Annotated in this window: 105 protein-coding genes, 2 tRNA genes and 3 pseudogenes (1 of these 110 running past the window's edge); 75 read left to right on the top strand and 35 right to left on the bottom strand. The window is 60.3% G+C overall.

All coding sequences use genetic code 11. The features are described from left to right. From JW897_RS08530 to JW897_RS08490, 9 genes are all read left to right on the top strand, one after another. Nucleotides 1–319, top strand: the final stretch of a protein-coding gene (locus JW897_RS08530; protein WP_048413725.1) for an ABC transporter ATP-binding protein. It extends 788 nt beyond the left edge of the window; 319 of the gene's 1107 nt are visible here — the last part of the coding sequence; the start codon falls outside the window, past its left edge; the stop codon is at nt 317–319. Nucleotides 320–529: 210 nt separating this feature from the next. Then, entirely contained in the window at nt 530–1573 is a 1044-nt protein-coding gene (locus JW897_RS08525) for an ABC transporter substrate-binding protein (RefSeq protein ID WP_205465825.1), read from the top strand. Between the two features lie 65 nt (nt 1574–1638). Next, entirely contained in the window at nt 1639–2673 is a 1035-nt protein-coding gene (locus JW897_RS08520) for an ABC transporter substrate-binding protein (protein WP_205465824.1), read from the top strand. Nucleotides 2674–2730: 57 nt separating this feature from the next. Beyond that, nucleotides 2731–3990, top strand: a complete 1260-nt coding sequence (locus JW897_RS08515; protein ID WP_048413728.1) for an ABC transporter permease — start codon at nt 2731–2733, stop codon at nt 3988–3990. 52 nt (nt 3991–4042) lie between these two features. After that, nucleotides 4043–4870: an ABC transporter permease gene (locus tag JW897_RS08510; RefSeq protein WP_048413729.1), complete on the top strand. Its 828-nt coding sequence runs from the start codon at nt 4043–4045 to the stop codon at nt 4868–4870. Nucleotides 4871–4968: 98 nt separating this feature from the next. Further along, nucleotides 4969–5466, top strand: coding sequence for a thiol peroxidase (gene tpx / locus JW897_RS08505; protein WP_043594076.1), 498 nt, complete (start codon nt 4969–4971; stop codon nt 5464–5466). A gap of 324 nt (nt 5467–5790) precedes the next feature. Beyond that, entirely contained in the window at nt 5791–6519 is a 729-nt protein-coding gene (locus JW897_RS08500) for a substrate-binding periplasmic protein (protein WP_205465823.1), read from the top strand. Between the two features lie 450 nt (nt 6520–6969). Beyond that, entirely contained in the window at nt 6970–7260 is a 291-nt protein-coding gene (locus JW897_RS08495; protein WP_205465822.1) for a DUF1484 family protein, read from the top strand. 23 nt (nt 7261–7283) lie between these two features. Continuing rightward, a complete protein-coding gene (locus tag JW897_RS08490; RefSeq protein ID WP_205465821.1) occupies nt 7284–7673 on the top strand; it encodes a hypothetical protein in 390 nt (129 codons plus the stop codon). Nucleotides 7674–8329: 656 nt separating this feature from the next. Here JW897_RS08490 and cynS read toward each other — a convergent pair. Together cynS and JW897_RS08480 are read right to left on the bottom strand one after the other, a co-directional pair. Further along, complete coding sequence (gene cynS, locus JW897_RS08485) at nt 8330–8800, bottom strand: cyanase (RefSeq protein WP_205465820.1); 471 nt, start codon at nt 8798–8800, stop codon at nt 8330–8332. A 42-nt stretch (nt 8801–8842) separates the two neighbouring features. After that, the gene (locus tag JW897_RS08480) at nt 8843–9478 is read right to left on the bottom strand and encodes a carbonic anhydrase (protein WP_205465819.1); all 636 of its coding nucleotides are present in this window, start codon (nt 9476–9478) and stop codon (nt 8843–8845) included. A 109-nt stretch (nt 9479–9587) separates the two neighbouring features. Here JW897_RS08480 and cynR point away from each other — a divergent pair, with 109 nt between their 5' ends. Continuing rightward, the gene (gene cynR / locus JW897_RS08475) at nt 9588–10502 is read left to right on the top strand and encodes a transcriptional regulator CynR (RefSeq protein ID WP_205465818.1); all 915 of its coding nucleotides are present in this window, start codon (nt 9588–9590) and stop codon (nt 10500–10502) included. A gap of 64 nt (nt 10503–10566) precedes the next feature. Here the strand turns inward: cynR and JW897_RS08470 are convergent, their stop codons facing one another. Both JW897_RS08470 and JW897_RS08465 read right to left on the bottom strand, forming a co-directional pair. Beyond that, a complete protein-coding gene (locus JW897_RS08470; protein WP_205465817.1) occupies nt 10567–12204 on the bottom strand; it encodes an APC family permease in 1638 nt (545 codons plus the stop codon). 483 nt (nt 12205–12687) lie between these two features. Then, a complete protein-coding gene (locus tag JW897_RS08465) occupies nt 12688–14334 on the bottom strand; it encodes a methyl-accepting chemotaxis protein (RefSeq protein WP_205465816.1) in 1647 nt (548 codons plus the stop codon). A 179-nt stretch (nt 14335–14513) separates the two neighbouring features. Here JW897_RS08465 and JW897_RS08460 point away from each other — a divergent pair, with 179 nt between their 5' ends. Next, entirely contained in the window at nt 14514–16844 is a 2331-nt protein-coding gene (locus JW897_RS08460) for a type I restriction-modification system subunit M (protein WP_205465815.1), read from the top strand. 26 nt (nt 16845–16870) lie between these two features. On the opposite strand, the gene JW897_RS08455 is transcribed toward JW897_RS08460, so the two are convergent. Further along, nucleotides 16871–18226, bottom strand: coding sequence for an aldehyde dehydrogenase family protein (locus tag JW897_RS08455; RefSeq protein WP_048413735.1), 1356 nt, complete (start codon nt 18224–18226; stop codon nt 16871–16873). A 217-nt stretch (nt 18227–18443) separates the two neighbouring features. Between JW897_RS08455 and JW897_RS08450 the strand changes: the two are divergent. The 4 genes and pseudogenes from JW897_RS08450 to JW897_RS08440 form a co-directional block, all read left to right on the top strand. Beyond that, nucleotides 18444–19175: pseudogene (locus JW897_RS08450) on the top strand (methionine ABC transporter ATP-binding protein); the annotation flags it as partial. Further along, nucleotides 19152–19454, top strand: a complete 303-nt coding sequence (locus JW897_RS24715) for an NIL domain-containing protein (protein WP_338030562.1) — start codon at nt 19152–19154, stop codon at nt 19452–19454. The pseudogene JW897_RS08450 and the gene JW897_RS24715, both read left to right, overlap by 24 nt. Next, the gene (locus JW897_RS08445; protein WP_048413737.1) at nt 19454–20131 is read left to right on the top strand and encodes a methionine ABC transporter permease; all 678 of its coding nucleotides are present in this window, start codon (nt 19454–19456) and stop codon (nt 20129–20131) included. Before JW897_RS24715 ends, JW897_RS08445 begins: the two co-directional genes overlap by 1 nt. A gap of 79 nt (nt 20132–20210) precedes the next feature. Beyond that, nucleotides 20211–21005 carry a MetQ/NlpA family ABC transporter substrate-binding protein gene (locus JW897_RS08440; RefSeq protein WP_048413738.1) on the top strand — a complete coding sequence of 265 codons (795 nt, stop codon included), beginning with the start codon at nt 20211–20213 and terminating at the stop codon, nt 21003–21005. A gap of 90 nt (nt 21006–21095) precedes the next feature. Here the strand turns inward: JW897_RS08440 and JW897_RS08435 are convergent, their stop codons facing one another. Beyond that, entirely contained in the window at nt 21096–22277 is a 1182-nt protein-coding gene (locus JW897_RS08435) for an NAD(P)H-dependent flavin oxidoreductase (RefSeq protein WP_205465814.1), read from the bottom strand. Between the two features lie 413 nt (nt 22278–22690). On the opposite strand from JW897_RS08435, the gene JW897_RS08430 reads away from it, so the two are divergent. Then, on the top strand, nt 22691–23362 hold the full coding sequence (locus tag JW897_RS08430) for an acyl-homoserine-lactone synthase (protein ID WP_205465813.1): 672 nt from the start codon (nt 22691–22693) through the stop codon (nt 23360–23362). A gap of 10 nt (nt 23363–23372) precedes the next feature. Here JW897_RS08430 and JW897_RS08425 read toward each other — a convergent pair whose 3' ends face one another. The 3 genes and pseudogenes from JW897_RS08425 to JW897_RS08410 all read right to left on the bottom strand — a co-directional run bounded on the left by JW897_RS08425 (nt 23373) and on the right by JW897_RS08410 (nt 27026). After that, entirely contained in the window at nt 23373–24173 is an 801-nt protein-coding gene (locus JW897_RS08425; protein ID WP_205465812.1) for a helix-turn-helix transcriptional regulator, read from the bottom strand. Nucleotides 24174–24451: 278 nt separating this feature from the next. Beyond that, complete coding sequence (locus tag JW897_RS08420) at nt 24452–25159, bottom strand: anaerobic ribonucleoside-triphosphate reductase activating protein (RefSeq protein WP_205465811.1); 708 nt, start codon at nt 25157–25159, stop codon at nt 24452–24454. Further along, a pseudogene (locus JW897_RS08410) lies at nt 25140–27026 on the bottom strand (ribonucleoside triphosphate reductase). The gene JW897_RS08420 and the pseudogene JW897_RS08410 overlap by 20 nt, the downstream one beginning before the upstream one ends. 644 nt (nt 27027–27670) lie before the next feature. On the opposite strand from JW897_RS08410, the gene JW897_RS08405 reads away from it, so the two are divergent. Both JW897_RS08405 and JW897_RS08400 read left to right on the top strand, forming a co-directional pair. Then, the gene (locus tag JW897_RS08405; protein WP_048413744.1) at nt 27671–28636 is read left to right on the top strand and encodes a LysR family transcriptional regulator; all 966 of its coding nucleotides are present in this window, start codon (nt 27671–27673) and stop codon (nt 28634–28636) included. Nucleotides 28637–28810: 174 nt separating this feature from the next. Next, on the top strand, nt 28811–30103 hold the full coding sequence (locus JW897_RS08400) for an NAD(P)/FAD-dependent oxidoreductase (protein ID WP_205465809.1): 1293 nt from the start codon (nt 28811–28813) through the stop codon (nt 30101–30103). A gap of 1 nt (nt 30104) precedes the next feature. Here the strand turns inward: JW897_RS08400 and JW897_RS08395 are convergent, their stop codons facing one another. From JW897_RS08395 to JW897_RS08350, 10 genes are all read right to left on the bottom strand, one after another. Continuing rightward, nucleotides 30105–30878, bottom strand: coding sequence for a GGDEF domain-containing protein (locus JW897_RS08395; RefSeq protein WP_205465808.1), 774 nt, complete (start codon nt 30876–30878; stop codon nt 30105–30107). A gap of 207 nt (nt 30879–31085) precedes the next feature. After that, entirely contained in the window at nt 31086–31520 is a 435-nt protein-coding gene (gene ubiT / locus JW897_RS08390) for a ubiquinone anaerobic biosynthesis accessory factor UbiT (RefSeq protein WP_205465807.1), read from the bottom strand. Beyond that, the gene (locus JW897_RS08385; RefSeq protein ID WP_205465806.1) at nt 31507–32436 is read right to left on the bottom strand and encodes a U32 family peptidase; all 930 of its coding nucleotides are present in this window, start codon (nt 32434–32436) and stop codon (nt 31507–31509) included. The genes ubiT and JW897_RS08385 overlap by 14 nt, the downstream gene beginning before the upstream one ends. A gap of 25 nt (nt 32437–32461) precedes the next feature. After that, on the bottom strand, nt 32462–33478 hold the full coding sequence (ubiU, locus tag JW897_RS08380) for a ubiquinone anaerobic biosynthesis protein UbiU (RefSeq protein ID WP_205465805.1): 1017 nt from the start codon (nt 33476–33478) through the stop codon (nt 32462–32464). Nucleotides 33479–33563: 85 nt separating this feature from the next. Then, nucleotides 33564–33950 (bottom strand): SirB2 family protein, encoded by a 387-nt coding sequence (locus JW897_RS08375; RefSeq protein ID WP_048413749.1) that lies wholly within the window; start codon nt 33948–33950, stop codon nt 33564–33566. Nucleotides 33951–34166: 216 nt separating this feature from the next. Next, nucleotides 34167–36179 (bottom strand): hypothetical protein, encoded by a 2013-nt coding sequence (locus JW897_RS08370; protein WP_205465804.1) that lies wholly within the window; start codon nt 36177–36179, stop codon nt 34167–34169. Beyond that, complete coding sequence (locus JW897_RS08365; protein WP_048413751.1) at nt 36176–36871, bottom strand: prepilin-type N-terminal cleavage/methylation domain-containing protein; 696 nt, start codon at nt 36869–36871, stop codon at nt 36176–36178. Before JW897_RS08365 ends, JW897_RS08370 begins: the two co-directional genes overlap by 4 nt. Continuing rightward, on the bottom strand, nt 36864–37253 hold the full coding sequence (locus JW897_RS08360; RefSeq protein ID WP_205465803.1) for a type IV pilus modification PilV family protein: 390 nt from the start codon (nt 37251–37253) through the stop codon (nt 36864–36866). The genes JW897_RS08365 and JW897_RS08360 overlap by 8 nt, the downstream gene beginning before the upstream one ends. Then, nucleotides 37243–37758, bottom strand: coding sequence for a prepilin-type N-terminal cleavage/methylation domain-containing protein (locus tag JW897_RS08355; protein WP_197083009.1), 516 nt, complete (start codon nt 37756–37758; stop codon nt 37243–37245). The genes JW897_RS08360 and JW897_RS08355 overlap by 11 nt, the downstream gene beginning before the upstream one ends. Further along, nucleotides 37740–38171 (bottom strand): type IV pilin protein, encoded by a 432-nt coding sequence (locus JW897_RS08350; protein WP_048413754.1) that lies wholly within the window; start codon nt 38169–38171, stop codon nt 37740–37742. Before JW897_RS08350 ends, JW897_RS08355 begins: the two co-directional genes overlap by 19 nt. A gap of 212 nt (nt 38172–38383) precedes the next feature. Here JW897_RS08350 and recC point away from each other — a divergent pair, with 212 nt between their 5' ends. Next, nucleotides 38384–41593, top strand: coding sequence for an exodeoxyribonuclease V subunit gamma (gene recC, locus JW897_RS08345; protein WP_205465802.1), 3210 nt, complete (start codon nt 38384–38386; stop codon nt 41591–41593). Between the two features lie 18 nt (nt 41594–41611). On the opposite strand, the gene JW897_RS08340 is transcribed toward recC, so the two are convergent. Next, entirely contained in the window at nt 41612–42445 is an 834-nt protein-coding gene (locus JW897_RS08340) for a substrate-binding periplasmic protein (protein ID WP_205465801.1), read from the bottom strand. Nucleotides 42446–42994: 549 nt separating this feature from the next. Then, nucleotides 42995–44308: a hypothetical protein gene (locus JW897_RS08335; RefSeq protein WP_205465800.1), complete on the bottom strand. Its 1314-nt coding sequence runs from the start codon at nt 44306–44308 to the stop codon at nt 42995–42997. Between the two features lie 876 nt (nt 44309–45184). Between JW897_RS08335 and JW897_RS08330 the strand changes: the two genes are divergently transcribed. The 5 genes from JW897_RS08330 to JW897_RS08310 all read left to right on the top strand — a co-directional run bounded on the left by JW897_RS08330 (nt 45185) and on the right by JW897_RS08310 (nt 50778). After that, nucleotides 45185–46528, top strand: a complete 1344-nt coding sequence (locus JW897_RS08330) for a tyrosine-type recombinase/integrase (RefSeq protein ID WP_062789210.1) — start codon at nt 45185–45187, stop codon at nt 46526–46528. A 174-nt stretch (nt 46529–46702) separates the two neighbouring features. Next, complete coding sequence (locus JW897_RS08325; RefSeq protein WP_205465799.1) at nt 46703–47461, top strand: hypothetical protein; 759 nt, start codon at nt 46703–46705, stop codon at nt 47459–47461. Next, nucleotides 47454–49193, top strand: coding sequence for a DUF3987 domain-containing protein (locus JW897_RS08320; RefSeq protein ID WP_082696064.1), 1740 nt, complete (start codon nt 47454–47456; stop codon nt 49191–49193). The genes JW897_RS08325 and JW897_RS08320 overlap by 8 nt, the downstream gene beginning before the upstream one ends. Before the next feature lie 502 nt (nt 49194–49695). Further along, complete coding sequence (locus JW897_RS08315; RefSeq protein WP_062789230.1) at nt 49696–50352, top strand: inovirus Gp2 family protein; 657 nt, start codon at nt 49696–49698, stop codon at nt 50350–50352. Between the two features lie 117 nt (nt 50353–50469). Then, entirely contained in the window at nt 50470–50778 is a 309-nt protein-coding gene (locus JW897_RS08310) for an H-NS histone family protein (protein WP_205465798.1), read from the top strand. Between the two features lie 493 nt (nt 50779–51271). Here the strand turns inward: JW897_RS08310 and JW897_RS08300 are convergent. Both JW897_RS08300 and JW897_RS08295 read right to left on the bottom strand, forming a co-directional pair. Then, nucleotides 51272–52371: pseudogene (locus JW897_RS08300) on the bottom strand (IS3 family transposase). 167 nt (nt 52372–52538) lie between these two features. Then, nucleotides 52539–52733, bottom strand: a complete 195-nt coding sequence (locus JW897_RS08295; protein WP_240352132.1) for a hypothetical protein — start codon at nt 52731–52733, stop codon at nt 52539–52541. A gap of 57 nt (nt 52734–52790) precedes the next feature. On the opposite strand from JW897_RS08295, the gene JW897_RS08290 reads away from it, so the two are divergent. The 14 genes from JW897_RS08290 (at nt 52791) to JW897_RS08225 (ending at nt 64302) form a co-directional block, all read left to right on the top strand. After that, a complete protein-coding gene (locus JW897_RS08290) occupies nt 52791–53252 on the top strand; it encodes a sensor histidine kinase (RefSeq protein ID WP_205465797.1) in 462 nt (153 codons plus the stop codon). 572 nt (nt 53253–53824) lie between these two features. Further along, the gene (locus JW897_RS08285; protein WP_205465796.1) at nt 53825–54427 is read left to right on the top strand and encodes a C40 family peptidase; all 603 of its coding nucleotides are present in this window, start codon (nt 53825–53827) and stop codon (nt 54425–54427) included. Between the two features lie 37 nt (nt 54428–54464). Then, nucleotides 54465–54902: a hypothetical protein gene (locus JW897_RS08280; protein ID WP_205465795.1), complete on the top strand. Its 438-nt coding sequence runs from the start codon at nt 54465–54467 to the stop codon at nt 54900–54902. A gap of 70 nt (nt 54903–54972) precedes the next feature. Further along, nucleotides 54973–55410, top strand: a complete 438-nt coding sequence (locus JW897_RS08275) for a DUF411 domain-containing protein (RefSeq protein ID WP_205465794.1) — start codon at nt 54973–54975, stop codon at nt 55408–55410. Between the two features lie 65 nt (nt 55411–55475). Continuing rightward, nucleotides 55476–55949, top strand: a complete 474-nt coding sequence (locus tag JW897_RS08270; RefSeq protein WP_205465793.1) for a cupredoxin domain-containing protein — start codon at nt 55476–55478, stop codon at nt 55947–55949. A gap of 41 nt (nt 55950–55990) precedes the next feature. Further along, the gene (locus JW897_RS08265; RefSeq protein WP_205465792.1) at nt 55991–56386 is read left to right on the top strand and encodes a hypothetical protein; all 396 of its coding nucleotides are present in this window, start codon (nt 55991–55993) and stop codon (nt 56384–56386) included. Nucleotides 56387–56479: 93 nt separating this feature from the next. Beyond that, a complete protein-coding gene (locus JW897_RS08260; protein ID WP_205465791.1) occupies nt 56480–56944 on the top strand; it encodes a hypothetical protein in 465 nt (154 codons plus the stop codon). A gap of 15 nt (nt 56945–56959) precedes the next feature. Further along, nucleotides 56960–58444, top strand: coding sequence for a multicopper oxidase family protein (locus JW897_RS08255; protein WP_205465790.1), 1485 nt, complete (start codon nt 56960–56962; stop codon nt 58442–58444). A 65-nt stretch (nt 58445–58509) separates the two neighbouring features. After that, nucleotides 58510–58749, top strand: coding sequence for a DUF2933 domain-containing protein (locus JW897_RS08250; protein ID WP_205465789.1), 240 nt, complete (start codon nt 58510–58512; stop codon nt 58747–58749). Then, on the top strand, nt 58746–59381 hold the full coding sequence (locus JW897_RS08245; protein ID WP_205465788.1) for a methyltransferase family protein: 636 nt from the start codon (nt 58746–58748) through the stop codon (nt 59379–59381). Before JW897_RS08250 ends, JW897_RS08245 begins: the two co-directional genes overlap by 4 nt. A 33-nt stretch (nt 59382–59414) precedes the next feature. After that, nucleotides 59415–61733, top strand: coding sequence for a copper-transporting P-type ATPase (locus JW897_RS08240; RefSeq protein ID WP_275899854.1), 2319 nt, complete (start codon nt 59415–59417; stop codon nt 61731–61733). Nucleotides 61734–61744: 11 nt separating this feature from the next. Continuing rightward, nucleotides 61745–62047 (top strand): hypothetical protein, encoded by a 303-nt coding sequence (locus JW897_RS08235; protein ID WP_153013311.1) that lies wholly within the window; start codon nt 61745–61747, stop codon nt 62045–62047. Between the two features lie 36 nt (nt 62048–62083). Then, nucleotides 62084–62944 (top strand): flagellar motor stator protein MotA, encoded by an 861-nt coding sequence (gene motA, locus JW897_RS08230; RefSeq protein WP_205465787.1) that lies wholly within the window; start codon nt 62084–62086, stop codon nt 62942–62944. Between the two features lie 89 nt (nt 62945–63033). Beyond that, the gene (locus JW897_RS08225; protein ID WP_205465786.1) at nt 63034–64302 is read left to right on the top strand and encodes an HD-GYP domain-containing protein; all 1269 of its coding nucleotides are present in this window, start codon (nt 63034–63036) and stop codon (nt 64300–64302) included. Nucleotides 64303–64432: 130 nt separating this feature from the next. Here the strand turns inward: JW897_RS08225 and JW897_RS08220 are convergent, their stop codons facing one another. Beyond that, nucleotides 64433–65467, bottom strand: a complete 1035-nt coding sequence (locus JW897_RS08220) for a YncE family protein (protein ID WP_205465981.1) — start codon at nt 65465–65467, stop codon at nt 64433–64435. Nucleotides 65468–66930: 1463 nt separating this feature from the next. Here JW897_RS08220 and JW897_RS08215 point away from each other — a divergent pair. The 4 genes from JW897_RS08215 to JW897_RS08200 all read left to right on the top strand — a co-directional run bounded on the left by JW897_RS08215 (nt 66931) and on the right by JW897_RS08200 (nt 70394). Next, nucleotides 66931–67887: a DUF932 domain-containing protein gene (locus JW897_RS08215; protein ID WP_205465785.1), complete on the top strand. Its 957-nt coding sequence runs from the start codon at nt 66931–66933 to the stop codon at nt 67885–67887. A 4-nt stretch (nt 67888–67891) separates the two neighbouring features. Continuing rightward, entirely contained in the window at nt 67892–68353 is a 462-nt protein-coding gene (locus tag JW897_RS08210) for a hypothetical protein (protein ID WP_205465784.1), read from the top strand. Between the two features lie 164 nt (nt 68354–68517). Then, on the top strand, nt 68518–69501 hold the full coding sequence (locus JW897_RS08205; protein ID WP_205465783.1) for a YqaJ viral recombinase family nuclease: 984 nt from the start codon (nt 68518–68520) through the stop codon (nt 69499–69501). Continuing rightward, on the top strand, nt 69498–70394 hold the full coding sequence (locus JW897_RS08200; RefSeq protein WP_205465782.1) for a recombination directionality factor: 897 nt from the start codon (nt 69498–69500) through the stop codon (nt 70392–70394). The genes JW897_RS08205 and JW897_RS08200 overlap by 4 nt, the downstream gene beginning before the upstream one ends. Here the strand turns inward: JW897_RS08200 and JW897_RS08195 are convergent. Beyond that, on the bottom strand, nt 70381–70731 hold the full coding sequence (locus tag JW897_RS08195; protein WP_205465781.1) for a helix-turn-helix domain-containing protein: 351 nt from the start codon (nt 70729–70731) through the stop codon (nt 70381–70383). The genes JW897_RS08200 and JW897_RS08195 overlap by 14 nt on opposite strands. Nucleotides 70732–70866: 135 nt before the next feature. Between JW897_RS08195 and JW897_RS08190 the strand changes: the two genes are divergently transcribed. The 3 genes from JW897_RS08190 to JW897_RS08180 all read left to right on the top strand — a co-directional run bounded on the left by JW897_RS08190 (nt 70867) and on the right by JW897_RS08180 (nt 73059). Beyond that, nucleotides 70867–71370 carry a hypothetical protein gene (locus tag JW897_RS08190; RefSeq protein WP_205465780.1) on the top strand — a complete coding sequence of 168 codons (504 nt, stop codon included), beginning with the start codon at nt 70867–70869 and terminating at the stop codon, nt 71368–71370. A 285-nt stretch (nt 71371–71655) separates the two neighbouring features. Continuing rightward, on the top strand, nt 71656–72090 hold the full coding sequence (locus JW897_RS08185; protein WP_205465779.1) for a hypothetical protein: 435 nt from the start codon (nt 71656–71658) through the stop codon (nt 72088–72090). Nucleotides 72091–72177: 87 nt separating this feature from the next. Then, nucleotides 72178–73059 carry a GTPase family protein gene (locus tag JW897_RS08180; RefSeq protein WP_205465778.1) on the top strand — a complete coding sequence of 294 codons (882 nt, stop codon included), beginning with the start codon at nt 72178–72180 and terminating at the stop codon, nt 73057–73059. Nucleotides 73060–73188: 129 nt separating this feature from the next. Here the strand turns inward: JW897_RS08180 and JW897_RS08175 are convergent, their stop codons facing one another. From JW897_RS08175 to JW897_RS08155, 5 genes are all read right to left on the bottom strand, one after another. Further along, complete coding sequence (locus JW897_RS08175) at nt 73189–75411, bottom strand: S8 family peptidase (RefSeq protein WP_062791367.1); 2223 nt, start codon at nt 75409–75411, stop codon at nt 73189–73191. Then, on the bottom strand, nt 75408–76565 hold the full coding sequence (locus tag JW897_RS08170) for an AAA family ATPase (protein ID WP_062791365.1): 1158 nt from the start codon (nt 76563–76565) through the stop codon (nt 75408–75410). Before JW897_RS08170 ends, JW897_RS08175 begins: the two co-directional genes overlap by 4 nt. A 509-nt stretch (nt 76566–77074) precedes the next feature. Then, nucleotides 77075–77151: transfer RNA gene (locus tag JW897_RS08165), tRNA-Met, on the bottom strand. Between the two features lie 35 nt (nt 77152–77186). Next, a tRNA-Met gene (locus JW897_RS08160) sits at nt 77187–77263 on the bottom strand. 85 nt (nt 77264–77348) lie between these two features. Further along, nucleotides 77349–78500, bottom strand: a complete 1152-nt coding sequence (locus JW897_RS08155) for a class I SAM-dependent methyltransferase (protein ID WP_205465777.1) — start codon at nt 78498–78500, stop codon at nt 77349–77351. A gap of 61 nt (nt 78501–78561) precedes the next feature. Here JW897_RS08155 and JW897_RS08150 point away from each other — a divergent pair, with 61 nt between their 5' ends. From JW897_RS08150 to JW897_RS08070, 17 genes are all read left to right on the top strand, one after another. Next, nucleotides 78562–79110 (top strand): hypothetical protein, encoded by a 549-nt coding sequence (locus tag JW897_RS08150; protein ID WP_205465776.1) that lies wholly within the window; start codon nt 78562–78564, stop codon nt 79108–79110. A 78-nt stretch (nt 79111–79188) separates the two neighbouring features. Then, the gene (locus JW897_RS08145; protein ID WP_205465775.1) at nt 79189–79950 is read left to right on the top strand and encodes a pteridine reductase; all 762 of its coding nucleotides are present in this window, start codon (nt 79189–79191) and stop codon (nt 79948–79950) included. Nucleotides 79951–80040: 90 nt separating this feature from the next. Next, nucleotides 80041–81018 (top strand): tRNA 2-thiocytidine(32) synthetase TtcA, encoded by a 978-nt coding sequence (gene ttcA / locus JW897_RS08140; protein ID WP_205465774.1) that lies wholly within the window; start codon nt 80041–80043, stop codon nt 81016–81018. Then, nucleotides 81008–81808 carry a polyamine aminopropyltransferase gene (locus JW897_RS08135; RefSeq protein ID WP_082158855.1) on the top strand — a complete coding sequence of 267 codons (801 nt, stop codon included), beginning with the start codon at nt 81008–81010 and terminating at the stop codon, nt 81806–81808. Before ttcA ends, JW897_RS08135 begins: the two co-directional genes overlap by 11 nt. Before the next feature lie 313 nt (nt 81809–82121). Further along, a complete protein-coding gene (locus JW897_RS08130; protein WP_048413796.1) occupies nt 82122–83426 on the top strand; it encodes a nucleotide sugar dehydrogenase in 1305 nt (434 codons plus the stop codon). Between the two features lie 143 nt (nt 83427–83569). Next, on the top strand, nt 83570–84634 hold the full coding sequence (locus tag JW897_RS08125; protein ID WP_205465773.1) for a Gfo/Idh/MocA family protein: 1065 nt from the start codon (nt 83570–83572) through the stop codon (nt 84632–84634). Nucleotides 84635–84668: 34 nt separating this feature from the next. Next, on the top strand, nt 84669–85244 hold the full coding sequence (locus JW897_RS08120) for an acyltransferase (RefSeq protein ID WP_205465772.1): 576 nt from the start codon (nt 84669–84671) through the stop codon (nt 85242–85244). A gap of 113 nt (nt 85245–85357) precedes the next feature. Then, nucleotides 85358–86455 (top strand): DegT/DnrJ/EryC1/StrS family aminotransferase, encoded by a 1098-nt coding sequence (locus JW897_RS08115; protein WP_205465771.1) that lies wholly within the window; start codon nt 85358–85360, stop codon nt 86453–86455. 4 nt (nt 86456–86459) lie between these two features. Then, nucleotides 86460–87728, top strand: coding sequence for a lipopolysaccharide biosynthesis protein (locus tag JW897_RS08110; RefSeq protein WP_048413763.1), 1269 nt, complete (start codon nt 86460–86462; stop codon nt 87726–87728). After that, entirely contained in the window at nt 87725–88306 is a 582-nt protein-coding gene (locus JW897_RS08105; RefSeq protein WP_048413764.1) for an acyltransferase, read from the top strand. The genes JW897_RS08110 and JW897_RS08105 overlap by 4 nt, the downstream gene beginning before the upstream one ends. Beyond that, complete coding sequence (locus JW897_RS08100; RefSeq protein ID WP_205465770.1) at nt 88299–89393, top strand: glycosyltransferase family 4 protein; 1095 nt, start codon at nt 88299–88301, stop codon at nt 89391–89393. The genes JW897_RS08105 and JW897_RS08100 overlap by 8 nt, the downstream gene beginning before the upstream one ends. A 60-nt stretch (nt 89394–89453) precedes the next feature. After that, complete coding sequence (locus JW897_RS08095) at nt 89454–90548, top strand: glycosyltransferase family 4 protein (protein ID WP_205465769.1); 1095 nt, start codon at nt 89454–89456, stop codon at nt 90546–90548. Nucleotides 90549–90624: 76 nt separating this feature from the next. Continuing rightward, the gene (locus JW897_RS08090; protein WP_205465768.1) at nt 90625–91854 is read left to right on the top strand and encodes a glycosyltransferase family 4 protein; all 1230 of its coding nucleotides are present in this window, start codon (nt 90625–90627) and stop codon (nt 91852–91854) included. Between the two features lie 89 nt (nt 91855–91943). After that, on the top strand, nt 91944–92504 hold the full coding sequence (locus tag JW897_RS08085) for a hypothetical protein (RefSeq protein ID WP_205465767.1): 561 nt from the start codon (nt 91944–91946) through the stop codon (nt 92502–92504). A gap of 55 nt (nt 92505–92559) precedes the next feature. Next, complete coding sequence (locus tag JW897_RS08080; RefSeq protein ID WP_205465766.1) at nt 92560–93723, top strand: DegT/DnrJ/EryC1/StrS family aminotransferase; 1164 nt, start codon at nt 92560–92562, stop codon at nt 93721–93723. Beyond that, nucleotides 93720–94388 (top strand): sugar transferase, encoded by a 669-nt coding sequence (locus tag JW897_RS08075; RefSeq protein ID WP_275899853.1) that lies wholly within the window; start codon nt 93720–93722, stop codon nt 94386–94388. Before JW897_RS08080 ends, JW897_RS08075 begins: the two co-directional genes overlap by 4 nt. Nucleotides 94389–94491: 103 nt before the next feature. Continuing rightward, a complete protein-coding gene (locus JW897_RS08070) occupies nt 94492–96381 on the top strand; it encodes a polysaccharide biosynthesis protein (protein WP_205465765.1) in 1890 nt (629 codons plus the stop codon). 10 nt (nt 96382–96391) lie between these two features. Here JW897_RS08070 and JW897_RS08065 read toward each other — a convergent pair whose 3' ends face one another. Together JW897_RS08065 and JW897_RS08060 are read right to left on the bottom strand one after the other, a co-directional pair. Continuing rightward, nucleotides 96392–96955 carry a hypothetical protein gene (locus JW897_RS08065; protein WP_205465764.1) on the bottom strand — a complete coding sequence of 188 codons (564 nt, stop codon included), beginning with the start codon at nt 96953–96955 and terminating at the stop codon, nt 96392–96394. Nucleotides 96956–96994: 39 nt separating this feature from the next. Beyond that, nucleotides 96995–98146 (bottom strand): GGDEF domain-containing protein, encoded by a 1152-nt coding sequence (locus JW897_RS08060; RefSeq protein WP_048413770.1) that lies wholly within the window; start codon nt 98144–98146, stop codon nt 96995–96997. Between the two features lie 190 nt (nt 98147–98336). Between JW897_RS08060 and JW897_RS08055 the strand changes: the two genes are divergently transcribed. The 5 genes from JW897_RS08055 (at nt 98337) to JW897_RS08035 (ending at nt 102312) form a co-directional block, all read left to right on the top strand. Beyond that, a complete protein-coding gene (locus tag JW897_RS08055; RefSeq protein WP_205465763.1) occupies nt 98337–99245 on the top strand; it encodes a LysR family transcriptional regulator in 909 nt (302 codons plus the stop codon). Nucleotides 99246–99403: 158 nt separating this feature from the next. After that, on the top strand, nt 99404–100807 hold the full coding sequence (aspA, locus tag JW897_RS08050; RefSeq protein ID WP_048413772.1) for an aspartate ammonia-lyase: 1404 nt from the start codon (nt 99404–99406) through the stop codon (nt 100805–100807). A gap of 152 nt (nt 100808–100959) precedes the next feature. Then, the gene (locus JW897_RS08045; protein ID WP_205465762.1) at nt 100960–101316 is read left to right on the top strand and encodes a hypothetical protein; all 357 of its coding nucleotides are present in this window, start codon (nt 100960–100962) and stop codon (nt 101314–101316) included. 79 nt (nt 101317–101395) lie between these two features. Continuing rightward, nucleotides 101396–101635, top strand: a complete 240-nt coding sequence (locus JW897_RS08040) for a DUF2164 domain-containing protein (protein WP_048413774.1) — start codon at nt 101396–101398, stop codon at nt 101633–101635. A gap of 77 nt (nt 101636–101712) precedes the next feature. Beyond that, complete coding sequence (locus JW897_RS08035; RefSeq protein WP_019103655.1) at nt 101713–102312, top strand: YdcF family protein; 600 nt, start codon at nt 101713–101715, stop codon at nt 102310–102312. A 77-nt stretch (nt 102313–102389) separates the two neighbouring features. Here the strand turns inward: JW897_RS08035 and JW897_RS08030 are convergent, their stop codons facing one another. Further along, entirely contained in the window at nt 102390–102746 is a 357-nt protein-coding gene (locus JW897_RS08030; protein WP_205465761.1) for a 50S ribosome-binding protein YggL, read from the bottom strand. A 327-nt stretch (nt 102747–103073) separates the two neighbouring features. Between JW897_RS08030 and JW897_RS08025 the strand changes: the two genes are divergently transcribed. Further along, complete coding sequence (locus JW897_RS08025) at nt 103074–104684, top strand: M30 family metallopeptidase (RefSeq protein WP_205465760.1); 1611 nt, start codon at nt 103074–103076, stop codon at nt 104682–104684. Then, a complete protein-coding gene (locus JW897_RS08020) occupies nt 104684–104995 on the top strand; it encodes a hypothetical protein (RefSeq protein WP_205465759.1) in 312 nt (103 codons plus the stop codon). Before JW897_RS08025 ends, JW897_RS08020 begins: the two co-directional genes overlap by 1 nt. 52 nt (nt 104996–105047) lie before the next feature. Here JW897_RS08020 and ubiD read toward each other — a convergent pair whose 3' ends face one another. Beyond that, nucleotides 105048–106523, bottom strand: a complete 1476-nt coding sequence (ubiD, locus tag JW897_RS08015; protein WP_205465758.1) for a 4-hydroxy-3-polyprenylbenzoate decarboxylase — start codon at nt 106521–106523, stop codon at nt 105048–105050. Between the two features lie 150 nt (nt 106524–106673). Between ubiD and JW897_RS08010 the strand changes: the two genes are divergently transcribed. From JW897_RS08010 to JW897_RS07985, 6 genes are all read left to right on the top strand, one after another. Then, nucleotides 106674–107291 carry an OmpW/AlkL family protein gene (locus tag JW897_RS08010; protein WP_205465757.1) on the top strand — a complete coding sequence of 206 codons (618 nt, stop codon included), beginning with the start codon at nt 106674–106676 and terminating at the stop codon, nt 107289–107291. 102 nt (nt 107292–107393) lie between these two features. Beyond that, nucleotides 107394–108449, top strand: coding sequence for a PLP-dependent cysteine synthase family protein (locus JW897_RS08005; RefSeq protein ID WP_205465756.1), 1056 nt, complete (start codon nt 107394–107396; stop codon nt 108447–108449). A gap of 274 nt (nt 108450–108723) precedes the next feature. Continuing rightward, nucleotides 108724–109809 carry an ABC transporter ATP-binding protein gene (locus tag JW897_RS08000; RefSeq protein ID WP_205465755.1) on the top strand — a complete coding sequence of 362 codons (1086 nt, stop codon included), beginning with the start codon at nt 108724–108726 and terminating at the stop codon, nt 109807–109809. Between the two features lie 6 nt (nt 109810–109815). Beyond that, nucleotides 109816–110709, top strand: coding sequence for an ABC transporter permease (locus tag JW897_RS07995; protein ID WP_205465754.1), 894 nt, complete (start codon nt 109816–109818; stop codon nt 110707–110709). Beyond that, complete coding sequence (locus tag JW897_RS07990; RefSeq protein ID WP_048413783.1) at nt 110702–111496, top strand: ABC transporter permease; 795 nt, start codon at nt 110702–110704, stop codon at nt 111494–111496. Before JW897_RS07995 ends, JW897_RS07990 begins: the two co-directional genes overlap by 8 nt. A 242-nt stretch (nt 111497–111738) precedes the next feature. After that, a complete protein-coding gene (locus JW897_RS07985; protein WP_205465753.1) occupies nt 111739–112803 on the top strand; it encodes an ABC transporter substrate-binding protein in 1065 nt (354 codons plus the stop codon). Between the two features lie 51 nt (nt 112804–112854). On the opposite strand, the gene JW897_RS07980 is transcribed toward JW897_RS07985, so the two are convergent. Continuing rightward, nucleotides 112855–113490 (bottom strand): pyrimidine 5'-nucleotidase, encoded by a 636-nt coding sequence (locus tag JW897_RS07980; RefSeq protein ID WP_205465752.1) that lies wholly within the window; start codon nt 113488–113490, stop codon nt 112855–112857. Between the last annotated feature and the right edge of the window lie 170 nt (nt 113491–113660).

Below are 113660 nucleotides of genomic sequence, written 5' to 3'. Positions count from 1 at the left end.
ACGCGGCGAGCGGGTGGCGGCGCTGGCGGTGAAGGTGGGCGAGACCGGCAGCCAGGTGTCCTTGTCGGTGCGGCCGGAGCGCGTGCACCTGAACGCGCGCAGCGAGGCCTGCGCCAACCGCTTCTCCGGCCGGGTGGCGGAATTCATCTACCTGGGCGATCACGTGCGGGTACGGCTGGAGGCCTGCGGCCGCGCCGATTTCTACGTCAAGCAGCCCATCGCCGATCTCGACCCGCAACTGGCGGTGGGCGATGTGGTGCCGCTGGGCTGGCAGGTGGAGCACGCGCGGGCGCTGGACGCGCTGACGCTGCAGGAATAAGCCGGCCTTCCTCGTTGGTTCTTAGAACGTGTTTACGATCTCGCGAGCTAAGGCGAGACAAGGCGAAAACCGCTGATAAAGCGGAGTGTACACACGGTACATGAGCATTTCGAAGCGGTTTTCAACGCCGTATCGCAGACGCGCAGCAGATCGTAATCAGGTTCTTATCGCGGCGGCTCCTCCGTTCCGCCGCCCTCGCGCAGGAGAGTGATGATGACACGCTGTAGTTACGCCTTGCCGGCCGCGGCCGTATTGATCGCCGGCCTGGCCGGCGCCGCTCAGGCCCGGGATTTGACCGTGATTTCCTTTGGCGGCGCCAGCAAGGTGGCGCAGGCCAAGGCTTATTACCAGCCGTTTCAGCAAGCCACCGGCATCAAGGTGCTAGCCGGCGAGTACAACGGCGAAATGGCCAAGCTCAAGGCGATGGTGGACACCAAGAGCGTGTCCTGGGACGTGCTGGAAGTGGAGTCGCCGGAACTGGCGCGCGGCTGCGACGAAGGGTTGTTCGAACGGCTGGATTACGCGCGCATCGGCAATAAGGCGGATTTTCTGCCGGGCGCGGTCCAGGCCTGCGGCATCGGCACCCTGGTCTGGTCCACCGCCTTGGCCTACAACGCCGACAAGCTCAAGACCGCGCCGGCCGGCTGGAAGGATTTCTGGGACGTGAAGAAATTCCCCGGTAAACGCGGCATGCGCAAAGGCGCCAAATACACGCTGGAAATCGCCTTGCTGGCCGACGGCGTTCCCGCCAAGGACGTGTATCGCGTGCTGGCCACGCCGGCCGGCGTCGAGCGCGCCTTCAGGAAGCTGGCCCAGCTCAAACCCCATATCCAGTGGTGGGAGGCCGGCGCGCAGCCGCCGCAATACCTGGCCTCCGGCGATGTGGTGATGAGCTCGGTCTACAGCGGCCGCATCGCCGCGGCGCGGAAAGAGGGCAAGAACCTGAAGATCGTCTGGGACGGCAGTCTGTACGACTTCGACTCCTGGGCCATTCCCAAAGGCTCGCCCAACAAGGACGCGGCTTACCGCTTCATCGCCTTCGCCAGCAAGCCGGAAAACCAGAAGGTCTATTCCCAGAACATGAGTTACGGCCCCAGCAACAAGAAAACGCTGTCGCTGCTGAACCAGGCGGAGCTGCAGGAGCTGCCCACCGCGCCGCAGAACATGAGGAACGCGATGAAGGTGGATCTGGAATTCTGGGCCGATCATGGCGAAAGCCTGGAGCAGCGCTTCACGGCCTGGGGGCTGCGCTGAGAGAGTGTTTGGCAAGCCACGCCGGCCAAGCCGGCGTCACGATGCAGTCAACAAGGAGAATGGGGATGGTGAAGAAACAAGGATGCATGCTGCTGGGCGCGGCGCTGGCTTTGGCCGGTGCGGCTTCGGCCAAGGATTTGACGGTAATTTCCTACGGCGGCGCCAATAAGGACGCCCAGGCCAAGGCCTATTACGCGCCATTCCAGAAGAGCGCCGGGCTCAAGCTGGTCAGCGGCGAGTACAACGGCGAAATGGCCAAACTCAAGGCGATGGTGGACACCAAGAGCGTGTCCTGGGACGTGCTGGAAGTGGAATCGCCGGAACTGGTGCGTGGCTGCGACGAGGGCCTGCTGGAACGGCTGGACTACGCGCGCATCGGCAACAAGGCGGACTTCGTGCCCGGCGCGGCCCAGCCCTGCGGCATCGGCATCTTCGTCTGGTCCACCGCGCTGGCCTACAACGCCGACAAGCTGAAGACCGCGCCGGCGGGCTGGAAGGATTTCTGGGACGTGAAGAAATTCCCCGGCAAGCGCGGCTTGCGCAAGGGCGCCAAGGGCACGCTGGAGATCGCGCTGCTGGCCGACGGCGTGGCGGCCAAGGAGGTCTATCCGGCGCTGGGCACCGCGGCCGGCGTGGACCGCGCCTTCAAGAAGCTGGATCAGATCAAGCCCTATCTGCAGTGGTGGGAGGCCGGCGCCCAGCCGCCGCAATACCTGGCTTCCGGCGATGTGGTGATGAGCTCCGCCTTCAACGGCCGCATCGCGGTGGCGCGCAAGGAGGGCAAGAATCTGAAAGTGGTGTGGAACGGCAATCTCTACGACTTCGACTACTGGTCGATTCCCAAGGGCACGCCCAAGCGCGAGCAGGCCTACCAGTTCATCGCCTTCGCCAGCAAGCCGGAAAACCAGAAGGTCTATTCGCAGAACATCGCCTACGGTCCCAGCAATAAGCGGGCGATTCCGTTGCTGGACAAGAGCGAGCTGCCGGATCTGCCCACCGCGCCGCAGAACATCAAGGACGCGCTGAAGATCAATCTGGAATTCTGGGCCGACCACGCCGAGAGCTTGGAACAGCGTTTCAACGCCTGGGCGGCTAAGTAAGCGCTCGTCCTTCATTTAGCGGAGGCCGCCTTTCGGCGGCCATAACGGAGTAAGGTCATGACGGCTTCCACGGTATCCCATTCCCGCGCGTCCGCGCCGGACGAGCGGCCCCTGAAGGCGCGGCTGGCCCGGGCGGAGCGGCTGGGCAAGCTCAAGTCGCTGGCGCTGGTGGCGCCGCTGCTGTTGTTCCTGTTGCTGACCTTCATCGTGCCCATCGGCGCGCTGCTGCTGCGCAGCGTCGACAATCCCGAGGTGGCGGGCAACTTGCCGCGGACGGTGCGGGCGCTGGCGGTCTGGGACGGCAAATCGCTGCCGCCGGAAGCGGCCTACCGCGCGCTCGTCGACGACGTGAGCCTGGCCGGCGAGCGGCAGACGCTGGGCGATCTGGGCAAGCGGCTGAACATGGAAGTGCCCGGCTACCGCAGCCTGCTGGGCAAGACCGCGCGCGCCTTGCCGCTGGAGCCGGCGCCGGCCTCGTTCAAGCAGGCGCTGACCGAGCTGGACGAGCGCTGGGGCGATCCAGCCTACTGGCTGGCGATACGCCGCAACCAGTCCGCCTACACCCCTTACTATCTGCTGGCGTCGCTGGATCACCGCATCGACGACCTGGGCGAGCTCAGCCGCGCGATGCCGGATCAGGGCATTTACCTGAGCGTGTTCGCCCGCACCTTCTGGATGAGCCTGGTGGTGACCGCGCTGTGCCTGCTGCTGGCCTACCCGCTGGCTTATCTGCTGGCCAGCCTGCCCACGCGCCGCAGCAATCTGCTGATGATCATGGTGCTGCTGCCGTTCTGGACCTCGGTGCTGGTGCGGGTGGCCGCCTGGATCGTGCTGCTGCAGTCAGGCGGCCTGATCAACGCCGCCTTGATGAGCCTGGGCCTGATCGAGCAGCCGCTGCAGCTGGTGTTCAACCGCGTCGGCGTCTACATCGCCATGGTGCACATCCTGCTGCCCTTCATGATTCTGCCCATCTACAGCGTGATGAAGGGCATCTCGCCCAGCTATTTGCGCGCGGCGATCTCGCTGGGCTGCCACCCCTTCGCCAGCTTCTGGCGGGTGTACGCGCCGCAGACCGTGGCCGGCGTCGGCGCCGGCTGCCTGCTGGTGTTCATCCTGTCCATCGGCTACTACATCACCCCGGCCTTGCTGGGCAGCCCCAATGACCAGATGGTCAGCTATTTCGTCGCCTTCTACACCAACACCACCATCAACTGGGGCATGGCCACCGCGCTGGGCGGCTTGCTGCTGGCGGCCACCTTGCTGCTGTACGCGGTTTACCACCGCCTGGTGGGCAGCGAGCGGCTGCGGCTGGGCTGAAGCGCCGCCTGGATAGCCGCTTGGACCAAACCGATACTGGAGAGCCAAACCGATGCCAAGCCATCACACCTTGCCGGAAGAACGTTTGTGGTTTTACCTGCACCGCCTGCTGAGCGGCCTGACGCTGCTGTTTCTGGTGCTGCCGGTACTGGTGATCATCCCGCTGTCCTTCAACGGCAGCGCCTTCCTGGTCTATCCGCTCAACGGCTTCTCCCTGCGCTGGTATCAGGAATTCTTCTCCTCGGCGGAGTGGATGCGCGCCTTGCAGAACAGCCTGATCGTCGCGCCGCTGGCCACCGTGCTGGCGATGACGCTGGGCACGCTGGCCGCCATCGGCCTGACCCGCGCCGAGTTTCCCGGCAAGGGCCTGCTGATGGCGGTGCTGATCTCGCCGATGGTGGTGCCGGTGGTGATCGTCGGCGTGGCCGGCTATCTGTTCTTCGCGCCCTTGGGCATGGACAACAGCTATCTGACGCTGGTGTTGCTGCACGCGGCCTTGGGCGTGCCCTTCGTGGTGATCACCGTCAGCGCCACGCTGCAGGGCTTCAACCGCAATCTGGTGCGCGCCGCCGCCAGCCTGGGCGCGTCGCCGCTGCGGGTTTTCTTCAAGGTGACGCTGCCGCTGATCGCGCCGGGGGTGATCTCCGGCGCGCTGTTCGCCTTCGGCACCTCCTTCGACGAGGTGGTGGTGACGCTGTTCGTCGCCGGGCCGGGCCAGACGACGCTGCCGCGGGCGATGTTCAGCGGCATCCGCGAAAACCTCAGCCCCGCCATCGCCGCGGCGGCCACGCTGTTGATTGGTTTCTCGGTGCTGATGCTGCTGACGCTGGAGTGGTTGCGCGGCCGTTCCGAGCGCTTGCGCAGCCGGCCGGCCGGCTGAGATGGGCTTGGCCCTACTTTGGGAGGGGTTGAAATTCGGCCAGTGTGCCGCACACTAGCGGAGTCACTCACCCCTGAACCCAAATAAGGAATTCCCACATGGCTACCGTTACTCTGCGCGGCAATCCGGTTGAAGTGGCCGGCGCGCTGCCGGCCAAGGGCCAGCAAGCCCCGGCGCTGACCCTGACCTCCGCCGACCTGGCCGAAGTCAAACTGGACAACTACGCCGGCAAGAACAAGGTGCTGAACATTTTCCCGAGCGTGGACACCCCCACCTGCGCGATGTCGGTGCGCAAGTTCAACGAACGCGCCGCCAAGCTGGCCGACACCGTGGTGCTGTGCGTGTCCGCCGACCTGCCGTTCGCGCAGAAGCGCTTCTGCGGCGCCGAGGGCATCGACAATGTGGTGACCCTGTCCACCTTCCGCAATCCGCAGTTCGCCGCCGACTACGGCGTCAAGCTGGCCTCCGGCCCGCTGGCCGGCCTGACCGCCCGCGCGGTGGTGGTGCTGGACAAGGACAACAAGGTGCTGCACAGCGAGCTGGTGGCCGAGATCGGCGAAGAGCCGAACTACGACGCCGCGCTGGCCGCGCTGTAAGCTGCGCCACCGCAAACCAAACCCGCCGGTATGGCGGGTTTTTTTGCGCCCGGCGCGGACGCCGAAGCCGGCCGGCGGGCGCGGGCTTGCCCCGCAAGGCAAGCCCTTCCAGGGCATGCGCAACTCAGCGGTTCGACGCGCCGCCGCCAGGGAAAAATAATCCTATAGTGGAGCCATCACCGCGGCTTTAAATTTATCTTTTCAAAAGATTCGACCTTGAGCCATACGACGCGGGCGCGGCTTAACGGCCCAAGCCGTTACGCCGCCGCATGCTCAAACCAGATCGCGCCCATGCTCGCGCGACGGAACCCGGCTGGAGGACATATGGCTAAGCGGCTACTCTTTTCCCTCTTATTGCTGGGGTGCGCGCCGGGCTGCTTGGCGGAGCAGGCCCTGTCCTTGCAGTATCGGGACAAACCGCCCTACAGCTATAGCCAGAATGGAAAACCGGCAGGTTTTTTATTGGAGCGGACCATTGAAATCTTGCACCGCGCGGCGGTGTCGGCGGAGTTTGAGGAAGTGCCCGCCAAACGCATTCTCAACAATATCCAAGCCAATAAGAAACTGATTTGTTCCCCCGGCTGGTATAAAACGCCGGAGCGCGAGGCCTTTGCGCTGTTTTCCTCGGCCATTCACCAAGACAAGCCGCACCTGGTATTGGCCAATATCAAATCCGCAAAAAACATCCAAAAATTCAGCACGCTAAAAGCGCTGTTCGCCAGTCCTGAATTCAAGCTGGGCAAAGTGGCCGGCGTTTCCTATGGCCCTGAATTGGATGCGATGATTGAGCACGCCGCCGCCGCGGTGATGGATTCGACGGTGACGCCGGGCGAACTGGCGCAAATGATTGTTTCTCAGCGCGCCGACTATATGCTGATCGATGTCGAGGACTACAAATACTTGCTGCAGAAAAAAGAAATCGATGCGAAAAAACTGACGATCTTGTCTTTCAAAGACATTCCCGAAGGGCTCAAGCGCTACATCATGTGCAGCAAGCAGGCCAGCCCCGAACTGATGCAGCGCATTAATCAATCCATACTTCCTCTTCCCTGATTGGCCTGACGCCCGCGCGCGGCTATCCCGCGAATTACACGCCATGCTTATCTTCCCGCGGCTTGCGGCTCTCCCAATGCCTTGACGCCCTCCACCAGCCTGTTTAGGCTTGGTTCCGCGCCGTGCTCAATCACACAGCGCAGGGCTTGCAAACCCAAACTAGCTTCTCCCGCAGACACAACGGTCCGCTTTGGCACCGTTACGTCTGTTGCCACGCCGTACCCATTCGGGGCGGGTCGTGGCAGGGAGCCCCTTGAGGGCTGCCGGTTCTTTGGAAGAAGCTAGCCGGTTTTGCAACCTTGTCATGTGCCTGCCCCAGCCTCGCCTGGGCAGGTTTCCACAGATGACATGGAGACCGTGATGACCTTCTCTACCTTTCCCCCCGCTATGCCGCCTCCCGCTTGCCCCCATTGCGCAGGCCAAGCCGCCACACCCGCCGCTGCACCGTTGATGGAGCAGTTACACCGCTGTTCAAAGCGCTTGCCCGCCGTCACCGGCGATCTGGTGCAGCTGGGCGAACTGGGCCAGCAACTGAACCATTGCTATGTCGAACTGGACAGCGCGCTACTGCGCGGCCTGATGGACATGCGCACCGCCCACACCGGCTTATTGGCCTTGATCACCTTGCTGGAACGCCGCGACGAGCCGCTGCTGTTTACCAGCGAGGACGCGCTGGCCTTGCTGGAGCCGATACAGCAGCGCTTGAAACAGGGGCTGGAACACTTTAACGGCGTGCTGTGATGGCTATCAGGGAGAGCATTGCCATGATGAAGCTGCTGATCCAGCACCGCGACGTCCTCCAACGCGCCGCCAGTTTGATCTCCGCCTACGAAGAGTGCATCGGGGCCATTGCGCTGGCGGACGACCACCCGGACCATCCGGCCGACACTGCCGCCATCCATCTGGAGATCCGGCAGGCGCAGACGAGTTTTTACCTGTGGGACAAATGGCGTGGCGAGCACGAGCCCGCCCGCGTCGCCTTGTTGCGGATGTGGGCGTCCGGGAAATGGACCAACCGCGACACCTGTGCGCGGGAATGCTATCGCCTGGCGGGCTTCAGCAATATAGTCACCGCCCGTCAGGCGCTGGTGGGCGCGCCGGCGCCGGAGCCTTTGGCCGTCCGAAGCCAGCCCGCGCTGTGGGTGAAGCTGTAGGCGAACCCCGCCAACGCGCGGCTGTTCGGCAGGTTTTGGGCGTCGAGGTCGTTTCCCGCGTGGGTATCGCTGCGCTCCACCCACCCTACGGTTGGCAGCGCGTGGGTAGGGTGGGTGGAGCCGTAGGCGATACCCACCAACGCGCGGCAGTCCGGCGGTCCTATGGCGTCGAACCGTTCCGCGTGGGTATCGCTGCGCTCCTCCCACCCTACGGTTGGCGGCGTTTGGGTAGGGTGGGTGAAGCCGTAGGCGATACCCACCAACGCACGGCTGCCCGGTAGGTTGATGGCGTCGTGTCCGTTTCCGCGTGGGCATCGCTTCGCTCCTCCCACCCTACGGTTGGCGGCGCGTGGGTAGGGTGGGTGGAGCCGTAGGCGATACCCACCAACAGGCGGCTATCCGGTAGGTTGATGGCGTCGTATTCGTTTCCGCGTGGGTATCGCTGCGCTCCTCCCACCCTACGGTTGGCGACGTTTGGGTAGGGTGGGTGGAGCCGTAAGGCGATACCCACCAACACGCGGCTGTCCGGCGGCCTGTGGCGTCGCACCCGTTTCCGCGTGGGCATCGCTGCGCGCCCCCACCCTACGGTTGGGGCCGCGTTGGGTTGGGGGAAGCCATCAGAACGTGTTCACGCCCTTGCGGGCGTGAACGGGTGCTTAATAGGGCTTATTGGGCAAGAACTTGCCGTCCAGGGTGATCACCGCGCGTTCGCCGCCGTCCGGGTCTTCCACTTTGCGGATGTCCAGCTTGAAGTTGATGGCGCTGATGATGCCGTCGCCAAATTTCTCGTGCACCAGCGCCTTCAGCGTGGTGCCGTAGATCTGGATCATTTCATAGAAGCGGTAGATGGTGGGGTCGGTGGGAATGCCGCCGGGTATGCTGCCGCGCAGCGGAATGGCTTGCAGTTGCAAGGCGTCGGCCGCGCTCAGGCCCAGCCGTTCGCAGACCAGCTCCGCGGCCGGCTTGGGCAGCGCGTGCTGGCCCAGCACGGCGGCGGTGACATAGGCCAGGCTGAGGCCGGTGTCGGCGGCCACTTGCTCCCAGCTCAGGTCTTTCAAGGCCTTGGCGGCGAGGGCGCGGGCAGTCAGTTCGACGCGGAGGTCCTGGCTGATGTTGGATTGTTGCATGGGATGGTCCTTTCTCTAGGGTTGGTGTCGGATGCGCCGGTTTCAGGCGGCGCGGGTCAGCGGAAAATCCGTCAGGGAAACGAAGCGCTGGCTGGAGTGGTCCAGGGCCAGGATGTCGCCGGTTTCGATGTCGTAGACCCAGCCGTGCAGGCGCAGCCGGCCTTGGCGCATCGCCAGCGCCACCGAGGGATGGGTCTTGAGGTTGGCCAGCTGGGCGACGACGTTTTCCCTGACCATGTCGTCCAGCCGCTGGCGGGCGCTGTCGTGGCTGCGCGCCGCGTTGACCACTTTGGCGGAGTCGGCGTGGCGCAGCCAGCCGGCCACCGCTGGCAGATGGTCCAGGCAGTGGCCGTTGGCGATCGCCGTCATCGCGCCGCAGTCGGAGTGGCCGCAGACCACGATGTCGGCGACGCCCAGCGCGGCCACCGCGTACTCCACCGAGGCGGTGACGCCGCCCGGCTCCGGCCCGTAGCAGGGCACGATGTTGCCGGCGTTGCGGATCACGAACAGCTCGCCGGGTTCTTGCTGAGTCAGCAGTTCCGGCACCACGCGGCTGTCCGAGCAGGTGATGAACAGCGCGCCGGGCGCCTGCTTGTCGGCCAGCTCGCGGAACAGCGCCGAACGCTGGGGAAAGGCTTCCTGTTGGAATTTCAGAAAACCGTCGATGAGGGTTTGCATGGCTTGCTCCTTGGCGGGGAAGGGATGCGCCAAGGATGAGGCTTTTTTTCTATAGGGTCCAAGACCGATATAAAATGATTTCCATAATTATTTCCTATAGTTTGGGCGCATGATTCTCCGACACATCCGTTATCTGCAGGCCGTGGCCGAGCACGGCAACTTCACCCGGGCGGCCGAGGCGCTGCATGTCTCGCAGCCCACGCTGTCGCAGCAGATCAAGCAACTGGAAGAGGCGGTGGGCGCGCAGCTGCTGGACCGCGGCGGGCGCACGGTGCGGCCCACCGACGCCGGCGTCGCCTATCTGGAATACGCGCGCCGCGCGCTGCGCGAACTGGAGGCGGCGCAGCGGGCCACCCGCGATGTCGGCGATCTGTCGCGCGGCAGCCTGCGGCTGGCGATGACGCCGACTTTCGCCAGCTATCTGCTGGGGCCGCTGGCGGCGCGGCTGCGCCGTCTCTACCCCGGCATCGAGCTCTGCGTGCGCGAGGCGACGCTGGACGCGATCGAGCTGGCCTTGCTGGAGGACGAGATCGACGCGGGGATCGCCTTCGATCAGGCGCGCTCGGCGGAGATCGACGCGCGGCCGCTGTTCAGCGAAACCCTGGCCGTGGTGGTGGGCGACGGCCACCCTTGGCGGCGGCAGACGGAGGCGGTCGGCGCGGAAGCGCTGGCGCGGACGCCCTGGGCGCTGTTGAGCGCGGACTTCGCCACCCGCGGCCACATCGATCGTTATTTCCGGGAGCTGGGCCTGAAACCGCGGATCGCGGCGCAGGCCAACAGCATCGGCGCGGTGATGGAAATCGTCCGTCACAGCGATTGCGCCACCATTCTGCCGCGGGCGATCACGCGCCAGCACCCGGAGCTGGGCGCGGTGGGCTTGAGAACGCCGTTGCCGGCGCGCAGCGCGGCGGTGCTGACGCGCAAGGCCGCCTATCGCAGCGCCGCTTTGCGCGCGGCATTGCCGGTGTTGGAGGCTTTGGGAGAGGAGTTGGGCGCCGAGGGCGTGGAGCGGGGGGAAGGCTGAGAGAGGCGCGGGCGGCGCGGGGCCGCCCGCGACGGAGGCCGGCTGAGCGGCCTCCGGGAGGGGCTTAGGCTTGCTGGCCGGCCAGCTTGCCGCGCGGCGCGTTCTCGGCGGCCGCCATGTCGGCGACGGCGCGGGCGTCGTGCTCGGCGTCCAGATAACGGGTGCGCCAGCCGCTGTTGACGCCCCAGTAGTAGAAGCCCAGCGACACCACCGCCACCACCGCCATGTCGGGGCCGTAAGGCAAGAGGCCGATGCCGCCGAAGTCGCGGCTGCCGATATAGGACAGCAGCGCCATCGTCGGCAGGTAGAGCACCATCCACAGCGCGCCCTTCAGTTCGCGGCCGAATTCCGGCCAGCCGGCGCGGGCCTGATACCAGAAGTAGACCGGCAGCGCGGCCACGATCAGGAAGATGATCTCGCCGGTCAGCGGCCAGCGCGCCCAGTACAGCACCAGGGACGCGCAGACGAAGGCGAAGGGCGCGATCACGCCGAGGCCGGCCAGGCGCAACGGGCGCGGCAGGTCGTCGGCGCAGCGGCGCAGCGCGGCCACGCTGATCGGGCCGGTCAGGTAGGAAATCACGGTGGCCACCGAGATCACCGCCGCCAGCGTGCCCCAGCCGCGGAAGAAGAACAGGAACACGAAGGAGATCGCCAGGTTGAACCACATCGCCGGACGCGGAATCTGGTACAGCGGGTGGATGCGGCCGAAGATCTCCGGCATGGTGCCGTTGCGCTGCATGCCGTAAATCATCCGCGAGGTGGTGGCCATATAGGTGGCGCCGGTGCCGCTGGGGCTGACGAAGGCGTCGAAGTACAGCAGCAGCATCAGCCAGTTCAGACCCAGCGCCATCGCCAGTTGGGCGAAGGGCGAGCTGAAGTTCAGGCCTTGCCAGCCGTGGGCCAGGTCAGACGGCGACAGCGCGCCGATGAAGGCCACTTGCAGCGCCACGTAGATCACCGCCGCCAGCAGGATGGAGCCGACCACGCCGAAGGGCACGCTCTTGCCCGGATTGCGGGCTTCGCCGGCCAGGTTGATCGGGCTCTGGAAGCCGTTGAAGCTGAACACGATGCCGCTGGTGGCCACCGCCGTCATCACGCTGGCCCAGCCAAACGGCGCGAAGCCGCCGGGGGTGTCGCCGCCGAGGTTGCCGGGGTGGAAGCCGCTGTAGATCAGCGCGCCCACGGTCAGCGCCGGCACGATCACCTTGAAGATGGTGATGGCGCTATTGGCCTTGGCGAACAGGCGCACGCCCCAGTAATTGAGCATGAAGTAGACGATGACCAGCAGCGCGGACAGCATCAGGCCGGGCGGGGTCAGTTCGCCGTTGGAAAACAGTTGCTGGGCCCAGGGGTAGGGCCAGGAGCTCATGTATTGCACCGAGGCTTCGGCCTCGATCGGAATCACCGAGACGATGGCGATCCAGTTGGCCCAGCCGGCGATGAAGCCGAGCAGGGAGCCGTGGGAGTAGCGGGCGTAGCGCACCATGCCGCCGCTTTCCGGGAACATGGCGCCCAGTTCCGCGTAGCTGAGGGCGATGGAAAGAATGATCACCATGCCGACTATCCAGGCGACGATGGCGGCCGGGCCGGCGATCTGGGCGGCGTGGGCGGCGCCGAACAGCCAGCCGGAACCGATGATGGAGCCCAGGCCGGTCAGCATCAGGGCGACGGGGCCGATATGGCGGGAGTGTTGCTGCGTCAAAGGTATCTCCTGTCTAAAGAACCTGTTTGCGATCTCGCGAGCAAGAGCGAGGCAAGACGAAAACAGCTTCTAAAAACCCGACGGTCCGGTGGAGTCAGCTCCGGACGCGGCGGGCAAGCGATGGGGACAAGTTCCGGCCACGACGCGCCCGCCCGGCCGTCCGCGGCGGAAGGCATGGCATGGTGAATGGCGGCGTGCTGGAGGCGTCGGCGCGGAGAGCGTCGGCGAGCTTGTCCCGGGTGCCGGGTGGACCCGGTCTGATGTGCTCTTTTATAAGAGGGGGCTAATCTACCTTTGCTTTTCATTACGGTATGTAACGAAATGTACTCGCTAGCTTATTTCAAACATGACAAAAGATTGAAAATGGCGAGCTAAAGGGCGATCTATTGCGCGTTTAGGCGAATGGCAAGCGTTTGGATGGAATAAATGCTCTATGTGAAGCCAGGCGGCAATTTACTGCCTAATTGCCGCCGGCGCGGCGCCTCAGGCCGGCTGCTGTCGCAAGGTCCAGCCCGGCGCGCCGTCGGCGGCGGCGTGGGCGGCGTCCGGCGCGTCGATGCGGAACCAGCTCAGGGTCTGGTTCAAATCCTGGGCCGCGTCGGCCAGGTGTTGCATCACCGGCGCGGCTTGCTGCATTTGCTGATCGATGGCGGCGGCCAGATGGGCCACTTCGTGGCCGTGCTGGCGGATGTCGCCGCCGGCGCGCGCCTGGGCGGCGCTGTGCTCGCGGATGTCGGCCATCAGCCGGTTCAGGCGTTCCAGCCCGGCGTCCACTTGCAGCAGCGCCTGGTCCAGCGCCTGTTGCGAATCCAGCTTGTCGGCGCAGGCGTCGCCGGCCTGCTCCAGCGCGGCGTGCAGCGAGCCGGTGGCTCCCTCCACCCGGCCCAGCGCGTCGAAGATGCTGCCGGTGGCGGCGCGGGTGCGCTCCGACAATTTGCGCACCTCGTCGGCCACCACGGCGAAGCCGCGGCCGCTTTCGCCGGCGCGCGCGGCTTCGATCGCGGCGTTGAGCGCCAGCAGATTGGTTTGTTCGGCCACGTCGCGGATCAGGCCGCTGACGCCGGCGATGTCGTCCAGGCTGTGCTGGAGCTGGCGCATTTCCGTCTGCGCGCAGTCCATATTGTCGGCCAGCGTCCGCATCGCCTCGGCGTTGCGCCGGCCCAGTTCGCGCGCGCGTCCGGTGTCGTCCGCCGCTTGCCGGGTGTGGGCGTCCGCCTGCAGCAGATGGCCGGCCACGGTCTGGGCGCTGTCGGCCACCGCGTGGGCGGCCTCGTTGCTCAGCTTGGCCTTGGCGCTTTGCTGGCGGCTGGCGTCGGCCACCTGCAAGGTCAGCAATTGCAGGCGCTGGCAGTCGCCGCCGCTGCGGCGGGCGTCGGCCTCCACTCGGCGCAGCAAGTCGCTCAGCTTGTTCAGGAACTGATTCAGGCGGGCGGCGGTGGCGGCCAGCTCGTCGCGGCCCTGGGCCGGCAGCCGCATCGCCAGATTGCCTTCCCCCAGCGCGTCGGCGGACGCCGCCATCGCCTGCAGTTGCCGCTTCAGCCGCCGCGCCAGCGCCAGCTGCATCGCCGCCACCACCAGGCTGGCCAGCGCCAGCGGCCCCAGGGTCAGCCAGGCCAGGCCTTGCAGCGTGTCCTGCAATTGCGCGGTTTCCTCGGCCAGCCGCCGCTGTTCCTGCGTCTGCTGGCGGTCCAAGAGCGCCGCCAGCGGCTGCAGGCTTTGCTGCCAGGCTTGTTCCGGAATGGACAGCGCGTCCTGCGGCGCGGTCTCGGCGATGGCCAGCGCGCTGCTCAGATTGCGCTCGTAATCCTGCCACAGCCGGCCCACCGCCTGACGGAAGGCGGCGGCTTCATTGGCGGGCAGGCCGGAGGCGATGTCGCCGGTCAGCCGCGCCACGGCCAGGCTGGTTTCCCGCAGCCGCGCCGGGCTGTCCGGCAGCAGCGGGTCCAGCCGCGACAGCTGCAGCACGCCGGCCTTGAGCTGGTACAGGCTGGCGCTCAATTGCTGACGCGCGCTGTGGCGGTCCACCGCGCGGGTCAGGCCGTTCAGTTGCTGCCCGGTGAGGAGGAGAGCCAGCGCCAGGCTGGCGAGAGTGAAGAAGATGGTCAGCCACAGGCGTTTGGCCAAAGTCATGATGATGTCGTGCGTTGCGATGCGGGAGAGCCGCAGTCTAGGCGCGCCGGATGACGGCAGGATGACATGAAGATGAATTGTCCCGGTGCGAAGCGTTTCGCCGCGACCATTCTTTGCCGACGCTGAGCGGCGATGCGGCTAAAATAGCCGGGTTTGTCATTTAACTTGGTTGTTGGCTTATGACTTTGCTATCCCCGGACCAGTTGGAACACGCGCTGTGGGCGTCCACGGAGCTGCTGCGCGAGCAAGTGGACCTGTACGACTACAAGAACCACGTGTTCGGCCTGTTTGTGCTCAAGCGCCTCCACGATGTGTTCGCGGAGCGGGTGCAGGCGCGGGTGGCGGCCGAGGGCATGAGCCGCAAGCGCGCCGACGGCGTGGTGCAGGAGCAATACGGCGTCTATCCGCAGCACGCGCGCTGGCCCGGGCTGCAGGAGCGCAAGAAAGGCATAGGCGAGGCGCTGGACAAGGCGGTGGCCGCCATCGAGGAACATCATCCGACGCTGGCCGGCGTGCTCAGCGTGGCGCAGTACCAGGGCCACAAGCGCTTGAACGACGAGGTGCTGCATCCCTTGATGAACCATATCGGCGCGCTGAAGCTGGGCGACGCCGATCTGGAGGACCCGTCCCGGCTGGGCGAGGTCTGCGAAGGGCTGGTGCGCCGCTACGCGGCGGAGTCCGGCAAGCGCGGCGGCGCTTTTTCCACGCCGGGGCCGGTCAGCCAGTTGCTGCTGCGGCTGGCGGAGCCGCAGCCGGGCCAGAGCCTGTACGACCCCAGTTGCGGCGCGGCCGGCACCTTGCTGGACGCCTGGCGCATGCTGGGCGCGCGGCCGGGCGGGCGCCTGCCGGACGGCCGCGTCGCGCTGGAGTTGTTCGGCCAGGAAAAACTGCCGGCCACCTGGGCGATGGCCAAGCTGTGCGCGTATTTCCACGGCGTGGACATGAGCCTGGAACTGGGCGACACCCTGGTGGAGCCCAGGCATCTGACCGCGGAGGGCTGGCTGCCGCGTTTCGACCGCATCGTGGCGCAGCTGCCGTTCACGGTGAAGAACTGGTGGACGCCGCTTGAGGCCGAGGCGGCGGAACCGCCGCCGACCGACGGCAAGAAGCGCCGGCGCAAGCGCCCTCCCGCCGAGCCCAATTACAAGAAGCTGGTCGATGAGCACAAGCGCTTCGGCTACGGCGTTCCGCCGCGCAGCTTCGGCGATTACGCCTTCGTCCAGCACGTGCTGGCCACCTTGAAGGAGGACGGCCGCGCCGCGCTGGTGATGCCGCACGACGTGCTGTTCCGCGACGGCGACGAGGGCCGCATCCGCAACGGCCTGCTGTTCGGCAGCCAGGGTCAGTCCGGCGACCGCATCGAGGCGGTGATCGCCTTGCCGCCGGCTCTGTTCTACGGCTCCGGCATGCCCACCTGCGTGGTGGTGTTGAACAAGAACAAGCCGGCGGGCCTGCGCAACAAGGTGATCATCGTCGACGCCAGCAAGGAGTTCGGCCGCGGCCGGGTGCAGAACACGCTGCGGCAGGAGGACATCGAACACATCCTGCGCGCTTATCGCGCCGCGGTGGAGCAGGAGGCGGAGGAGCCGGACTATCTGCGCCTGGTGGGGCTGCGCGAGATCAAGCAAGGCCACCGCGGCAATCTGAACGTGCAGCGCTACTTCGCCCAGGACGAGGCGGCCGAGGTGGTGGACGCCGAGGCGCTGGCCACCGAGCTGGCCGCCTTGCAGGAGCAGGAACAGGCGCTGGACGCGCGGCTGGCGGCCTTCTTCTCCGAAGAAGGGGGTTGGCAGGCGGAGGCGGGCGAGCTGGAGGGCTGCCTGGCCTTGACGGACGAAAAATTGGACTTGCTGTCCAGCCAGTACGCGGCCAAGCGCAAGCTGCGCCCCAGCGGCATCCAGACCTTGCTCAACCGCGGCTACGGCACGCGGCGCATGGGCAAATGGAGCCCGCATCAATCGTTCAAGCCCAGCCCGCTGGGGGTGATCCCCGGCAACTGGGAGGTGTGCAAGCTGGGCGAACTGGCGGCGCCGCTGGCGGCCACCGCCGAGGGCGAGTTGCTGGAGGCCACCGAGGACGGCGGTTGGCGCCGGGCCGGCGCGGGCGTGGGCACGACGCTGCCGCCCAACGCTTTCGCCTTCGATCCGGCGCGCCTGTATCAGGGCGCGCTGGCGCGCCACGCCGGCGACGCTCCGGCGCTGGCGACGGCGGAGCAGCGGGCTTTCGCGCTGGACGAGGCGCGGATCACGCCGGCTTTCCTGGAGTGCTACCGCCAGTCCGAAGGGTGGCGCTTCTGCCTGGAGCGGCTGGGCGCGGCGGTGGAGGGCGTCGAGTTCGGCTTCGAGGCGCTGGCGGAAATGCCGTTGCCGGTGCCGCCTCTCAGCGAGCAGCGCAAGCTGGTGGAGGAACTGGCGCGCCAGGACGAGGCCTTGCTCGTCCTGCAACAGCGCCTGCTGCAATGGCAGGCGCGGCGTGACGCGCTGTTGGAGGCCTTCCCGGCGGAAGACTGAGGGCCGGACGCCGTCGCGACGGCGGCTTATTTCTGCCAGTAGGTCTTGACGTTGACGAACTCGTACAGGCCGAACTCGGACAGCTCGCGGCCGTAGCCTGAGGATTTGACGCCGCCGAAAGGCAGGCGCAGGTCCGAACTGGTGTGGCGGTTGATGAACACGCTGCCGGCTTCGATCTGGCGCGCCAGCGACCAGGCGCGTTCCTTGTCCGCGCTGTAAATGCTGGCGCCCAGGCCGAACGGGGTGTCGTTGGCCAGCCGCAGCGCGTCGGCCTCGTCGCTCGCGCGCAGGATGCTGGCCACCGGGCCGAACACTTCTTCGTGATAGACGCGGCAGTCCGGATTGACGCGGTCCAGCACCGTGGCCGGATAGAAGAAGCCGGGCGTGGCCGGCATCTGTCCGCCCAGCCGCAGCTCGGCGCCGTGGGCGACCGCGTCCAGCACCTGGGCGTGCAGGGCTTCGCGCAGATCGGCGCGGGTCAGCGGGGACAAGGTGGTGGCCGGGTGGCGCGGGTCGCCGGCGCGCAGTTTGGCGGCTTCGGCGCAGAAGGCCTCGATGAAGGCTTCGGCGATCTCCGGCACCACGATCATGCGCTTGGCGGCGTTGCAGCTCTGGCCCGCGTCGCGGAAGCGGGAGTTGGCCGCGTCCTGGGCCGCGGCGGCGACATCGGCGTCGGCCAGCACGATGAAGGGATTGCTGCCGCCCAGCTCCAGCACGGTTTTCTTCAGATGGCGGCCGGCCAGCGCCGCGATGGCGCGCCCGGTCTGGGTGGAGCCGGTGAAGGCCACCGCGTCGCACTGGCGGACGGCTTCTTCCACTTGATCATGATCTATCCAGGCCACGTCCAGCACCGCCAGGCCGGCGGCGCGCGCCAGCTCCAGCAGGCGCAGGGTGGATTGCGGCACCGACGGCGCCGGCTTCACCAGGCAGGCGTTGCCGGCCATCAGCGCCGGCACCGCGAAGCGCAGCACCTGCCAGATCGGATAATTCCACGGCATCACCGCCAGCACCGTGCCCAGCGGTTCGAAAGCCACGCCGCTTCGGCTGGCCTGGGTGGGGATTTCCAGCGAGGCCAGCAACTCCGGCGCCAGCTGGGCGTAGTAGCGGATCAGTTGGGCGGACTTGTCGATTTCGGCCAGGCATTCCGCGGTGCGCTTGCCCACCTCCAGCGTGACCAGGCCGGCCAGTTCTTCGCGATGGGTTTGCAACTGGTCGGCCAGGCGCAGCAATTGGCCGGCGCGTTCTGCCACGCTCAGTTCGCGCCAGTGGCGCTGCGCTTCCCGCAGTTGGGCGAGGGCGGCGGACAGTTGGGCTTCCGGCCAGGCGGCGCGGGTGTAGACGACTTCTCCTGTGGCGGGGTTGCAGCTGGTAAAGGCGGTCATGACATGCGGTATCGATTTCAAGCAAAGACACAATGTAGCAAAAATCCCCGGGGGCGGGGGTGAGCGACGTCAATTCCGCGGCGCTTTGCCATTTATATTTCTAATTTGAATAAATGATTAAATTTATAGTTCTTTAGGTTTTATGTGACTTGCTTATAGACTGGTTCGCAATCGCCAGGCAGTGGCGTTGACGGATGGCGGGATTCAGAGGCAAGGCATGATTGAAATAGAGAACTTATACAAGCATTACCGGGTGGACGGCCGCGACGTGCCGGCGCTGGACAATGTCAGCCTGCGAGTGGCCAAGGGCGAGGTGTTCGGCATCATCGGCCGCTCCGGCGCCGGCAAGAGCACGCTGGTGCGTTGCCTGAATCTGCTGGAGCGCCCGGACCGCGGCGCGGTGAGACTGGGCGACACCGATCTGACCGCTTTGGACGGCCGGCAATTGCAGCTGCGCCGCCAGCGCATCGGCATGGTGTTTCAGCACTTCAATCTGCTGAAGTCGCGCACCGTGGCCGCCAATGTGCGTTTTCCGCTGGAACTGGCCGGCGGCGTGTCCGCGGCCGATATGGACGCCCGCGTCGAGGAGCTGCTGGCCCTGGTGGGCCTGTCCGGCCACCGCGACAAATATCCGGCGCAGTTGTCCGGCGGCCAGAAGCAGCGCGTCGGCATCGCCCGCGCGCTGGCCAATCATCCGGAACTGTTGCTGTGCGACGAGGCGACCTCGGCGCTGGACCCGGAAACCACGGACGCCATCCTGGCCTTGCTGGCCGACATCAACCGCCAGCTGGGCCTGACCATTGTGCTGATCACCCACGAGATGCGCGTGATCCGCCAGCTATGCGATCAGGTGGCGGTGCTGGACCACGGCCGCGTGGTGGAGCAGGGGCCGGTGCTGGACGTGTTCCTGCATCCGCAGCACGAGGTGACCCGCGGCCTGCTGGCGGAAACCGGGCTGTATCAGGAAGAGGCGCGCCAGACCTGGCAGCAGCGCGTGGGCGCGCCGTTGATCAAGCTGACCTTCGTCGGCGATCCCACCTTGCAGCCGGTGCTGGACGTGGTGGGCAAGGAGGCGGGCGCCCGCTTCAATCTGGTCAGCGGCACGCTGTCCGAGATCAAGGGCACGCCGTTCGGCCAATTGGTGGCCGGCGTGATCGAGTCGGAGGCCCCGCTGGAGAGCCTGCCGGAATTATTCGCCCGTCAGGGCGTGCGTTGCGAGGTGCTGTGATGGAAGGTTTCGACTGGGCCCAATTACTGAGCATGGACTGGCTGGAAATCGGCCAGGCCACGCTGGACACCTTGACCATGCTGGGCGCTTCGCTGCTGTTCACCGTGCTGTTCGGCCTGCCGCTGGGCGTGGTGCTGTACGTCAGCTCGCCGGGCCAGTTGCTGGCGCGGCCGCGGCTGTACGCGACGCTGTCCTTCCTGGTCAATGTGTTCCGTTCCTTGCCCTTCGTGATTTTGCTGATCGTGATGATTCCGCTGACGCTGAAGCTGGTGGGCACTTCGATAGGCGTGGCCGGCGCGATTCCGCCGCTGGTGGCCGGCGCCTCGCCCTTTTTCGCCCGCTTGGTGGAAAACGTGCTGCGCGAGGTGGACCGCGGGGTGATAGAAGCCAGCCAGTCCATGGGCGCCAGCCTGAGCCAGATCGTGCGCCACGTGCTGCTGCCGGAAGCCTTGCCCGGACTGGTGGGCGCGGCGACGGTGACTACGGTGGCGCTGGTGTCCTACACCGCGATGTCCGGCGTCATCGGCGGCGGCGGCCTGGGGGATCTGGCGGTGCGTTACGGCTATCAGCGCTTCCAGACCGAGGTGATGGTGGTGACCGTGGTGTTGCTGCTGTTGCTGGTGCAATTGATCCAGAGTTTCGGCGACCGGCTGGTGCTGCGCTGTCAGCGCGGCTGAGCGCAGCGCGCATCGGCCGCCATCGGAAACTCGAACAGATTTGAATCCAAAACCTGTGTTGAATAGAGGAAAACGTATCATGAAAAAGAATATCGCTCGCTTCGCCTTTACCGCCGTGACCGCGCTGTGGGGCGCGCAGGCGCTGGCCGCCGATCCGGTGACCGTCACCGTGGCCGCGTCCCCGGTGCCGCACGCCGAGATCCTGGAAGCCTTGAAGCCGACCCTGGCCAAGCAAGGGGTCAAGCTGGAGGTGAAGGTGTTCAACGACTACGTGCAGCCCAATCTGCAAGTGTCGGAGAAGCGCCTGGACGCCAACTTCTTCCAGCACATCCCCTATCTGGACAAGTTCAACAAGGACCGCGGCACCAAGCTGGTGGTGGCCAGCAAGCCGGTGCACATCGAGCCGTTCGGCGCTTACTCCAGCAAGTTCAAGAAAGTGGCCGACCTGCCCAAGGGCGCGACCGTGGCCATTCCCAACGACCCGACCAACGCCGGCCGCGCCTTGCTGCTGCTGGATCAGGGCGGCGTGATCAAGCTGAAGGACCGCCACAATCTGTATCCGACGGTGAAGGACATCGCGGCCAACGCCAAGCAGGTGAAGATCAAGGAACTGGAAGCCGCCACCCTGCCGCGCGTGCTGCCGCAGGTGGACCTGGCGCTGATCAACGCCAACTACGCGCTGGAAGCCAAGCTCAATCCCAAGCGCGACGCGCTGTTCATCGAAACCACCTCGCCGTACGCCAACCTGCTGGTGGCGCGCGCCGACAACAAGGACAGCGCCGGCGTGAAGAAGCTGGCCGCCGCGCTGGCCAGCCCGGAAGCGCGCAAGTTCATCGAGAGCAAGTATCAGGGCGCGGTGATCCCGGCGTTCTGAGTCTCTTGTTGAGCCGCCCGGCATCTCTGGGTTTGAACGACAAAGCCCCGCTTCGCGGGGCTTTGTCTTGTCGGCGTCTTCAGCGCCGGCTCATGTCGCGGCGAGATCGGCCGGCCTCTCTCCGGTCAGGAAGTAGCGGATGGTTTCGCTGACGCTGCGCATCGCGTCGCCGAAGGGCAGCGGATCGGCGCCGCGGAAGAACAGGCCCTTGCCCACTTCGCCGCGGAAGGCTGCCGCCAGTTTGAGGTCGATGCAGAACTGGCCCATCTTGGCCACGCCGTCGCGCAAGCCGCAGGCGCTCAGGCAATTGAGGCTTTGGGTGCAGCGCGCCGGATCGGGCTTGGCATTGGCCTGCAGGATGGCTTCGCGCTTCAGATAGCTTTTCAGGAAGGGCGTCAGCACCCCGCGCGCCGGCAGGCCGGCCACGCTCATGAATTCGGCGATGTCTTCCGGCTTGGCCTCGGCCAGCGTGCGCTTGAAGTTGTCGTGGGCGTCGCCTTCGCGGGTGACGGCGAAGGCGGTGCCTATCTGCACCGCCGACGCGCCGAAGTCCTGGATGCAGGCCTTCATCTTCTCAAAGCTGTTGACGCCGCCGGCGACGATCAGCGGGATGCGCTCGCCCTCCAGCTGCAGGCTTTTGAACAGCTGGCGGCTGTCTTCCAGCACTTTTTGGAAGCTGAAGCGTTCGGCGTCCAGCTCGGCGAGGCTGGTCGCGCCCAAATGGCCGCCGGCGTGCTTGGGATGCTCGATGACGATGGCGTCCGGCAAGCGGCCTTTCTTCATCCAGCGCTTGAGCACGATGCCGATGCCGCGCGCCTCGGACAGGATGGGAATCAAGGCCACCTTGGGAAAGTCCGCGGTCATGTCCGGCAGGTCCAGCGGCAGGCCGGCGCCCATCACGACCGCTTCGGCGCCGGATTCGCAAGCCTGGCGCACATAGTCCGGGTAGGAGGCCACGGCCTTCATCACATTGACCGCCACCATGCCGCGGCCCTGGGCGTAGGTCAGCGCGCCCTTCACTTCGCGATCCAGCGCGATCAGGTTGAGGCGGTCCAGCTCGGCCTGGCCGCGCGCGTATCGCGACTGCTCGACCAGGTCGGCGTGCAAGTGGCGCAGATCGACGCTGGCCACGGTGCCCAGCGCGCCTTCGCGCGCGACGTGGCCGGCCAGGCTTTTGGCGGAGACGCCTATGCCCATGCCGCCCTGCACGATGGGCAGCAGGGCGCGTTGTCCTATTTGCAGGGGAGCGTAGAGCGGAATGTTTGTGGTCATTTAGCAACGATGCCGGTACGGATGAATAACTAGGCGATCTTAGGCGCGGCGGGATTGAGAGTCTTTGCTCTAGAGCAAAAAACTAAGGATGGCTCGCTTTTTAACGCGGGAAAAAGATCGATGCTTCAATGACTTGGGTATTTTTATGTCTTGCATAAGATAGTGCAAGCTTTTGATTTTAGTAAGGATATTTCTAAGGAGGTGGTTTTTGGTTTTCTGATTATGTTTATGTCATTTCATTTTGGTGAAAAATGGATTGCGTAGGCTTTTTTTTCATCAATCGCGAAAAAGGCCACGTCGCAAACTGCTAGCACATCTTTCAACTCCATTTCCTGGCCATTTGGTCAGATTTCGCTGTGGAAACCAGCACTTACATTGCCCCTGCGGTTAGAAAAATGGATTAGGAGATAGTTATGGCGCGTTTTTTTCCTATCGAGCTGGGCAATACGCTGATCAGTAGAGTGAACGGAATGGATAGGGAGACGGATTTGTTGAAATTCCGTCATCATGTTTTTCGCGAACAGCTGCATTGGGTGGCTCCAAGTCCAGATGGCTTGGACCGTGACGAATACGATGATTTTTCCGACAACCTTGCCGTCCAAGACAAATATGGCGTACTGGGGTCTGTGCGTCTGACCCATGGCACGCACCCTTTTATGATAGAGAGAGAATTTTCCCGATTATTGGCCTCGGGCGAGAAAATCATGAAGGGGGAGAGGACGGCGGAGATCACCCGCTTTGCGGTAGAAAAGCACATTTCTCCGCAGCAAATGAGGACGGTTGGACGTTTGCTCTATCTGAGCCTGTTGGAATGGTCGTTGCCGCGCGGCATCGAGCGCATGTATTTCGTGGTTGAACCGGTTTTTTACCGGCACATTGTTCGGATGGGGTTTCCGGTAGTGCCAGTGGGCGTGCCCATGCACTTGGACGGCGGCGTGCTATCCATGGCCGGCTATGTGGACTGGCCGCAGGCGGAACCCGAGTTTATTCTGGGGTTGCGGAAGGGCATTGAGGCGCCAAAGGAACGGGCTCGCGCTTGGCGGGAGTTTGAAGCGCAGCATGCCTCAATGCCGCATCTGATTTGACACGTTTGAGCTATGGGCCGCTGACGACAAGACCGGGAGGCGGCAACAGATGCATGCCGAGCACGATGGCATGGGTACGATTGTTGGCGTTCAGCTTGCGGATGACGTTGGCGACGTGGAATTTCACCGTGCGCTCGCTGATGTCCAGAATGGTGGCGATCTCCCAGTTGGTCTTGCCGCGGCTCATCCAGTGGAAAATATCGTATTCACGCTGGGACAAGGGCATGGAGCTGGGAGTTGCCGGCGGCAAATTCGCTACGCGCACCGCGGCCTGATGCAAGTGTGGAGTCAGGCAATCCAGCATGGCCACCAGATTGCTGTCGTTGATGGTTTCGCTGCCGCTCAGGGAGAAAATGCAACCCAGGTTGTTGCGTTGCGACACCGCGCTAAAGCTCAAACCGTCGCCTAAACCGACGGACGAGGCTTCCGCAATGAATTTCTTCTCATCCTTGCCCTTTGCTCGGCTGAACCTGTCATTCCACGAGACCGGGCCCTGGCCCAGGTGAATGCGCAGAATGGGATCGCATTGGGAGTAGTTTTCCTTCATGTACTGCTCGGTCCACTCAACCGGATCACTGACATTCACCACGCGTTCCAAGCGTTGGATCTGCTGTTGTTGGTTGACTCGACCCAAAGCCAGGACAATGTGCTCTGAAGGCGCCTGGCTGATGATGACGTCAAGGAAAGCCCTGAGCTCGGCTTCGGTTTCGATTTGTCCTGCAAGGTGAATCCATTCCAGCAACGTCCATTGCTGACTCGCGGACAAGCCGCTGGGCAGCGGCCGTGCTATCGCGGAATTTGAGATGACCATGAGCAAATCTTTCTTGATCTTGTGGTTTTACGCTGCTGGATAGTAGCCCACATGCAAAAGGCATGGGAAGCGCTAACTCCTTGTTCTGGTGCCAAGAACAGCGACTGTTGCATTCGTCGCCGACATTATAACAAATTGCCTGTCCAAAAATCCGTAAGTAGAAATAATTATATTGATCAATGACTTAATTGGTGCTATTTGACGGGGGGCAAACTAGGGGGGAAGTCGGGGCGTCATAAGGGAGACGCTTGGACAAGCCGGGAAAACTGGACCTTCTGTCAGTGTTCCCGATAACTGAAGCGCTGGAACAAAGGCGCGATCTCTTCTATCAGCTTCGGCGCCGGCCAGCCGGCGGGAGCCGGGAGCAAGGCGGCGGACGGCGGCGGGCGCAGCCGCTGCCAGTGGTAGTCGGCGACGCCCAGCGCGGCCAGCCGCCGCGCCAGCGCGGCCAGCTGCGCTTCGCTGTGCCAATGCGGATGTATGCTGCTGCGACATTCAAAATTGCTGTTGTTTTGCAACAGACAGTGCAGCGCCGCCTCGGCCTGCTCGCCGCTGCGGGGCAAGCCGGTCAGCGCCGGGTAGGCGCAAAAATCGGTCTTGATGTCCAGGCCGACCCAATCGAGCAGCGGCAGCGCCCGACGCAGGCGCTGCGGATAAGCGCCGCCGGTATGCAGGCCGGTGGCGAAGCCCAGCGCCCGGGTCTGCTCCAGCAGCGCCGGCAGCGCCGGCTCCTGCAACGGTTCGCCGCCGGAGAACACCACGCCGTCCAGCAGGCCGACCCGGCTTTGCAGCCAGCGCAGGGTGTCCGGCCAGCGGGTTTCGCCGCTTTGGCGCCGCAGCAGGTGCGGGTTGTGGCAATAGCCGCAACGCCAGGGGCAGCCGGCGAGAAAGACCACGGCGCACAGTTTGCCCGGCCAGTCGCAGCTGGAGAACGGGGTTAGCCCGCCGATGCGGGCCGCTGCGGGCTCAGCTGCCTGCGCGTTCACTGAAGCAGACCCGTTCGTCGAATTCGCCGCGCTTGCCGATATTGAAGGACTGCACCGGGCGGTGATAGCCCATCACGCGGGTCCAGACTTCGCAGCGGGTGCGCTGTTCGTCCTGGAGCGGAGCGGCGTCTTGGCCGGGGATGCGGGTGGGGGGAGTCATGAGCTTTCCTTTCTTGAGGGCTTATGAAGGCTGGCGCGCCAGCAGTTCCGCGTCGCAGCGCGGGCAGAATTCGTGGTGGCCGGACAGATAGCCGTGCTTGGGGCAGATCGAGAAGGTGGGCGTCACCGTGATGTAGGGCAGGCGGAAACGGGACAGCGCGCGCCGCACCAGTTCGCGGCAGGCGTCGGCGCTGCTGACCGCTTCGGTCATATAGAGATGCAGCACGGTGCCGCCGGTGTATTTGCGCTGCAGCAGTTCCTGGCGTTGCAGGGCCTCGAAGGGGTCGTCGGTGAAGCCCACCGGCAGCTGGCTGGAATTGGTGTAGTAAGGATGGGCGTCGCTGCCGGCTTGCAGGATGCCGGGGTAGCGTTTGCGGTCTTCCTTGGCGAAGCGGTAGGTGGTGCCTTCCGCCGGCGTCGCTTCCAGGTTGTACAGGTGGCCGGTGCTTTCCTGGAATTCGACCATGCGCTGGCGGATGTGGTCCAGGTAGTCGCAGGCCAGTTGGTGGCCTTCCTCGCTGGTGATGTCGATGCGGTCGGCGCTGTAATTGCGGATCATTTCATTGATGCCGTTGACGCCTATGGTGCTGAAGTGATTGCGCAGCGAGCCGAGGAAATGACGGGTGTAGGGATAGAGGCCGTCGTCTATCCGCGCCTGCACTTCGCTGCGTTTCTTCTCCAGCGCGTCGCGGGACAGTTCCAGCAGGCGGTCGGTTTCGGCCAGCAGCCCGGCGTAGTCGCCGGCGAAGCGGTGGCCCAGGCGCGCGCAGTTGACGGTGATGACGCCTACGGAGCCGGTTTGCTCGGCGCTGCCGAACAGGCCGTTGCCGCGCTTGAGCAGTTCCCGCAAGTCCAGTTGCAGCCGGCAGCACATACTGCGCACCATTTGCGGCTCCAGGTCGGAGTTCACGAAGTTCTGGAAGTAGGGCAGGCCGTATTTGGCGGTCATTTCGAACAAGAGGTCGGTGTTTTCGCCGTGCCAGTCGAAGTCGCGGGTGATGTTGTAGGTGGGGATGGGAAAGGTGAAGGAGCGGCCTTTGGCGTCGCCGGCCAGCATCACTTCGATATAGGCGCGGTTGATCATCGCCATTTCGCGCGCGCAGTCGCCGTAGCGGAACGGCATTTCCTCGCCGCCTATCACCGGGATCTGCTCGGCGACGTCGTCCGGGCAGGTCCAGTCGAAGGTCAGATTGGTGAACGGCGTCTGGGTGCCCCAGCGGCTGGGCACGTTGAGGTTGTAGATCAGTTCCTGAACGCACTGGCGCACCTCGGCGTAATCGAGTCCGTCTTTTTTGACGAAGGGCGCCAGATAGGTGTCGAAGGAGCTGAAGGCCTGGGCGCCGGCCCACTCGTTTTGCAGGGTGCCGAGGAAGTTGACGATCTGGCCGCAGGCGGAGGACAGGTGGCGCGGCGGCGCGGATTCCACCTTGCCGGGGATGCCGTTGAAGCCATTTTGCAACAGGGTGCGCAGCGACCAGCCGGCGCAATAGCCGGACAGCATGTCCAGGTCGTGGATGTGCAGGTCGCCCTGGCGGTGGGCGAGCGCCGCTTCCGGCGCCAGCACCCGCTCCAGCCAGTAATTGGCGGTGAGTTTGCCGGCGATGTTGAGAATCAGGCCGCCCAGGCTGTAGCCCTGATTGGCGTTGGCGTTGACCCGCCAGTCGGCCCGGTCCAGATATTCGTCGATCGCGGAGATGGCATCCACCATGGCGGTGGGCGCGGAGGCTGTGCTCATTTCTATATCTAGTGAAGTTATCGAATGAGCGCCACTATAAATTGTGTTTTATCGCTTGTGTGCCTGAGGTGGTGATAACTTGACGCGGATCAAGCGCGGCGCTTTTGGCGATGGCGGCGGCTGGGTTTTCAGGCGAAAACCTGGCCATTGGGAGCGCAATGTCGTGTTGTTTGCGACAGCGCATGACTTATGCTGGATTGGGGCCGGTGGCGGCGCTCAAGGGCGGCCTTGGCGCAGCGGCGGCATATTGTTGCCAACTTGATGCTGTTTCATTGAGTCTGTTGCAACAAACTCATGGCATTCAGACTGAATCAGGTGCATACTTGGATTGCATAGAAAATAGGGCAATGTATTTTCAACTAAGCTGTAAAACTATATGACAAAGTGCGCTCCGCGAGCGGTGCAGTGGGGAAGCTGCGGTCGGTTCTGTTCCTGGCGTGGATTTGTCCATGAAGATGCATTCACAACAATTTGCAAGTTCTTCTTTAATCATCAAAGGGTATGGTGTACCCTTTTTTAAAGAGATACTACTTAATAATGTTATCAGCATTGTCAAATCCAGGTCGTCCGTCCGGGCGTGAAGGGTAGGCGATGCCGAGCCTGGAACATCCCTGATTATGGACACCTTAAAAGCATTGATGGTCTTCATGACCACGGCGGAAAATGGCAGTTTCTCCGACGCCGCGCGCAAGCTGGGCGTATCGCCGGCCGCCATCAGCCAGAGCATCGCCCGGCTGGAGCAGGAACTGGAGGTTCGCCTGTTCAACCGCACCACGCGCCAATTGACGCTGACCGAGGACGGGCGCCGTTTCTACGCCCAGTGCCGCGGGCCGGTCAACAATCTGGATTCGGCGATCAATCAGCTGAAGGCCAGCCGCGACGAGCCGGCCGGCCATCTGCGGGTCAGCATGCCCAACTCCTTTGGCCGGCGCTTCATCCTGCCCATCATGGGCGAGTTTTGCGAGCGCTATCCCAAGGTGCGGGTCTTCTTCGGCCTGGACGATCATTTCAGCGATCTGATCGAGGACGGCTACGATGTGGGCGTGCGTTCCGGCATGATGCCGGACAGCCGCATGGTGGCGCGCAATCTGGCGCAGATGCCGTTGTACGTGGTGGCCTCGCCCGGCTATTGGGACTTGCACGGTCGCCCGAGCGCGCCGGAGGAGTTGAGCAACCACGATTGCATCAATTTCCAGTTCCCCACGTCCGGCCGTCTGTTCAAATGGGAGTTCGACCGCAAGGGCGAGCGCATCCCGCTGGAGGTCAACGGCACTTACACGCTGAACGAGATGGAGGCGGTGGCCGAACTGGCGCGGCTGGGCATGGGCGTGGCTCAGTTGCCGGGCCATGAGGTGGTGCATCTGATCCGTTCCGGCGAGCTGGAGCCGGTGCTGACCGATATGGTGTCGCTGGAGCGCTCGATCTACATCTGTTTCCCGCACCGCGACCACATCGCGCCGCGCACCCGGGTCTTCGTCGACTTCGTGGTGGAGAAATTGGCCGATCATCCGGACATCATGGCGGATCTGCCGGGCCTGGACCTGAGCGCCAAGCGCAAGGCGGCCCAGAAAAACGCCATCTGATCCCCGTTTCCGCCTGATCCCGAAGCCAGCCTCCGCGCTGGCTTTTTTCTTGTCCGTTCGCCGCCGCCAGCCATCCTTTCTCCCAGGTGTTGTTAAATATAATGAGCGCGTGTATTGTATTTTTATACCAATCATGAACGGACGCGCCGCGTTCGCTTCGCCTAGGAGACAGCCATGAACGCGCCGGCCAGACTGGAACATACGAGCTCTTACTACGCCGCATCGGCCCATCCGGCGCCGGAGCGCCCGCCCTTGCAAGGCGCTTTGCAGGTCGATGTCTGCGTGATCGGCGCCGGCTATACCGGCGTGTCCGCGGCGCTGCACCTGGCGGAGCGCGGTTATCAGGTGGCGGTGCTGGAGGCGGCGCGGGTGGGCTGGGGCGCGTCGGGCCGCAACGGCGGCCAGATCGTCAACAGCTACAGCCGCGACATGGACGTGATCGAGAGCCGGCACGGCAAGGCGGCGGCCGCGGCGCTGGGCGCGATGGCTTTCGAAGGCGGCCGCATCATCCGGGAGCGCATCGAGCAGTACGGCATCCAGTGCGATCTGAAAACCGGCAATGTGTTCGCCGCCTTCACTCAGAAGCAGCTGGACGAACTGGCGGCCAAGAAGCGCTTATGGGAGCGTTACGGCCATACCGGCCTGCACCTGGTGGACCGCGAGGGCATGCGCGGCATCGTGGCGTCGGATCAGTACGCCGGCGCCTTGCTGGACAACTGGGGCGGGCATATCCACCCCTTGAACCTGGCGCTGGGCGAGGCGGCGGCGCTGGAGTCGCTGGGCGGCCGGATTTTCGAGCAGACGGCGGCCTTGAAGATTCATCCGAGCGGCCGGGTGCGGGTGGAAACCGCTGGCGGCGAGGTCAGCTGCCGCTTTCTGGTGGTGGCCGGCAACGCTTATCTGGGGGAACTGCTGCCGTCGCTGGCGGAGAAGAGCCTGCCCTGCGGCACCCAGGTGGTGACCACCGAGCGTTTGCCGGAGGCCTTGGCCAAGAGCCTGTTGCCGGGCGATCACTGCGTCGAGGATTGCAATTTCCTGCTGGATTACTATCGGCTGACCGCCGACAACCGGCTGCTCTACGGCGGCGGCACCGTCTACGGCGCGCGCGATCCGGGCGAGGTGGAGCGGCTGATCCGTCCCAAGATGCTGAAAACCTTCCCGCAGCTGGAGGACTACAAGATCGAGTTCGGCTGGACCGGCAATTTCTCGCTGACCCTGTCGCGGCTGCCGCAGGCCGGGCGCATCGGCGACAATGTCTATTATTCGCAGGGCTGCAGCGGCCATGGCGTCACTTACACCCATCTGGCCGGGCGCTTGCTGGCGGAGGCCATCCACGGCGACAGCCGGCGCTTCGACCATTTCGCCAGCCTGCCGCATTATCCCTTCCCCGGCGGCCGCGCGTTCCGCGTGCCGATGCTGACCATGGGAGCGTGGTGGTACGGACTGCGGGACCGGCTGGGCTGGTGAGTTATTCGTCGGGGGCGAGGCGGCGTTCGCGGTTGGCGCTGCCGGCTTCGCCCACCACCCGGTTGCGCCCGGCGTTCTTCGCCGCGTACAGATACATGTCGGCGCGGTGCAACAGGGTTTCCGGCATGTCGTCCAGCGTCTGGGTGGCCACGCCTATGCTGGTGGTCAGGCGTTTCACCACCGGCAGTTCGGTCTGCGCCAGCCGCTGGCGGATGTCGTCGGCCAGCGCCAGCGCGCCGCTCTGCTCGGTCTCCGGGCAAATCACCAGGAATTCGTCGCCGCCCCAGCGCGCCACCGTGTCCAGTTGGCGCGCGCGCTTTTGCAGTAGCTGGCTGAAGGCGGCCAGCACCTGATCGCCGGCCAGGTGGCCGTAGTTGTCGTTGACGTCCTTGAAGTGGTCGATGTCCAGCAGCAGCACCGAAAACGGCCGCCGGGTGCGGTAGGAGCGCTCGGTTTCGCGTTCGAGTATGGTGTTGGCCTGGCGGCGGTTGGCCAGGCCGGTGACCGCGTCCTGGCCGGCGATGGTGTTGAGCTCTTGCAGCATGGCGTGGGATTCGCGGGCGCGGCGGTAGGCGAACAAGGCCAGCGACACGGCCAGGTTGACGCAGAGCAGCAGCGCCAGCGCCATGGTTTGCGCATTGCCGTCGTCGGGGCCTGTTCCCAGCGCGGAGAGCAGCTGGTAGCGTTGGGCCAGCCAGAGCAGCAGCAGGTTGGCCAGGAGCAGGATGGCCAAGTCGAGCAAGATCTGCCGCAGGCTGAACAGGCGTGGCTTCATGGGGCTTGGGCCGTTTCCGATGAGTGCAGGCCGCCGGGAGGCGGTTCGATTGCGTTTATTCTTTTCGGATTAGCCCAAACTCGGCCCGGCCACAAGGAGCGAGCGCCGGCGAGGCGCTCCAAAAGTCCGTCGAAGGCCAGCCGGGCCTCGGCTTGACCAGCGGTTTTCGCCTTGTCCCACCCGGCTCGCGGGCGCTTGAAGCGGCGTTTAAACGGCCATGAAGCGCGCCAGCGGCGTGGCGCTCCAGTCCACGCTGTCCAGCAGGTTCTTGACGATGAGCCCCAGCTCGGTGTCGCCTTCTATCAGCAGCTTGCGGTGGAAAAACAGCGTGTCCGGGTCTTCCTCGCGCAGCATCATGCGGGCGAAGTCGGCCAGCGTGGCGGAGAGCTGCAAATCGGGCGCGGCGGCGTCCGGGTCGCGGCGGAAGCCTTGTTCGTCGGCGCGGAAGCGCAGGGTCAGGCCGGCGTCCAGCACGCGGATGGCGAAGCGGCGGCCGCTCAGCAGCACCATGTCCGCCGGCAGCACGCCGCGCCGCGCCAGTTGATTGAGGCTGGTGACCAGCAGCCAGGCCGGCGGCGCGGCCGGCAGCCGGGACAGCAGCGCGGCGGCGGCGGCGGGCAGGGCGAGATCAGGAATGCGCATGGGAAACTCCTAGGGCTTGGTTGCCGGCCTGGCCGCGCCAATAGCCGTCCACCAGTTCGGCGTCGGCGAGGCGGCCGCTGGCGGCTTGCAGCGTGTCCGGGTCGGCGCCGTCCAGCGCCTGGCGGAACAGGGCGACCACGTCGCCGGTGGCGCGCGACTGCGGGCTGACGCGCACGGCGTCGACGCCGACGGCGGCCAGGCCGCGCAGATGCGGGAGCAGGCTGTGGCAGCCGGCGGACAGGGTCTGGATGCCGTTGAGGGTGAGGAAGTCCTGCTGGTCCTGGGTGCGCATGTTCAAGCCGTCCGGGTGCTCCAGGCAGCGGAACTGGCAGTCGTCCTTGCTCAGATTGTAATGGCGGGCGGTGAAGCAGCGCGCGGACAGCGCCAGCGGCAGCTTGCCCCAGGCGAACAGCTCGGTGGCGATGGGCGCGCCGATCTCGGCGTAGCGGGCCAGCAGTTCGGCCAGCGTGGCGCGGTCCATTTCCACCGGCGGCACCCAGCGTTCGGCGCCCCAGTCGCGGATCAGTTTCAGGGTGTCGGCGTTGTAGATGTTCAGATGCGGGCCGGCGACGAAGGGCAGGCCGTGTTCGCGCGCCAGCTTGATCGCGCCCAGGTCGTTGGCTTCCAGCGCGATGTCGCCGTTGGCGGCCAGCTGGCGCGCGCGGCGCAGATCGGACTCGCTCTCCAGCAGCGCCTGGCAGCTGAGGGTGACGCGTTTGCCGGCGGAGGCCAGGTCGCGCGCCAGCGAGATCCAGTCCTGCGGCCGCATTTGCTGGCGGCGCGAGCACACCACCTCGCCCAGATATATCCGGTCCAGCGGCCAGTCGGCGGCGGCGGCGTAGAAGTCCAGCAGGGTGTCGCGCGGCCAGAAGAACAGCACCGGTCCCAGCGTCAATTGCAGATTAAGGCTTGTCATTGGCGGTTTTCCATCGGGACGGCGCTCATTTCCACGGCCGGTTGTAGGCGCCCAGCGTCTGCTGCTGCCCCTCCGACACCTTGTTCAGCGCCTGGTGCCAGGCGGGGCGCGGCTGGAAGCGCGCGCCGTCGCGGCCGGCGGCGTCCAGCGCTTCGCGCAGCGCGCGCGTCACCTGGGACACGTAGGCCGGGCTGCGCTGGCGGCCTTCCACCTTGATCGCGGCCACGCCGCTGGCGATGATTTGCGGCAGCATGTCCAGCACATTGAGGCTGGTGGGTTCTTCCAGCGCGTAATAGGTTTCGTCGCGCACCTGGAAGCGGCCCTTGCACAGCGTCGGGTAGCCGGCGGGTTCGTCGTTGCGGTAGCTGTCGATCAGGATGTCGTTGAGGCGGGCGTTCATGCGCCGCTCGCCCGGCTCCCAGCGCACGAATTTGGCCGGCGAGCACACGCCGTGGGTGTTGGGCGATTCGCCGGTGGCGTAGCTGGACAGTTGGCAGCGGCCTTCCACCATCACGCACAGGCTGCCGAAGCCGAAGACTTCGATCTCGACGTCGGTGTGCTCGATCACGTGGCGCACCTGGTCCAGGGTCAGCACCCGCGGCAGCACCGCGCGGCGGATGCCGAACATGTCGCGCGCCAGGTTGATGGCTTCGTAATTGGTGGCCGAGCTTTGCACCGACATGTGCAGGCGCAGCTGCGGGTGGCGTTCGGCGGCGTAGGCCATCAAGCCCAGGTCGGCGAGGATCAGCGCGTCGGCGCCCAGCGCCGCGCCCTGGTCCACCGCCGCGCGCCAGCGGGAGGCGTCGCCGCCCTGGGCGAAGGTGTTGATCGCCAGCAGCACTTTGCGGCCGTGGCGGTGCGCGTAGGCTATGCCTTCGCGCGCGCTGGCGTCGTCGAAATTCAGCCCGGCGAAATTGCGGGCGTTGGTCTGGTTTTTCAGGCCCAGGTAAACGGTGTCGGCGCCGTTGTCCACCGCGGCCTTGAGCGCCGGCAGGCTGCCGGCGGGGCAGACCAGCTCGGGCAGGGATGTGTGCAGAGCCATCTTGGTCGGTCCGGTTCAAAACCCGCCGACGATAACAAGCCCCGCGTCGCGGGGCCTTGTTCTGGGTCAAGCGTAGGCGGAGGGCTTAGAAGAAAGGGAAGACCAGCTTGGTCTTGGCCACCAGCACGATGTAGAACACCGCCGCCAGCGCGCAGAGGAAGGCGATCAAGCGGGTTTGCGGAGTTTTGCCGCGGCGCAGAGCGATGGTGCCCAGCGCCACGTAGAGCACCAGGCCGACGATTTTGGCCAGCAGCCAGGGACTTTGCAGCACGGGCCAGCCGCCCATGATCACCAGCGCGATGGCACAGCCCAGCAGCAGGGTGTCGATGACGTGGGGCAGGATGCGCACCGGCTTCAGCGCCAGGATGTTCTGCTTGCCGCCCAGCATCAGGCCGCCGCGCACGGCGAACAGCAGAATCGACAGATAGGCGAAGCCCATGTGGGCGTGTTTGACGATCAGATAAGGATACATAGGCGTCCAAAGTTGAGGAGTTAGAACGGGTTTACGCTCTCGCAAGGCATGCTGGATCGTAAACAGGTTCTTAGAACCTGTTCAAAGTCTGCTGCGCTTCGTGAAGTAGTACGAGCTCAAAATGCTCATGTACCACGTGTACATTCCGCTTTTTCGCTCGTTTTCGCCTTGTCTCGCCCTTGCTCGCGAGACTTTGAATAGGCTCTTAGACGGCGCTTAACGATAGCGCGCCCATAATACCCGCGCCGCGCCCGTTTGCGGGTTCGGCGTGCCGCCGCCGCCTTCGCCCGGCAAACCGTTCTGACCGCTGATGTCGATCACGGTTTCCGCGCCCAGGCTGTTCAGCGGCCGGGAGGGCGGCGGCGCGCCGGGCGGGCGGCTTTGCAGCCCCGCGCTGACCGGGCCGAAGATATGGGTGCTGCCGGCGGTGTCCAGAGTATCGCCGGCCAGCACCGCGCCGTGGATGCGGTTGCTGGCGCCCAGCCGGATCTTGCCGCCGCCGAAGGCCTGGGCCGCGTCGTAGCTGCCGGCCAGCAGCGCAATGCCGAGCAGCGGGGATTCGCGCAGCGCGTTCCGGTCCGCGGCGCAATGGTTCAGCGGATAGACGTCAGGGAAGTCCGGGCTGCGGCAGACGCGCGCCGCGCCGGCCTGGCGCAGGCTCCACAGTTCCACATTGCTGCTGGTCTCGATGTGGCCGGTGGCGAGGATGGCGTTGTCCAGCCGGCCGTACAGCGACAGATTGCCCTCGAACAGCACCACGCCGGGCAGCATGCCCTGAGGCGGCTTGAGGCGCAGCAGCCATTGCTGCGCGGCGCTGCCGGACAGGCAGCTTTCGGCGTCGCTCTCGCACAGCCGCAAGGCCGGCTGGCCGGCCACCGGCGCGCAGCGCCTGCCGTCGGCCTGCAAGGCCGGGCACAGATCGTTGCGTTGCCAGTCGTCGGCGCGCTGCCGGCCCAGCCGGTAGATTGCGCCGTCCGGCACGCCGGCCACATGTTGCAGCCGGACGCGGATGCGCTGCAGCGCGTCGGCGGAACGGTCCGCCGCATCCCAGTAGACGATGAGGTTGGCGGCGTCGCGGTAGTCGTTGGCGTTGACGCGGGTCGCGCCCAGGCGGAACTCCGGCACCGGCTCCAGCGGCACTTTCAGCCCGGCCTGGTGGCGCACCCGCACGGTGTTCGGCGGCGGCTGGCGCGCTTGGCCGGCGGCGTCGAAGATTTGCGCGCCGTTGTGGCTGAAGGCGCCGCCGATGAGGCCGTCGTCGATGTTGGCGTTGCCGCGGCTGTCCAGCAGGCCCTGGGCGCGCAAGGCGTTCAGCCGGTTGCTGCTGCTGGTGCGCACATCGCCCTGGCTCAGCAATTGCGCGGAAACGGCGACGTTGCCGGACAGGGTCACGTCGCCGATGGCTGACAGCCGGCCGACTCGTTCGCCGCTGCTGCCGACGGCGCCGTTGGCGGCGGCGGTTTCCACGTCGCTGCCGCTGCCCATGACGATGTTGCCGCGCGCTTTCAGCGTCAGGAACTGGCCGCTGTTGACGCGGATGTCGCCGTTGCTCCACAGGCTGAGCGGAGTCTGGCCTTCGCCGCGCTCCGGATTGCCCTGGAACAGGATGTCGCCGGTGGCCTGGATCGCGCTGACGCCGCTCAGGCTGCCGCTGGTGTCCACCGCGCCTTCCACTTGCAAGAGCGCGTCCTTGGCGCCGGTGACCACAATATTGCCGCTGGTGGACAGGCCGCCGCGGATCTGCGCGGCGGCGTTGACGCTGGTCGGCGGCGGCGCGCCGTTCAATTGGTAGACCACTTCCAGCGTCACCGTGGCGTCGCCGCTGGCGGCGGTGATCCAGGCTGCCGCCTTGTCGTCGTCGACCACGACGCCGCCGGCGCGCGGCGCCGGCAACAGTTTGATCCGGAGGGCGTCGGCCAGCCCCTGGCTTTCCGGCGGCAGGCTGGCGCGGTCCAGGCTCAGCGCCGCGCCGTCCAGTTCCAGCGCCTTGAGTTGCGCCGGCGTCAGCGCCGACAGGTATTGCCGCACCAGCTCCGCGCCGGTCCAGGCGCGCCATTGCGCCTCGCTGTTGCCGCGCAGCGAGCGGGTCAGCTCCTGCTGGCCGCGCAGGTGGTGCATGCCGCCCAGCGCCAGCGCGGTCAGGGCCATGCCGGTGAGCAGCACCATCAGCACCGCGGCGACGCCGCGCTGGCGGCGCGGCGGGGAGGGCGGGCGGCGGCGGGCTCTCATGCGGGGGCAGCCAGATTGGTCAGGCAGCTGGCGAAGCTGCGGGCTTCGCCTTGCTGCGCGTTGTCGTAGTTGAGCAGCAGCTGCGGGAAGGTCTGGCTCGCCGCCGTCGCCGCGGCGTAGGGCCAGCAGGGCTGTTCCAGCCGCAAGGCCATGCTGAGTTGATGCCGCGGCGGCAGCGGGCCGGTCAGCGCGCGGGCGCGCCATAGCGAGGGCTGGGTCAGCGCGTCGGCGATGGCGGCGCAGTCGTCGGCCTGCAGCTGGTACAGCACGCTGTTCTGGCCGGCTTCGCCCAAGCGGGCCACGCCGCGGCAGGCGTAAGCGCCGGCATCCAGCTGCGGGCGATAGCGCCACACCGCCGCGTTGGCGCTGCCGGAAGCCGCCGGCGCGGCGCTGAGCGCGCTGACGGCGCCGTCGGCGTCCAGGCGCAAATCGCTGACCGACAGCAGCTGCAGGTTCTGTTCGCGGCCGCCGGCGGCGCCGAAGCCGGCTTCCTGCGCCTGTTGCTGCACGCTGAGCAGGGCCGCCATCAATTGGCCGTCCCGCTGCGACAGGCTGGCGCTGCCCTGGTCCGGATCGAACACGCTGCGCGCGGTCTGGCGATACAGCGTCAGCATCGCCAGCGTGGTGATCAGGGCCAGCAGCATGCCGATCAGCAGTTCCAGCAGGGTGAAGCCGGCGGCGCGCTTATTCATGATTGCTCAGGGAGAGGGTGGCGGAGGCCGCGTCCCGCAGTTGCAGGGTCTGGCCGCGCAGCTGGGCGTTGGCGGCGATTTCGGCACCGCCGTTCCGCGGTTGTCCGCGCAGCGTCACCGCGGGCGCGGAGCGGCAGGCCAGCCGCGCGGTGGCGCTGACGCCGCTGGCCAGCGGCCAGTCGTCGGCGCTGCCGCAGAGCAGCCCGCCTTGTTGCAGCTGCTCCCGCGCCTTGCTCAGGACCAGCGCGTGTTGTTGCAGCTGTTGCTGGCTGCCCAGGCTGCGCGCGTTGACGAAGACGACGCCGAGGCCGGTCAGTATCAGCAGCAGCATGGCGATCAGGCTTTCCAGCAGGCTGACGCCGCTTTGCGCCTTATAGGTCACCGCGTAGCTCCTGTTGCGCGCCGCGGATGCAGTAGGCCGGCCGGGTGCCGCAGGCGACGCCGGCCGCCTGCGCCGCCAGCGGCTGGCCCTGGTTGTTCAAGGCCAGGCATTGCGCGGCGGGCGTTTGCAGGCAGCTTGTTCCCAGGGAGACCGGGCGCGGCGCGGCGGCGCGCCATAGCGCCGCGCCTTGGCAGCGCTCGCCCTGAGTGCCGCTGGCCGGCGCGCCGGCGAATACGCACAGCTGGCCTTCGGCGCTGGACATCAGTACCGCGGCGGCCTGGTCCGGCGCCGCCGCCTGCGGGTTGCTCAAGGCCGCGGCCTGGGTCTGGGCGTAGGCCCGCGCCAGCTGGCTGCGCGCCAGCGTCAGCTTGTGGGCGTCGCTCCAGCCCTGCGCCAGCGGCACGCTGAGCAGCGCCAACAGGCCGATCAGCGCCAGCGTCGCGCACAATTCCATCAGGCTCAGGCCGCGCTGGCGGCGGAACGCGTTCACCATTGGGTCTGGCACGCCGAGGTGCTGGTGTTGGCGCTATGGTCGGCGCCGCTGAGTTTCAGCACGCAGCCGGATAGTTGCGGGCTGACGCCGCTGGCGGTGAGCAGGAAGCTGCCGCCCTGCGGCTGGTAGCCGTAGTTGAATTCCGCTTGCGCCGGCTGCCAGCTGCTGTTGCCCAGCGCGGCGCGGATGGCGCTGGCGCTGTCCGCGCTGGCGGCGGGATAGGCCAGGTGCAGCAGCTTGTGGTTTTCCAGGGCCAGGCTCAGGGCCATCAGGTCGCTCTTGGCGGTATTGGCCTTGGCCGCCTGCACATGGCGCTGGTAGGACGGCACCGCCACCAGCAGCAGAATGCCGACGATGGCGGCCACCACCATCATCTCGATCAGGGTGAAGCCGGAATGGCCTTGCGGCCGGACGGATGCGCTCACGACATCGCCTAGTTAAATAAACGTCATATTTTAGCTTTATTGGACTCATATTGGTATTGATTGGCATCAATATGCCTTGTAAATATCCTGCCGGAAAGCAAGCCGCCGCCTGCGCGCCGCCGCGCGGCATTATCTGCCGCGCGCGGCGCATGCGGCCGATCCGGGCCGCGGATGCTACACTTGGCCTGATTTCACCTACCGCCTATTCCCGCATGCTGCTTCTTTACCAGTCCAACCGCTTGGAGCAATTGGGCCAGCTGTTTTGCGGCATGAGCCAGAGCCTGCCGCTGTCCGATCCCTTCGCGCCGGAAACCGTGATCGTGCAGAGCCGCGGCATGGGCCGCTGGATCACGCTGGACCTGGCGCGCAGCAACGGCGTGGCCGCCAATCTGGACTTCGTGCTGCCGGCCGCCTTCGCCTGGCGGCTGATGCAGCAGGTGATGCCGGAGCTGCCGCGCAAGTCCTCGTTCACGCCGGAAGTGCTGAGCTGGCGGCTGATGGAGCTGCTGCCCACGCTGGAGGGCGAGCCTTTTCTCGCCCTGTCGCGCTATCTGGAGGGCGGCGAGGCCGCCTGTTTCGAGCTGGCCGGCAAGGTGGCGGACATCTTCGACCAATACCTGGTGTTCCGGCCGGACTGGATACGCGGCTGGGAGGCCGGCCAGTTGCTGGGCCTGGGCGAGGACGAAGCCTGGCAGGCCGCGCTGTGGCGGAGGCTGGCGGACAGCGATCCCGGCCGCCACCGCGTGCGCATGCTGGACGAGTTTTTCGCCGAGCTCAAGGCCGAGCATCTGCCGGAGCGGGTGACGCTGTTCGGCATCGCCAGCCTGGCGCCGATGTATCTGGCCCTGGTCAAGCGCCTGTCCCAGCTCACCGACGTCTGCCTGTTCACCCTCAATCCCTGCGAGGCGTATTGGGGCGACATCGTCGACGCCCGCCGCAAGCTCAAGCTGCAGCAGAAGGGGGATTTGTTCGCCACCGAGGGCCATCCTCTGCTGGCGTCCCTGGGCAAGCAGGGGCGGGATTTCTTCGAGCTGATCGCCGAGGACAGCGAGCTGGACGCGCGCCCCTTGTTCGACGTCCCCGGCGGCGACGCGCTGCTGGCGCGGCTGCAGCGCGACATCCTGCAGTTGAACGAGCCCAAGGACGCGCCGCGGCCGCTGGCGGCGGACGACGATTCGGTGCAGATCCACGCCGCCCACGGACCGATGCGCGAACTGGAGGTGCTGAAGGACCGCTTGCTGGCGATGTTCCGCGACGATCCCGGGCTCAACCCCGCCGACGTGGCGGTGCTGACTCCGGACATCAACAGTTACGCGCCCTATATCGACGCGGTGTTCGGCGCCCGTCCGCAGGAGGACGCCGCGCCGGACATCCCCTACAGCATCGCCGATCGCCGCATCGCGCGCGAAGAACCGTTGCTGGCCAGCTACGCCGCCTTGCTGGATCTGGCTGATTCCCGCTTCGCCGCCGATCAGGTGCTGGCCTTGCTGGACGCGCCGGCGCTATTGCGCCGCTTCGGACTGGACGACGCCGACGTGCCCTTTGTGCGGCAATGGGCGCGCGAAGCCGGCATCCGCTGGGGGCGGGACGCCGCGCACAAGGCGGCGCTGGGCTTGCCGGCGGACCCGCTGTTCACCTGGCGTTGGGGCCTGGACCGGCTGCTGCTGGGCGCGGTATTGCCGCCGGCCCTGGCCGGGGACGACAGCGGCCTCTACGCCGGCCTGTTGCCGCACAGCAGCGCCCAGGGCCAGTTGGCGGAAGCGCTGGGGCGCTTCGCCGCCTGCTACCGCGAACTGGAGCGGACGGCGGAAGAATGGGCGCGCCCGGCCAGTCCGGCGGAGTGGGCTGAGCGGCTGCAGCAGGCTTGCGAGTCTTTGTTCGACGCCGACGCCGACGACGAGAAAGCGCTGGAGGTCTTGCGCGGCGCGCTGGCGGAATTGGCCGATGACGCGGCGCTGGCCGGCTTCGAGCAGGCGGTGGGCCTGCCGGTGGTGCGGGACTGGCTCAAGCGCAAGCTGACGCTGGCCTCGCCGCTGGGCTTTCTTTCCGGCGGGGTGACTTTCTGCGCGATGGTGCCGATGCGCTCCATCCCCTTCCGCGTGTTGTGCCTGATAGGCATGAACGACGGCGCCTACCCGCGCGACGAGCGCCCGGTCAGCTTCGATCTGGTGGCGCGCCATCCGCGTCGCGGCGACCGCTCGCGCCGCTTCGACGACCGCTATCTGTTCCTGGAGGCCATCCTCTCCGCGCGCGAAAAGCTGTATCTGTCCTATGTGGGGCAATCCGCCCGCAGCGGCGAAACCCTGCCGCCGTCGCCGCTGATCGCCGAGCTGCTGGACTGCTTCTCCGCCATGTGCGGCCAGGATCTCGGCCGGACGCTGACGGTGCGCCATCCGCTGCAGCCGTTTTCGCCCGCCGCCTACGACGGCGCGGACCCGCGGCTGGCCAGTTTCGAACCCACCTTCGCCGCGGCCTTGTCGCAGCCGGAGGCCGCGCCGCGGCCCTTCGCCGGCGCGCTGCCGGCGGCGGCGCTCAGCGGCGTGGTCAATCTGCACGACTTCATCCGTTTCTGGCGCAATCCGGTGCGCGCCTGGCTGGCGGACCGGCTCGCCATCCGCCTGTTCGGCGGCGACGAGGAGTTGCCGGTGCGCGAGCCCTTCACCGTGGACGGCGACGCCAGCCAGGCGGTGCGCAGGCAGTTGGTGGAGGCCATGCTGCACCGTCGTCCGCAAGCGCCGGTGCGCGAGCGCGTCGCCGCCGCCGGCCTGTTGCCGCCGGCCGCGCTGGGCCGGGCCTGGCTGGTGGAGGAGGCGCGCTCCAGCGTCAAGCTGGCGGCGCGGCTGCCGGCCGCGCTGAGCCGGGAAGTCTTGCCGCCGCAGCCGGTCCATTTGCAGGCGGCCGGCCTCACCCTGGTGGGCGAGCTCACCGGCCTGCGGCCCGAAGGCCAGTTGAGCTTCGTCGTCGGCAAGATCAACGCCGCCCAGCGCGTGGCCTTGTGGCTGGGTCATCTGATCCTGTGCGCGGCGCGGCCGCCGGACGTGGCCTGCCGCAGCGTCTGCTACGACGACGCCGGCGGCCTGTTGCTGGAGGACGAGCCGGAGGCCTTGGCCTTGCTGGAGCCGTGGCTGGCGCGCTGGCGTCAGGGCCAGGATCAGCCCTTGCCCTGCTTCGGCCGCACCAGCTGGGCTTACGCCGAGGCCTTGGCCGCGGAGCCGGAGCGGCGCGACAAGGCCTTGCAGAAAGCGCTGGAAAAGTGGGATCCGAGCTTTGTCCGCGAAGGCGGCGTCGCGCAAAAGGACGAGGCGGCGATAGCGCTGGCCTTCCGCAATCAGCAGCCGCTGGACGACCCTCTGTTCGCCCAGCTGGCGGAAACTCTGTTGCTGCCGCTGGCGGAGCGACTGCAGGGCGGCGGCGAGGATTGAGGCGGCCGCCGCGCCGACTCAGTCCTCCGGATACGGCACTTCGAAGTACTGCTGATACAGCGCGTGGATCGATCCGTCGCGCCGCATGCTGGTCAGGGCCTGCTGGAAGGCGTCCACCACCGGTTGCGGCACGCTGCTTTTGCTGAAGATGAAATAAGAGCCTCCGATATTCCACACCGGCGCGAGCGGCACGATCTCCGCTTCCGCCGGCTGGGCCTGCAGCGCCGCGCGCATGGTGACGCTACTGGCCAGCAGTAGGTCCAGCCGTCTGGCCCTCAGTTTTTGGATATTGATGTCCTGCGTCGGCCCGCTGTCCACGCTGACGCTTGGCGGCGGGAATTTCAGCCAGGCGTCGATAATGGCTCCGTAGCTGTCGCCGCGGGTGACGCCGAGCACCAGCTTGCCGTGCTTGTCCAGATCGGCCAGGCGGTGTATCGGCCAGCGCGCGGCGTTGCTGCTAAGGCTCCAGATCCGCACCGTGGAGGGATTGTCGGCCCAGACAAAGTGGGCGAACTGCTCGCGCTCCGGGGTTTTCAGCGCGTTCATCGCCATGTCCACCTGCCCGTTTTTTACGTTGAGCAAGTTGCGCGCCCAAGGCATTTGCTGGTAGTTCAGCTTACAGCCGGCGCGGCGCGCGGCCTCGTTGAGCACGGCGACGGAATAGCCGTCCAGCTGTTGGCGCGCGGACAGATAATGGTAAGGAGGCCTGGTGTCCCAGCCTACGCTCAATTCCCGGCCGCAGGCGCCGACGGCCGGCGGAGACGAGACCTGGCCCGGGCCGGCGCATAGCGCGGCGGCGCAGAGCAGCCCCTGGACGGCGGCGCAGAGGATTCCAGCTTGCAGGAGGCGCATGGCGAGGCTCCGGTGAGGGATGCTTCACTATAGTTGGACGACGACTGGGGATAACTTGGCGTTCTCGCTCCCGCCTGTGGATAAGCGGCGAGGGCGGGCCAGGAGGCGGCGGGAATGCGAAAAGGGATTAGCGTGAGCTAACCCCTTGATATCCTTGGTGGCGAATCAGGGACTCGAACCCCGGACCTGCGGATTATGATTCCTGTTTGAGTTTTGTGTTTTTATTATTTATCAATGACTTGCGTAGATTGCCTGATGGCTTGTCAAATCTAAAACAACCTCAATAAATGCCTTGTTGGCTGTGTCATGGCACAACTGTGGCACATGCTCCAGATCAATCCCCCCGTGCTGGCTGTCGGCTAGAGGCTGTTCCAGCCTTACGCCGCCACCGCCCCAAAGGGGCTGCCAGCTTTGCAAGTTGGCTGCTGGTGGGCTGTTGTTCCTCCTAGTGTAACGAAAGCTCTCGTCGATCATATTTCTAGTGCCACGATGGCTTTCGGCTTGGCCTCAGTGAAACGCAAATAAAAATTTGGCATAACTTTATTGTCGCTATCTCAATAGCCGTGGAAATGGTTCGTTAAGTGAGTGATCCTCAAAATTCTCTAGTTTTTTAAAGTCAATTTCTACTGCGATTTTTTTTCCTTCGCAAAATGAAACAGAGTCATTTATTAAATCAACAAGACCTGCTTTTTCTTCGCAATACAAACGGAGTAAATTTCCGCTTATTATTATGGCGAGACCAGAGAGGTTTTCGGATTTGTCTACTTCTACTACAGAAAATCTTTCGAAAAGATCCTCGAAAATTGTAAAGGCAAGTATGCTATAGCGTGGTAATTGGAGTAGGCGGTTTAATATTTCTTCATCTTCTGAAAAATCTGTATTGACCTTTGGTATCTCAAGTCGTAGTTCTGCTCTTTCTTCGGAGGTGGAACTTGACAAAATAGGCATTTTTCGGAGTGCGCAATTGTAAAATAAGACCTTGCTAAGAGTTTCTATTTTGGTTTCACTTGGTAGTGAATCATTGTTGCGGATATTGTTCATTCGAATATTGAATTTAGCATGCAATTCTTCGCGAGTAGTATGGTCCGAACAGTGTAGAATAAATCCAAGAAACAAATCGAAGTCGGTCAGTATTTGTTCTTGGCAATCAATTCCAAATACATTTTCAGAGGCTTCGATTGAAATTATGCACTCAAAGAGCCACATAATTTTTTGTTCCAGTGTTTCTTTGCTCCAAGTAACAATGTTAACCCTAGGAGGAGTGTTGCGTGAAATTTCTCTAAATATAATATTGTTATTTTTGTATGTGACACCATGAGAGCCAGAGTGAGAAATTGCATTCCTTACTTGAGGGTTGTACCCTTTCAAAAGCTCTAAGAACTCCTTTCTGGCGAGTATGTACTCAGTCTTATTTCTTTCTCCCATCGATGCATTAGTATCATCGATGTCTTTGTAGTTCCCTGTCTTGAACTGGTAGCATGCAACAACCAAAGTGATGTAAGGATCAAACAGATCTGAAACAATACTCCTGTAGATGTTGACCAAGTGGGCTTTGTCGGCGTCAGAGCCTTCCTCAAATTCGCCAACTCGGGAAAACTCATCCATTATTCTTGATCTATGTACTTTAGTTTTTGCCTTGATGCCAACCCAAGGTATGAAAACTGTTTTTAAGAAACGTGCGCTGTCAATTTTCATACAGTCATGCATCAAGCACAACAGTCCGTATGTATTGGATGTTCTGGCTTGTAAATCGCCAGGCAGAAAGAATAGTCCGCGCAATACACTGATGTCTTTCTCCGTTAAACTTTGATGGTCTGTAAAGAAGAATAAGTTTTTTGGGTCAAGTAATTCAAAAATATTCATTATCATTGTTCTTCCTGAAGACGATAGTCAAGCAGATGTAACTCTGCCAATATCTATTGCAGCACAGTATCTTGTGGGATTATCCTAATAAGTCAAGTTAACGCCATGCTAGCTTGTTGGTTAGAAGCAGTTCATTATCTCTTGGTATATGCCAAAATAAAGAGTGAAGTTACATCATTAAAAGGCATTCTGAAGCTTTTCTGAGCTCCCCGCTCCGGGAGGCTGACGAAGATTAAGCGTTTACCACTAACAGGATGTCAAGCACTGACCCCCGCACTGCGTGCGGTCTCACGAGGCGGTGCTTGACATCCTGTTTGGTTGGATATTCAGCAAATATCTCTGGAAAGAAGAATTTATCTTCGACCGCTAGATAATTTGCATACCACTTTTCTCATGCCATTCAATTTTTAAAATCGCTCAAAAAAAATCAGTCATTCCACCCCGCTGAGCCTAGAGGGTCTAGAGAAACCGGGGCGATTCAGAGGGGCGATTCAATGTGGTGCAGGAAATGGGTGGGTGGAAGTCGGTGCAGATGGTGCAGCGGTACGCCCATTTGAGTCCGGCGAACCTGGCTGGCCATGCCCGGACCATTGACGCGGTGATGGGGCTCGGTACAAATGCGCCACAAGCCTAAAACGGAAAAGGGTCAGCTTGCGCTGACCCTTTTCATTTTGGTGGCGAATCAGGGACTCGAACCCCGGACCTGCGGATTATGATTCCGTAGAACTAATTATTGATCTGTTTTGATCTACATTGATTTCACTTCTTAACTTGATGAAATATATGGAAAAATTGAATTTTTTCTCTGATTCTTCATTGACTCTCATTGATCTGATGGAATACGATTTGCCTACATATTGCCTACATGGATAAATTTTGAGCAAGCAGAATTTTACGGCAGCCCGGGTCGAAAGCTTTAAATGTGATCCAGAGAAGCGGCAAACTATCTACTGGGATGCGAAGACGCAGGGGTTTGGTCTTCGTGTGACCTCAACAGGTGCCAGAGCATACATCTTTGAGTCCCGCCTCTTCGGGAAGACAATTAGGGTGACAATTGGTGATGCTCGCGCCTGGGAGCTTGGTAGGGCTCGAACAGAAGCTGCGCGGCTGAGAACATTGGTGGATGAAGGTAAAGATCCGCGTGAAGTTCGTGCGGAAATGCAAGCTAAGCATGAGGCAAGGCGTGCAGAGTCCATGCGACAAGATATGCTTGTCAGGGAGGCTTGGGAGCAGTATTTACTCAATCGGAAAGATAAGTGGTCCGATCGTCATCTGCAAGACCACATGCGTCTGGCAGAGCCAGGTGGTCGCATGGCACTTAAAGGTAAGCGGCAGATTGTGCCTGGGCCATTAGCATCTCTGATGGTCTTACGTCTTTCTGAGCTTACTAAAGACACTGTAGATGCATGGCTTGCTGTGGAAGTGAAGTCTCGTCCTGCAAGGGCTAGGCTTGCCTTCTCATTGCTGAAAGCTTTTATTACCTGGAGCCAAGAGCAAGTTGATTACGAAGGGTTGGCATCCCCAGAAGTGTGCACGAATAAGCGAATACGAGAACATTTACCCAAGCCAAAAATGAAAGTGGATTGTTTGCAGCGAGAGCAGCTAGCTGCTTGGTTCCGTGCCGTTAGAAGCCATCCCAATCCTGTTATCAGTACCTATTTGCAAGGCTTGTTGATTACAGGTGCAAGACGTGAAGAGTTAGCCGGGCTACGCTGGGAGGATGTGGATTTTCGTTGGCGGCAACTTGTACTTGATGACAAAGTGGAAGGCACTGGGGGAAGAACAATACCGCTTACACCTTACCTTGCGCGACTATTGATGATCTTGAAAGAATACAATGAAACGCTACCAAGTAAGCGCAGGTTGTTGACCCTGCAGAAAATGGGTAAATCTTGGGCACCTTCGCCTTGGGTTTTTCATAGTAAGACGTCTGCTGATGGAAAAATTGCAGAGCCACGGATTGCGCATAATGAAGCGCTTCAGACTGCTGAGTTACCGCACATTACCCTTCATGGGCTGAGACGATCGTTCGGGACACTCTCGGAGTGGGTTGAAGTTCCTGTTGGTGTTGTAGCTCAGATCCAAGGCCACAAGCCGTCCGCTATTGCAGAAAAGCATTACCGGCGCAGGCCATTGGACTTGTTACGCATGTGGCACGACAAGATCGAAACTTGGATGCTTGAACAAGCAGGTATCCCATTTCAGTCATCAGTGGACTGAAGTTGTGCTATTTGCAAAGATTACTTTGTATTTGCATGCAGATTCCCACATTTTCCTTACAGATATTTACCTCACAGCAGTACAATCTTCTTGGCATGTTCCTGACTACTGTTGGCGCACGCAATGTGCGTCGCCGTCAGTAGAACCGATGGTAGTGGACAAGAGGATTTACTTATGCAAAACACATCCCCAGCAGATCAGATAACAGCAAGTCTGCAGCTCCTTAAAACCATACAGAAATACTTGGATATGCAAAGTTGGACTCCCGTTATGGGAGCAATGCTGCTTGCCGGAGTCCACCCTCCATGCGATTGTGAAGCCATCCCTACAACGGGCGGTACTAGTCTTGATGGGAACCCCATTATTGGAAGTGGAAACACTCCGTTTTATGAGGCTGGCATTATCTTGCGGCAATGGAATGATTGGTGCGCAGATGAGGGCAGCTCTCCTTCTCACGTGGTCCCTCTCGATTTTATCAACTGGTGTATCGAAGACGAGATTCAGGAACGCTATGCAGTTTCCAGCTCATTCATCTGGATCAGTATTTTCAAAAATTCATTAGGTTCTATTAATGCGCCGGTCCCCTTTGAAATAGCGGAATATGCTTCACAAGCAAAAGAGCCGTTGGACGTTATAATTAAAAAACTAGATCTAATAGATCGGAAAATTAATAAACAACAACATGCAAGTGCTAATGCATTAGTTTCTATTTCCTCTGATAGTGATGTGGGAAAGTTAAAAATTAATCCATATAGACAGCATCTTACAACAGAAGAGTTTGCTAACGGATTAAACGTAATGCCTCAGACGATATTGAAGGCTTATAGCATAAACGAGAATTATTGCGGGGTTAGGCCGATTAAACTTTCCAATAGAAGGCTTGCTTGGCCATTAAATGCTGTTGAGCTTGCACTAAGGAAAAATAATGGCTAATCAAAATTCGATCCCAGAATCGCCATATCCAGTTGATTTCCTACCCCCACTTATTTCTGATGCTGTTAAAGAAGTTGCCAATAATTTAAAGATTCCTATGGATCTTGCTGCGCATGCTGCACTTTCTGCAATATCCACAGCGTGCCAAGGAAAAATTAATGTTAAATTTCCGAACTTTCCTGCTGCATCATGTGGTTTGTTTTTATGGGTAGTTAGTAATGCGAGTCGTGGGAAATCAATTGCAAACGAGCGTTTTTTTAGGGGAGTTGCAAAATTTGAAGAGGAGTACAATCAGAGTGTCACAGTAGACAAGATTTTACTGGATGCTCAGACGGGGGCTTGGAAGAATGAAGGTGTATCAATAAAAAATGAATTAAGAAAGCTAGTACGTGGTACGGATGATTATAAATTATTAAATGACGAATTGATTGCACATGGTTTGAGAAAGCCAATCCAAGGTAAGCAAAAAACTATTTGCTATGCTCAAATAACCTCCCAAAAGTTACATGAAGCTCTGGTTAGTGATGGAGTTGCTGCTATTATTTCACCAGAGGCTGGTCATTTGGTATTGAGTGAGGCTTTTGGCCAACCTGGCATTTTAAGTAGTTTCTGGAGTGGTGAAGATCAAGCGATGGGCCTTATTAAAGGCGATAGGAAGCCGTATCACCCGAGATTGACAATTTCCATAATGACTCAATCAGATCCATTTCATGAATTTATGGATCTGCGTGGTAAGAAGGCATTTAGCTCAGGGTTGCTTTCCAGGTTTTTGGTTTCATTTCAGGGTGGTCATGAGATTCCACAAGAGGCAGCAAGTATTATTGATGAAATTCCAGAGCCGTGTTTAATTAAATTTAATAATAGAATTTACGAAATACTAAGAAAAGGTGATGTTGATTTTAGAGATAGAATCTGTTTGGAATTCTCAAGAAAATCAAAATTGCAATTTGAAGAATTTCAGCAAAAAATAAACAATATAATAAAAGAAAAGCATGTGCCTGTAGAGATTGAAACATTCTATCGTAGGCTGGTTCAGCATGCATCCAGAATTGCCGCATTGTTTCAGTATTTTTGCAATGAAAATGAAATAATTGAAGACCATGTAAAAAATGCGATTGATTTGTGTTCTTGGTATGCGGTAAATTATGAAAATATTTTCTCCAAATATCTGAGATCAGATATTTCAGCTGGGGAGCGATTTGCAAAAAAGTTAAATGATTGGCTGGAAAAGGCATCGTGGTCACGATACACATATCCCACGCTAAAGAATGGAATTTATAGCTTTAGGGATTTGCAAAATTATGCAGGATTTAAAGGGAAGGCTGCGGAATTAACAGAGGCAATAAATATATTAGAATCTCGTAGGGTAATTAATGTCCTGTCCGGAAAGAAGGGGGCATTAATTGTTTTATATCCGTTTCATGAGCAAAGTATCCATTCTATTATTGATGTGTATGGGTTAAGTGACCTCTACCCCAGTAGACCTCCCGTTCCATATGGTAGTGGACCAGTTCCTAGTTCTACGCCAATTTTAGATCAGCATCTACGCACTTTTAATTATCAAGAAAATGATCAGCAACAAGTTACGAAACCTTCTGTAGTTACTGTAAACGGTGCTGTTAACAGCAATGATCTTTCATATGTTCAAAAGGAACTACAAGAGAAGGCTACTAAGGAATGCTTGGGAAACATTACTGTAGATGTAGAATTTGTTAAGAACAATTCTCAATGATATTTAATTTGCACAAATGCTTTGTGCAATGTTAATTTTAAACAAAATCCATCAAATGATGAGTTACTTTAAATCACTACATAGCTACAGTAGTAGTGTAGTCATGTGGAAGTCTGAGTTAGAGATGGAAATGCAGGCAATCTTTACTCTCATGGGCTTCTTGGTAGCTCCACTAAATACATCAAAATGACAAGTGAATTTTTAATGTTTGAATTGATTTAATATTTTAGTGGAGTTGAAAAAATGTATTTACGACTTGAATTTCAATTATATATAGTAAATTTAATAGGCTTGCTAATAGATTTTCTAGTTACGTGATGTAGGTATTGGTAATATAAAGCTAGTTATGTATCTGTAGCTAAGCATGCGGTGCCCTAGCACAGGTATGAGCTTGCTAACTGGCTAGTATAGGCACGTAATGTGACGTGCCAATTGGCTAGTACAGTAAGTAAAAAAATACTTCAAGTGTTCAGGTTATGAAACCTACCTCTTGGAGCTTAAAATGATCCGTAATGCTGCAAATACCAACCAGACCCTATTTTACCAACCACACTTCAACAATCTGCCTGTCATGACGGACAAAGGGCCGCTCATCACTGAATACCTAGCTGGATTGCAGCAAGCGATGCATGCTGCACTTGCTGATTACAATAGGGTCTTTGCATTCAGGGTAGATATCAGATTTCCTGATGATTTGATGAGCTATGAAATCTATAATAGCAATGAAGTCATTCAGCGCTTTCTTGCTTCATTCATTGCAAAGATCAACCATGCACGTAAAGTATCTGCTGCTAACTATGGCAGAAGCCATCCCTGTGTCGTGCGTTATGCATGGGCACGGGAAGTAGGACATGATGGTAAGCCTCATTACCACTTGGTATTCCTGCTGAATAACGATGCCTACTGCACCGTAGGCAAGTATGAGCAAGGTAGGGAAAATATCTTCAACAGACTGGAAGGGGCATTGGCTAGTGCGTTGAGGGTCAGTGTGGAGCAGGTAGCTGGCCTGGTTGAAATTCCTCGTCAGTCTAGCTACTGCCTGTTACGGAATGATCCCTGCACCTGGGGAGATTTCTTCTATAGAGCCAGCTATCTGACCAAAGTGGCAACTAAATACTTTGGTAATGGCTTGCATGCATTTGGCTATAGCCAGCGGTAGACAAGCTGGCTTGCAACTCTTCATGTAAGTGATGTCATCTACTTTTAAATTTGATTTATTACCATGGCTGGTCTAGCCTAGCTACATTGATGAATTTTTGAGTAGAGAATAATGATCATGGAATTGCAAGCTAAGAGCTTTACTGAACTACAGGATCTGCTGAAGGCCGTTGATGCTGAAATTAGCCGTCGTGAGACAGAAGAGAAGGCTAATGCCAAGAAGCAGATCCTGGAACTGGCTAAGTCGTATGGCCTGAGTTTGGATGATGTGCTCAGTAAAGCTACTACTACTGTACGTAAGCCAGTTGAAGCCAAGTACAAGAACCCGAATGATGAGTCCCAGACTTGGACTGGTCGTGGCCGTAAGCCAGCCTGGGTACAGGCTCAGCTAGATGAAGGTTTTAGCTTGGAAGACTTGGCAATCTGAACTGATCAAAGACGGATATTAAAAAGGCGCTACATGTGTAGTGCCTTTCTTATTTCAAGCTTTGCTTTACTTGGGCGAGTAGCATCCTGCTCTGGCCAAGCGACTGCAGGGGGGCTGACATATCAATAGCTTTCCGGCCAGAAAAACACTTCTTTCAGAAATATAAATGGCCGCCTTCCCATGGAAAGCAGCCATTTCGTCGCTTCAAGTAGTTCCCGCGTTGCTTATGCTCGCCCGTACCAACCCTTGCTCTGATTCACGACCTTGAGCACCTGCAGCATCATCAGGACTTCATTCAGCACCCCCACTACCGTAGCCAGCGCTGCACCCGAGTGGAATCCAAACAGACTGATGGGAGCAGCCACGGCCAGCTCGAAGACGTTGGATGCGCCAATCAGTGCGGATGGGCACGAGGTCCCCCCGGTTTAAGTAGCATAGAGCTTTAGAGTCCGGGCTTAATTTGACCTCCTCCCAACTAACCGAGCGGTCTGACTTAGAGATCCCGGGCTTCAAGATGGGCGAGCCGGAACCCGCTCGGGGTCTGGTCGCCCAGCGAACTGTGCGGCCTGAATTCGTTGTGATCCTGCCGCCAACGCTCGATCTTGTCACGTGCGTCGTCCAGCGATAGAAACCAATGCACATTCAGGCACTCGTCGCGCAGACTGCCGTTAAATGACTCGATAAAGGCATTAATCCGTGGGTTTTCCTGGTCGTGAGAAATCCAGTGTGACGCCTTGCTCATAGGCCCACTGGTCCAGCGCCAGGGAAATAAACTCGCTGCCGTTGTCGACCTGAATCCGTTGCGGTGTCCCGCGCAAGGCCTGCACATGCTGCATTATAGCAACCACGTCCGCAGCTTTCAGCGCGAAATCCACCGTGATCGCTAAGCTCTCCCGGCTAAAATTATCCACCACAGTTTAGGCCCGGATTTTCTGGCCGTTGAACAGCTGATCGGCGACGAAATCCATGCTCCAGCACGCATTCACATTGGAGACGGCCGGCCGAGCCTGGCGATGCGCCGCTGCCACTCGCCGTTTGGGCCGCTTGCGCGCAGATTCAAGCCTTCTTCGCAATAGATCCGGTAGGTCTTCTTGTGATTGATCCGCCAGCCATCGCGCCGCAGCAGGACGTGGATGCGGCGCGCTCCATAACGAATGCGGGTGGCGGCGATCTCGCGGATTCGCTGCCGCTCCGCACGATCGTCTCGAGGGTGAGGGCGGTAAAAATAGGTAGCTTGCCGCAGCTGAATGACCGCGGTGGCGCGACGGATGCTGACGCGGTACGCGTCGATCAGGAAGTTGGCCAACTCGCGTTTGCGGGCCGGCCTCACAGCTTTATTTGGATGACTTCCTGCAGCATCTGCTTGTCCAGGCTCAGGTCGGCGACCATGCGCTTGAGGCGGGCGTTCTCTTCTTCCAGTTGTTTCAGGCGGCGCAACTCACTGACGCCCAGGCCGCCGTATTTCTTCTTCCAGTTATAGAAAGTCGCTTCGGAGATGCCCATTTTGCGGCAGACCTCCCCGACTGTCGTACCCGACTCCGCCTGACGCAAGGCAAAAGCGATCTGCTCTTCCGTGAACTTCGATTTTTTCATGACAAATCTCCTACCCGGATAGGGTTAAATTTGCCAGAAATCTCTACTTTCCACCGCTACCATTTTTTGGGAGGAGGTCAACTACGGGATAGATATATCAGATCTACGCGTAGCGCCTTACCGTTCCCGTAAACAGTGGGAGTAACCCCATATTTTTGCAGCCTGATTCAGATGTGCCGCTGCCTGAGTAAAAGCAAGGCCACTCCGGCAATGACAGCACCGGCATAGAAGGTGGTCGATGCACCCCAGTACTGCCACAAACTGCCAGCAATCACACTTGCCAGCAGCATGGCCAGGCCGCTGAGCAGGTTGAAGACACCAAAAGCCGTCCCCTTCATGTCACTGGGTGTGGTATCGGCCACCAGAGTCGCCAGTATGCCCTGGCTGAACTCCCATTCAAGGGGTCTCAGTCCGTCAACTTGCTGGAGATATGCAAAGAGGTCATCAAGGAAAAAATCTGTTTTACCGGGCAGAAAAATATTGATCTCGGCCCGATCGATTCAGAAGAGACCCTAGTTGATGGGGATTCCAATCTGATTGGCATATTGCTTGGCAATCTGGTGGACAATGCGATCCGCTATACACCACCCCATGGTCAGATCGATATAGCAATCCGCCAGACTCAAACCGAAATATTGCTGGAAGTCAGTGACACTGGGCCAGGTATCCCCGAACAGGAGCGAGAGCGTGTGCTGGAACGCTTCTATCGTGGCAGTCATAGTGGAATAGAAGGAAGTGGGCTTGGACTTGCGATTGTGAGTCGTATCACAGAGCAGCACAAAGCTCGACTTGAGTTACTCACCGGTTCCGCCGGGCATGGATTGCTTGTGAAGATCAGATTTCCGCGCGAGAGAAGTGTCCAAGCACTACAACATGGCTGAAATTCTTGCATGACCACAGAATATCGGGAAGTGCCTGGGGTTCATTTCATGCCAAACCCTTGGCTGACAAGCGAGCGCCTGCACTATAATCAGCGGGATGTACGCATCCCGACTTGTGTTGATCCTGCTCTTGACCCTGGCGCTCTCCTTTATCGCCTTGGGGAGCGCACGCGTACACCCCACGGATACCGGCGCGGCATCCCATACTGCCTGTGCCACACTAGCCGGGCATGAAATCTCCCAGTCACCACGCACGCTTACGGCTCCGTCTGCCGGGCAACATGCTTGCCAGCACAAGCTGGATTGCAAGTCATGCTATTCCCTGGTGGCCTTGCTCATCCCTCAAGCCCGGTTGCGTTCGGGTAATGCCCAAGCCACACCACCGCCGCTGCAAAAGCCGCTTGCCATCCGCGCCGAACCTCTCTGGCGTCCACCCATTACTGCCTGATTTGTCTCTGTCTAGTTGAACAGGAATGCTCTTTTCCTGCTCATTGCGTGGCAACACCCAAACGGTAGCGACTTGTGTGCGCGACCGTTTGGGCTGATTACGGCCAAATAACCGATGACAATGAATGATCGTAATGTTTGTTAAGTGTAGAGGTGGTCCTTTATCGCCAGTGGCTTTCAATGGCCACGTCTGGCAGTTCAAAATCATGATGTGCTTGCTTGTGTTGCTGAGCCCGCTGACATCCGCTGCCAACCATGAAAAGGCCGTCGCTGTAGAGGAGCCACAGCCTGCGGCACCGTTACAACTCCAGAAAGATTTGGCCGGCGAGGTACTAATGCAGGCTATGAGCCTGACCGGCATTGCCTACCGTTTTGGTGGGCAATCGCCGGCTACCGGTTTTGACTGCAGTGGCCTCATCCGCTTCGTGTTTCTGAAGTCGGTAGGATATGAGCTACCCCGAACAGCGGCAGAACAAGCCCGGCAAGGTAGGGCCGTAGGTATGGGTGAATTACAGGCCGGCGATATCGTGTTCTTCAATACACGGGGATTCCGGTTTTCGCATAGCGGCATCTATCTGGGCAAAGGCAAGTTCATCCATGCCCCCAGAGCGGGCAAAACGATAGGTATCAGTGATATGACCCAAGCCTATTGGGTCAAGCGCTTTGATGGTGCGCGCCGGATTCTGCAACATGCCAAAGCAAAGCAGCAGGAAGCCTTGGCAAAATGAGATTGGGACATGGTGGTGAGACTGATCTAGATCAACAATGCAGCCGCAAAGAATTATTTTGCATTCACTTTTGCCACTCAAAAGTGCTATCTTGGCAAGTATGAAAGCCTTATACCGTTTCCTGCTCATGCTTCTGCTCACGCTTCCAGCACTCAATGTGCTGGCAGCAGGTGTAGACATGGCCATGGCCGGGAAGGCAGTCATCTCGGCGGACTGCATGGCCCATGAAACCCATGCGGCCTGTCATAAGGAAACAGCCGGCAAGATGACGACCCATGCTGCCACTGCAAAAGCAGCACATGGCATGTTGTGTAACGGGGCTGGCTGCGTGCAACTCTGTGCACCCTCCATGTTCCAGCATACAGCCTGGTCTGCCGCCCCGCTTGCTCAGGTTGGTATTTTTGTACCTACCCAGCCTGCCAAACTGGCTGGTATCACCCTTTCTCCGCCGCATCGCCCCCCTTTACTTGCCTGACCGTATTTTCTGACTTGCCGGCCTGTTGCCGGTTATCTGAATCATTGTCATTGCCAGAAGGAGGGCCATCATGGTCACCGTCCGTACCCGCGTTCTTGCCGTCTTGATCGGCGCATTCAGCACCTCCATTTTTGCTGCCACTCCAGTCACGCTGTACAAGAGCCCGACTTGCAGCTGCTGCGAAGCCTATATCAGCTATCTCAAGCACAACGGCTTTGATGTCACCGCCATCAATCGCGACGACATGCAGCCGATCAAACAACAGATGGGTGTCACGCCGGGTCTGGGCAGCTGCCATACCGCCAAGATTGGCCGCTATACCATTGAAGGCCATGTACCAGTGGCCGCCATCAAGAAGCTGATTGCCAGCAAGGCCGACGTGGTGGGCCTGTCTGCCCCCGGCATGCCATTGAACAGCCCCGGTATGGGTGAAGAAAAGCCAGGTACGCTGGCCATCTACACCATGACTAAAGACCAACGTACCGGCGTGCTGTTCGGCCGATTCTGAGTCATTGTCCGACGGGGTGTGGCCGGGCTTTGGCCATCGCCATCCCGCTGGGCGGGAGCTACACAATGAAATATCAAAAACACGCGCTGCTGCTGGCACTACTGCTACCAGCAGTCGCCATGGCACAGATGAATGGCATGGACATGTCGGAGCAATTCGCTTTCGGCCAGCCCGCGCAAGAATCTGCTGTAACACGGACCATCTATGTCGAAGCCACCGATACAATGCGGTTGAAATTCGACTCCATGCGCATCCGTCGCGGTGAAGTAGTGAAATTCGTGGTGAGAAATAGTGGCCAGGCTCCGCATGAGTTCGCTATTGGCGATGAGTCATTCCGCAAGGAGCATCTGCTGGAAATGCGAAAACAGATGGCCGGGATGGAACATCACGATGTCAATGTGCTATCTCTCAAGGGGGGCGAGACTAAAACGATTGTCTGGCGCTTTGATCCAGTCAAGAGTAAGTCCGTTCTGTTTGCCTGCTATGTTCCAGGGCACTTTGAAGCCGGCATGTATCACCGGCATGTCATGCTGAAATAGGCCTTACCCAATTGATCGGCTCATCGCGTGGAGTAGACAAAATGCTCACCTTGTACCGGATACGCCAACACCTGCATACCTGGAGCCGGCTGCTGCTGGCCGTCTGGGTATTGGCGTTTGCGCTGGTCTCGGTGGCAAACTGTCAGGCCATGCCGGTAGCGCCAGATCATGAGGAGACCAGCCTGCTGGCTCCATGGCAGCATACGCATGACCAGCCCCACAATGAGCTGTGTAGCAAAGTGTGTGCCGATGCCCAACATTTGTTGGTGAAGGCCGATCCACACTGGCAGCAACACATGCCCTTGGTGTTATTGGCCGCCAGCCTGATTTGGCTGAGCGGACTAAGTATCACCATTCTTTTGCCACAGGCTATCCGGGTGTGGCCACGGCCACCCGCCCGGCCACTACGCCTGCAGTTTTCCCGCTTCAACAACTAGCCCCACATGCGGAATGGCAACACCATTCCTACCTCACCCGTTCCTGCCATTGCGGCAGGGCAATCCTTTGTCACGTCTATACGGAGTCGAATCATGAAAACCCAATGGAAAACCGTCATCGCCCTGGCTATTGTTGCCACCACCTTTACCGCACAAGCAAATGAAGCCCATCACCAGGATGCTTCCGCTGCGGTTGTCGCCAAGAAGGCGGCCAAACCCGCTGCCAAACCAATGGCAGCAAGCAAGGAGATGGAAGCTCAGATGGAAAAGATGAATGCAGTACACGCCAAGATGGCCGCTGCCAAAACACCTGAAGAACGGCAAGCGGCCATGCAGGAAGGAATGGGCATCATGAAGGACAGCATGGCCATGATGAAGAAAATGCACATGGCCCACTGTCAGGGCGGCATGTCCAACATGGGCATGAAGAAGGGGATGAAGCAAAGTGATGACATGCCGATGAAATCCATGATGCAGGGTGATATGCGCATGATGGACATGATGATCCAGATGATGGATCAGCAGTCGTCAATGATGAAAACGCCGATGGCGCAATAACTGACGAGGCTAATCATGCACAGACGTTCATTCTTGAGCGGCATGTTGCTGGCAGGCCTGGGGGGCTTCAGCTTGAAGTCCCTCGCAGCCTCCATGTCTCATGCCATGCCAGTGGATGGCAGCCCCATGCCTTTGCTGGATCCCGCATTACTGGCTTCTGGTGCAGATCAGGGCAGCATGCCCCTACTGACCAATGAAAGCAGCCAGCCTGGCTTGTTCAAGGCCACGTTGACGGCCAAAGTGGTACGTGTCCCACTGCTGAAAGACGGACCTACCGAATTCTGGACCTATAACGGCAGCCTGCCCGGACCACTGATTGATGTCATGGAGGGGGATACGGTTGAAATCACACTGCACAACCAACTGAGCCAACCGACCTCTATTCACTGGCATGGACTGCCGGTACCGCCGAGTCAGGATGGCAATCCACAGCAGGCCATCGTCCCCGGTCAGCGCATTACTTACCGTTTCACCTTGCCGGAAGGCAGTGCCGGGACTTACTGGTATCACCCTCATCCGCATGAATTCACTGCAGAACAAGCCTCTCGTGGTCTTGCCGGTGGTTTTATCGTCCGGGCAAAGCAGGATCCGCTTGCCGGGTTGCCTGAGCGTTTGCTGATTCTGTCTGATCTGAAGCTGGATCACATGGGCCAGATTGCACCGAATAACAGCGATGATTGGATGAACGGACGCGAAGGACAGTTTGTCCTGACCAATGCGCAGAACAAACCGATCGTCCATTTCGATACGGGAGGACGTGAGCGCTGGCGGATCTGGAATGCCAATAGTGCGCGCTATCTGCGCCTGCAGTTGCCTGGCTCGCTGCTGATCCTGATTGGAACCGATGGTGGCTTGCTGGAGCACCCCGTCACCGGCCTGACCGAGCATGTGTTGGCACCGGGCCAGCGTATCGAATTGATCGTTGATGCAGGCAAGCGACGTGATCAGGGCAAGCTGATTGCAGCGGTGTATGCGCGTGGAAAAATGGGCGATGTCGCTCCTGACAAGCCGCTGGACATTTTGACTGTCGATTTTTCACGGGTGATTACTGACCAAGTTGCCCCCTTGCCGGCCAGACTGGCCACCATCAAGGATCTGGGACGCCCTGTGGCCCAAAAGCAGGTTGTCTTCTCCGAGAAGATGACCATGACCAATGGCCAGCATGGCATGCAGTTCCTGGTGAATGGCAAGGAGTACGACATGCATCGCATTGACTTGAGCAGCCGAGTCGATGAGGTGGAGCTATGGGAGATTGTCAACCAGTCCGACATGGATCATCCCTTCCATCTGCATGGCACACAGTTCCAGGTGCAATCGCGGGAAATGGACGGAGTGGTCAAGGCCGAGCCCTATCTGGCCTGGCACGACACCATCAACCTGAAGTCGGGTGAAACTGTGCGTATCAAAACGGTACAGCACTGGCCAGGTATCCGGATGTTCCATTGCCACATTCTTGAACATGAGGCGGTTGGAATGATGGGCCAATTGCAAGTGGTGTAAGTATTTTGGTAAGCACAGCACCATTAGGTGCTGTGCTTACTGTGCGAAATTCAGGGAGAAATAAAATGCACTCGCATCATGGATTTGTACCTTCAAAATTCAGATGGATATTTTGGGGATTTGTAGCGGTAGCAGTTTTTTTTCTATGGGCGGAACATAAGGCACATCTCTTAGGCGCATTACCATATGTATTCTTTTTGGCATGTCCGCTAATGCATTTATTTATGCATCACGGCCACAACAACAAGATGGAAGATGATTTTTCCGACGTAAAGGATGAAAGTAAAAAAGGAGATAAATCATGAATCATGCTGATTATGGCTATGGGCTATGGTCACTAGTTATTATGAATTCATTGGTATTTATTATTTTTGCCTTTAGTTTTACCAAACCAAAATCAAAAAAAGATTGGCGTTCTCTTGGAATGTTTTCAGCCTTTGTAGTCGCGCTGTTTACGGAAATGTATGGATTCCCATTAACAATCTATTTGCTAATGCCCTGGCTTGTAAATAAGTACCCCGGAATAGATTTTTTGAATCATGACTCAGGTCACCTTCTTGAGGTTATTTTTGGATGGAGATCAAATCCACACTTTGGTCCATTCCATCTCCTAAGCAATATATTTATTATTTTAGGTTTCTTCCTGCTCGCATCTTCTTGGAGGGTGCTGTATGTGGCGCAGCTTAACAAGAGTATTGCAACAACAGGGCCGTATTCGAAGATCAGGCATCCACAGTATGTTGCTTTTGTTGTGATCATGTTTGGGTTCTTGCTTCAGTGGCCGACGCTGATAACCTTGGCGATGTTTCCGATATTGGTTTATATTTATTCGCGTTTGGCATTTAGGGAAGAGATAGATATTGAGAAAGAATTTGGAGTGGTGTATTTGGAATACAAAAATAGTGTCCCTGCTTTTGTCCCGAGAAGATTTTATTAAAATAAACGGGTACCAATGGAAAGGCGGTGTGAAATGCATCAGCACTCTAATTGCAATGGTGTTAATCCAGAAAGACATGTGGGTTTGAAAGATGTTATTTACACATGCCTAATGCATTCCGAAATAAAGCAAACTCATCCAGGAAAATGCTCAAAGTGTGGTATGGACTTGGTAACAGTAAATGGAGAAAAAGAATCGAATTCCATAAGCCACCATCATGCCAAAATTGATGTCGATCATGTTTCCGACAATTGTATGAAAGATGCTATTTATACATGCCCAATGCATCCGGAAGTAATATCTCATACGCCAGGAAATTGCCCTAAGTGTGGCATGTCGCTTGAGTTGGCAATACCTATGGAGAGTAAGGAAAGTTCGGAATATATCAACCTGAATAAGAGATTCTGGTGGACACTTCCGCTCAGTGTCATCGTTCTTGCACTAGCTATGTTTGGCCATCAGTTTGAGTCTGACTTCACTCAATATCAGTCATGGCTTGAACTGCTGCTATCGCTTCCCGTAGTGTTTTATGGAGGAGGGATATTTTTTGCAAGATGCCTGCAATCAATAATGCATCGGCACTTAAATATGTGGACTCTTATTGGAATTGGGACAGGCGCTGCATTTTCATTTAGTCTTGTGGCCACTTTGTTTCCTGATTTTTTCCCATCAAGCTATAGTGCGATGGGGCGTGTAGGAGTTTATTACGAAGCAGCAGATGTCATTATCTCATTGACACTTCTTGGCCAATTGCTTGAGCTTAAAGCCCGATCACAGACTTCAGCAGCAATCAGAGCGCTGCTAGGACTTGCTCCAAAAAGTGCTCGCAAAGTTCGGGAGGATGGGGTGGAAGTGGATATCCCCATTGCTGATGTGATAGTTGGAGATTTATTGCGTATTCGCCCAGGGGAAAAGGTTCCAGTTGATGGCACTGTTGAGAATGGTAGTAGTGCAGTCGATGAGTCAATGATCACAGGTGAACCACTGCCAGTTACAAAAAGACAAGGAGACTCAGTAATTGGTGCAACGCTAAATACAAATGGAACGCTCGTTATGCGGGCTAGGCAAGTTGGTGAGCAGACCATGCTCGCCCAGATTGTACAGATGGTTGCACATGCACAACGATCTAAGGCTCCTATGCAGAGAATGGCAGATGATGTTGCAGGGCTATTTGTTGTGGGAGTTCTTATTTTTTCTGTAACAACATTATTCGTGTGGGGTCTGTTTGGTCCTGAGCCTAGTTGGATATACGGATTATTAAATGCCGTTGCTGTTTTGATTATTGCATGTCCATGTGCTCTTGGTTTGGCTACGCCCATGTCAGTTATGGTTGCAACTGGAAAGGCAGCATCTAGTGGGGTTTTATTCAAAGACGCAGCGGCCATTGAACAGCTATGTAAAGTTGACACTTTAATAATTGATAAGACAGGGACAATTACAGAAGGAAAGCCGATGCTTGAAAAAGTAGTCGCGCTTGGAGCGTACAATGAGCTTGAAATTTTACAATTTGCTGCCAGTGTAGATCAAGGAAGTGAACATCCATTGGCACATGCTATTGTGCAAGGAGCTGAGAGAAATAAAATTTCTCTGTTGCCATGTACTGATTTCGAGTCCAGTACAGGTATTGGTGTGCATGGCTTAGTTGCTGGAAAAAAAATAGCCTTGGGTAGTCGTATATTTATGCATGAAAATGGTGCAGATATATCTAAGCTTGAGGAGAAATTGAAAGAACTAAACGGAGAAGGGGGAAGCGTTGTTTATTTAATGATTGATGGAGTGTTGTCTGGAGCCTTTTCAATTACTGATCCAATCAAGCCAACGGCTGCAGAGGCTATATCTTCACTAAAAGAAGCAGGGATTAATGTTGTGATGGCAAGTGGAGATGGAATTGGCACTGCGCAATCAGTTGCAAATAAGCTTGGTATTAACGAAGTTCACGGAGAAGTAAAGCCAGAGGATAAGTTATTACTTGTTCAATGTCATCAAAATCAAGGCCATTTTGTTGCAATGGCCGGTGATGGCATTAATGATGCCCCCGCATTGGTTCAAGCTGATATTGGAATTGCAATGGGGAATGGAACAGACATTGCAATGAGTAGTGCGCACGTTACTTTAATTAAAGGAGATTTGAAAGGCATATTGGCGGCTAGAAAAATATCTAGCCAGGCAGTGAAAAATATGAAGCAAAATCTACTTTTTGCATTGCTGTATAATGCATTGGGTATCCCTATCGCAGCAGGGATTTTGTTCCCTATTTTTGGAGTTCTGTTATCGCCAATGATTGCTGCTTTGGCTATGAGCTTAAGTTCAGTTTCAGTTGTATGTAATGCGCTTCGTTTACGTCGTGTATAAAGGAGATTGACATGGAATGGTTTGTTCAGAATGGTTTGTGGATTTTATTTGCAATCGCGGTGGTGCTGATGATGCGGCGAGGGGGTATGGGATGTGGCATGGGTGGACAGCACCATAAGCATGCAGCAGAGCAGCCCGCTGATAAGATAGACCCTATCTCAGGCCGTAGTGTTGGTGATGGTGTTCAAATTGCATCGGTATATAAGGGGTTTACTTATTTTTTTGAAAATAAGGAAAATAGGGATATTTTTGAGAGCAATCCAGAGAGCTATATAAAAGAGACGAAACCTACACGCCATCAAGGTTGCCATTGAGTAGATTGATTATTGAATATTTTTTGGACATGAATAATGAATGTAATAATAGGATATGTAGTTGTGATTTCCTTGATATTTGGTGCCTTTATTATTCATGGAGGAAATATTGAAGTTATTCTAAAGGCAATGCCAACAGAGCTAATGGCAATATTTGGTGGGGCATTTGGGGCTTTTGTTGTCGGTAATCAATCGAAAGTTTTGAAGGCTGTTTTAAAACTACTGCCTACTATTATAAAGCCGTCAAAGTATACAAAAACCAGGTACATGGAGCTTATGGCATTGCTGTTTTCAACATTGGTCAAAGTACGAAAGGAGGGATTAATGGCAATTGAGGCTGACATAGAGAGGCCTCACGATAGCCCACTTTTTGGAAAATTCCAGGAGATTGGATCTGATCACCATGTAATGAAATTTATTACTGACTATCTAAGGATAATGGTATCAGGGAACTTAAATTCGTTTGAAATAGAAAATCTGATGGATGTCGAAATTGAAACACATCATAACGAGGCACATGCGCCAATAGCTGCAATTATAAGGCTTGGCGATGCTTTGCCTGCATTTGGCATTGTTGCTGCTGTTCTTGGCGTAGTCAATACAATGGGGTCTGTTGGCCAACCACCGGCAGTTCTTGGGGAGATGATTGGCTCGGCACTAGTTGGAACATTTCTAGGGATTTTATTAGCTTATGGTATTGTTGCTCCACTTGGATCATTACTTGAACAGAAACTAGATGAAAGTACAAAAGAATTGCAATGTATTAAAACTGTTATCTTATCCAGCCTTCAGGGTTATGCACCACAAACGGCAGTTGAATTTGGACGGAAAGTTATCTTTTCTACTGAAAGACCTGAATTTGAGGAGCTTGAAAGCTATGTTAAATCGATAAAGTAATTATGCAATGATTATTTGTTGCCAACTGGTCTTCATGGCATTGCCATAATAAATTTATGGTTTAAAGATGCATGGGGAGTGTACCAGTTATGAAAATTAGCAAATGGAATGTCCATCGCATAATTCTTGCTAGAATTGTTCCAGCCTGGATATTGCTTTCAATATTCTTTGGTGTTTTTACGTACGGAACGGAGACGGCGAGAATAAATAAATTTGTTTTTGGATTGGCAAGTGATGCTGTTGGGGATTTTAATAAAGAGGTTGGCGTTGAATTTTATACACTTTCTTTTGATCGTCAAGAGGAGGTATTGCAGAGTATCTTACATAAAGGTCAATTTGTCGGTATTTCTGTCTATGATAAAAATAGAGTGCTAAAGAGTGAGCACTGGTCTCGCGCTGATAAAAATCTTATAAATAAAATTAAAAATAGCAATAGATATTTCCCGATGGCAGGTGAGCATCACCATGAAATAATTAAATATGGAGATGATTTGTATGTTATGGCCATGGCGTCGCTTCAATATAATAAAGGGAACATAGGTGGGTATTTCGAGGGGGCGTATAAGGTGCCTTCTCTTGCAGTTTATGAAATGAATGATCGGATTTATGAATCATTAGCTGCTGTAATCGTTGCACTGTTTGTCTCCGGATTGATTTTTTATTCTATCGTTTTTTCATTGTATAAAAAAGCATCAAGCTTGTCGTCTGATTTGTTGGAAAGTAATTTTGACTTAATGGAAGTACTGGGCAGTGCCATTGCTAAACGTGATTCAGATACGGATGCACACAATTACAGAGTAACTTTGTATTCAGTAATGCTTGCAGAGTCTTTGCATGTTAAAGAAAGTGAAATGATTAGCCTTATTTCTGGCTCCTTCTTGCATGATGTAGGAAAAATTGGCATCCCTGATGCGATTCTACTAAAGCCAGGGAAGTTAACCATTGATGAGTTCGAAGTGATGAAATCCCATGTCCACATCGGACAGCACATACTTGAAAAATCAAAGTGGCTGAAAGGTGCGCAAGAAATTGTCTCGTGTCATCATGAGCGCTTTGATGGAAAGGGCTATCCTAATGGACTGCAAGGTGAGTACATCCCATTTAAAGCTCGGTTGTTTTCTATTGTTGATGTATTTGATGCCCTGACATCCGTTAGGCCATATAAGAATGAAATGAGCTATGCTGACGCAGTCAAAATAATGCTTGAGGAAGGTGGTAAAAGCTTTGATGGTTTAATTTTAGCTAAATTTCTTGAAATTGCACCTGAAGCATATGCAAAAATTAATAAAGCAAGTGTTGATATTCTAAGGGGTAAGTTAGAGAGTAAGTTGCGTTTTTACGCGGCAAGCACAGATTGAAACCGTCTATTTTTTCAATATTGATTTGGTGTAATGAATAAATTTTAGATATAAAATATTTTGTGAATAACTGCCAATTGATGTGTTTTTATGGGAAATGCGGCGGAAAATCCCGCCGCAGAGCTAGGCTTTAGTATGCTCGAAAGGTAATGCCATTTGGGTTATTGCCAACGGAGTAGTTGGCAATAACTTTGCCACTTTTAGCATTAATAGCACTGACAGTATTTGCCTTTGTATTTGTGATAAAGGCAGCCTCACTGCCAGGGCTAACAACAACACCATGCGCCCCTAGACCGGTGGTTACGGTACTAGTGATTACATTATTTCGTGCATCCAAGATGGAGACTTTATCATCCGGTTGGGCATCGCTTCCTTGATTGGCTACATAAACCTTGTTGCCATCATTACTAGCGAACACTTGAATTGGATTTTTTCCTACAGCTACCCGAGTGGTAATTTGGTGGTTTGCCGTATCAATGACTGCTATTTGGTTATCATCTCGCAGAGAAACATAGGCATGCCGTCCATCAGGTGAAAAACCAACTTGTACGGGTGCATGTCCCACGTGGATACGGTCTATTTCCTTTAGGCTCTTGGTGTCAATTACGGAAATGTTATCGTCTTTCACGTTGGCCACATACAGCTCATTTCCATTCGGGCTGGCTCGAAGTCCATGGGGAAATGCCCCTGTGGCTACTTTTGCAATAAGAACCTTACGCTCCAAATCTATCACTGTGATAGCGTTATCTTCAGAGCTGGTGATATAAGCCCGTTGTCCTGTCGGGTCCGTGATTACGTGTGCCGGATGATGGCCTGCGGGCATGTTTGCAAGGATCTTGCTTGGCTGGTCTGCATCTAGCAGTAGTAATTGGCCAGGTTCATCTTCATCATGTCCACCCGCATGATCCATTCCAACCATGTTGTGACTATTTGCTGGCATACCCACAGCTAGCAGAATTTTCCCATCAGGTGAGATTTGTACATTGTGTGGTGTAATGGGGACTTTTACGGTATTTACTTTACCTGACGGTAATGTGATTACACTGATAGAGTTATCACCCTCATTGGCACTATAAATTTTGCCCATGGGTAATGTTGCCGCGCTAGAAAATGCTGTGCTAATGGCGAGCGAGGAGGCTGCCAGGATAAATTGCATGGTTTTCATTCATGAACTCCTTAATTTAGTATGCGTTTGCTCCGTGTTGGAGTGGTACTGCTTTTAGTAAGAGGTTCATGCTTGTGGTGGATGATGAGGAGGAGTATGGGTTATGCTCCTCCATTGCTTAGGAGTTGTTGACTGCCATACAGCACCAAAGTTGGTATAAGCCGTTACGTCTAAGTTACTAATTAGTGGCGAAACACAATGCTGTAGGCAATGTACTGCTATATCACACGAGACAATGTCATCTTTACAGTGCTTTTTGTCTTCGTGTAGATGAAATAGTGAATGGATTTCTGATGTATCCTGGTCTGTAAAAGGCGATGCCGATGCATCGACTACTTGCATGAATTGCAGAGGTAACCAAAGCAGCACCAGCAAAAATACGTGGTTAATTTGACTCATCATGTAAATTTAAACCAGTTCCGACTCCGCACCCTTGATACGAATCAAGATCGGGTATTATTTTTTTTTAATACGGAACAATATTCCAAATAACGGTAGCGAAGGGGGGATGGTGACAATTAAAATGGAAACTGGGATATCGTTAGAAATGGCAGGTAATTTCCCCAGGAAATGTCCTGCTGTTACCACTATTGTCACCCATATACAGGAACCAATCAGAGACAGGATTATAAAGTGTCGATAAACCACTTTGGTTGCGCCGGCAATAAAAGGAGAGTTTCCACGTAACACTGGGAAAAATGTGCAAAAATAATGGCTGATCGATGGTGTCGTGAGAAAAAATCTGGATCGTACTTGTGGCTCGGCTCTTGTAATTGGCAACTGCTGGATTACCAAATAGCTGGTGTCCAACTTTTCTGCCTACCCAGTAATTAGCGTGATCTCCTAGAAATGCGGCTAGTGATAGTAGTATCAGAACTAGATGGGGAGAGAGTACGCCATTGGCGGCCAGTACGCCTGCGGTAAAGATAAGTGAATTACCTGGGAGTAAAGGGCTGAACACAAGGCCTGTATCTATAAAAACTATCGCACAGAGAAAACCATAAAGCCAACTCCCATATTTTTGACCAAAAATCTGCATATGAGCTGGGTCCAATTGTGATAACTGATTAAATATACTTTAAAATGTTAAATTCATTCATCAGCCTACTTTCTATCTAGCTTATTCGAGATCTGCCTATTCTAGGCTCCATTGATGCATCTCACCCAGTAGACGAATAAAATATTTAGCAGCTTATTGCAATATTATTTAAGCACCGGTATGGCATGTCCTCGCATGCTGTGAATTATGAAATAATATCGCACCCTAGCCTATTTTCTAGCATCTGTATATACAGGTGTGACTAAGTTGTTCCATTCAAGCTACATTGCTTAGTTTCACCATTATTTCTACTTTTTTTCGGTCCTATATTACTCCCTTGAATCAGCACAGCGACACCCACTCCGGGTGTCCTTTATGCCCTGGCCTCCGTCTTGACGGGGGCCATTTTCATTGGAGTGATCTCATGTCCCATCTCATCGAATCCATGGCCTTTGTCGGAGCCACGCCCTGGCATGGTCTGGGCAATCCGCTTTCTCCCCAGCAGCCGCTGGAAGTGTGGCTGACGGAAGCCGGCATGGACTGGCGTATCGAGCAGAGTGATGTCTTGTTCAATGTGGCTAATGACGGCATGCACATCCGCCCGTTTGCCGATTCCAAGGTGCTGTATCGGTCTGACTCGCTGGCTCCACTATCGGTGGTCTCGCCGCGTTACAAGGTGGTACAGCCGTCTGAAGTGCTGGAGTTCTATCGCGACCTGGTCAGTGCTGGTGGGTTTGAGCTGGAAACCGCTGGCGTATTGAAGGGTGGTCGCAAGCTGTGGGCGCTGGCCAAAACCGGTCAGGAAGCCCTGCTCAAGGGCGGGGACCGGGTGAAGGCCTATCTGCTGCTGGCTACCAGTTGTGATGGCACGCTGTGTACCACGGCCCAGTTCACCTCGGTACGGGTGGTGTGCAACAACACGCTGCAGATGGCAGTGAAGGACAGAACCGGTGCAGTGAAGGTGCCCCACTCCACTGTATTTGATCCACAGCAGGTAAAGGGTGCACTGGGTCTGGGGTTGTCGGCCTGGGACCGTTTCATCAGCAACATCAAGCAGCTGTCACAGCGTTCGGTCTCGCCTGAAGAAGCCAGCCAGTTCTTCCGTGAAGTCCTGGACGAACCGCTGGTGGCAGGCGCTGATGATGCGGTCACTTCCAAGGCGCTGCAGCAGGTATCGGCGCTGTATAGCGGTGGGGGCATGGGTTCAATGCTGGCCGGTACTCGTGGAACGGCATGGGGCCTGGTGAATGCCATGACCGAGTATGTCGATCATCGTCGTCGCGCTCGCAGTCAGGACTACCGGTTGGATTCGGCCTGGTTCGGTCAGGGTGCCCAGCTGAAGGGCAAGGCACTGGAGCATGCACTGGCCTTGGTGGAGTGATGTCATGGCTTCCGTGCAATCCATTGCTTTGACCGCAGCCTGTCTGACGGCAGGTATGCGCGACTTCTGTACCTGGAACAGCCTGGGTGTGGCATACGACGGCCAGGATGCCGAACGCAGCCTGCTGGTGATCTGGGGTGCTGGTTGTCTGGAGCTGCATGCCGAGCTGGTGCAATACGCACCGATGGTGGCAGCCCTCACGGATACCTTGTACGACCAGCTGGATCAGGCTGCACCGGGAGTGTGGCATTACGAGGTGACCGAAGCCCTGGGCAGTGCCATTGCCGAGTGGATCGTGCTGCATGATGGTCAGGCCCCTTCCCTCGATTGGGTCAAAGCCTGCCTGGTGCGACTGGCCGGGGAGTTCATGCTGCGGGGTCAACCACAGCAGTGGCCAGCCATCCGCCAGGTCCTGCTGACGCTCTCTCCTGAGCTGCCGGTAATCGTGCCGGTCGCGCCTGTTTGAGCCTGTTGCCGGTCTGATTTCCTCTCGCTCCTCCTCTTCGTGCTGTAGTCCTGTTCTCTGCTGTCGTTTCTCTCGTTTCTCTCGTTTCCGTTTACCCCCTATCAAACCTATTGCCCGGTCAGCCTTGCTGCCGGGCTTTATGCCTTTATAAGGAGTGTTTTGCCATGGCTGAACGCTACGCACAGGCCATTCGTCTGGCCTCTACCCTGAAGTTGTCTCGTGATGAATGGCTGCGCATTCGTCAGTTGGGCATTGGTTCATCTGATGCAGCCCCGGCCATTGGGCTGTCGCAGTACAAGTGCCCCTTGTCTCTCTGGCTGGAGAAGACCGGTCGTAAGGAGTCGGAAGATCTGTCGGAGAAAGAGGCTGTGATCTGGGGCACGATTCTGGAACCCATTCTGGCCCGGGTGTATGCCGAACGTACCGGTCGCAAGGTACGGCGGGTGAATGCCGTACTGCAGCACCCGACTCACCGTTTCATGCTGGCCAATCTGGATCGGGAGGTGCGTTGCCCGGAGGAAGGCTGGGGCATCCTGGAAATCAAGACGGCGAGCTATCACTCTGCCCCGCAGTGGGAAGAAGGGATTCCGGTGGCCTATCAATGCCAGGTCCTGCATCAACTGGCCGTCACCGGCCACGACTGGGCCGATGTGGCGGTGCTGATCGGTGGTCAGGATTTCCGTATCTATCGCGTGCTGCGCGATGAAGACAAGATCGCCGACCTGATCGCCCGGGAGACAGTGTTCTGGCAGCACGTGGTGCTGGACACTCAGCCGGCACCGGATGGCTCGGATGATGCAGGTGCTGCGCTGTCCTGGCTATTCCCGCGTGATGACGGCCAAACCATCGACCTGACCGAATCGCTTGAGGGTAATCGGCTGTTCTCTGCCTTGTTGGCAGAACGGCAGCGGAAGGAAGAGGCTGAGGCCAAGGAAGCGGCCATCCGCCAGCAAATCCAGAACGTGCTGGGCCATGCCTCTGCGGCTGTGTTCCAGTCTGGCCGTATCACCTGGAAGCGGTCCAAGGATCGCGTTACCCCTGATGTCGAACGCTTGTCGCAAGACCACCCCACTCTGCTCGCCCAGTACAGCAAGTCCATTGCCGGTTCCCGGCGCTTTGTCATTCAGACTGAAAGGAAAGCATCGTGATTAAAGGTCTCGCCATTACCCCACCCGTGATCGGGCGTATCAGCATTGGCAAGCTGGTGCAGAAGCAGGAACGCTGGCTACCGGAGAAGGACGACAGCTTCTCATTGACCACCCAGGTACAGAGCCGGGATGGCTGGTTGCTGCATCCCTTGCACCAGGCCCTATCGGAGCAGGCCCAGAACGGCAAGATCCGCGCCATCCCGATCCAGCTGCTGTTCAACGACAGCGAGCTGAATCTGCGGGCCGAATACAGTGCCTTCGACCGGAATAACGGTCGACCGGTGTGTGTCGGTAACGGAGAAACGGCACGACGGGTGACGGCTCAGGGCATGGAAGAAATTGACTGCGTAGGACCAGACCGTTGTCCGTTGGCCAAGGAGCTGGGCTGCAAGCTGTATGGTCGGCTCAACGTACAGGTGGAAGGTCAGCAGGATGAGCTGGGCAGCTTCATCTTCCGTACCACCGGCTACAACTCTGTGCGGACATTAGCAGCACGGCTGAAGTATTACGAGGCCGCCAGTGGGGGTAACACCAAGCATCTGCCGCTGTTACTGCGTCTACGGGCCAAGAGCACCACCCAGTCGCACCGCACCCCGGTGTACTACGTGGATCTGACGCTGCGCGATGGCCAGACCCTGGCCGAAGCCGTCAGTACGGCACGCAAGGTAGCCGATGAACAACTGGAAGCCGGTATCGACACTGCCGAACTGGAGCAAGCCGCCCGGCTGTTGCTGCAGAACGGTCAGTTCGAAGATACCGAGGAGGAAGTACCGCAGTTGCTGGAGGAGTTTTATCCGGCAGTGGAAGGCAGTGCTGAGTCAGAGGAGAAGCCGAAGGCGGTGTCTCGCCCTACCCGGCTCACCTCCAAGCTGGGTGCCGTCAAGTCCGCTTAGCCAGGCGGCTGGTCAGTTGTTCCACCATCGCCAGCACCATCTCCCGATCTGCACTGTCCAGGCGGGCCAGCATCTGTGCCAGGTGCTGCGCCTGCTCCGCTGGGCGATTGCTGGATTCCACCAGCAAGGCTGAAGCATCGCAGTGGAACAGGCTGGCCAGTTCCAGCAGGCGGGCCACCGTCGGCATGACCAGTCCCCGCTCCATGCGGGATACCGCCTCATTGCCGATATCCAATTTCCCTGCGACCTGGTCTTGGGTCAGTCCTGCTTCCTGTCGTCGTGCCGCAATGGCTTTGCCAACGCTCACGGCCAGTGGATCGGGTTTCTTTTCTGCCATCGTAGTCTCCATTCAACTCTAATAGTCGCAAGACAACCCATTGACATGAAGAACCCATTGCGTTGAAACTCATCGTTATAAGTTGAAAGTCAACTTGAAAGACAACTATTTACTTTGCTCACAAGGAATCATTCCATGTCCCGCACTTATCGCACCCTAGTTCTGGGCAGCGCCCTGACCAGTCTATTACTGCTGACCGCCTGCTCCGGGTCCAGCTCGCCATCCACTTCCGAAGCCAAGCAGGCCATCCAGAAGTCGCTGGGAGACTGCAGCATTGTCACCGTCAGCAATTTCGACAAGGTCAACGGCATTGCCGATGGCGATAACCGTTACACCCTGCAGGTGAAGTACGCACTGGAATTCGCACCGCTACCCGAGAATGCCAAGCTGCTGGATGAGATGAATGCGCGTCTGGCCAGTCAGACCGACTGGATGCCGTGGCAACGTGACGACTATGTGATCAAGGTTCGTGCCGCCATCATGGCCAACCTGCACCGCACCTGCCCGAACATGCCGCGTAATGTCTACGGCGATTATGCACAAGCCAATATTGCCTCTTACGCCAGCACCATCCACATCGATTACACCTACAACAATATGCGCATGGTGAAGTCCGATAACGGCTGGATCGGTCTCTGAGCACGCGAAAGGCAACACCATGCTCAATAGCTTGCTTCCCCCGCGTCGTCACCCGATGCAGCTGCCCCTGCTGATGGTAGTCAGTGTGCTGCTACTCAAGCATGCCTCAGCCGATCGCATGGGCTCACTCAGCCTTTTGCTGCTCGGTATCGCACTGGGCGACAGCCTGCACCGGCAAGACCCGACACACCCCAGACCAGATCGCTAAATTCTGCGCACCCGTCATCTACATCAATCCGGTAGTGGTTCACCTGACCTGCCGGTCTTTATATAGAAAGGCAAGACATGAAATCCCTCTCCCTCACACTTATCGCCATCGTGCTCAGCACATCGGCCATGGCCGCTCAGCCCGGCCAATGGAATAAATCCGTGGCCCTAGATGGCCAGACCCTGCATTACGGCGTCACCGACGACAAAGGCAATTCACTCGATATCCAATGTGGTAAAGAGCCGGCCACCATGCATGTCAGCCTGAACCAGCGTTACTACGGCCCGGGCTACCCGCAGGACTTCAGCATGCAGATCGGAAGCAAAAAGCTGTTTCCCTCCGATGCGGGCAGCAATGCCGGTGGTGACAACTTCCGTGCTGCCTGGGATGCATTACGCGCCGGCAAGAAAGTGATTGTTCATGCTGGAAAGGCCAGCATGGCCGTTCCGGTGGCTGGCGCTGCGGCAGTACTTCCTGCCAACCCTGCGAAGGCTCAATGCGAGAGCTGGTAAGCCCGCACCGGCAACTTCCTCCAAAACAGATCGCCATCTCTACCGAGGTGGCGATTTTTATTGTCCCCAATGAAAGTGAGGCCTGACATGCGCACGCCCGCCACCCCGCCGGAATCCACCCTACCGCTACAAAGCTGCCTGAGCCAATTGCTGGACAAGCAAACCCGCCATCTGTCCGCAGATTACCGCCAGTACCTGCAAGATGAACTACAGAAGATCGTCAGCTATCAGGCCACCATCGGCGTAATGGGCAAGAGTGGTACCGGCAAGTCTTCGCTGTGTAACGCTCTATTCGGCCAAGAGGAATCCGCAGTTAGTGACGTGACCGGTGGCACCCGTTACCCACAAGAAATCACCTTGGCCTATCAATCAGGGCGAGGCATCTCGCTGATCGACATGCCTGGCGTGGGTGAGAGCCTGCAGCATCATGAGGAATACCGCGATCAGTACAAGGCGCTACTACCGGAACTGGATCTGATCCTGTGGCTGATCAAAGCTGACGACCGGGCCCTCAGCCTGGATCAACAGTGCTATCAGGAATTGCTGCAGCCCAATCTGGCCAACCACGCCATCCCGGTGTTGTTTGTCATCAGCCAGGCTGACAAGATCGAACCCTGCCGGGAATGGGATGATCAACAGCATCGTCCAGGTCCATTGCAGCAAGAGCATTTGGTCCTGAAACAACGGGTGATCACCGAAACCTTCAACATCCCGGCCAGCCACATCAGCGTGATTGCTGCTGCAGAAAACTATGGCTTGCCCGAACTGGTGGAGAACATCGTGCGAGTGTTACCGCATGAGAGAAAGTGGGGGGTAGTACGGGAAACCAAGCCGGAGCAGATCTCCAACACTACCTGGCAACTCTGTCTGGCTTGCCTGTGGCAGCTACTGCGTAGCCGTTTGGGTGACCTGGCCCGCAAGGGCAAGGAAGTGATGGTCGACAAGCTCAGTGCCCTGTGGGGACGCTGAGCTGGCGGCATAAAACACTCCCCAGCCGGAGAGTGTTTTTTTTTGCGATTGCGGCGGGGAAATGGCCGAGTTCAGAGTGAGTCGATCACCCAGGCTACAAAGTACGATTCATGCCACACATCAACAACGCTACACACGGATAGGCAAGGTTACCTTAGGTTGGATGGGTACCAGCATCTTGGCATAAGAGCGTAGAATTTCGTTGTAGAGATCCGCATGCTTTGGGGCTTCAACCGAGATGATTAGCGCATAGCGAATTTTCTCAGCTCCGGTTGTTGGCCCACCGGCTTCACGTGCGTTGTAGTGGATGTCAAACACCGGATTGTCTAGGCTACTGCCCCGCATGGACTTGTTACCATGCAAAACTGTTTCCCACTTACCCAAATCAGAACGGCGCTCCTCCTCGGTTGCATATTTCTTCATGTCAAAGAAGCCCTTCGTATCAGCGTTTGTCTTACCTTCCTTGACCTTCTTATCACTGGGTCGAAATACTACTTCCAAACCGGCCCGTGTGTAGGCAATTGCATCTTGTGGGTCAGTTGAAGAAGCGTAGCAGAAGGTCGCCTTTAGGCGAATGTTGCCTTGTAAACCGCCAGTAGGAATTGGAAGCGTTGCCCGGAGATACTTGCCTGGCTTCAATTCACCCTGGTAGACCACTCGCGCCACGCCTGCTGGGCAAGTAATGATTTCTGCCAAATCTTCTGGCACTTTCCCCCAGCCCACTTCGAGTTTGTCATGTGAGGCTGGGTCTGCACCATGTACAAGCAGGGCTTTGATGGCTAGCGGGGTCAAATCGGCACCAAGAATCGCGCGAACACCGACGGCGTTGCGCAGTAGATACGGTGCTGCAAAACTGGTACCTAGTTGCGGTACCAATGTTGGCTTCGCACCTTCCGCAAGGACATGGAAATACTTAGAGCGGGTAGCGTCTCCACCAAAAGCCATGAGATCAGGCTTCACGACCCCAGGGCTACGTCCAGGACCAATGGCGCTGTAGGCCGCACGGGCCCATGTTGTGTCGACGTTGTCTGCGGCCCCCACTGACAATGCATTAACGCAATCAGAGGGAACCTGTACCCGAGAATTGCCAACCGACCGATCCATCTCACCGTTATTGCCAACAGCCACAGTCATCAGCGTATCGCCATCGCTGAGCAAATCGTCGATTACAGATGTCCAAGCATGTACATCTGCATCATCAATCGGCAGATCAGGTCCTAAGCTGAGATTAATGAACTGATACTGGCGGGACAGTAGAACTTCTTCGATAAGCCCCAGCGTTCGGTACAACTCTAAGGGGTCTTCCGAATTGGTCTCCCGATCCAGAACGCGTAGATGGTCTACGTAGGAGTAAGGGCGGGGTGCAGTACTATTCGGAGTTATGGGGCCAAATAGAAATGCCGAAGTTACTCCGAGGCCGTGCTCTAAGCCCCCGGGATCATCCGCAGCATTTTCATCTAATAGGCGATAGTTGTTCAGCCATGGTCCGATGCTGTGATGCTTGGGAAGGCCGCCATCAAGAATTGCTACCTTAGGCTCGGATGATAACGGTTGCTCAGTTGGCAGATTGCACGACACGGTTAGACCTGCGGATCGTTGCATAGGGCGCATGCCACGCAGTTGGGGCATTGGACGAATAACGCGAACAAATGAGAACTGAGCCAAACGCTTGATGCTGTCGTTTTCTCCCTCGGCAGGAAGGAACCATAGATTGCCCGCGCTGAATGCCAAGTCTGTATGGATGGTAACGCCAACCGCTGCAGCGTACTTAGCGAATGCACGTTGCACGAACTGGTCCATATCTCCGGGTAGCAAATGAAGGCCTACTTCGAAAAAGTGGTTTTGGGCCGTGTCTAGCGAAACGATACGGTCGTCTGGCTTGAAAGCGGAAAAGCGCTCAATATGTGATAAGTCTTTCGCTTCGTTTGAGCCATCTTCCAGTTGTGCTGCCCAATCGTTTAACTGACGAAATGATTGTCGTCTGCCGACCACGAAAAGCTCTGTGGTGCTTGATTCGCGGGGATCCCCCTTCTTGGACCATGCCTCGGGAGTAAGCTTGACAGCCCTGCTGCCGACCGATTCAAGGCCAGCTTTGCGTAACATCGCTAATGGGAAGAATGAGCGTGCAATGTAACTTGGGTTGAGAGCTAGACGAGCAACGCCCAAGTCCCCAGGACAGGCCATATCAGGGAGGCTGTCTAGAATATTTGATGCCTCAGTGAACTGCGGTGCCAACCGTTTTCTAGATTGCTCTAAGGTATAAACCTCCGCCTTGTCCATTCCACGTTTGGGGCCCTTGATTTCGTAGGTAAGCAACTCACCTCGTCCGATCAGGAAGTTTGTCTGGCTCATGCTTTACGCCTCCGTTTTTGGGGAACGACGGTTGGTCCGTCAGTTGTGTACTTGCGAATAGTGTCCCGGCTAACCCCCGTGATGTCCGAGATGCTGTGCTGTGATAGGCGGGTTTGCTTTGCTAGTAACACCGCCATGTCGATACGTCCTTGACGTTCCAGTGACAAGGCGCGTGCTTTGATGAAATCCTCAATTAAATCCTCATCCGAGGCCGTACCCAATGCCACCGCGCGTCGAAATCGCTGTATCTCTCGTTCGATATCGCTGAAAGACTGTCCACGAAATGCGAAGGCTAGGATTTCGATCCATCGACCAAACAGTGCGAAGTCAGGCCCAAGGAATCGCTTGATTGCGTCCTTGATCGCTGCAGGTTCCGGGATCTTGAATTCAATGACTAAGTCAAACCGTCTCCATAGTGCAGGATCGATCAGTTCTGGATGATTGGTTGCCGCCAACAGCAAACCGGTTGCAGGCCATTCATCAACCTCTTGCAAGATCACTGTTACTAGGCGCTTGAGTTCTCCGATATCTGCGTCATCACTACGTCGTTTGGCTATTGAATCGATTTCATCTAGCAGCAAGACACATGGGCTACGCTTGGCAAAGTCCAAGGCGGCGCGCAAATTGCTGCCGCTACGCCCCAATAGGCTACTCATCACTGCAGTCAGATCGAGTACATATAGCGGAACGCCAAGTTGCGCTGCCAACCAGCGTGCAGTTAGGGTCTTGCCGACGCCTGGTTGGCCGACAAAGATGGCAGAGCGAGTTGGGGTTAGTCCTAGTGATGTAAGGCGCGATACCTGCTTGCGCTCCTGGATCAATTGCCCGAGAGCTTCTTCAAGTTCGGTCGACAGAAGCGGGGTCTCTCGATCCGAGGGGTCTTTGAAAACTTTTAGTAACGATAGCCTAGACTCATCATCCACCGGCAGAGCTTGGTCTGGCAGTGATGGTGCGACTGTCTTGCGTAATGGAGCTCCCGTCCGGTGCGGTTTGGCGCGCAAGTACAAGTCCACTTGCTCAGCCAATTCTGGCTCCGTCCCTCGGTACTTCCTAACCAGCCTTGCGGCGAAAAGGCGCACATCCTCAGTTTGCTCAGCCAAAGCTAGTCGAACAATTTGGACTAAATCAGCCTTAAGTCCTGTAATTTCGCCCATAATTATCTCAGTATATTGATTTCATTGCATTTTATTTTCATGTGCAATGGACTAATTTATTATCGCATCTTTTTTGTAGACAAGAAAGCTTGCGACGGTGATGGATGGACGATTCCATAGTTTGGCTGTGAGCTGGCATGCTGGGGAAATCTGAGGGTGCCTTCCATGCGGAAGGGCCGGTTCGGCTAGTGCAACGAAAAAAATGGCTAGGGCTTGGTCTGAGTGATTGCTACGGGGAGGGGCTTGGGTCAGTAATCTGTTATTGCTTTGTGATGGAGGCGGTGAAATTTCTAGCCCGTGTAGGCGGATGTAGGCATTTGCCTAATTTTTAGGCAAAAATAGAGCGTTGGAGTAGATTGTCCCATCTAGCTCAGTTGTGATTGGGTGGTCTGGGGCGTTGCATGGTTGCTATGGGTTTGTGAGGCATGAAAATGCCTACACAGTGCCTACACGAGGCTAGAAAAGCAAAAGGCCAACTCGTGAAAGTTGGCCTAAGTGCTTGATAATGCTGGTGGCGAATCAGGGACTCGAACCCCGGACCTGCGGATTATGATTCCGTCGCTCTAACCGACTGAGCTAATTCGCCGTGAAGACTTGTCGAAAACAACTCTTCGCAAACTGTGGTGGCGAATCAGGGACTCGAACCCCGGACCTGCGGATTATGATTCCGTCGCTCTAACCGACTGAGCTAATTCGCCACGTTTTTCGATGCACGAGTGCACCGAGACGCGAAATATACGCAGCCGAAAGCCGGCTGTCAACAAGATTCTCGCGACCGCCGCCTTACAAGGTGTAGCAACGGTCGCCGCGCAGGAAGCCGCTCCAGTCTATGCTTACGCCCTTGCCGAAGCCTATGGCCTTGAACAACTCGCCCATTTCCGACGGCGACAGCAGCTTCTGCACCGCGGCGGCCTGCGGCAGATAAGCGGCGGCGTCGGCCGGATCCAGCCGCTCCAGCAATTGGGTGATGCCGGCGTTGATCAGGAATTGAGCCTGGGTGGTGTAGCCGATCAGGTCCAGGCCGGCGTCTAGGCCGGCCTGGGCCACCGCGCTGAAATCGACGTGGCAGGTCAGGTCCATCAGGCCGGGCAGGTAGAAGGGATCGTCCACGGTATGGTGGCGGTAATGGCCTATCAGCGTGCCCATATGGCGCTGCGGGTGGTAGTACTCGGCGGCGGGGAAGCCGTAGTCCAGCAACAGCACGGCGCCGCGATCCAGCTTTTGCGCCAGGGTGTGGAGGAAGCCGATATTGGCCGGGCTGATTTCGGAAACATAGTCGTCGTGTCGCGGCTGGATGGCCTGGGCCCGTTGCAGCAGTTGCGGGTCCTGGATGGGGCGGTCCGCCCAGGCGAAGCGCTCGCCGTCCAGCGCCACGCCGCGTTGCAGCGGCTCCGGGGTCCAGTGGATCAACTCGCAGGGCATGGCGTCCAGCACTTCGTTGCCGATGAGCACGCCGTCCAGCCGCTCCGGCAACTGGCTCAGCCACTGCACGCGATCGGCCAGCTGCGGCAGCGCCTGGCGGATATTGTGTCGCTGACGCTCGATCAGGTCCGGCGACAGGTCGACGATGCAATAGCGCTCCGGCAGCGTGTCCAGCGCTTGCAGTTCGCTGAGAATATCGATGGCGAGCTTGCCGGTGCCGGCGCCGAACTCATAGACCGCATTGGCGGTTTGCGGCAGCAGCTCCGCCAGCTGGCGCGCCAGCGCGCGGCCGAACAGCGCGCTCATTTCCGGCGCGGTGGTGAAATCGCCGGCCGCGCCCAGTTTGCGGCTGCCGGCGGCGTAGTAACCGAGGCCGGGCGCGTACAGCGCCAGCTCCATGTAGCGGGAGAACGGGATCCAGCCGCCGCATTGGCGGATTTCCGCCTGGATGGCGTGAACGAGGCTTTGGCTGATGGCCAGCGCGTCGGGGCTGGCGGCGGGTAAGGTGGTCATGGCGGTCATCCTGCTACAATGTGCCGCGATTGTGGTGGAAACTGGCGGACAGGAGAAGAGGGTGAAGCGATTTTACCGTTGGATGGCCGGCTGCGCGGGCGGCCTGTTGCTGGGACCGGCGCTGGCGGCGCCGCAATGGACGGTGAGCAGGCCGTTGCCGGACAACCCTTTGCAGGTGGCCAGCCTGGACGGCGAGGCGATGGTGGGGCGCAGCCGCTTCCCGGCGCGGCTGGAGCTGGCCTGCCGCGTCGACAGCCCGCCGTTGCGGCTGTCGCTGCATGTGTCGGATCAATTGGGCGGCTGGGACGTGCGCCCGTTTGAGGGGCCGGGTGGTCTGGGCGAGCGACGCAAGCTCAGGCTGGGCATGGCCGGTTTGCGCCGCGGCGCGGACAGCCATTTCGCCGGCTGGTACGAGGAGGGCGACCGCTTCGTGTTCGCCTGGCCGTCGCAGGGCGAGTTCTTCGCCTGGCAGTCCGATACGCACAAGGAGCTGCTGGTGACGATAGACGGCGCCAGCCGCAAGCACGGCAAGCTGACGGCGCGCTTCGCGCTGCCGCCGTCCAGTCAGGCGGCCATGGCGGTGGCCCGGCCGTGCATGGGCAAGAAATAGGCGTCGCGGCCGGCGTCATCGCGGCGCAACGCATGTGTGGGAGCCTGCGGCGGCGGGCAAGGATTCAGAGGAGCGGGAATGGCGGATAAGGGGACGGCAGGGGAGCGGCGGGTGGCGCTGATCAGCGGCGCGGCGCGGCGCGTGGGCGCGGGCATCGCCCGGCATTTGCACGCGCGCGGCCTGCGGGTGGTGCTGCACTACCGCGGTTCGCGCGGCGAGGCGGAGGCCTTGGCGGCGGAGTTGAACGCGGCGCGGCCGGATTCGGCGCGGCTGCTGCAGGGGGATTTGCTGGACACGGCGGCCTTGCCGGCGCTGGCGGCGCAGGCGGTGGCGGCGTTCGGCCGGCTGGACGGCCTGGTCAACAACGCGTCCAGCTTCTTCCCCACCGAGGTGGGCCGGATCGACGAGGCGGCCTGGCACGATCTGATGGGCAGCAATCTGAAGGCGCCGCTGTTTCTGTCGCAGGCGCTGGCGCCCGAGTTGGCCAAGCGTCGCGGCGCCATTGTCGGCATCGCCGACATCCACGTGGAGCGGCCGATGGCCCGTCACGTGGTCTACAACCTGGCCAAGGCCGGCCACGCTCAACTGATCCGCAGCCTGGCGATCGAGCTGGCGCCGGCGGTGCGGGTCAACGGCGTCTCGCCCGGAGTGAATCTGTGGCCGGAGGACGACGCGTCCTTCGACGCGGCGGAGCGCGCGGCAATAGAGGCCAGCATTCCGCTGCGCCGCACCGGAGTGCCGGAGGACATCGCCCAGGCGGTGGCCTTCCTGCTGCTGGACGCCGGCTACGTCACCGGCCAGATTCTGGCGGTGGACGGCGGCCGCAGCGTGGTGTTGTAGGCGCGGGGCGCGCGGCATTGTTCGCCGGCGTGGATTTCGCCGCGGAAAAAAAGTAAAATCGCCTGTTTTTCAATTTCTTAGCCGTACTCCATGTCCGAAGCAAGCAGCGTCCTCGACGACAAGGCCAAAAAGGCCGTGTTTGAAGGCAATAAACTGGCCAAGCGCCTGCGCCACCATGTGGGTGACGCCATCAATGACTTCAATATGATAGAAGAGGGCGACCGCGTGATGGTCTGCCTGTCCGGCGGCAAGGACAGCTACACCTTGCTGGACATTCTGCGCGGCCTGCAGAAATCCGCGCCTATCGACTTCTCCATCGTGGCGGTCAATCTGGACCAGAAGCAGCCGGGCTTCCCCGAGCACGTGCTGCCGGAATACCTGGACTCCATCGGCGTCGAGTACCGCATCGTCGAAGAAGACACCTATTCCATCGTCAAGCGGCTGGTGCCGGAAGGCAAGACCACGTGCAGCCTGTGTTCGCGGCTGCGCCGCGGCATTCTCTACCGCGTGGCCGACGAGCTGGGCGCGACCAAGATCGCGCTGGGCCATCACCGCGACGACATCCTGCACACCCTGTTCCTGAACATGTTCTACGGCGGCAAGCTGAAGTCCATGCCGCCCAAGCTGGTGTCCGACGACGGCCGCCACATGGTGATCCGCCCGCTGGCCTATTGCCGCGAGAAGGACATCGAGCGCTACGCCGCGCTGCGCGAATTCCCCATCATTCCGTGCAATCTGTGCGGCTCGCAGCCCAATCTGCAGCGCCAGGTGGTCAAGGAAATGGTCAACGACTGGGACCGCCGCTTCCCCGGCCGGCTGGAAAGCATGTTCCGCGCCTTGCAGAACGTGGTGCCGTCGCACCTGGCCGACACCGGCCTGTTCGACTTCGCCGGCCTGAAGACCGGCGACGCGCCGTTCGAGGACGGCGACACCGCTTTCGACAAGGAAGAATTCCGCGATCCGCCGCCGCCGCAGGACGACGAGGCCGAAGCGGCTCAGAAGAAGCGCACCATCAGCATTCTGGATTCCCGTAAACCTTTGTCCGGAGAGCACGGCTGTGGCGCGTAGAGCTTTGCATCCGTTCCGCCGCCGCGTGCGCGCCGCGGTGGATGAAATGCCGGAGGTGGAGATTTCGGAGGCCGGCAATATCCGCTCGCTGCATCTGGGTTCGGAAACCATCCAGAGTTCGATGGACCTGGACGATCCGGCCGAGCTGGTGTTGTCGTATAGCCGGGCGATGATGGGTTTTCTGTTGTGGAACGACGAGCCGCAGCACATTTTGCAGATTGGGCTGGGCGGCGGTTCCTTCGCCCGCTTTATCGACGAATACCTGCCGGACGCAGTCAGCGTGGCGGTGGACATCAACCCGCAGGTGATTGCGGTGGCGCGCGCTTTTTTCCAGCTGCCGGAGGAAGGCGATTTTTTCGAGATCATCGAGGCCGACGGCGCCGATTACGTGAAGATTTTCCGCGGCTCCACCGACGCCATCCTGGTGGACGGCTTCGACGGCCTGCAGATCGTCGACGCGCTGACCACCGATGACTTCTTTGAGGACTGCAAGCGCGCCTTGAGTCCCAAGGGCGTGTTCGTCACCAATTGGTGGAGCGGCGACAAGCGTTATCAGAGTTTTGTCGAGCGCTTGTTGAATGTGTTCGAGGGCCGGGTGCTGGAGCTGCCTTCCGCCAGCCACGGCAATGTGGCGGTGATGGCTTTCCGTCAGAGCCCGACGCTGACCCAATGGGATGCCTTGAAGGAGCGGGCGGACCGGATGGAGTGCCGTTTTGGCTTGGAGTTCGGCGAGTTTGTCAATCGCCTGAAGTTGACCAATCAGCACACGGCGGGGCATTTACTGGTCTGAAGCGGCGCGTCGGCGTACATTTGCTTACCCAATGACGCGCGGCAAGAGGCGTATAATGCCGGCATTACGGCCGCGCCGGCTTGAGGCGGGTGGCGAGCTGCGCGAAACGAGTTCGAATACAGAGAGCTCTGAGGCAGATCAGTACGAGCGGCAACGGAAGGCGGCAAGCTGGCTTGCCGTTGAATGAACTTTATGGCGGTGGATCGGACAGTTTAGGGCAGGCGCGGCGCGGGCGGTTTCGCTTCCGCGCCGCTTGCCGTGAATGTTCGGTCCGCCGCTATCGTATTTACATACTGTTGGGACTTACACCGTGATCAAGCAGCAACTGCTCAATCGGATTGCAGACAAATCCGCCGTCATCGGCATCGTGGGCCTGGGCTATGTCGGCCTGCCGCTGATGTTGCGCTTCGCCGAAGTCGGCTACAAAGTGCTGGGCTTCGACATCGACCAGTCCAAAGTGGACGCCCTGATGGCCGGTCAAAGCTATATCGAGCATATTTCCGCCGACAGCATCGCCACCGCGCTGAGCCGCGGCTTCGAGGCCACCACCGACTTCAGCCGCGTGCCGGAAGCCGACACCCTGATCCTGTGCGTGCCGACGCCGCTGAACAAATACCGCGAGCCGGACCTCAGCTTCGTGCTGGACACCATGGACAGCCTGGTGCCCCATCTGCGCGAAGGCCAGCTGGTGTCGCTGGAGTCCACCACCTATCCGGGCACCACCGACGAAGAACTGCTGCCGCGGATGGAGTCGCGCGGCCTGAAAGTGGGCGAAAACGCCTTCCTGGTGTTCTCGCCGGAGCGCGAAGACCCGGGCAATCCGAACTTCACCACCCGCACCATTCCCAAGGTGTGCGGCGGCGTGACCCCGGCCTGCCAGGAAATCGGCGTGGCGCTGTACGGCGCGGTGATCGACAAGGTGGTGCCGGTGTCCTCCACCCGCGCCGCGGAGATGACCAAGCTCTTGGAAAACATCCACCGCGCGGTGAATATCGGCCTGGTCAACGAGATGAAGATCGTCGCCGACAAGATGGGCATCGACATCCACGAAGTGATCCGCGCCGCGGCCACCAAGCCGTTCGGCTTCGTGCCCTACTATCCGGGCCCGGGCCTGGGCGGCCACTGCATTCCGATCGACCCGTTCTACCTGACCTGGAAAGCGCGCGAATACGGCGTCAACACCCGTTTCATCGAGCTGGCCGGCGAAGTGAACAGCAATATGCCGGACTACGTGGTGTCCAAAGTGGCCGCCGCGCTGAACCTGCGCAAGAAGGCGATCAACGGCAGCCGCGTGCTGGTGCTGGGCATCGCCTACAAGAAGAACGTCGACGACATGCGCGAAAGCCCGTCGGTGTTCCTGATGGAGAAACTGCGGGATCTGGGCGCGGAAGTGGCCTACAGCGACCCGCACGTGCCGGTGTTCCCCAAGATGCGCGAGCATCATTTCGAGCTGTCCAGCGTGGCCTTGAGCGCTGAGAACCTGGCTGGCTACGATTGCGTGCTGCTGGCCACCGACCACGACAAGTTCGACTACGCGCAGATCAAGGCGCACGCGCAACTGGTGGTGGACAGCCGCGGCAAGTATCTGGAGCCGGCGGACCATATCGTCAAGGCCTGATTGTTTTTAGCCATGGAAGCACACGGAAAGACGCGGACAAAGCTGGAGCCTGCAGATCACGATGACTTGAGGGCTTGGATATTTGGAGGTTTCCGTGTTGTTCCGTGTGCTTCCGTGGCTCACTGAATTTAGGGTTTAAACTCATGCAAACTCTGCACCTTCCCCCGATTACCGACCGCAAGATCCGCTTCGCGCTGGTGGGCTGCGGCCGCATCGCCCAGAACCACTTCGGCGCGCTGGAGCAGCACGCCAACCGCGCCGAGCTGGTCGACGTCTGCGACATCGACCCGGCCGCCTTGAAGGCGGCGGTGGCGCGCACCGGCGCGCGCGGCCACGCCAGTCTGGCCGACATGCTGGCCAAGTCCGACGCCGACATCGTGATCCTGACCTCTCCGTCCGGTCTGCACCCGAGCCAAAGCATCGCCTGCTCGGAAGCCGGCTTCCACGTGATGACGGAAAAGCCGATGGCCACCCGCTGGGAGGACGGCCTGGAAATGGTCAAGGCCGCCGACCGCGCCAACAAGCACCTGTTCGTGGTCAAGCAAAACCGCCGCAATGCCACCTTGCAGCTCTTGAAGCGGGCGATGCAGGAGAAGCGTTTCGGCCGCGTCTACATGGTCAACGTCAATGTGTTCTGGACCCGGCCGCAGGAGTATTACGACGCGGCCGGCTGGCGCGGCACCTGGGAGTTCGACGGCGGCGCTTTCATGAACCAGGCCAGCCACTACGTGGACCTGCTGGACTGGCTGATAGGTCCGGTGGAAAGCGTGCAGGCCTATACCGCGACGCTGGCGCGCAATATCGAGGTGGAAGACACCGGCACCGTCAGCGTCAAATGGCGCAGCGGCGCGCTGGGCAGCATGAACGTGACCATGCTGACCTATCCGAAGAACCTGGAGGGCAGCATCACCATCCTGGGCGAGAAGGGCTCGGTGCGCGTGGGCGGCATGGCGGTCAACGAAATCCAGCACTGGGAGTTTGCCGAGCCGCACGCGATGGACGAGGACATCAAGCAGGCCAGCTACGCCACCACCAGCGTCTACGGCTTCGGCCATCCGTTGTACTACGACAATGTGATCAAGACCATGCGCGGAGAAGCCGAGCCGGAGACCGACGGCCGCGAGGGGCTGAAGTCGCTGGAATTGCTGATCGCAATGTATCTGTCGGCGCGCGACGGCCGCCGCGTCAGCCTGCCGCTGGACTACTAAGCGCTGGGATTTGCCAAGAACTAAAGGTTTGATCATGAGCTACTCTGTTCACCCCACCGCCATCGTCGACGACGGCGCGCAGATCGGCGAGAACACCCGCATCTGGCACTGGGTCCATATTTGCGGCGGCGCGCAGATCGGCGCCGGCTGTTCCTTCGGCCAGAACGTGTTCGTCGGCAACGACGTGCTGATCGGCGACAACGTCAAGGTGCAGAACAATGTGTCCATCTACGACGCGGTGACGCTGGAGGACGACGTGTTCTGCGGCCCGTCCATGGTGTTCACCAACGTCAACAATCCGCGCAGCCATGTGGCGCGCAAGCATGAATACCGCCGCACCCTGGTGAAACGGGGCGCGTCCATCGGCGCCAACGCCACCGTGGTGTGCGGCCACACCATAGGCGAGTACGCCTTCATCGGCGCCGGCGCGGTGGTGACCCGCGACGTGCCGGCCTACGCGCTGATGGTGGGCACGCCGGCCAAGCGCATAGGCTGGATGTGTTCCTGCGGCGAGCGGCTGGCCAACGACATCGGCACCCACAGCTGCCTGTCCTGCGGCAAGCATTACGAGGTGGGCGGCAATCACTGCTCGCCGCTCAAGAACGACTGAGCGGCATTCCTGATGCGGCCTTACGCCGGCTTGCCTCAGGGCGCTTCTCCGTTGTTCTGCGTGTCGCGCTCTGTGCGATATCTTTCAAAAATTGATTTGGGGTTGATCCTCTTATGTCCATCCAGTTCATTGATCTGAAAGCGCAGTACCAGCATCTGAAAGCCGACATCGACGCCCGCATTCACGCGGTGCTGGACCACGGCCAGTACATCATGGGGCCGGAAGTCAAGGAAGTGGAGCAGGGGTTGGCGGAGTACACCGGCGCCAAGCACGCCATCGGCGTTTGCGACGGCACCAAGGCGCTGCTGATCGCGATGATGGCCTTGGACATCGGCCCCGGCGACGAGGTGATCACCACCCCGTTCACCTTTATCGCCACCGGCGAGATGATCGCGCTGTTGGGCGCCAAGCCGGTCTTCGTCGACATCGACCCGGTCAGCTACAACCTGGACCCGGCGCTGTTGGAAGCGGCGATCACGCCGCGCACCCGCGCCATCATGCCGGTGAGCCTGTACGGCCAGTGCGCAGACTTCGACGCCATCAACGCCATCGCCGCCAAACACGGCATCGCGGTGATCGAGGACGGCGCGCAGAGCTTCGGCGCCGGCCAGCGCGGCAAGAAGTCCGGCAATCTGTCCACCATAGGCTGCACCAGCTTCTTCCCCAGCAAGCCCTTGGGCTGCTACGGCGACGGCGGCGCCTGCTTCACCAACGACGACGCGCTGGCCAAGAAAATGCGCGAGATTCGCGTGCACGGCCAGGACCGCCGCTATCACCACCCCATCATCGGCCTGAACGGCCGGCTGGACACCATACAGGCGGCGGTGCTGTTGGCCAAGCTGCCGAGCTTCGCCGACGAAGTGGCGGCGCGCGAACGCATCGGCGCGCGTTACAGCGCGCTGCTGCGCGAGGTGGCGAGGGTGCCGGTGATCGCCGAGGGCAACAGCCATGTCTACGCGCAGTACACCATCGAGGTGGACGATCGCGAGGCGGTGCAGGCCAAGCTGAAGGAGTTGGGGGTGCCCACCGCCGTGCATTACCCGATTCCGCTGCATCTGCAGCCGGCCTTCGCCCACCTGAACCTGCCCGAAGGCAGCTTCCCGCTGTCGGAGGCCGCCGGCCGCCGCGTGATGAGCCTGCCTATGCACCCCTTCCTGGACGAGGCGACGCAAGACGCCGTCGTCGCCGCGGTCAAGCAGGCGCTGGCCTGAGCGCATGGGCTTGTTGCTGTCCCGCCTGCCCAAGAGCGGCTTCATCCGCCACATCATCACCCTGATCACCGGGGCGGCGGTGGCGCAGGTGATTCCGCTGCTGGTGTCGCCGTTGATCACCCGCCTGTACAACCCGCACGAGGTGGGGGTGCAGGCGGTCTACGTCTCCTGGCTGTCCACGCTGGCGGTGCTGGCCACCGCCCGTTACGAGATGGCCATCGTGCTGCCGGCCGAGGAGAAGCGGGCCGGCAATCTGATGGGCCTGTCCATCGCCTGCGCGCTGGCCTTGTCCCTGCTGGTGGCCGTGGTGGTGGCCTTCGACGGCCACGCCCATATCGCCCGCCATCTGGGCGCGCCGGAACTGGAGCCCTGGCTGCTGCTGCTGCCCTTGTCTGTCGCGCTGGCGGGCTTGATGCAGGCCTGGACCAACTGGAACAACCGCCATCGCCGCTACCAGGCCAACGCCAACGGCCGCATGCTGCAGTCGCTGAGCATGGCCGCCACCCAGGTGGGGCTCGGCTGGGCCGGCGCCGGCGCGGCCGGCCTGATCCTGGGCCAACTGGCCGGTCAGCTCGGCTCCCTGCTGGCGCAGACCTGGCAGGACCTCAAGGCCCGCTTCGCCTGGCGCCATGAACTCAGCCGCGCCGGCATGCGCGAGGTGGCGCGCGCCTATATCGAATTTCCCAAGATCAACGCGCCGCACGCCTTGAGCACCGCCTTGCTGGATTCGGCGACGCTGGTGGCGCTGACCATGCTGGCCGGCACCGCCTCGGTGGGTTTTTACGGCCTGATGATGCGGGTGCTGAAGCTGCCGGCGGCCCTGATCGGCCAGGCGGTGGCGCAGGTGGCTTACCGCGAGCTGGCCGACGCCCGCAATCAGCACCAGCCGCTGCGTCCCATTCTGCGCAAGATGATGCTGACGCTGGGCGGCATGGCCTTGCTGCCCTTCCTGGTGATACAACTGGCCGGGGAACCCTTGTTCTCGCTGGTGTTCGGACAGAACTGGGCCACCGCCGGCCGCTATGCGGAGGCGATGTCGCTCTACATCCTGTTCCACTTCGTCGCCTCGCCGCTGGGCATGGTGCCGCCGGTGATCAATCGCCAGCGCCAGGCCTTCCTGTGGTCCCTGCTGCAGGCCCTGTTGTTCCTGGGCACGATGTGGGCGGGTTTCTCGCTGTGGAACGACGCGGTGGCCACCTTCCAGCTGGTGTCGGTGGTGATGGCCGCTTACTTCCTGGCTTATTTTGCATGGCTTTACAAGGCAGCCCGATGAATTGGCACGCTCTATTCAGCCGCATCCGCTTCCGCCTGTCGGCGTGGGTGCAGCCCAGAATGGTGTATGGATTCACCCGCGGCGACGGGGTGTTCCTCAAACGCACCCGGGTATCCAACATGACCCGCATCGAACATGTCGGCAAGCTGATGGTGGACGACAACGTCTACATCGGCCATTTCAATCTGATCGACGCCTCCGGCGGTCTTTACATCGGCGAAGGCTGTCAGATCACCAACTATGTTTCGCTGCTGACCCACTCCAGCCATGTGGCCATCCGCCTGTACGGCGACCGCTACCTGGAGAGCAACAACCACGTTGGCTATCTGAAAAAGCCCACCAAGCTGGGCCCGTACAGCTTCGTCGGCCCGCACTCGGTGCTGATGCCGGGCGTGGAGCTGGGCAAGGGCAGCATGGTGTCGGCCTACAGCTATGTGCCGGCCGGCGCTTACCCCGATTTCGCCATCCTGTCCGGCAACCCGGCCAGGGTGGTGGGCGACACCCGCGAGCTGGACGCCAAGTGGCTGGACGAGCACCCGGAACTGCTGCCCCTGTACGAGGCCTGGGCGCATGACTGAGCCTGTCAGCGACAAGATTGCCAGCGTCGCGGTGATCGGCTCCGCCTCGGTGCATACCTGGCGCTTCCTGCGCGGCATCGCGCCGCATGTGGAGCGCGTGTTCCTGGCCTGCAACGGCGAGGTTCCGGCGGATGTGGCGCCCTTGCTGGCCGGCAGCCTGCGCGTGGACTTCCGCCTGGCGGCCTTGGGCACGGTGGCGCGCCTGCGCGCCTGGCTGCGCGAGACGCGGCCGCAGCTGCTGCACATCCATCAGGCCAACAGCGTGGCCTGGCACGGCAGCCGCGCGGCCGCCAGCCTGGATTTGCCGATGGCGCTGACCGCCTGGGGCTCCGATGTGCTGCTGCTGCCTGACCGCAATCCGCTGATGCGGGCGATGGTGCGCGCCAATCTGGCCGCCGCCGACGCGATCACCTCGGACTCCCTGCACATGGCGGCGAAAATCCGCGAGCTGGCCGGCGAGGCTTGCCGCATCCGCCTGCTCAATTACGGCATGGACGCCATGCCGGCGCCGGCGGCCAGCGCGAGCAAGGGCAAGACGGTGCTGTCCTGCCGGCTGCACAAGCCCTTGTACCGCGTCGACGCCATCTTGCGCGCCTGGCAGCGAGTGGAGCGCAGCGGCCGTTTCGACGACTGGCGGCTGACCGTGGCCGCCAGCGGCAGCGAGACCGAGGCGCTGCGGCGGTTGGCCGCGGAATTGGGCCTGAGCCGCGCCGACTTCGCCGGCTTCGTCGACAGCGCCACCTTGGGGCGCATGTACGCCGAATCCCGGGTCTTCGTCAGCGTGCCGCGCTCGGACGCCACCAGCATCAGCCTGCTGGAGGCGATGGGCCACGGCTGCCTGCCGCTGTTGTCCAATCTGCCGGCCAACGGCGAATGGGTGATAGACGGCCTCAACGGCGCGATCGCCGAGGATGTGGGGCGTTTGGACGAGGCCTTGCTGCGCGCGATGGAGTGGGCAGGCGAGGACGCGAGGCTGGACGAGGTCGCCGCGCTCAACCGCCGGCTGGTGGCGGACAAGGGACTGCATCAGCCGAATATGGCCGGCTTCGCTCGGCTGTATCGGGAACTGCTGGGTTCCGACAACTAAGAATTTCGCCGCGGGCCCGGGATCATCGCGGGCCGGACGGCCGCTAAACAGAGCTTCAATATGAAAATTGCCCATCTGACTTCCGCCCATCCGCGTCACGACATCCGCATCTTCGTCAAGGAGTGCGCGACCCTGGCCGCCGCCGGGCACGAGGTGACGCTGATCGTGGCCGACGGCCAGGGCGAGGAGATCAACCGCGGCGTGCGCTTCCACGATGTCGGCCCCAAATCCGGCGGCCGCCTGGCGCGGATGACCGGCACCGTCAAACGGGTCTACCAGGCGGCGCTGAAGCTGCGCCCGGACGTGGTCCATTTCCACGACCCCGAGCTGATTCCCGCCGCGCTGCGCCTGAAGCAGGCCGGCATCAAGGTGGTCTACGACGTGCACGAGGACGTGCCGCGCCAGATCCTGGCCAAACACTGGATTCCCGGCGCGGTGCGGCCCCTGGTGTCCAGCGGCTTCGAGGCGCTGGAAGACTGGGCGGCGGGCCGCTTCGACGCGGTGGTGACCTCGACGCCGCACATCCGCAAGCGCTTCGAGAAACTGGGCGCGCGCGCGCTGGACGTGTGCAACTTCCCCATTCTGGAAGAATTGGTGCGCGACACGCCGTGGGAGCAGCGCCGCAACGAGCTGTGCTATATCGGCGGCATCTCGCGCATCCGCGGCATCGAACCCATTGTCGAGGCGCTGCCGGACACCGCGACGCGGCTGAACCTGGCCGGGCCGTGGAGCGAGAGCGATCTGAAGGCCCGCGTGTCGGCGCGGCCGGGCTGGGCGCGGGTCAACGACCTGGGCGTGCTGGACCGCAAAGGCGTGGCCGAGGTGCTGGCCAAGAGCAAGATCGGCCTGGTGACCTTGTTCCCGACGCCGAACTACGTCGACGCGTTGCCGATCAAGCTGTTCGAATACATGGCCGCCGGCATGCCGGTGATCGCGTCGGATTTTCCGGTGTGGCGCGAGATCGTGGCCGACGCCGGCTGCGGCCTGCTGGTGGACCCGCAGGACCCGGCCGCCATCGCCGCCGCCGTCAACGAACTGATGGCCGACGAGGCGCGCATGCGCGCGCTGGGCGAATCCGGCAAGCAGGCGGTGCTGAGCAAATACAGCTGGGCGGCCGAAGGCGAGAAGCTGGTCGGCTTGTACGCGGCCTTGTAATGCGGACTCCGGGCCGGCCAGAGCAGGGCCTGGGGCGAATGAAATTGTTAGCGGCCTGAGCCGCCATTGAAAAACCATGAAGATTCTGTACATCAACCACTACGCCGGCAGCCCCCGGCACGGCATGGAATTCCGCCCCTACTATCTGGCGCGGGAATGGGTGAAGGCCGGCCACGAAGTCAATATGCTGGCGGCCGACGTCTCCCACCTGCGCCAGACGCATCCGCAAGTGGACGGCAAATACCGCGACGAGGATATCGACGGCATCCGCTACACCTGGTGCCGCACCCGCCCCTACCAGGGCAACGGCGTCGGCCGCGTGCTCAATATCTTCAGCTTTCTGGCCCGGGTGATGGGTTTGTCCGGCCGTTACCTGAAGCACTGGAAGCCGGACGTGGTGATCGCCTCGTCCACCTATCCGCTGGACACGGTGCCGGCGGCCTGGATCGCCGGCAAGACCGGCGCGCGGCTGGTGTACGAGGTGCATGATCTGTGGCCGCTGACGCCGGTGGAGGTGGGCGGCATGTCGCCCAAGCATCCCTTCATCCGCCTGCTGCAATGGGCCGAGGATTTCGGCTATCGCAAGGCCGACACCGTGGTGTCGATGCTGCCCTGCGCCAAGGACTATATGGCGGCGCACGGCATGGACCCGGCCAAGTACGCGGTGATTCCCAACGGCGTCGACGTCGCCGAATGGCGCGGCGAGGCCGAGGCCGAGGCCCTGCCGGCCGAACACCGGATGCGGCTGGCGGAATTGAAGGCGCAGGGCCGTTTCCTGATCGGCTACGCCGGCGGCCACGGCCTGGCCAATGCGCTGGATTACCTGCTGGAGGCGGCGGCGCTGATGCGGGACTCGGCGGTGACTTTCGTGCTGGTCGGCGACGGTCCGGACAAGGCGGCCTTGGCGGCGCGCGCCGCCGAACTGGGGCTGGACAAGGTGGTCTTCCTGCCGGCGATCGCCAAGCGCGCGGTGCCGGGCTTCCTCGCCGAAATGGACGCCTTGTTCATAGGCTGGCGCAAGCTGCCCATCTATCGCTTTGGCATCAACCCCAATAAACTGTTCGACTACCTGATGGCCGGCAAGCCGGTGATCCATTCGGTGGAAGCCGGCAACGACATGGTCAGCGAGGCCGGCGCCGGCCTCAGCGTCGGCGCCGAGGACCCGGCCGCCATCGCCGACGCGGCGCGGCGGATGGCGGCGCTGCCGGCCGAGGAGCGCGCGCGCATGGGCGCGGCGGGCAAGGCCTATGTGCTGGAACACCATGATTACGCGGTGCTGGCGCGGCGGTTTTTGCAGGCGGTATAGCGCGGGGATGCCGGGGTTTCGACCTATGCCGCATGGCGGCTTAATCTCTGGCCAGGCAGGGAAAATATAGCGATTTAAGGTGAGCTAGGATGGCCGTGGCTAAAGAGGGGAGGCGGGAGCTTTGTCAGCGTACGCTGGTAAGCCTTTATGGTGGGCTGTTGTTGTTCATGCTGCTGAAGGGTGTGATCAGCTTATGGATGTGGGCGAGCTATCAAGAGCCAGCGGAAGCAGATTTGCACTTTACAGCTGGTAAGGTCACGGCGTATCCACTGAACCGGAATCCTGGCTTACGCGTTGACCTAGTTTTCGATTTGAATTGTTCACTGAATGGATATGCAAGATGTTCCGCTTGTTCAGTGCGTGGGAAGTGTGACGCAGTCGGACGAGTGATTCCAGAAGAAGCGTTCGGTTCCAAGGTTGAGGTTTGGTGGTACAAAAACAATGAGCGGGCGACAAGCGGAAGGATCTATGCGCTTCGTCTGAATGATGAGTCGGTGTTTGGTTACCAGGATGCGGTCAGACGATATCGTGAAGAGCGGGGCGAGTTGCTCAGCGATGGGGTGAAAAACCTGGCTGGTTTGATTGGGATTGTACTGTTGCAGAGTGGATACCTGTTTTGGCGCAGGAGAACGGCGTCCCAGGCAGGGTAGTGATTGCGCCCGGTGTGTCACCGAGGCATGACTGATAGCGAAAGTGATAATAGCGATGAGCGAACAAAAATTCCTGCCCTTCGCCCTGCCGGACATCGGCGAGGACGAGATCAACGAAGTGGTCGACGCGCTGCGTTCCGGCTGGGTCACCACCGGTCCCAAGACCAAGCAGTTCGAGGCCGATTTCGCGCAATTCATCGGCGACGGCGTCGAGGCGATCGCGGTCAACTCGGCCACCGCCGGCCTGCACCTGGCGCTGGAAGCGATAGGCATCGGCCCCGGCGACGAGGTCATCGTGCCCAGCTACACCTTCACCGCCACCGCCGAAGTGGTGCGCTATCTGGGCGCGCACCCGGTGTGCGTGGACGTGGACGCGGCGACGTTCAATATCCTCCCGGACGCGATCCGCGCGGCGATCACCGCCAAGACCAAGGCGATCATGCCGGTGCACTTCGCCGGCCTCGCCTGCGAGATGGACGAGATCATCGCCATCGCCCGCGAGCATGGATTGAAAATCGTCGAAGACGCCGCCCACGCGCTGCCCACTTACTACAAGGGCAAGCTGGTGGGCACTCTGGACTCCGACGTCACCGTGTTCAGCTTTTACGCCAACAAGACCATGACCACCGGCGAAGGCGGCATGGTGGTGTCCAAGAACAAGGACATCATCGCGCGCTGCAAGGTGATGCGTTTGCACGGCATCAGCCGCGACGCCTTCGACCGCTACGTGTCCAAGACCCCGGCCTGGTTCTACGAAGTGGTGGCTCCGGGCTACAAGTACAATATGCCGGACACCGCCGCGGCGATGGGCATCCATCAACTGAAGAAAATCCGCCGCTTCCAGGAGCTGCGCGAGGTGATGGCCCAGCGTTTCGACCGCGAGCTGGCCGATCTGCCGCTGATCCTGCCGGCGCGGCCCAAGGACGCGGGCAGCAACCACGCCTGGCATCTGTACCCGGTGCGCATCAAGCCGGAAGCCGGCGTCAGCCGCGACGACTTCATCGCCAAGATGGCGGAAAAAGGCATAGGCTGCTCGGTGCACTTCATTCCGCTGCATCGCCAGCCGGTGTGGCGCGACGGCTATCAACTGACGCGCGAGCAGTTCCCGGTGGCCGACGCGGCGTTTGAAGCCGAGGTGACGCTGCCGCTGTATACCCGGATGACGGCAGACGACCAGACCCGCGTCATCGCCGCGGTGCGCGAGATTCTGGGCGCATGAGCGAGCAGTTGGAAAAAAAGGGCGGCGAACTGCTGCCGCCCTGCTGCCGGCCACGCCGCCACGGTTCGCGGCTGCTGAAGCGCGGCTTCGACATTGTCGCTTCCGGCCTGGGGCTTGCCGCGCTGGCGCTGCCGCTGTTGGCGGTGGCGCTGTGGGTGAAGCTGGATTCGCCGGGCCCGGTGTTTTTCCGCCAGGTGCGGGTGGGGCGGGGCGGCACGCTGTTCCGCATCCACAAATTCCGCACCATGCAGGTGGACACCGAGCGCCATGGCCAGCTGACCGTCGGCGCGGATAGCCGCGTCACCGGCGCCGGCCGTCTGTTGCGCAAAACCAAGCTGGATGAACTGCCGCAGTTGATCGATGTGCTGTTCGGCGACATGAGCCTGGTCGGACCGCGGCCCGAGGTGCCCAAGTACGTCGCCCATTATCCGGACGAGGTCCGCGACATCGTATTGTCGGTGCGCCCCGGCATCACCGATTGGGCGTCGATCAAGATGATAGACGAGAACGAAATCCTGGGCCGGGCCGAGGATCCGGAGCGCGCCTACATCGAGCAGGTGCTGCCGGAAAAACTGGCTTATTACGTGCGTTACGCCGAAAGCCACAGCCTGTTTGAAGATGTCCGCATCATCGTCGCCACCCTGATGAAGATCGTCAGCCGATGACGGTTTCCATCCGGATGGCGGGGCCCGCCGATGCCGGCGCCCTGAATGAGGAATGTTGTCCGGATGCGCTGTATCAATGGCGGCCGGACGCGAAAGAATGACCATGTTTGAAAAACTGCTCGCCTTCTCCCGCCACAACAAGATGGCGATGCTGGCGCTGATGGACGCGCTGCTGTTGCCGCTGGCGCTGTGGAGCGCGGTCTTCCTGCGCCTGGGGGGCTATTGGGATCCCAAGCTCAATCCGCATCTGTGGATCTTCATCGTGCCGCCGCTGTGGGCGATTCCCATCTTCATCAAGCTGGGCCTGTATCGCGCGGTGCTCAAATACCTGGACGACAAAATCATCCTGACCGTGTTCTCCGGGGTGACCTTGTCGGTGCTGGTGTTGCAGGCGGTGCTGCAGATGGCCCACATCTGGGCGATGCCGCGCACCTCGGTGATCATCTTCTGGGTGTTCGCCATGGCTTATATCGGCGGCAGCCGCTTCCTGTTGCGCGGCCTGGTGCGCCGCATCGACGCGGTGGACGCGCCGCGCGAGCACGTGATCATCTACGGCGCCGGCCATGCCGGCGTGCAATTGATGCTGGCCTTGCAGGCCGGCCGCGAATACCGGCCGATGGCCTTCGTCGACGACAGCCCCGAGCTGCATCGCCGCACCTTCCGCGGCGTGGCGGTGCACCCGCCGCGCGATTTGCCGCAGCTGGTCAAGGACGTGGAAGCCAAGTGCATTCTGCTGGCGATGCCCTCGGTCAGCCGCAGCCGCCAGCGCGAGATACTGGAAACCCTGGAACTGCTGCGGGTGCCGATCAAGCGTTTGCCGGGTATGGCCGATCTGGTGTCCGGCGAGGCGCGGGTGGAGGAGTTGAAAGAGGTCGAGATCGAAGACCTGCTGGGCCGCGACCCGGTGCCGCCCAAGCAGGAACTGCTGGCGCGCAATATCCGCGGCAAGGTAGTGATGGTCACCGGCGCCGGCGGCTCCATCGGCTCCGAACTGGTGCGCCAGATCGCCAAGAACCAGCCGGCGCGCATCATCCTGTTCGAGCAGTCCGAATACGCGCTGTACGCGATAGACCAGGAACTGGGCCGCGTCGCCGCGCCGCCGGAGCGCACGCCGGTCCTGGGTTCGGTCACCGACTACCAGCGGCTGGTCCAGGTGATGCGCGCCTTCAAGGTGGACACCGTCTATCACGCCGCCGCCTACAAGCATGTGCCGATGGTGGAGCACAATCCGGTGTCCGGCATCGTCAACAATGTGTTCGGCACCGACACCACCGCGCGCGCGGCCGAGGATTGCGGCGTGGACACCTTCGTGCTGATCTCCACCGACAAGGCGGTGCGCCCCACCAATGTGATGGGCGCCACCAAGCGCCTGGCGGAACTGACGCTGCAGACCCGCCACGCGCGCGGCAGCGCCACCCGTTTCGTGATGGTGCGCTTCGGCAACGTGCTGGGCAGCTCAGGCTCGGTGGTGCCGCTGTTCCGCGCCCAGATCAAGGCGGGCGGACCGATCACCCTGACCCACGCCGACATCACCCGCTACTTCATGACCATTCCCGAAGCGGCGCAACTGGTGATACAGGCCGGCGCGATGGGCGACGGCGGCGACGTGTTCGTGCTGGACATGGGGCAGCCGGTGCGCATCATCGATCTGGCGCGGCGCATGGTGCACCTGTCCGGCCTGGAGCTCAAGGACGCGAGCCGGCCCGGCGGCGACATCGAGATCCGCATCACCGGCCTGCGGCCGGGGGAGAAGCTGTACGAGGAGCTGTTGATCGGCGACAACGTGCTGGCCACCGACCACGAACGCATCATGCGCGCCCAGGAATACTGCCTGCCGGATGAGGAAATGCGGGCGCTGCTGGCGAGCATGGACCAGGCTTGCCGGAGTCTGGACGCGCCGGAGGCGTTTGCCTTGCTGCAACAAGCGGTGCGCGAATTCCGCGCCGCCGACGCCACTCAGGACTGGGTGACGCGGGCGAACGCGGCCTCTTGAGGCCGGCGGTCTACCACTTGCAACCGTCCTCGCGCGCGCTTTGCACCGCCAGGATCGGGATCGCCAGCAGCCCGAAGGAGGAGTAGCGGGTCTTGCAGTCCGGCTTTTCGGCCCGCTCAATCGAGCGGGCCAATTTCGTTTTGGCGGGGTCGGCCGGCAGCGGGCTGAGCTTTTCCGGCGCGGCGGCGGCCTGTTCGCGCAGTTGCCGGCGCAGGCCGCCCAAGGTCAAGGCCGGGCCGGGCGCCGACGCGTCGCGCCTGTTTAGGGTCGGCCCGGCTGGGGCGGAACGCTCGCCGCGGTCGGCGGCGTCGGCCCGTGTCGCCGCCGATGGGCGCAGCGGGGGCGCGGCTGGTTTTCGGGCGGGGGAGGCCGGCGCGACGGCGCGGGCGGGCGGCGGAATGATGGCCGGCGCCGGCGGGTTCAGCTGTATCCGCAGCGGCGGGCCGGCAACGGCGTCCGGACGGCTGCCGGGCTTGGCCAGCCACAGCAGCGCGCCGTGGGCCAGCAGGCTGAGCAGCAGCGCTGCGGCGACGCCGCGAGGGCGGAGAGGGGGCGGGACGGTCAGAGCGTTCATGCCGTCAACGATAAGGAAACTCGTCCGGCGGGTAAAGCCTCAGTCGGAGATCATCACCCGGTTGCGTCCGGCCTGCTTGGCGCGGTACATGCGGGTGTCGGCCAGGTCCACCAGCGCGCGCCAGTCGGCGCAGCCGTCCTGAAACAACTCCGCCACGCCGATGCTGGCGGTCAAGACCTTGCCTTCCGGCCGCTCGCCCAGTCCCTGGGCGCGCAAGCGGGCGATGACCTGGGCGGCCTGGGGCAGTTGCGCGCCGGGCATCAGCAGCACGAACTCCTCGCCGCCCCAGCGCACCAGCACGTCGCTGCGCCGCAGCCGGCCTTCCATCAGCTCGGCGAAATGGCGCAAGACCTGGTCGCCGGCCAGGTGGCCGTAGTGGTCGTTGATCGTCTTGAAATGATCCAGATCGATGAAGGCCAGGCTCAGCGGCTGCCGGCTGCGCTGCGCCTGCAATTGCAGCAGGCCCAGCATTTCCTCGCCGCTGCGGCGCGAGAAGACCCCGGTCAGCGGGTCGCGTATCGCCTGGTGGACCAGCACGATGATGAAGGCCAGCTGGCTGATGCCGGCGATGGCGGAGACGCCGGTCAGCAAGGACAACAGCCAGAATTCGCCGCCGAAGCCGGGCAGGTTGTCGCCGTTCAGCTCCAGCAGGCCGGTCAGCAAGAAGCCGAACAGCGCCGGGCTGGCGAAGGCCAGGCTTTCCAGCAGGGTCAGCGGAAAGATGGCCAGGCCGGCCAGCAGCACGAAGGGCAGGAAGGCGTAGCCGGCGCCGATGGCGGCGGACAAGCCCTCCAGGTGGTAGCGGCGCAGCAGCAAGTGCGAGGCGATGTAGAACAGGGTGGGGATGGCGAACAAGAGCGCGATGCCGCGATAGGCCGAAGACAGGCGGCCGTCCATCGGCTGCCAGACCGCCAGCGCGACGAAGGCGGCGGACACCAGCAGACGCAGCCCCGCCAGCTGCAGCGACAGCGGATAGGGCAGGGTCAGCAGGTCGATCACCGCCCAGGCCGGCGTCAGCGCGGAGAACAGGATGGCGAACAGCCGGCAGCGGTTGACCAGCATCAGCGCGCGTCGCTGCGCCAGCAAGGGCATGTGCTGGCGAGGGCTCAGCAGCCAGAGCGTATCGCCGCTCTGGATTTCGCCGGGCGCCATGCCCAGCAGCTTTTGCCAGATGAAGTGAGTAATATGCATGCGGATGGTGCCAGGTAGTTGCGTTATTCTACCGTGGTTTATGACTTTGGGTTTGCAGCAGGTCAAAATCGACGGCTTGGCGGCGGCGCTCGCCTGTCGCGTTTCACGAAACGCGGCGGACTTTGACCAGGCTCTTGGGCCGTGTTTACGCTACTATCGCAACTCCTGATCAACCCGACGGAACCGCGCGATGGAAACTCGGTGGCTTGAAGACTTCCTGGTGCTGGCGGAAACCGGCAGCTTTACCCGCGCGGCGGAATTGCGCCACCTGACCCAGCCGGCGTTTTCGCGGCGGATCAAATCGCTGGAGAGCTGGCTGGGGGCGGATCTGATCGACCGCACCACCTACCCGACGCGGCTGACCGAAGCCGGCGCGCTGTTTCGCGAGCAGGCAGTGGGCATGCTGTCCCAGCTCAACACCAGCCGCGCCCTGCTGCGCGGTTTGCAGCCGCTGGCCGCCGGCACGCTGGAGTTCGCGGTGCCGCACACGCTGTCCTTCTCCTTCTTCCCCAAATGGCTGTCCCAGGCGCAGCGCGGCTACGGCGCCTTGCCCTGCAGGCTGCAGGCCAGCAATGTGCACGACGCGCTGCTGGCCTTCGTGGAGGGCGGCAGCGATCTCTTGATGTGCTACCACCATCCCAAGCAGCCGGTGGAGCTGACCGACGCGCGCTATCTGGGATTGAAGCTGGGCGTGGAGCGGCTGCGGCCGTTTTCGATCGCGGAGGCCGGCCGGCCGCGCTACCCGTTGCCCGGCAGCGCGCAGCAGCCGCTGCCTTTCCTCGGCTACGCCAGCAACGCCTATTTCCGGCTGATGAGCGATCTGATCCTGGAGTCCGCGCCGCAGCCGGCCAAGCTGGCGCTGCGCTATGAAACCGATATGGCGGAAGGCCTCAAGCACATGGCGCTGGAGGGACACGGCCTGGCTTTCCTGCCGGAGAGCTCGGTGCGCCGGGAGGCGCAGGAAGGCTTGCTGGCGGCCGCCGGCGACGAGTCCTGGCAGGTGGAGATGGAAATCCGCCTCTATGTGGACCAGAAGCGTCAGCGCCCGGCCTTGAAGGTTTTTTGGGAGTATCTGACGCATCAATACCCGGCCTGCTGAGCGGGGGCGCCGGGGAACGCGCGCGCCCCGCCAAGGTTATGCGTTTCCCGCATGACCCCATCGGCATTTCGAATTGGCCAGCCGTCGCGGCATGGCATAGAGTGCGCTGCTTCAAGCCACGCGAGCGCGTGGCGCCATCCGTACCAGGAGAAGCATCCATGACGACCCGCATAGAACATGATCTGTTAGGCGATCGTGAAGTGCCCGCCGACGTTTACTGGGGCGTGCACACCTTGCGCGCAGTCGAGAATTTCCCCATCACCGGCCAGAGCATCGCCGCTTACGGCGACCTGATCCGCGCGCTGGCCTGCATCAAGCAGGCGGCCGCTCAGGCCAACCGCGATCTGGGCTTGCTGCCGGCGCCGATCGCCCAGGCCATCATCGCCGCCTGCGAGGAAATCCGCGCCGGCCGCTGGCATGAGCAGTTCGTGGTGGATGCGATCCAGGGCGGGGCCGGCACCTCGACCAATATGAACGCCAACGAGGTGATCGCCAACCGCGCGCTGGAGCTGATGGGCCACGCCAAGGGCGAGTACCAGCATCTGCACCCCAACGAACACGTCAATCTGTGCCAGAGCACCAACGACGTTTACCCGACCGCCTTGCGGCTGGCGGCGTTCTGGGGCGCCAACAAGCTGCTGACCCGGATGGCGACGCTGCGCGAGGCTTTCGCCGCCAAGGCCGACGAGTTCAAGGACTACCTGAAGATGGGGCGCACCCAGCTGCAGGACGCGGTGCCGATGACGCTGGGCCAGGAGTTCATGACTTACGCGGTGATGCTGCAGGAAGACGAGCAGCGCTTGATGGAAGCCAGCGCGCTGATGCTGGAGATCAATCTGGGCGCCACCGCCATCGGCACCGGCATCACCGCGCATCCGGATTACGCGCGCCTGGCCTGCCTGCACCTGTCCGAGCTGAGCGGTCACACCTTGCTGACCGCGCCCAATCTGATCGAGGCCACCCAGGATTGCGGCGCCTTCGTGCAACTGTCAGGCGTGCTCAAGCGCATCGCGGTCAAACTGTCCAAGAGCTGTAACGATTTGCGTCTGCTGTCGTCCGGCCCGCGCGCCGGCTTCGGCGAGATCAATCTGCCGGCGCGCCAGGCCGGCTCCTCCATCATGCCGGGCAAGGTCAATCCGGTGATTCCGGAAGTGGTGAGCCAGGTGGCTTACGAGGTGATAGGCAACGACGTCACCATCACCATGGCGGCGGAAGCCGGCCAGTTGCAACTGAACGCCTTCGAGCCGGTGATCGCCTACAGCCTGTTCCGCAGCATGGGCCATCTGGCCGCCGCCTGTTCCACGCTGACCGACAACTGCGTCAAAGGCATCACCGCCAACCGCGAACGCCTGCACGCCAGCGTGGAGAACTCCATCGGCCTGGTGACCGCGCTCAACCCCGTCATCGGCTACGCCGCGGCCACCAATGTGGCGGCCCAGGCGCACGCCACCGGCGCCAGCGTCGCCGACATCGTGCTGGAGCAAGGTTTGCTGAGCCGCGAGCAGCTGGATTTGCTGCTGAAGCCGGAAGAGCTGACCCGGCCGCGCTGGGTGACCGTGTAATCGATTTCCCTTGTTTGACTTATCGTTGTGAGCGTTTCAACTTGATCAGGCCGCCTTGCGCGGCCTGTTTTTTTATCGGCGCGGGCCGTGCTTGCGGGGAGGGCGGAATGCGGGTATAAAAAATTGTGCATCGCACAATGAAAGGGCGACAGATGCAAGCTGCGCTATGGTGGGGCTTGGAGTTTCCGCGCGGCCTGTGCGCGCTGGGCGCCGAACAATGGCGCGTCCGGCGGCAATGGCTGCGCTCGGGCTGTTTTCACGGCGCCACGGTGTGGCGCGGCGCCGCGCCGTGGCCGGACAAGCTGCGCCGCGTGCTGACGCGGGCGAGAGCGGACTGGCTGGCGCTGTGTTTCGACGACAGCCAGGCCGCGGAGGCCTTGCTCAGCGAGATGCGGGCGCATCCGCTGTGGAGCAGCGAGGCCGGCGACCTGCTGCTGGCCTGGCAATTGGACGGCCAGCGGCAGTGGCGGGCGGGCCTGCTGCGATGGGGGCGGACGCTGTCCGGCTAGCCGTCGGCGGGGAAAGCGCTTCCAGCATCGGCGAATAGCCGCCATAATCGCGGCTTTCAATCGCACAGGGCGGCACGCCATGGCCAATCATTCGATGTTGACCCCCGCTCAGCTGCAAGCGCTGGCTCCGCAATTGCAACAGTACGCGCAAGACCAGTTCGGTCTCGAGCTGGGGCAGTTCGACGCGCAATTCCTGCTGGACTTCGTCGCCGACAAAATCGGCAAAGACATTTACAACAAGGCGCTGGACGACGCGCAGCTGGCGCTCGCCGCGCGGATGGAGTCCTTGCAGGCGGCGATTTGGGAATTGGAGAAGTAGAAGCCGCGCGCGCGGCCTTGCCGCTTGCCCGCGGTTTGCGGGTACAATCGGCGTTCCACCCTTCACTTGCGGTACCCATGCTCTACTTGCGTTTGATGTTGAAAGGCTTTGTGCTGGCGATTTTGCTGGTGGTGCTGGGCTTCAGCTACGTGGCCTGGAGCATTGTCGATTTTGGCGGCAGCGCAAACGAGCCGCAAGCCGACGCGGCGCTGGTGTTGGGGGCGGCGGCCTGGGGCAAGCGCCCGTCGCCGGTGTTCCGCGAGCGCATCAACCACGCGGTCAAGCTGTACAAGTCCGGCAAGGTGCGCTGGATCGTGTTCACCGGCGGCACGCCGGAACCGGGCTATCCGTCCGAAGCCGACGTCGGCCGCGACTTCGCCGCCAAGCAGGGCGTGCCGATGACGGCGATGCTGGCGGAAAACCAGTCGCGCACCACCTGGCAGAATCTGGAAAACGCGCGCGAGCTGAGCAGCCAGTTCGGCATTCGCTCCTTCCTCTTGGTCAGCGATCCGCTGCACATGCGCCGTTCGGTGCTGATGGCCACCGACATCGGCCTGACCGCCTATCCCGCGCCGACGCAATCCAGCCGCTACCGCACCCTGTCCAGCTGGTCCCGCTTCCTGGCCAGGGAAACCTGGCTCTATATCGGCTACCGGGTGTTCCGCAAGCTGTCCTGACCGCGTCCGCGGCTCGAAGCGTCCAGGCATAAAAAAACCGGCGATAAGCCGGTTTTTTCACGTCGGACGGAAAGGGATCAGCGGCTGTGCCACAGATCGATCAGTTCGCCGCCTTCCACCGATTTCACTTCGGCGCGCGCTTGCAGCCAGGCCAGCAGTTGCAGGCGCAGCTCGTCGCTGATCTTGACCTCACCCACCGGGAAGGCCACGCCTTCCAGCTTGCAGGCGCCGTCGAAATGGCCGCCGAAGCTGATGCCGGCCTCGTCCACCTGGATCAGCCAGGCGTCCAGCAGCGCCTCGGAGTCCGCGCCGTCGTGCAGCAGGGCGATCAGATGGAAGCCCAGCTCGCGGAATTCGCCTACGCGCATTTTCTTGCGTTGGCGGGATTTCAGACGGCTCAGGCGGTGGGGGGAATTGGGGTTGCGCAGGGACATGACAGCTCCTTATTCAAAGACCCGGCGATGATAGCAGGCTTGCCGGCTTTGCGCTGCGCCGGCTGTGCGTAGGTTTCTGTCACTCTAACTAAACAAATATCATATAAAAAGGTAATTATTTGCCGTAGTCATTGCCATTGGAATGGAATTAGTATTTTTTCTCATTCTCAATACATGAAATGGATGACTACAGGGATGAAAAGCACAAAAACAATATTGGCGGTATCCGTGATTTCGGCGCTGTTGAGCGCGTGCGGCGGAGGTGGCGGCGGCAGCGCCGGCAACAGCAGCGGCGGCACGGCCGTTGGAGCGTCGGCATCTGGCAGGATGCTGGCGACGGACGGCGCGGAAGTGGCGGCGCTGCAGTGCTCGGGCAATGCGTGCCGTTTGCCGGCTTCGGCCGGCAGGGCGCAATCGGGCTCCGCCTACCAATACACCAATACCGGCGCATTGGCGCAAACGGTGTCGATCAGCGGCGCCGCCTTGAGCACGGGCTGGCAGATGGTGGTGTCGCGCGTCAGCAGCGGCGACACCTCCAGCCAGGCCAAGCTGGGCGCTTCCGGCCTGCGCGGCGGCTCGGACGCCGCCGCGGAGCGTCTGGAGGCGGAAAGCCGGGCGGTGATGGCCGCGGTGGGCGCGGCGGCCCGCTCCGGCGCCTTGTCGCTGCGGGCCGCCGGTTCGCACCGGCTGCTGGCGGAGCAGGCCAAGCTGCAGGCGAGCAGCTACGCGATCGGCGACAAGCGGGTCTGGCACGATATGGACAAGGACAGCGCCACCAGCCTGCAAGCGATGCGCGACCTGCCCAACGGCGGCGGCAAGGTCTACGTCTGGGCGCAGGACGAGCTGGACGTCAGCGTAGGCAGCGACCAGGCCGACGCGCTGGCCGAGCGCTTCGCCAACAGCGTCTACCCGCTGGAGGCCTCGGTGGTCAGCGAGCCCTGGGGCGACGACATCGATCCGGGCTGGCGCGCGCTGGCCCTGCCCGGCGACACCAAGGACGTGCATCTGGTGCTGAGCCGGTTGAACGACCCGAACCGGGCCGGCGGCGGCCGTCTGCTCGGCTATGTGCGCTGGACCAACGCCTTGCTGGCGTCGGCAGCGCCGACCGTGTGCGGCGCCGACCAAGAGTGCCGCGACGTGGTGGGCAAGAGCAACCAGGCGTTGGCCACCTTCGTGGACCTGGACACCTTCGCCCAGGTCGATCCGGGCCGCAACTGGACCATGAAGGGCAACGGCCCCAGCCTGGCCTTGTCCACGCTGGCGCATGAATACCTGCATGTGCTTTACGCCTACAACAAAATCCTGCGCAAGCCGCCTAGCTCCGGCAATCCCACGGTGTGGGAAAACGAGCTGGCGGCCCAGACCATGGGCTATCTGGTGTCGGCGGACACCTTCACCGGCGGTCGCGGCAGCGACGCCAATTCCCATCCGGACCTGCGCCGCGGCGGCGACTTCGAAAGCTTCCTGCGCCGGCCGGCTTGCAATCTGAAGGGCTGGAGCGTGGCGGCGTCGAACTACACTTGCTACCCGAAAGCGCTGGCGACGGGCATGCAGATGCTGCACCAGTTCGGCGCGGGGGTGATGAAGCCGTGGGTGACCGGCGGCAATACCGGCGAGCGGGCCTTGAACGACGGCTTGCGCGCGGTGGGCGGCGGCGATTACAGCAGTCTGATGCTGCGCCTCAACACCACGCTGGCGCTGGGCGGCAATCCGGCCAGCGGCTACGGTTTCCCGGCCAAGACGCTGAATTTGCCGGCCAACCAGTACTTCCCCCAGGGCAAGAGCCTGCTGCTGCCGGCGGTGCCGTTCCAGGCGCAGGAAATCGGCTGGAGCGCGTTGGCCACGGCGGAAACTTATAAGCAGAGCCTGCCGCTGTCCCGCGGCTTGGCGCGGGTGACGGTGCCGGCCAACAGCCACCTGATCCTGGTCAAGCCGTGATGCGCGGGCTGCTGCTGTGGCTGGGCCTTTGCGCCGGCGTCGGCGCCATGGGGCTGTCGCCGTGGGAGGAGGGCACTCTAGTCGCCGTGGGCGCGCCGCCGCTGGTGCGCCTGGGCGTGGAGAAGGGGGATGGCGGCACCTTCGTCATCCAGCCCGCCGCCGACGGCAGGGGCTTGGGGGCCGCGGAAGTGGCCGCCTTGAAAAAGCGGACCGGTTCGCGCATCCGCTATCGGGCCGGTCCGTTCAAGACTCATCCGCTGCTGGGGCGCGAGGCCGTGCTGTTGCAGGCGGAAGTGCTTGAGCCGCGTTGAGTCGTGAAAATCGCCTGGCGTCGTCAAGACGCCAGGCGCTTGTCTTCCGGGCCTACAGGCCCAAATTCCTCCACATCCCGTCTACGCGCTGTTTGACCGCCTCGTCCATCACGATGGGCACGCCCCACTCGCGGTTGGTTTCGCCGGGCATCTTGTTGGTGGCGTCCAGGCCCATCTTGCCGCCCAGGCCGGACACCGGACTGGCGAAGTCTAGGTAGTCGATAGGCGTGTGCTCGATCAAGGTGGTGTCGCGCACCGGGTCCATGCGGGTGGTGATCGCCCAGATCACCTCTTTCCAGTCCCGGGTGTTGACGTCGTCGTCCACCACCACGATGAACTTGGTGTACATGAACTGGCGCAAGAAACTCCAGCAACCCATCATCACCCGCTTGGCGTGGCCGGGGTATTGCTTCTTGATGCTGACCACCGCCATCCGGTAGCTGCAGCCTTCCGGCGGCAGGTAGAAATCGACGATTTCCGGAAACTGCTTTTGCAGGATGGGCACGAAGACCTCGTTCAAGGCCACGCCCAGCACCGCAGGCTCGTCCGGCGGCTTGCCGGTGTAGGTGCTGTGGTAGATCGCGTTTTCGCGCATGGTGACGCGGTCCACGGTCAGCACCGGGAAGCGGTCCTGCTCGTTGTAATAGCCGGTGTGGTCGCCGTAAGGGCCTTCCATCGCGGTGTCGTTCGGATGGATATGCCCTTCCAGCACGATTTCGGCGCGCGCCGGCACTTGCAGGTCCGAGCCCAGGCATTTCGTCAGCTCGGTGCGGCTGCCGCGCAGCAGGCCGGCGAACTGGTATTCGGACAGGGTGTCCGGCACCGGCGTCACCGCGCCCAGGATCGTCGCCGGGTCGCAGCCCAGCACCACCGCCACCGGGTAAGGCTTGCCGGGGTGTTGTTGGCAGAACTCGCGGTAATCCAGCGCGCCGCCGCGATGGGCCAGCCAGCGCATGATGACGCGGTTGCGGCCTATCAACTGCTGGCGATAGATGCCCAGGTTCTGGCGCTTCTTGTTGGGGCCGCGGGTCACGGTCAGGCCCCAGGTGATCAGCGGCGCCACGTCGCCGGGCCAGCAGTGCTGGATAGGCAGCCGCTCCAGATCGACTTCCTCGCCTTCCCAGACGATTTGCTGGCACGGTGCCTTGCTGACTTCCTTGGGCGCCATCGACAGCAGCTGCTTCAACAGCGGCAACTTGTCCCAGGCGTCTTTCAGGCCTTTGGGCGGTTCCGGCTCCTTCAGGTAGGCCAGGGTCTTGCCGATCTCGCGCAACTGCATCACATCGGCGGCGCCCATGCCCAGCGCCACGCGCTCGGGGGTGCCGAACAGATTGGCCAGTACCGGGTAATCGAAGCGTTTGCCGTCCTTGGCTGGCTGTTCGAACAGCAGCGCGGGGCCGCCGGCTTTCAGTACCCTGTCGCCGATCTCGGTCATCTCCAGGTGCGGAGAGACCGGGGCCGCAATTCGTTTCAGCAGGCCTTGTTGTTCCAATTGGGAGACAAACTCCCTTAAATCTGCATATTTCATGACCGTCTCATGATCTGGCGCAAAGTTTGATATTAGGCGCTTGGATAATCTGCCACCGGACGCCGAACGCTACTGCTGCCCGCAGTCAAAGTCAACGATGGCGGCAAGCGCCAAGCCTGCATTCGACCAAACATGATAGGAGAACTCAATATGAAAAAGCTCGCTCTCGCCGCCATGATCGGCCTGGTTTCCGCTAGCGCCTTCGCCGCCCAAGGCGACATCCTGGCGCGCTTCCGCGTGATCAACGTCAACCCCGACGCCAGCTGGAGCAACTCCGGCGCGGTTGCGGGTTTGAACGTCGACGCCAAGGACAGCTGGGCGCCTGAGGTCGACTTCACCTACATGATCACCAACAACATCGGCGCAGAGCTGATTCTGGGCACCACCCGTCACGAAGTCACCACCAATGCCTTCGGTTCCGTCGGCAAGGTATCGGTGCTGCCGCCGACCCTGACCCTGCAATACCATTTCATGCCGGACGCGACCTTCCGTCCCTATGTGGGCGCCGGCATCAACTACACCCGCTTCTACAATGACGGCCTGAAAGTGGGCGGCGTGACCAACCTGAGCGTGAAGAAAAACAGCTGGGGTCCGGCGCTGCAACTGGGCGCGGACTACGCGATCAACAAGAACTGGTTCGTCAACCTGGACGTCAAGAAAATCTGGATCAAGACCGACGTGACCGCGGATCAACTGGGCGGCGCCAAACTAGGCGAACTGAAGATCGACCCGTGGGTATTCGGCATCGGCTTCGGCACCAAGTTCTGATCGGCTAGCCGGTTTGAATCCAAAACGCCCCGCGGGGCGTTTTTTTCTTGCTTGTCGCGTTAGAATGGCCGCTTGTGAAATTCCCGACACTGGAGAAGCAAGATGACTGATTGGGTTGCCCAGGCGGTGCGCAAGATCGAGGCCGATTTCAATCGCTCCAGCGACACGCATCTGATTCCGCTGCCCATCCCCGGCGCGCCGGAGATACAGCTTTATTTCAAGGACGAGTCCACCCACCCCACCGGCAGCCTGAAGCACAGGTTGGCGCGCTCGCTGTTTCTGTACGGCTTGTGCAACGGCTGGATTCGCGAAGGCAGCACCATTATTGAGGCCTCCAGCGGCAGCACCGCGGTGTCCGAGGCCTATTTTTCCCGGCTGCTGGGCCTGCCCTTCATCGCGGTGATGCCCAAGAGCACCTCGCAGGAAAAGATCCGCGCCATCGAATTCTACGGCGGCCGCAGCCACCTGGTGGACGATCCGGCCACCATCTACGACGAATCCAAACGTCTGGCGCAGGAGCTGAACGGCCATTACATGGACCAGTTCACCTACGCCGAGCGCGCCACCGACTGGCGTGGCAACAATAATATCGCCGACACCATTTTCACCCAGATGGCGTACGAGCCCAATCCGGTGCCGGACTGGATCGTTTGCGGCGCCGGCACCGGCGGCACTTCGGCCACCTTCGGCCGTTACGTGCGCTACCAGAAACTGCCGACCAAGGTCTGCGTGGTGGACCCGGAAAACTCGGTGTTCTACGACTGCTTCCAGACCGGCAGCATGGATTGCCGCTGCGAAGGCGGCTCCGGCGTGGAAGGCATCGGCCGGCCTCGAGTGGAACCCTCCTTCATTCCGACAGTCATCGACAGTGTGATCCGGGTGCCCAATGTCGCCAGTTACGCCGCCATCCACTTCCTGGAGGAAGTGCTGGGACGTCGCTGCGGCGGTTCCACCGGCACCAACTTCTACGGCGTTTGCGAGCTGGTGGGCCAGATGCGCAGCCAGGGCCGCAGCGGCTCCATCGTCACCTTGATCTGCGACGACGGCAACCGCTACCAGGGCAGCTATTACAACCACGACTGGCTGCAGGCCAACGGTTTCGACATCTCGAGCTGGGTGGAACGCTATCGCCGCTTCTTCAACGAAGGGCAGTGGTAAGCGTCGTTTGGCGGCTCGTAGACGGCGAGATGCCGGCAGTTGTTGTCAAAAAGCATCAATTATTTGAATTGGAACCATGTTGCGCCGCACCGAAAACCAGCCGGGCGGCGCGCGGTTTTCTGCTGAGAAAATAGCAACTTACCGGCCTGGCCGGAACGCCCGGTTCGCACAATGGAAAAAATGCGCTGAGGTCTTGAATTTTCAAGGGATTTCAACGGCCCCAGCTTTATCTTTTTTGTTAAACTGGCGCCCTTTTTCTTGGGCGGGGAAGATAATGGCTCTCCTTGAAATCAAAAATGTCGTCAAGCGCTTTGGCGACTACACGGCGGTCAACAATGTCAGCTTGTCGGTAGAAGCCGGCGAGTTCTTCACCCTGCTTGGGCCCTCCGGTTGCGGCAAGACCACCTTGCTGCGCATGCTGGCCGGCTTCGAGCAGCCGGACGCCGGCCAGATCCTGCTGGACGGCCAGGACATGTCGCAGGTGCAGCCGGAAAAACGTCCGGTGCACACCGTGTTTCAAAGCTACGCCTTGTTCCCGCACATGACGGTGCGCGAGAACATCGCCTTCCCGCTCAAAATGGCCAAGTGGGACAAGGCCAAGATCGCCGCCCAGGTGGACGAGTTGCTGGAAGACGTGCGCCTGACCCAGTTCGGCGACCGCTACCCGCACGAGATGTCCGGCGGCCAGCGCCAGCGCGTGGCCATCGCCCGCGCGCTGGTGGATCGTCCGCGGCTGCTGCTGCTGGACGAGCCGCTGTCCGCGCTGGACGCCAAGCTGCGCGAGGAAATGCAGCTGGAACTGATCAAGCTGCAAAAAGAAGTGGGCATCACCTTCGTCTACGTTACCCATGACCAGGGCGAGGCGCTGGCGCTCAGCCACCGCATCGCGGTGATGAGCCATGGCCAGGTGGAGCAGCTGGAGGCGCCGGAAACCCTGTACAGCAAACCCAAGAACCGTTTCGTCGCCGACTTCCTCGGCCAGTGCAATGTGCTGGAGGGCAAGGTCAAGAGCGTGGACGGCGACACCATGCTGGTGGATCTGAAAGGCTGCGGCGAAGTGCGCTGCCTGGCGGTGCCGGACGTGCGCGAAGGGCAGACCGGCTGGCTGGCGCTGCGGCCGGAAAAGGTCAAGCTGGACAAGAGCTTGCCGGCCCACGAAGACGAGGCTTATTTCAAGGGCCGCGTCCACGACTGTCTGTACCTGGGCGACGTCACGCTCTACGTGGTGGAAGTGGGCGAGGGCGTGATGGTGGAGGCGATGCTGCCCAACAGCATTCCGGGCGTCGCCAAGTTCTTTGACGACAACGACATCGTGGAACTGGCCTGGCGTTTCGACGCCGGCAGCTTCCTGACGGAGTAAACGCGCATGGCGATTCGAGATCGATTCGGCAAGTGGGCGCTGTCGTGGCCGCCGCTGGTCTACCTGATCCTGTTTTTCCTGGTGCCGTCGCTGATCATGGTGGTGGCGGCTTTCCGCAATCCGGGCGATTACGGCGGTCTGGCGCCGATGTACTACCTCGAGGAAGGCAAACTGGTCTGGGATCTGACCCTGGACAACTTCTACCGGCTGGTGGAAGAGCCGCTCTACATCGAGCTGTTCATCAAGTCCGCCGGCTACGCGGCGATCACCACCGTGGCCTGTCTGCTGATGGCCTACCCGCTGGCCTGGCTGATCGCGCGTTCCGGCAAGAAATACCGCGACCTGATGCTGCTGCTGGTGATCCTGCCGTTCTGGTCCAACTTCCTGATCCGCATCTACGCCTGGATGATCATCCTGGGCCCGCAGTCGGCGTTCACCAAGATGCTGAACGTGGTGGTGACCTCGCTGGGCTTCGAGCCGGTGCGGCTGCTGTTCACGCCCTTCGCCGTCATCGTCGGCCTGGTCTATGTGCACCTGCCCTTCATGGTGCTGCCGCTGTACGCCAATCTGGAAAAGCACGACATGTCGCTGCTGGACGCGGCGCAGGACTTGGGCGCCAACGCCTGGCAACGCTTCTGGCGCGTGACCTGGCCCTTGTCGCTGCCGGGCGTGTTCGCCGGCTCCGCGCTGGTGTTCATACCGGCGCTGGGCATGTTCGCGATACCGGACATCCTGGGCGGCACCGATTCCATCATGATCGGCAACCTGATCAAGCAGCAGATCCTGGACACCCGCGACTGGCCGTTCGGCTCGGTGCTGTCCATCATGTTGACCGGCGGCGTGCTGCTGATCGCGGCCTTGGGCGCGATGGTGGGCAGAGGAGGCAAGAAACGTGGCTAAGAAACAATCCCGCTGGCTGTGGGCGTCGGCCTTGCTGACCTACGCCTTCCTCTATCTGCCGCTGGTGATCGTGGTGCTGTACTCGTTCAACGATTCCAGGCTCAACGCCGAGTGGGTGGGCTTCACCCTCAAGTGGTACGACAAGCTGTTCCACAACGAGAAGATGCTGAGCGCGGCGGCCAACTCGCTGATCATCGGCATCATCGCCAGCGCCTGCGCCACCGTGCTGGGCACGCTGGCCGGCATCGCCATGCATCGTTACAAGCTGCGCCTGCTGCCCTTCCTGGTGCTGACGCCCATCGCCATTCCGGAACTGCTGATGGGGGTGTCGCTGGTGATCTTCTTCGTCATCGTCAACCAGCTGATCGGCATTCTGGAACTGGGCATGATCACCATCCTGCTGTCCCACGTCGCCTTCTGCATCGGCTTCGTCGCCATCGTGGTGCGCGCGCGGATGCAGGGCATGGACGACAGCCTGGTGGAAGCCGCGCGCGATCTGGGGGCCACGCCGTTCCAGGCCTTCCGTCTGATCACCTTGCCGGTGATCAAGCCGGGCATCATCGCCGGCGCGCTGATGGCCTTCACTCTGTCCATCGACGACTTCGTGATCACCTTCTTCACCGCCGGCGCCGGCGCCAGCATGCTGCCGCTGGAAATCTACTCGATGATCAAGATCGCGGTGACGCCGGAAGTGAACGCCGTTTCCAGCTTACTGATGCTGTTGACCCTGGTGCTGATCGTCATTGCTTCGCGCGTGTCGCCCAGCGCGCTGCGGGCCAATGGCTGAAAGCCTGTTTACGATTTGCTGCGCGTCGGCGATACGGCGTTGAAAGCAGCTTCAGAATGCTCATGTACCAACTGTACATTCCGCTTCTTCGGCTGTTTTCGCCTTGCCTCGCTCTTGCTCGCGAGATCGTAAACACGCTTTGAGCGCCTGTTTAAGTAGTAGGGCCCCGGCCGGGCAACAAGGGAGCCGGCCGGTTTTTCATGTAGTCGCAACGCACTTGTGCGAATAGAAGGAAAAACGCAATGAAAAAAGTCCTGGTGACGCTTGCCCTGGCCGTATCTGCTCAGGCGTACGCAGCGGAAGAACTGCACCTCTACAACTGGAACAACTACCTGTCGGAAAGCACCGCCAAGAGCTTTGAAGCCTACTGCAAGTGCAAGCTGGTGCAGGACTTCTACGGCGACAACGAAGAAATGCTGGCCAAGCTGGCCGCCGGCGCCAAGGGTTACGACATCGTGGTGCCGACCGGCTTCGCGGTGGAAGCGCTGATCAAGCAGGGCAAGGCCCAGCCGCTGGACAAAAAACAGCTGCCCAACTTCAAGAACCTGAACCCAGGCTACCTGAACAGCTTCTTCGACAAGGGCAACCAGTACTCGGTCCCCTACGCCTTCACCACCACGCTGCTGGGCTACAACGAAACCAAGCTGAAGGAACTGGGCTTGCTGGACAAGGCCAATAGCTGGGCCTTGATCTTCGATCCGGCCGTATTGGCCAAGCTCAAGGGCAAGATCACGGTGCTGGATTCCCAGCGCGAACTGGTGTCCGCCGCGCTGATGTATCTGGGCAAGCCGGCCAACTCCACCAATCCGGCGGATTGGAAAGCCGCGCGCGACGTGATCCTGAAGGCCAAGCCTTACTGGGCCGCCTTCAACAACCAGAGCTATATCAAGGAACTGACCGTGGGCAACATCTATGTCGCCTTCGGCTACTCCAACGATATGTACCAGGCGCAACAGGACGCCAAGAAGGCCGGCCGCAAGTTCGGCGTCAACTTCGCGCTGCAAAAAGAAGGCAACACCCTGTCGCTGGACAACTTCGTGGTGTTGAAGGACGCGCCGCGCAAGGACCTGGCCTACAAGTTCATCAACTTCATGCTGGACGGCAAGAACGCCTCCGGTCTGACCAACGAGATGGGCTCGGGCAACCCCAACGCCGCCGCCGGCAAGTTCGTCAAACCGGAACTGACCAAGGTGCACGCGATCTTCCCGACCGCCAGCGAACTGCCGCGTCTGCAACAGCTGAAGGATTTGAACGCCAAAGACCGCCGCGAGCTGAACAAGGTGTGGTCCGAGATCAAGCTGAAGTAAGCGAGATACTCTATATAGGGAAAAGGCCGGGATTCCGGCCTTTTTTTATGCTCAATCCCAGCGCCGGCGCGCCAGATCGCCGATGGACGCGATGCGAATGTCCACATGGGCGGGGCGCCGCACCTGCTTGCTGACCCAGACCGTTTTCATGCCCAGCTTCTTCGCCGTCAGCAGATTGGGCAGCGAGTCTTCCACCATGATGCAGTGCCGCGGATCCAGTTTCTCTCTGGCCAATACTTTACGGAAAGCGCCCACGTGAGGCTTGGGCACGTAGTCCACTTGCTCGACGCCATAGATGGAGTGGAAGTGCCGCTCTATCGCCAGGCGCTGCAAAATGCCCTGCACGTAATGATGCGGCCCATTGGAGAAGATCAGCTTGCGGCCGGGCAGCGCGCTGAGCGATTCCGCCAGGTTGTGCTCGGCGAACAGCCATTGCTCCAGTTCTTCCAGTTTATGGGTTTCCAATAGGAAGTCATGAGGGTCGATGCCGTGGTGGGTGACCAGGCCATGCATGGTGGCGCCGTATTGCGCCCAATAGCGCTCGCGCAGCAAGCGGGCTTCCACCGCGTCCACTTGCAGATGTTTCATCATATAAGCGGACATCGCGTGGCTGATATGGGCGAAGATGCCGCCGCTGGCGTGGTGCAGCGTGTCGTCCAGGTCGAAAATCCAGGTTTTGTTGCGCATGATTGTGCTTCTAGAAGGGCGGACGAGGAGGGGAATTATCGTTTTTTCAGTCCGGAAACGACAGTCCCTACCAGTGCATGGCGGCTACGCTGAAATTCTTCATATGAATGATTCAATATAAATCATGGGGATAGCTTGCGAGAGGCCTCTTTTGTCAAAAATCTTTCACG

This window comes from Chromobacterium alkanivorans (assembly GCF_016937655.1).
GTDB classification, from domain to species: domain Bacteria; phylum Pseudomonadota; class Gammaproteobacteria; order Burkholderiales; family Chromobacteriaceae; genus Chromobacterium; species Chromobacterium alkanivorans.
This window is presented reverse-complemented; position numbering and strand designations above follow the sequence as displayed.

What these genes read in the sequence shown, in the direction of transcription:
- JW897_RS08520 (WP_205465824.1), top strand. Translation starts at nt 1,639, where the DNA reads ATGGTGAAGAAACAAGGATGCATGCTGCTGGGCGCGGCGCTGGCTTTG.
- JW897_RS08005 (WP_205465756.1), top strand. Translation starts at nt 107,394, where the DNA reads ATGACTGATTGGGTTGCCCAGGCGGTGCGCAAGATCGAGGCCGATTTC.
- JW897_RS08315 (WP_062789230.1), top strand. Translation starts at nt 49,696, where the DNA reads ATGATCCGTAATGCTGCAAATACCAACCAGACCCTATTTTACCAACCA.
- JW897_RS08375 (WP_048413749.1), bottom strand. Translation starts at nt 33,950, where the DNA reads ATGTATCCTTATCTGATCGTCAAACACGCCCACATGGGCTTCGCCTAT.
- JW897_RS08270 (WP_205465793.1), top strand. Translation starts at nt 55,476, where the DNA reads ATGAAATATCAAAAACACGCGCTGCTGCTGGCACTACTGCTACCAGCA.
- JW897_RS08045 (WP_205465762.1), top strand. Translation starts at nt 100,960, where the DNA reads ATGCAAGCTGCGCTATGGTGGGGCTTGGAGTTTCCGCGCGGCCTGTGC.
- JW897_RS08405 (WP_048413744.1), top strand. Translation starts at nt 27,671, where the DNA reads ATGGACACCTTAAAAGCATTGATGGTCTTCATGACCACGGCGGAAAAT.
- JW897_RS08365 (WP_048413751.1), bottom strand. Translation starts at nt 36,871, where the DNA reads ATGAATAAGCGCGCCGCCGGCTTCACCCTGCTGGAACTGCTGATCGGC.
- JW897_RS08060 (WP_048413770.1), bottom strand. Translation starts at nt 98,146, where the DNA reads ATGCATATTACTCACTTCATCTGGCAAAAGCTGCTGGGCATGGCGCCC.
- JW897_RS08260 (WP_205465791.1), top strand. Translation starts at nt 56,480, where the DNA reads ATGAAAACCCAATGGAAAACCGTCATCGCCCTGGCTATTGTTGCCACC.
- JW897_RS07985 (WP_205465753.1), top strand. Translation starts at nt 111,739, where the DNA reads ATGAAAAAAGTCCTGGTGACGCTTGCCCTGGCCGTATCTGCTCAGGCG.
- JW897_RS08500 (WP_205465823.1), top strand. Translation starts at nt 5,791, where the DNA reads ATGGCTAAGCGGCTACTCTTTTCCCTCTTATTGCTGGGGTGCGCGCCG.
- JW897_RS08115 (WP_205465771.1), top strand. Translation starts at nt 85,358, where the DNA reads ATGTCCATCCAGTTCATTGATCTGAAAGCGCAGTACCAGCATCTGAAA.
- JW897_RS08090 (WP_205465768.1), top strand. Translation starts at nt 90,625, where the DNA reads ATGAAGATTCTGTACATCAACCACTACGCCGGCAGCCCCCGGCACGGC.
- JW897_RS08480 (WP_205465819.1), bottom strand. Translation starts at nt 9,478, where the DNA reads ATGCAAACCCTCATCGACGGTTTTCTGAAATTCCAACAGGAAGCCTTT.
- JW897_RS08000 (WP_205465755.1), top strand. Translation starts at nt 108,724, where the DNA reads ATGGCTCTCCTTGAAATCAAAAATGTCGTCAAGCGCTTTGGCGACTAC.
- JW897_RS08170 (WP_062791365.1), bottom strand. Translation starts at nt 76,565, where the DNA reads ATGGGCGAAATTACAGGACTTAAGGCTGATTTAGTCCAAATTGTTCGA.
- JW897_RS08120 (WP_205465772.1), top strand. Translation starts at nt 84,669, where the DNA reads ATGAGCTACTCTGTTCACCCCACCGCCATCGTCGACGACGGCGCGCAG.
- JW897_RS07980 (WP_205465752.1), bottom strand. Translation starts at nt 113,490, where the DNA reads ATGCGCAACAAAACCTGGATTTTCGACCTGGACGACACGCTGCACCAC.
- JW897_RS08385 (WP_205465806.1), bottom strand. Translation starts at nt 32,436, where the DNA reads ATGACAAGCCTTAATCTGCAATTGACGCTGGGACCGGTGCTGTTCTTC.
- ubiU (WP_205465805.1), bottom strand. Translation starts at nt 33,478, where the DNA reads ATGGCTCTGCACACATCCCTGCCCGAGCTGGTCTGCCCCGCCGGCAGC.
- JW897_RS08030 (WP_205465761.1), bottom strand. Translation starts at nt 102,746, where the DNA reads ATGTCCCTGCGCAACCCCAATTCCCCCCACCGCCTGAGCCGTCTGAAA.
- JW897_RS07995 (WP_205465754.1), top strand. Translation starts at nt 109,816, where the DNA reads ATGGCGATTCGAGATCGATTCGGCAAGTGGGCGCTGTCGTGGCCGCCG.
- JW897_RS08080 (WP_205465766.1), top strand. Translation starts at nt 92,560, where the DNA reads ATGAGCGAACAAAAATTCCTGCCCTTCGCCCTGCCGGACATCGGCGAG.
- ubiD (WP_205465758.1), bottom strand. Translation starts at nt 106,523, where the DNA reads ATGAAATATGCAGATTTAAGGGAGTTTGTCTCCCAATTGGAACAACAA.
- JW897_RS08095 (WP_205465769.1), top strand. Translation starts at nt 89,454, where the DNA reads ATGAAAATTGCCCATCTGACTTCCGCCCATCCGCGTCACGACATCCGC.
- JW897_RS08340 (WP_205465801.1), bottom strand. Translation starts at nt 42,445, where the DNA reads ATGCGCCTCCTGCAAGCTGGAATCCTCTGCGCCGCCGTCCAGGGGCTG.
- JW897_RS08210 (WP_205465784.1), top strand. Translation starts at nt 67,892, where the DNA reads ATGGCTTCCGTGCAATCCATTGCTTTGACCGCAGCCTGTCTGACGGCA.
- JW897_RS08275 (WP_205465794.1), top strand. Translation starts at nt 54,973, where the DNA reads ATGGTCACCGTCCGTACCCGCGTTCTTGCCGTCTTGATCGGCGCATTC.
- JW897_RS08465 (WP_205465816.1), bottom strand. Translation starts at nt 14,334, where the DNA reads ATGACTTTGGCCAAACGCCTGTGGCTGACCATCTTCTTCACTCTCGCC.
- JW897_RS08320 (WP_082696064.1), top strand. Translation starts at nt 47,454, where the DNA reads ATGGCTAATCAAAATTCGATCCCAGAATCGCCATATCCAGTTGATTTC.
- ttcA (WP_205465774.1), top strand. Translation starts at nt 80,041, where the DNA reads ATGTCCGAAGCAAGCAGCGTCCTCGACGACAAGGCCAAAAAGGCCGTG.
- JW897_RS08070 (WP_205465765.1), top strand. Translation starts at nt 94,492, where the DNA reads ATGTTTGAAAAACTGCTCGCCTTCTCCCGCCACAACAAGATGGCGATG.
- JW897_RS08040 (WP_048413774.1), top strand. Translation starts at nt 101,396, where the DNA reads ATGGCCAATCATTCGATGTTGACCCCCGCTCAGCTGCAAGCGCTGGCT.
- JW897_RS08495 (WP_205465822.1), top strand. Translation starts at nt 6,970, where the DNA reads ATGGAGCAGTTACACCGCTGTTCAAAGCGCTTGCCCGCCGTCACCGGC.
- JW897_RS08065 (WP_205465764.1), bottom strand. Translation starts at nt 96,955, where the DNA reads ATGAACGCTCTGACCGTCCCGCCCCCTCTCCGCCCTCGCGGCGTCGCC.
- JW897_RS08125 (WP_205465773.1), top strand. Translation starts at nt 83,570, where the DNA reads ATGCAAACTCTGCACCTTCCCCCGATTACCGACCGCAAGATCCGCTTC.
- JW897_RS08215 (WP_205465785.1), top strand. Translation starts at nt 66,931, where the DNA reads ATGTCCCATCTCATCGAATCCATGGCCTTTGTCGGAGCCACGCCCTGG.
- JW897_RS08510 (WP_048413729.1), top strand. Translation starts at nt 4,043, where the DNA reads ATGCCAAGCCATCACACCTTGCCGGAAGAACGTTTGTGGTTTTACCTG.
- JW897_RS08285 (WP_205465796.1), top strand. Translation starts at nt 53,825, where the DNA reads ATGATCGTAATGTTTGTTAAGTGTAGAGGTGGTCCTTTATCGCCAGTG.
- JW897_RS08190 (WP_205465780.1), top strand. Translation starts at nt 70,867, where the DNA reads ATGTCCCGCACTTATCGCACCCTAGTTCTGGGCAGCGCCCTGACCAGT.
- JW897_RS08235 (WP_153013311.1), top strand. Translation starts at nt 61,745, where the DNA reads ATGGAATGGTTTGTTCAGAATGGTTTGTGGATTTTATTTGCAATCGCG.
- JW897_RS08425 (WP_205465812.1), bottom strand. Translation starts at nt 24,173, where the DNA reads ATGGTCATCTCAAATTCCGCGATAGCACGGCCGCTGCCCAGCGGCTTG.
- JW897_RS08445 (WP_048413737.1), top strand. Translation starts at nt 19,454, where the DNA reads ATGGAAGGTTTCGACTGGGCCCAATTACTGAGCATGGACTGGCTGGAA.
- JW897_RS08055 (WP_205465763.1), top strand. Translation starts at nt 98,337, where the DNA reads ATGGAAACTCGGTGGCTTGAAGACTTCCTGGTGCTGGCGGAAACCGGC.
- JW897_RS08155 (WP_205465777.1), bottom strand. Translation starts at nt 78,500, where the DNA reads ATGACCACCTTACCCGCCGCCAGCCCCGACGCGCTGGCCATCAGCCAA.
- JW897_RS08180 (WP_205465778.1), top strand. Translation starts at nt 72,178, where the DNA reads ATGCGCACGCCCGCCACCCCGCCGGAATCCACCCTACCGCTACAAAGC.
- JW897_RS08310 (WP_205465798.1), top strand. Translation starts at nt 50,470, where the DNA reads ATGGAATTGCAAGCTAAGAGCTTTACTGAACTACAGGATCTGCTGAAG.
- JW897_RS08250 (WP_205465789.1), top strand. Translation starts at nt 58,510, where the DNA reads ATGCACTCGCATCATGGATTTGTACCTTCAAAATTCAGATGGATATTT.
- JW897_RS08175 (WP_062791367.1), bottom strand. Translation starts at nt 75,411, where the DNA reads ATGAGCCAGACAAACTTCCTGATCGGACGAGGTGAGTTGCTTACCTAC.
- JW897_RS08075 (WP_275899853.1), top strand. Translation starts at nt 93,720, where the DNA reads ATGAGCGAGCAGTTGGAAAAAAAGGGCGGCGAACTGCTGCCGCCCTGC.
- JW897_RS08435 (WP_205465814.1), bottom strand. Translation starts at nt 22,277, where the DNA reads ATGACCACAAACATTCCGCTCTACGCTCCCCTGCAAATAGGACAACGC.
- JW897_RS08460 (WP_205465815.1), top strand. Translation starts at nt 14,514, where the DNA reads ATGACTTTGCTATCCCCGGACCAGTTGGAACACGCGCTGTGGGCGTCC.
- JW897_RS08025 (WP_205465760.1), top strand. Translation starts at nt 103,074, where the DNA reads ATGCTGGCGACGGACGGCGCGGAAGTGGCGGCGCTGCAGTGCTCGGGC.
- JW897_RS08325 (WP_205465799.1), top strand. Translation starts at nt 46,703, where the DNA reads ATGCAAAACACATCCCCAGCAGATCAGATAACAGCAAGTCTGCAGCTC.
- tpx (WP_043594076.1), top strand. Translation starts at nt 4,969, where the DNA reads ATGGCTACCGTTACTCTGCGCGGCAATCCGGTTGAAGTGGCCGGCGCG.
- JW897_RS08035 (WP_019103655.1), top strand. Translation starts at nt 101,713, where the DNA reads ATGCTCTACTTGCGTTTGATGTTGAAAGGCTTTGTGCTGGCGATTTTG.
- JW897_RS08515 (WP_048413728.1), top strand. Translation starts at nt 2,731, where the DNA reads ATGACGGCTTCCACGGTATCCCATTCCCGCGCGTCCGCGCCGGACGAG.
- JW897_RS08145 (WP_205465775.1), top strand. Translation starts at nt 79,189, where the DNA reads ATGGCGGATAAGGGGACGGCAGGGGAGCGGCGGGTGGCGCTGATCAGC.
- JW897_RS08400 (WP_205465809.1), top strand. Translation starts at nt 28,811, where the DNA reads ATGAACGCGCCGGCCAGACTGGAACATACGAGCTCTTACTACGCCGCA.
- JW897_RS08240 (WP_275899854.1), top strand. Translation starts at nt 59,415, where the DNA reads ATGCATCAGCACTCTAATTGCAATGGTGTTAATCCAGAAAGACATGTG.
- JW897_RS08245 (WP_205465788.1), top strand. Translation starts at nt 58,746, where the DNA reads ATGAATCATGCTGATTATGGCTATGGGCTATGGTCACTAGTTATTATG.
- JW897_RS08370 (WP_205465804.1), bottom strand. Translation starts at nt 36,179, where the DNA reads ATGAGAGCCCGCCGCCGCCCGCCCTCCCCGCCGCGCCGCCAGCGCGGC.
- JW897_RS08220 (WP_205465981.1), bottom strand. Translation starts at nt 65,467, where the DNA reads ATGAAAACCATGCAATTTATCCTGGCAGCCTCCTCGCTCGCCATTAGC.
- JW897_RS08525 (WP_205465825.1), top strand. Translation starts at nt 530, where the DNA reads ATGATGACACGCTGTAGTTACGCCTTGCCGGCCGCGGCCGTATTGATC.
- JW897_RS08225 (WP_205465786.1), top strand. Translation starts at nt 63,034, where the DNA reads ATGAAAATTAGCAAATGGAATGTCCATCGCATAATTCTTGCTAGAATT.
- ubiT (WP_205465807.1), bottom strand. Translation starts at nt 31,520, where the DNA reads ATGCGCATTCCTGATCTCGCCCTGCCCGCCGCCGCCGCCGCGCTGCTG.
- cynS (WP_205465820.1), bottom strand. Translation starts at nt 8,800, where the DNA reads ATGCAACAATCCAACATCAGCCAGGACCTCCGCGTCGAACTGACTGCC.
- JW897_RS08265 (WP_205465792.1), top strand. Translation starts at nt 55,991, where the DNA reads ATGCTCACCTTGTACCGGATACGCCAACACCTGCATACCTGGAGCCGG.
- JW897_RS08020 (WP_205465759.1), top strand. Translation starts at nt 104,684, where the DNA reads ATGCGCGGGCTGCTGCTGTGGCTGGGCCTTTGCGCCGGCGTCGGCGCC.
- JW897_RS08255 (WP_205465790.1), top strand. Translation starts at nt 56,960, where the DNA reads ATGCACAGACGTTCATTCTTGAGCGGCATGTTGCTGGCAGGCCTGGGG.
- motA (WP_205465787.1), top strand. Translation starts at nt 62,084, where the DNA reads ATGAATGTAATAATAGGATATGTAGTTGTGATTTCCTTGATATTTGGT.
- JW897_RS08205 (WP_205465783.1), top strand. Translation starts at nt 68,518, where the DNA reads ATGGCTGAACGCTACGCACAGGCCATTCGTCTGGCCTCTACCCTGAAG.
- JW897_RS08185 (WP_205465779.1), top strand. Translation starts at nt 71,656, where the DNA reads ATGAAATCCCTCTCCCTCACACTTATCGCCATCGTGCTCAGCACATCG.
- recC (WP_205465802.1), top strand. Translation starts at nt 38,384, where the DNA reads ATGCTGCTTCTTTACCAGTCCAACCGCTTGGAGCAATTGGGCCAGCTG.
- JW897_RS08195 (WP_205465781.1), bottom strand. Translation starts at nt 70,731, where the DNA reads ATGGCAGAAAAGAAACCCGATCCACTGGCCGTGAGCGTTGGCAAAGCC.
- aspA (WP_048413772.1), top strand. Translation starts at nt 99,404, where the DNA reads ATGACGACCCGCATAGAACATGATCTGTTAGGCGATCGTGAAGTGCCC.
- JW897_RS08280 (WP_205465795.1), top strand. Translation starts at nt 54,465, where the DNA reads ATGCAGCCGCAAAGAATTATTTTGCATTCACTTTTGCCACTCAAAAGT.
- JW897_RS08395 (WP_205465808.1), bottom strand. Translation starts at nt 30,878, where the DNA reads ATGAAGCCACGCCTGTTCAGCCTGCGGCAGATCTTGCTCGACTTGGCC.
- JW897_RS08490 (WP_205465821.1), top strand. Translation starts at nt 7,284, where the DNA reads ATGATGAAGCTGCTGATCCAGCACCGCGACGTCCTCCAACGCGCCGCC.
- JW897_RS08335 (WP_205465800.1), bottom strand. Translation starts at nt 44,308, where the DNA reads ATGAATATTTTTGAATTACTTGACCCAAAAAACTTATTCTTCTTTACA.
- JW897_RS08440 (WP_048413738.1), top strand. Translation starts at nt 20,211, where the DNA reads ATGAAAAAGAATATCGCTCGCTTCGCCTTTACCGCCGTGACCGCGCTG.
- JW897_RS08100 (WP_205465770.1), top strand. Translation starts at nt 88,299, where the DNA reads ATGACTGAGCCTGTCAGCGACAAGATTGCCAGCGTCGCGGTGATCGGC.
- JW897_RS08430 (WP_205465813.1), top strand. Translation starts at nt 22,691, where the DNA reads ATGGCGCGTTTTTTTCCTATCGAGCTGGGCAATACGCTGATCAGTAGA.
- JW897_RS08085 (WP_205465767.1), top strand. Translation starts at nt 91,944, where the DNA reads ATGGCCGTGGCTAAAGAGGGGAGGCGGGAGCTTTGTCAGCGTACGCTG.
- JW897_RS08455 (WP_048413735.1), bottom strand. Translation starts at nt 18,226, where the DNA reads ATGACCGCCTTTACCAGCTGCAACCCCGCCACAGGAGAAGTCGTCTAC.
- JW897_RS08105 (WP_048413764.1), top strand. Translation starts at nt 87,725, where the DNA reads ATGAATTGGCACGCTCTATTCAGCCGCATCCGCTTCCGCCTGTCGGCG.
- JW897_RS08010 (WP_205465757.1), top strand. Translation starts at nt 106,674, where the DNA reads ATGAAAAAGCTCGCTCTCGCCGCCATGATCGGCCTGGTTTCCGCTAGC.
- cynR (WP_205465818.1), top strand. Translation starts at nt 9,588, where the DNA reads ATGATTCTCCGACACATCCGTTATCTGCAGGCCGTGGCCGAGCACGGC.
- JW897_RS08110 (WP_048413763.1), top strand. Translation starts at nt 86,460, where the DNA reads ATGGGCTTGTTGCTGTCCCGCCTGCCCAAGAGCGGCTTCATCCGCCAC.